Genomic DNA, 88,600 nt, shown 5'->3' on the forward strand with positions numbered 1-88,600 from the left:
TTGCGCATAAAAGATTATATGCACAATAACTTAGATAAGGGTTTTATAACCTCAAATTCTACCCGCCTAAACCGCCAGGCAAGCTTGATTATGTAACTTATTCAAAAGTTCCTTCGATTGATTCAAAAGTATTACTCAATTATTTCGAGTATCTGAAACAAACCAAAAAAATTTTTTTATTCTGCAATGAGACAATCACTTGCCTCAGTTAGCTTTTTATTTCTAGATGTGATAAAGAAAGTTATTGATTTTGACTTTTTCATCAAAATGAAAAAAAATAACCAGCTTGCCGAATGTTTTGACTGCTGATTAAGTTAAAAATATTATCAACTCAATTACCAACTTAAAAAATCGTGCAATTATTTCAACAGTCTATTCCTGTAGTCTAAGAATTTCTGAAGTCCATTTGATAATTTACAAAACACAAAAGCCGCAACATTTCTGCTGCGGCTTTTGAAAAGTAAAAAAGGAATTGACTTATCATTGAACTACACTATTAATTCAAATCAAATCTATCAAGCATCATTACTTTATTCCACACATCAACAAAATCTTTTACAAATTTTTCTTTATTGTCGTCGCATGCATAGAATTCGGCTACAGCGCGCAATTCGGAATTATGTCCAAATATCAAATCGACACGGGTAGCTTTCCATTTCAACTTGCCGGTCTTTCTGTCGTACCCTTCAAATTTAGTCTTAGTTTCATCTACTGCTTTCCATTCAGTGCTCATATCGAGCAAATTGACAAAGAAATCGTTGGTCAATTGTCCGGGGCGGTCTGTAAATATACCGTAATCGGAATTATCATAATTCGCATTCAAAGCGCGCAAACCTCCAATGAGTACGGTCATCTCTGGTACAGAAAGAGTAAGCAGTTGAGCTTTATCAACTAAAATATGTTCTGCACAAAATGCAACTTCTTTCTTTGCATAATTTCGAAAACCATCTGCAATAGGTTCAAGTACTTTAAATGACTCAACGTCAGTCCACTCTTGAGTTGTATCTGTTCTTCCAGGTGTAAAAGGAACTTTAATATTATAACCAGCATCCTTAGCAGCTTTTTCAACTGCAGCGCATCCGCCAAGCACAATTAAATCTGCAAGTGAAATTTTTTTACCGTCTTTTTGTGAGGAATTAAAATCGTCTTGAATTTTTTCGAGAGCACCTAATACCTTTGTCAATTGAGCTGGATTATTGGCTTCCCAATTTTTCTGTGGTTCAAGTCTTATGCGGGCTCCATTTGCCCCGCCTCTTTTATCCGAGTTTCGATAAGTTGATGCAGAAGCCCAGGCTGTAGTAACTAATTCAGAAATTGTTAATTCTGAAGAAAGAATTTTCTTTTTCAATTCTTCAATATCTTTTTCATCAACTAATTTATGATCAACAGTTGGAAGAGGGTCCTGCCAAATTAAATCTTCTTTCGGTACTTCGGGTCCAAGGTATCTTGACTTTGGGCCCATATCTCTGTGAAGAAGTTTAAACCATGCGCGAGCGAAAGCATCGGCAAAAAGTTCTGGATTTTCGTAGAACTTTTTCGAGATTTTTTCAAACTCTGGGTCAAATCTCAATGAAAGATCCGTTGTTAGCATAGAAGGCAAATGTTTCTTGTTCGGATCAAAAGGATCAGGAATTGTTGGTTCAGCATTTTTAGCTACCCATTGATATGCGCCTGCAGGACTTTTAGTCAGTTCCCATTCGTACTCGAACAAATGCTTGAAGAAGTCGTGTCCCCATTTTGTTGGTGTAGTTGTCCAAGTTACTTCTGGGCCGCCGGTAAGAGCATCGGGACCTTTGCCAGACTTATACTTATAGTTCCAGCCCATGCCTTGCTGTTCAATTTCGGCACCTTCTGGTTCAGGACCCATAAGTTTTGGATCGCCTTGACCGTGAGCTTTTCCGAAAGTATGACCACCGGCAATTAAAGCCACAGTTTCTTCCAAAGTCATTCCCATTCTTGTAAAGGTTTCTTTTATATCTTTAGCGGCTGCAACAGGATCAGGGTTACCGTTCGGTCCTTCAGGGTTCACGTAGATTAGACCCATTTGCACGTTAGCGAGTGGATTTTCCAGCTGTCTTTCTCCGGAGTAGCGTTTATCATCAGCCAGCCAGGTTGTTTCAGAGCCCCAATAGATACTTTCATCGGCTTCCCATGCATCCTCTCTACCACCGCCGAAACCGAATGTTTTAAATCCCATATCTTCCATTGCTACATTACCTGCAAGCACAAGCAGGTCCGCCCAAGAGATTTTATTGCCGTATTTTTGCTTGATAGGCCAGAGCAGGCGACGCGCTTTATCCAGATTTGCATTGTCTGGCCAGCTGTTTAAAGGTGCAAAACGTTGAAGTCCACCGCTCGCACCACCTCTGCCATCACCAATTCTATAAGTTCCAGCTGCATGCCATGACATACGAATAAATAAAGGTCCATAATGACCAAAATCTGCAGGCCACCAATCCTGCGATTGGGTCATTAATTTCCGAAGGTCTTTTTTAAGCTCGTAATAATTGAGACTATTAAACGCTTCTTTGTAATTGAAGTCTTTATCCATTGGATTGGATAAAGATGAATTCTGCCTCAGAATATTGAGTCTGAGACGATTGGGCCACCAGTCATGGCTTGTCATACCAACCTTGCCCATAGAAGATGAATGTGGGAATGGGCATTTGCCGTTATTATTTGAATTATTACTCATGTTGACTCCTTTTTTCAATTAAATAAATAATATTAATCCACAATAAATTATGTTATAAGAAAATTATCGCTGGCCACTTATAAATTATAAAGGGAGTGATATTTTTCAACAAACTAAAGTATTAACAAAAAATCCGTTTGCTATAGCTGTTAATTTTTCCAAAAACAAGATCGTGCAAGCAATTCTATAAGTCAAATCGAGTGTGTTTATAACAGGATAAGCCATATCTATAATTAAGCAGTAGATTTGTACACAATAACAATATATATATATGTACACGAAGAAAGTTTATAAGTGAAAACAAAATACAAACCAGATGTTGCGTAAATAAGCTACTTTTTTCTTCTATTAAAAGGATATTTTTTTGTTGAAATTTCTTTATCACTTTCTGACTTTTTAATTCTTTCCTCTGCTGAGACCGCAAACACAAACCTCCCCTTTAAAACACATCCTGTCCTGCCGGGAATGCAATCCTTTTTTAATCTAATACAATAGCCTTTTTCAGTATCTATGAACTGACACGAAAATGAACCCATACTTTTCCTTAATTGATTTAAAATCACTTCTTTAGCTTATGAATATAAACCATAGTCAATACTATGTAAAGTTTATTTTCTCTTCTACAAGTTACAATTTTTATTCTTTTTATAAATTATTTCGTGCGAATAAAATTAGTTATTACTCCTCAGTATTGCAGATTTTGTATTTTTAAAAAATAAAATAACAAATTAAGGAGGGAAAAATGGAATATACACATTTAGGCAGAACTGGATTAAAAGTAAGTCGACTTTGCTTAGGCACCATGAATTTTGGACCGTATACAAGTGAAAGCGATAGTTTTAGGATTATGAATCGTGCTTTAGAATTAGGAATAAACTTTTTTGATACAGCTAATGTTTACGGCGGAGAAAAGGGGGTTGGGGCAACCGAACAAATTATAGGCAAATGGTTATTAGAAGATAAAAGTAGACGCCATAAAATTGTACTTGCTACAAAAGTATATGGTAAAACGGGTGAAGGGCCAAATGACTCAAAACTATCAGCATATCACATACGAAAAGCATGTGAAGACAGTTTAAAGCGACTTCAAACAGATCATATTGACCTTTATCAAATGCACCATATTGATCGTGAAACCCCGTGGGAAGAAATTTTCCAAGCTATGGAACAACTTGTTAGAGAAGGAAAAATTATTTATGTGGGTAGCTCAAATTTTGCAGCTTGGAATTTAGCCGAAGCATTTTACAAAGCAAAGGAGAGAAATTTCCTTGGCATTGTTTCTGAGCAAAGTATTTACAACTTGAGAAATCGTAATATTGAACTCGAGGTGATACCTGCATGTAAAGCCTTTGGCATAGGTTTAATTCCTTGGAGCCCGTTAGGAGGAGGAATATTGTGCGGTGTGTTAAAAGAAATTAAGGAAGGCAGAAGAACAAGGGAACCATTACAAAAATCAGTTGAAAAATTACGCCCACAAATCGAGGCGTATGAAAAATTATGTAAAGAAATTGGGAACGAGCCTTCCAGTGTTGCACTTGCTTGGGTTTTAAGCAACCCAGTTGTTACAGCGCCAATTATAGGACCAAGAACACTTGAGCAGCTTGAAGAAAATGTAAAATCACTTGAACTAAAATTAAGTGATGATGTTCTAAAAAAATTAGATGAGATTTGGCCTGGTCCTGGCAATCAAGCTCCAGAAGCATATGCCTGGTAAAATAAAACTTCAAAAATCATAAAGACAAAAAAAATTGACACCACAGCTATTAATTGTTTAACAAAAATATTTATTAAGTGAAGCGAGGAAAAAATGGATTACGTTGAAAATCCAAAAGAATATTATCCACCTATGCATTCAGCTGAGCATATATTAAACGGTACAATGGATAAAATTTTTAAGTGCGGCAGAGCATTTAGTGCACACATAGAAAGAAAAAAGTCTAAATGTGATTATCGTTTCAACAGAAATTTAACTGAAGAGGAAAAATCTATTATTGAAGAAAAAGTCAATTCAGTCATTAAAGCTGATATGCCAATTTATGAAGAATTTATGGAAAGATCTGAAGCTGAAAAAATTTTTAACTTATCAAGATTGCCGGATTCAGCTGGCGAAACTCTTCGAATAATAAAAATTGGTAATTACGATGCTTGTCCATGTAGTGGCAAACATGTCCATTCAACAAAAGAAATAGGCAGTTTTAAAATAATATCGACAAGCTATGAAAATGGGGTTTTAAGAATTCGTTTTAAAATAGGAGAAAAATGAAAACCCCGTACAAACAAATTTCACTAAAGAATAAAGAAACTTGCCCAGTGGACTTAAGGTTATAATTTACAACTAATTTCTTTGCTTTGAGTTAACTTTCGACTGTTATCATTAAGAGCATTATAACAGTTTAATAATTTTTAGAAATTTTGTTCTTATAAAAGATTAAAGGTAACGGTTAAACCCGCCATAACTATAGCTACCATACTCATAAGTTTAATTAATATATTCAAGCTGGGTCCAGAAGTATCTTTAAATGGGTCGCCTACAGTATCACCAATAATAGTAGCTTTATGGCTTTCCGAGCCTTTACCGCCGAAGAAGCCTTCCTCGACATATTTTTTAGCGTTATCCCATGCCCCGCCCGAATTAGCCATAAAAATTGCGAGTACAAATCCAGCACCCAAGCCGCCGACTAATAAACCCATTACAGCAGCTACTCCCAAAAGTATTCCTATTATAATAGGTGTTAAAATTGCAATAAGCGAGGGTAATATCATTTCAGATTGAGCGCCTTTAGTAGAAATTTCAACGCACTTTGCATAATCAGGTTCAGCTTTTCCTTCTAAGATGCCTTCTATTTCTCTAAATTGACGGCGCACCTCGTCAACCATCTTTGCAGCTGCTCTTCCAACTGCATTCATAGTAAGTCCACAAAAAATAAAAGCCATCATAGAACCGATAAAAATTCCTATCAGCACTTTCGGGTTCATCAAATTCACTTGATAGTAATTCATAAAGTCGTACAGCTTAGCATTTTTAACTTCTAAAGACACACCATCAGCAAGTTTAATAACAGTTTGACCAATTCTTAGCAATGCAATTTTAATCTCTTCCACATAAGAAGCTAATAAAGCTAAAGCTGTTAAAGCAGCAGATCCAATTGCAAATCCCTTGCCTGTTGCGGCAGTGGTATTACCCAATGAATCGAGCGCGTCCGTTCTTCTTCTAACTTCTTTACCTAAACCACTCATTTCAGCATTGCCTCCCGCGTTATCTGCAATTGGTCCATAAGCATCTGTTGCAAGAGTTATTCCCAAAGTAGAAAGCATTCCAACTGCTGCAATACCAATTCCGTATAACCCCATTCCCATGTTATTTAAATTAAAGCCCGCCGCAAACAGAAAGGCCAAAATAATTCCAACAGTAACAGCAAGAACAGGTATTGCTGTGGATATCATTCCTACTCCAAGTCCCGAAATTATTACAGTAGCAGGACCAGTCTTAGCATTTTGAGCGATAAACTGAGTTGGTCTATAAGACTGGGAGGTAAAGTATTCAGTTGCTTTACCAATAACAATGCCTGTTAACAAACCGACAACAATTGCTGCCCAAATACCCCACGCATTATCGAATCCCAATAAGTTAACAATAACAGCTGAAAAAATAATTATAAGGACAGAACTTAAATTTATTCCACGCGAAAGAGCTTTAAGCAAATCTTTTTGAGTAGCTTCTTCTTTTGTTCTAACGAAAAATATTCCCAGTATTGATAAAGCAATACCAATAGCAGCAATCAACATTGGAGCAATAACAGCCTTAAATTGAAGGTCTGGAGTATCAACAAAAGCTGAGGCACCGAGTGCCGAAGTAGCTAAAATTGAGCCACAATATGATTCGTAAAGGTCGGCACCCATTCCCGCAACATCACCGACATTATCACCAACATTATCTGCAATAGTAGCTGGATTGCGCGGGTCATCTTCGGGTATACCTCGTTCAACTTTGCCCACTAAATCTGCACCAACATCAGCAGCTTTAGTAAATATTCCACCCCCCACTCTTGCAAACAAAGCTTGTGTAGAGGCTCCCATACCAAAAGTCAGCATTGTAGTTGTAATTATCACAAGATTTTGACCATTTGTAAGTGAGGAGGGGTAAAATAAATTTAATATTATGAACCAAATTGAAATATCTAATAAACCGAGTCCAACGACAACCAACCCCATAACTGCGCCGCTTCTGAATGCCACTTTTAATCCTCGATTTAATGAATCCTTTGCGGCGTTTGCTGTTCTTGCCGAAGCATAGGTAGCTGTCTTCATTCCAAAAAAGCCTGCTAATCCTGAGAAAAAGCCGCCAGTCAAAAATGCAAATGGAACCCAACGATTTTGAATTCCAAAGCCATAAGCAAGAATAGAAAAAATTACTGTTATTCCAATAAAGAACATTCCAACTACTTTATATTGTTGCTTCAAGTATGCCATTGCTCCTTTACGTACATAGAGAGCAATACTCTTCATTTTTTCCGTTCCTTCATCCTCTTTCATTATCTGCTTGAAAAAAATCCAAGCAAATGTTAGAGCTGTTATTGATGCTAAGGGAACTATAAAAAAAAGACTACTGAACATTAACATTCTCCTGATTAAAAATTAGTTAAACAGTAATTCTGTTAAGCTGTTATTTGAAACCTACAACTAAGGCCGACCTCCACCAGTCATGGTACTTATCCTCTAAGGTTTGTTCATCTGGGAATGGATAATACAGGTAAGATTCTTTATTACCTACAAAAAATCCATTTTTGCAAGTTCTATAAAGCAAATCTCCTTGAAAGTATCTTATCACAGTCTTTGTAGGTTTGTTCTCCTCTTCAATTAATCCTATTAAACAATCTCTTAGATGCTCTATATTAGGATAAGGAAGATTATCAACTGGTGCATCTAATGGATAATCACCAAGACCATTTAGTATTAACTCAACAAAAACTAATTTAGGAACCGATACTGGTTGACTTCTATCCGTAACAAAATTCAAGAAATCAATGGGTGCTAATCTACTTGCAATTCGTGGGGTAACAGGACAAAGCTCTTGATATAAATGTAATCTTGATTCTTTCTCTGGTTTATATTCTGCTTTTTCTAATTTCAGCACTTTGCCGTCATCTGTTACCAAATAGAAATCTTTAAGCGATTTTATTGGAAGCTTTTCAAGTACCTGATATATTGAAAGATAAACTGAACACTTAGGTTTTCCATCGGCATGAGGAGTAACTCTCTGTTCAATTAATGATAAGGGAAAATTTTCAGTGACTTGTTCAATATCCACCTCAAAAAACATTGCTTGTCCACGTGTACGTTTCTTTGTCCCTACAGCTAAATACTTTCCAAAATCCTCCGGCGGCAACATAGAAGCTATTAAAGATTCCGGCATTAAAGAGAAATATAAATACCGTTCCATATTTACTCTCTTATTAAATAAGCAAAAATTGTTACCTCAAATATATTAAAAAATTAGAGATGAATTTATCTTTTTAAGATTAACCATATTTTGTAGAAAAATTTTTTGTCAGCTGTAAGACAAGTTCAGCAGGCAAGGTTCACTTAGTTTTACTTTTTACCATGAACTTTTTAGGACTAAGAAATATTCTCGAATGAAGTTCTTTGTTCAAAGTAAAAAATGAATCCGGATTTTGTGAAGAATGGATAATTATTTGAGAGTTGTCTTCCGGCGAAGTTTTATACGCATCAACAGTTATTTTTGATGTATCACTCATATTGATAATTAATTTGTAGACGGGAGCTTGAGATTTTTGGGGCATAAAATTGTCGTTAAAGTCAGTTGAAGTTATTCTTTCCAAATTATTTAGCAATTGTTCAGTTGTAGCTGAATCAGTTAATTGACTTCCAATTTTCCATCTTGAGCCTGAACGAACGAGTACAAAAGAACTATCTGCCGGGTATTGATATGTAAGCTTTACCCATTTTGTTTTATTGCTTTCAATAATATTGGAATTACGAAAATCGTTTACCGATTTGTTAAAACTTATTGAAAGAAAACCTTCTGTTTGATAAACATCGGCATCGTTAAATAATCTTACGTATGTAAAAATAGAATTCGGCTGCTGATAGGAAAATCTTCCGATTACAATATCTAAGGCGGGTTTATCATTTTCGTATGCCTGCACACGAATTCCGGTAGAATCGACTTGGTAATCGTGCCATTTGCTCTTGTCTCTTGCTGAAAGCGAAACCGGTTTAATTTTAGATAGTTCGTTCAACAAATTCACAACTTTTTCTTTTGGCACTGCAGCATATTTATTATCGGCTATTTTAACTTTCCATTTATTTGAATCTTTCGATAAGTAAATTGTTTTATTCTTTTTATCTTTTGGATAGATTACAATTTTATTCACTTTAGCCGTATCTAAAGAAACTAGCTCTCGTCTAAATGTTCTTTCTTCTCCGCTGTTGAAAAATAACAGATAAATTACTACAAGAAGTAAAACAACAAATAAAGCAAAGAGATTTTTTGTGCTCAATTTATTAAACATAATTTTCAGAGATGAGTTTATTTTTCTTTTTCAAATTCATTTGGTAACGAAAAATTCCATAGCCAATAACCAAGAAAATTGGAATTAAGAAATTTAGGTATTTCAAAAGAGTTTTAGTGCTATCTTCAAGCGATGGATCGATTGGGCGCGCTGTAACACCTTTAGTTCTAAGCTGTACCAATCCAGTATCGTCGCTCAACCAATCGATAGCATTAGATACAAAGTTCACATTGTCAGGTTCTAACTGCTGGGCATTTTGTCCAGAACCATTAATTATAAACTGTCCACTGCCAATAACAACAAGCTTAGAATTTTTATTGCCCGCCAATTTCCCTTCCGCTATTGCAGCAACTGGCAATGAACCCATAGTAAAATCTGCAGATGACCAACTTCTTGCAGCATTAAAATAGACCGGAGGTTTCTCTGTGCCAGATTTTTTGGATGAAAAAGCAATCGGTGTAATTTTAATCGATGTATCCAGAGAATTAAACTTCAATGGGCTTGCAAAAATCAACATAACTGATTCCAAGCCTTCGGTTATCGGATTTTTTGCAAAACTATTTATAACTGGCAAATAAGGAAATTTAACAGGCGTTTGAAATATAAACATCCCCTGCTGCTGTTTAACCATCACCGTACTACAATTGGCATCAATCAAAAAATTTTTATCTACTTCAATTCCCTTTTTCTTCAGCCAATCGCCAAAATTGCTTTTTACTTGATTTCCCATTGCAGTGCTCATATTTGCATCAACTGCACTGTACGCTACTAATATATTTCCTCCGCGAGCTAGAAAATTATCTAACACAGTGAATTGACCTTCAGTAAGAGAATCTTTTGGACTAATAATAACAAGAGTTTTGAACTTTTCTGGAATTGTAGAATCAGCTTTAATTTTTACGCTGTCAATATTGTAAAGGATATCGAGTTGTTCTTTCAGCTGGGGCATTTCATTAATTGATGGTTCGCCGTTACCCGTTAAAAAACCAATCCAAGGTTTATTCTTAACAGTTAATTTTTTGATAGTAGTCGAAAGGTCATATTCCATTGCGGCGCCTGGCTGAATAAAAGGAATTACTTCCTGTTTATCTCCCATTTGTACGACTGTGCCAAGATACGCCCTTTGTTGTTTTATTTGGTCGCGTTCACGCACGTTAATCATTATTGGACGAATACCTGCCTGCTGTGCTTTTATTTCGCTTTCTTGAGTTTCATTAGGATTAACGAACTCATAGACAATCATATTGCCAGACTTATTAGCATACTCAACAAGCAAGTCTCTAAAATCTTGACGAACCTGTGCTATGTTCGGGGGTAAATTTTCGGAAAAATAAGCTGTAACGGTAATAGGGTCATGCAGATTTTTTAATATATTCTTTGTTGCATCACTAAGACTGTACCTTTTATCCTCGGTAAAATCCAATCTTACAAAAAATTTCGAAGCGATAATATTCAAGAGAATGAGGACACCAAAAATTAAGAGAAGCGTAATTCTAACTTTCTTTTTAGTCAGCATGGTTTATTCTACTATATTTCTTCTCGACAAAATTGATTCGGTTAAGATGAGTCCGCCTAAAGTAATTGATAAGAAATAAATCAAATCTTTCGTATCGATAACCCCGCGTGAAATTGAATCGTAATGAGTAGATAAGCTCAAATAACTCAGTAATTGACCAAAGCTGCCAGTAAAATTGTTTGAAAGCACATCAAAGATAATAATGAAAAAAACACCGATGAATAACGATAGCAAAAACGAGACAATTTGGTTGTTGGTGATGCTCGAAGCAAATAATCCAATACTTACAAGTGCCATGCTCATAAATATCATGCCCAAGTAACCGCACCATACGGCTCCGTGGTCAATTGGACCGATGGACCAAACAGTAATATAGTAAGGCAATGTAAAAGCAAGTGTTATTATTATAAGCAGCAGAGTAGCAAAAAATTTGCCTAAAACTACCTGCCAGTCTGTTACAGATTTTGTAAGAAGCAACTCAATGGTGCCGGTCTTTTTCTCTTCGGCTATCATCCTCATTGTAATTGCGGGTATGAAAAAGAATAGAGTCCAATATGCAATTGAGAAAAACGGCTGCAAAGATGCTTGTCCCGTAAAAAAAATATCCGAACCATAAAGCCACGTAAAGAACCCACTGATTCCTAAGAAAACAATAATAAGTATGTAGGCAATTAAAGAATCGAAGAAAGCATTTAATTCTCTTTTAGTAATAACAAGCACTTGTCTCATTTTACTTATTTGGTTGTTAGTTCTCTAAAAACATCTTCCAATTTGGTTTCTATAGGTGTCATTTCAGTTAACACCCAGTTATTTTTAACGCACATTTCAAAAATTGGTTTTCTCGACGATGATTCATTTTTACTGTTGATGATAAATGTATTTTGTGAATCCTGAACGGGGTCGACCATAGCAACCGAGTCAAGATTTTTCAATGCTAAAATTATCTCATCTCTCGATGGAGCTTCTGAAATTTGCACTCGAAGCACTTCCTGGCCTTGAGCTTGTCTTCTTAAAACATCCGCAGTTCCATCGGCAACAATATGACCTTTATTAATGATTAAGATTCTATCACAAGTAGCCTCAACTTCTGACAGAATATGAGTGCTAAGAATAACTGTTTTTTCTCTTCCAAGCTCTTTAATTAATTTTCTTATTTCAACAATTTGATTTGGGTCGAGACCCGTTGTAGGTTCATCTAGTATTAAAATTTCCGGGTCGTGAATCATTGCCTGGGCAAGTCCTACTCTTTGTCTATACCCTTTGGAAAGCTCACCAATCTTTTTATGCTTTTCGTCGTTAAGACCCGTAGTGCGCACCATTTTAATAATTCTTTCCTGAATTTGATTTCGTGGCACACCTTGAAGTTCTGCCACAAATCTCAGATAATCAATCACCGGCATATCGTAATAAAGCGGGTTATTTTCGGGGAGATACCCAATTTTCTTTTTCAAGGTGTCATACTTTTCCAATATTGATTCGCCATTAATTTTAACGTCGCCATCAGAAGGAGCCATGTAACATGTGATAATTTTCATTGTAGTAGTTTTGCCTGCACCGTTTGGACCGAGAAATCCAAGAATTTCACCGGTTTTTACTTCAAATGAGATGTTATCGATAGCACGTTGTGTGCCGTATTTTTTGGTGAGATTTTCTACAATAATACTCATGAGAGACTTTTACTGTAAATCTTTTTCCATGAATTTACAAAATTAATGTTCTTTAAAAATTGCACTGCTAAAAAAGTTCCGTATTGGAAAAAATTTTTTTTATTTTTTGAAAAAATTTAGTCTGTCAAATGCCAAATATGGTTTTGTAGCAGTGTTTTCTTCCAAAGCTAAATAGCTCCGTCATTAAGCACTTGTAATACAAATTTTCATCTGTATTGCGTTTAGCCTCGAAAAAAAATCAGAATTACTTATTGTATTTTTATTTGTTCTAAATCAAATCTGCATACTGACCATTTATTAACATACACAACATTTGAGGATTGAGCTTGATTTGCATACCTCTTTTACCAGCACTTATAAAAATATTTTCATGAAGTTGTGCTGATTCATCAATAAAAGTAGGATAATTTTTTTTCATTCCAATTGGTGAACAGCCGCCTCTAATATAGCCTGTTAACGGCTGAAGTTCTTTTACTTTTATCATTTCAATTTTCTTGCTTTTTGAAGCTATAGCTGCTTTTTTGAGATTCAATTCATAATTGCCAGGAATAACAAAAACAAATATTTCGTTTTTTTCATTCCTGGTCACAAGAGTTTTAAAGACTGTTTCCAGCTCGGCATTTATTTTAGCTGCAACTGATACCGCATCGAGTTCATCTTCGGAAAATTCATATTCAATAGTTGAAAAGTGAATACCATTTGATTCGAGAATACGGACGGCGTTGGTTTTCATTAGTCTTAGGTTAATACTCTTTAGAAATTTATATTAAAGCAATAAAGACAAACTATCCAACCTTGGCAAGAATATAATCTGCCAAAATCCTACCTGTTTCTTTCAGCTCAAAATCTTTTGCATCTTCCTCATTTGTAATCACCTCATTCTTATTTTTTAACTTAAGCTCGGCTTGGTTTTGATTTTTTTGGTCGAGTTCTTTTTTCTTTTCTTCCATTTTTTGTTTTTCAATTCTTCTTACCTGTTCATTTAGCGACCAAACTTTTTTATTTCTCATTTCCTTAGATTCATTAATATCTTCCAGCATGCTTAAATATTCTGGGTCATTTTTAATTCGTTCATTATGTTTCTTAATTAAAGAAGGAACATATTTTTGAATATCACCATACTTAGTAAATAAAGTTGATTGGATTTGATCCCATGGCAATGCGCTGGGTTGAGAGCTTTCACCAAATTCTGTTGAATCGTAGTTTGAAGGAAAAATGATGTCGGGTTTAACACCTTTAAGTTGAGTACTACTGCCTGTAATTCTGTAAAACTTTGCGATTGTCAATTTAACTTCGCCGGTTTTTCCATCGGAAGTGGGGAGGAACCTGGAAAGGTCAATTACATTTTGTACAGTGCCTTTTCCATAAGTGTTGCTGCCAATAATTAATCCTCTTCCATAATCTTGTATTGCGCCGCTAAAAATTTCAGATGCTGATGCACTAAATCGGTTGACAAGGACAGCCAGTGGTCCATCATAAAAGATAGAAGGGTCCGGGTCTTTATCGACCTCAATACCGCCTGCAGAATTTTTCACTTGAACTACAGGACCTTCTTTAATAAAAAGTCCAGTTAGTTGAATTGCTTCTTGTAAAGAACCTCCTCCATTATTTCTAAGGTCGATAATAACACCATTTACATTTTCTTTTTTAAAATCTTCAAGGATTTTCTTTACATCAGTTGTAGTACTTTTATAATCCTTAATTCCTTTTTGAGCGGCTGCAAAGTCACTGTAAAAAGAAGGAAGTTTAATTACGCCAATTTTAAATATGCTGCCGTTGTTTTTTACATTAATAATTTCACTTTTGGCTGCTTGTTCTTCTAATTTAATTTTATCGCGCACTAATGTAATTTCTTTAGGAATTGCATTTATACCGTCTTCTTTTTTAAGAATGCTTAGACGAACAACAGTTCCTTTTTTACCGCGTATTAGTTGAATTGCATCGTCTAATCTCCAGCCAATTATATCTACCATTTCTCCATCTTTTCCTTGAGCAACACCAATTATTTTATCACCTTCGTGAAGGAGGTTACTTTTAGCTGCAGGTCCCCCTGCAATTATACTAGCTACAACAGTATAATCGCCATCGGTTCTTAACGAGGCACCAATTCCTTCAAGTGAAAGACTCATTTGTATAGCAAAATTATCTGATGTTATAGGAGAAAAATAATCTGTGTGTGGATCATAAACTTCTGTGTATGAATTCATGTATAACTGAAAGACGTCTTCGGGCTCATATTGTAAAATAATTTTATAGTAATTGTTGTACCTTTTAGTTAAAACGTCAACAACTCCATTCCAATCTTTTCCGGACAGGATTAAGTTCAAGGCATCGTTTTTTAGCCGCAGTCGCCATAGTTCGTTTAACTCTAAGGAATCAGCCGCCCAATCAGCATTTTTCCTATCTGGTTGAAAGTATTCATCTTTCGTAAAATCAAATTGCTTTTTAAGTAATTGGTTAATGTATTTTACTCTTTCGCCCAGCCTCTTTTTAAAAGTGTTGAAAATTTCAAAAGCAGGATAAAGATTTCCAATTTTTAAGTTGTCATCAAAATTATATTTATACTTATTGAATTTCTCAATATCTGCTTTAAGAAAGTACAATTTATTATTGTCTAAAGCATTAAGGTAATTTTCATAAATCACAGCAGAAATTGAATCGTTCAGGTTTAATTTTCTATAATGATAGTTTGTTAAAAGATTAGTGATTATTTGGTCTTTCCTGGATAAAAGTTCATTAGGGTAAAGAACTTTATTCGTATCTATTGTATGATCTTTTGCAATTACTGCTTCAGGGTTCTGTGCCTTACAACTTAAAACAACTATCGAAAAGAATATTATAAAAAGTAATCGTTTCATAAGCATCCCAATTTTAATTTTTTTTCTGTCTATTACTGTAAAACTCACTATTTGTTTCATAATCTAAATTTAGGTTTGTGCAAAGATATTAAAAGTTAACTTTAGTTCAAGGATAAACGGAAGAAATGAAAGAACTAAAATGAGCGTTTTATGACATAAAATTCAGAATCATTTTGGTTAAAACAATTTTTTTAAAGCTAATAGGAAATAAAAGATGTTTACTTGTTTATTCCAAAGGGTGTATATGCAATCTTATTTTTCCTAACTTGGTCGAAAAGTTCAATATTAGTTTTTTTTCTTTCCTGCAATTGATGATACAAATGGTACTGAACAGCTATATGATTAAGGGATTTAATTTTTAGTCCTTTTAATTCCAGCCTGAATTGCACATCTGTATCTTCGCCAATGGAAGGTTCTTGGTATCTTTCATCAAAACCATTTATAAGCAGCATATCATCTTTAAATAAGGAAAAATTACATCCTAATAAACCTCTTTGCTTTTTATTAAATGCTCTTCTAAAAAAGTTTGATTTGAAATAAAAACCTTTCTCTACGTAATTTGATTCCCCAAGTAACCCATCTTTTACAACTTTGTAAAAATTTTTTTCTAACCAGCCATTTTTTACTTTGTCCTCAGTAAGTGACAATGTTATTTTCTCTGACAAGTTAACCCTTCTGCCCGTTAAGCAAATTCCTTTTGATGCGTACTTAATATGTTCTTCAACAAAGTGCGAATGGGGGATACAATCACCATCAATAAATATCAAATAATTACTCTGAGTAGATGCAATTGCTTCATTCAAGATTTTATTTTTTCTAAATCCCTTGTCTTCGTGCCAGACGTGAGAAATAGAAAAAGAGTAGTTTAATGCTATTTTGTCTAATTCATCGACAAACTCTTTATTAGATCCATCATCAGCAATTACCACTTCAAAATTTTTCTCGGTTTGATTTTCAAAACCTGCTAAAACCAGTTTAAGGTAATCCATTCTATTGTAAACAGATATTATTAATGCTGTCTTAAACATTTAGCTAAACAATTTTTAGTCGTAATTCAGTTATTATGTTCTTTAATTTCTCTGGAATTTGGTTGCATTTTACAAAATAATTATTCAATTCTCTTCTCAATGGGTATTCTTTTCTAAGCAAATCAAAATATTTTGCTCTTTCTTCTAATGGCAAATTTAATGAAGCTTTTAATTTTGAGCTGTCATTTTCAATGTTGTATGCATGTTCAAAAATTACTTTTAGAGCAGAAAAAAGTTGGCTATCATCTATTTGTTGTGATAAATTTTGTTTATCAAGATCAATTACGTTGTTATAAATTGGTGAGTATGGCGGTTCCCATTTTGGTTTTTCGTTCAGAAATTCACAAAGTTTTTCATAAATCATAACTGTACCGTTTACTTTACCCTCGTAAGAATAACCAGCAATATGCGGCGTAGCAATTGTTACCAAATTAAGTAACTCGTAATTGATTGCGGGCTCATTTTCCCACACATCAAATACTGTAAAAATATCATTTTGTTTCTTTAATCTTTTTAATAATGCAATATTGTCTACAACCGCACCTCTTGATGTGTTGATTAACATGCTTCCTTTTTTTATCAAACTAATATTTTTTTCGTTGAGTAAATGAAAAGTCTTATCAACGCCAGATTCGTTAAGCGGTACATGTAAAGTAATTACATCTGCAGAAAGAGCACTTTGTAAGTCTGTATATTTTTTGTCTCCAGTTTTTCTTTGAAGAGGGGGGTCATTCAAAATTGTTTTTAGACCAAGAACCTCAGAAATCTTTTTTACTTTACTCCCAATATTACCTACCCCAATAATACCGATAGATTTATTTTTTAACGTAATGTTATTTTGACTGTAAACCCTCCAAATTGCAGTAAAAACATACTCAGTTACAGCATACGAATTGCATCCGGCAGCATCAGTAAAAGCAATTTCCTTTTGAGATAAGTAATCTTTATCAATATGGTCGGTGCCAATGGTTGCAGTTCCCACAAACCTTACTTTTGTACCTTTTAGTAAGTCTTTATCTACTTTAGTTACTGAACGGACAATTAAAATGTCAGCATCTTTAAGTATATCATTAGTAATTTTTCTTCCGTTGACAAGAACAACATCACCAAATTGACTGAAAGCTTTTTTACCAAAAGCAATATTTTCATCAATAACAATTTTCATGCAATTATTAAAATTTTCTTGATAAATAAAATTACAAAAGTTGGCTTAATATTAACCCATTCCACGAAAGAATATATCTTTTTATGGCAAATTCCCCAAAATTTGCATAAATGAAGCAACAAAGCCAAAAGGATAAAGTAACTTTTGTTTGCACAAACGGATTAATATCCAAAATTCATTATTATCATGGTAAAGCATAATTAAGATTAGTCAGCGGCAAAAGTTTTTATGTGTTAATATACTTTTTCATATTTCACTGTTTAAGAATTAACAAAGAAATTGCAATAAGTATTAGGTGCTAACGATTCAATAATTTTTATACTTAATCTACTTTTTGCTATTTTGATACTACAAAACAAATTTTACTTTTTCGGGTAACAGTGAAACTTCCAACTTTAAAATATAGTCGAAGACTAAGCGCCACAGATTACATCTACAACTTTTTAGCTACAATCTCAGGGTTAACTTTATTCAGTATTGAATTTATCAAGCAGGCGGTTGTACCGCCATTTGAAGTTGAACAAATTAAAAAGCACATGGACGAGTTGGGAGTTAAAACACTACCGATTGTATCTGTAACAGGATTAATAATTGGTTTAGTCTTAGCTATGCAAAGTTATCCTGTACTTGCAAGATTTGGTGCGACAGATTTTTTACCTGGCATGGTAGCATTGTCGGTTGTAAGAGAATTAGCTCCTGTTATAACGGCTTTAATATTTGCTGGAAGAGTTAGTTCAGGCATAGGAGCTGAACTTGGTTCGATGAGAGTTACTGAACAAATTGATGCAATGGAGGTTTCTGCGGTTAATCCATTTAAGTTTCTTGTCGTCACTAGGGTAATTGCAACTACAATGATTTTGCCTTTACTTACAATATATGTAATAGTCATTGCCATATTAGGAGGGTATATTGCAGTTATAATTACAGAAAGCATGACTTTCGAATATTATAAAAATGCGGTAATTACATCTATTGAATTTGGTGACTTCATTCCAGGCGTTGCAAAAACTTTTGTTTTCGGTTATATAGTAGGTATAGTTGGTGCTTACAAAGGTTTTACTGCCGAGGGTGGAACAGAAGGAGTTGGAAAAGCGTCAACCACGTCAGTAGTAATTTCTTCTTTGCTAATTTTAATTTTCGATATGGTATTAGTTAAAATAACTTTATGGCTATGGCCGACGTTAGGGTAGTAAAAATAAAAGACCTAACAAAAAGCTTTGATAGACGTACCGTTCTTTCCAAAATTTCATTTGACGTCTATAAAGCTGAAAATCTAATTGTATTCGGCAGAAGCGGAAGCGGTAAAAGTGTTTTGTTAAAATGTATTATTGGATTATTAAAACCTGATGATGGCGAAATTTACATTAACGACGAGAACATTCTATCTCTTAATACAAAAGAATTAAACAATCTTAGGAAAAACATTGGCTTTTTATTTCAAAGTTCTGCTTTATATGATTCAATGTCAGTAAAAGAAAATTTAATGTTCCCATTAAAACGACACTTTAAAATGGAACAATCTGAAATTAATGACAAAATTATGCACACTTTAGAACTCGTTTCTCTTCAAGATGCAATCAACAAAATGCCTTCAGAACTTTCTGGCGGAATGAGGAAACGAGTGGGATTGGCAAGAGCGATAATCACAGACCCTCAATTAATGCTTTATGATGAACCAACTACTGGATTAGACCCTATAACAACAAAAGAGATAAGTGAATTAATACTCGAACTACAAACAAAATTACAAATGACTTCAATTGTAGTTACTCACGACTTAATTTGTGCGGAAATAATTGCAGACAGAGCTATTTTTTTGAAAGATTCTATTCTTGCCTATGAAGGTAAAATTAATGAACTAATAAATTCCGATGACCCCTTTCTAAAAAATTTTTTCAGTCACCGGATACAAACGTAAAACGATTTTATATATTAAAGATTTTGACAGGAGGTCAAAATGTTTAAAAGTTTAGAAGGTGCTCGCTTAGGCTTATTTATCTTTATTGGAACCATAATTCTAATTATAGTAATATTTTTAGTAGGAAGTAAAGAATCTCTTTTTGTTAAAACAATTGAAATCAAAGCCTACTTTGATCGAATTGAGGGATTAAAGCCAGGTGCACCAGTCAGACTAAGCGGCTACGATATTGGAAGTGTAAGCAGTATCTCACTTGCTGATGTTAAAACTGGACAGGTAGAAGTTCACATGAGAATTAAACAAGACTTAATAAAATTCATTCGACTTGATAGTCAAGCTTCGATTGAAACAGAAGGCTTAGTCGGTAAAAAAATAGTCTCTATTACTCCAGGTTCAGTAGATTTACCAATAATTGAAGACGGCGGAACATTAAAGACAAAAACACCAATAAATATTTCTGAAATAGTTGAAGAAACAAAATCAGTAATGGCAAATTTACAGAACATTACAAAAGACTTTGCAGATATTGTAAACAAAGTTAACGTAGGTGAAGGAACTATAGGCAAGCTAATAAACGATGATCAACTTTATTATGCGACAGTAAAAATTACTAACACGGCAGATAAAAGTCTTGATAGCATGACACTACGATTAAGCGAAATATCGAACTTTATAATTGGTATTGGTGGCAGTGTAAAAGGAATTTTATCTAATGTAGATAGTGCAGTTGCAGATGTAAAAAATTTAACTGATAAAATTAATCGCGGACAAGGAATGATAGGCGCACTCATATCTGACAAAAAAATGTATGATTCACTTAAAACTATAGTTAACAATTTAGTATTAACATCAGAAAATACGCTGGTTGCCACTTCTCGATTTGCAGAAAACATGGAAGCATTAAAACACAATTGGTTATTTAAAGGTTACTTTGAACAACGCGGTTATTGGGATGAACTCGACTACGAAAAAAACATTAACTCCAAACTGCAAGAACTGAAATCTCAGAATCAGATTCTTGATCAAAAGATAAAGGAACTGAAAGAAATAGAATCAAGATTGAACATTAAAAAATAATTTAATCCCATTTCTATTTAGTCCCTGGCTCACAGGAAAACTTGCCCTCAACTAAGTGATGGATTTCCATCGAACAGACATGCCATAACACATATAGTCTAATGAAGATAATAGTAAGTCGGTTCGCTGAACCGACTAGATTAATAAGATGAGAGGGCAAGAAGACCTTGCCCCTACAGCAATTAACAATTACATTAAATCTTAATGAGGCTAAAATCAGTTCGAAAGAAAGATTTGATAGAATCTTTAAATCAAAGAGGAGATATAAGGTAATCCACAAAGTGGTGAATTCTCAAAGGTTCAGTTTTTTTGGATTAGTTAGAGTTACTAAGGTTTAGAAGAAAAAGATAAGGTCAAACCCGTTTGACGAGTCAAAGAAACCTAATTTTTGAGCTTAACTTCTTAGAGTTTACAACCTTAGTAACAAATCAAATCCTTGAACCTATCTAAACCTTATTACCTTATGGATAACATCAAAAATAGTTTTGAGAAATAATCAATTGAGATTGTTGGATAGTAATGAACTTCTTACGGATAGAACCAAAGGAATTTACAATTCATATTTAACCCATATTTGTCACTAGAAATTCTAAAAAATTATAATTCACTTTAAGGTGATAAGGTTCGGTTTCCTGGGGTTAGTTAGAGTTACTAAGGTTTAGAAGAAAAAGATAAGGTCAAACCCGTTTGAAGAGTCAGAGAAACCTTATTCTTGAGCTCACTTTATAATGGATTTTCTAGGTTGAAAATAACTCAACAAGAGTATTAGCTTAAACATTAAAAGCAAGCTTGAAGTAAGTCGGTTCGCTGAACCGACTGGATTAATAAGCCCTTCAGCAAAAAATTGATTTCTTTTTTGGGTTAAATGATAATTAAGCTCAAATATTCAATTAGAAAATTTGTGATTTGGACAGCGAACTTTATTAATCTCAATTAAACTTCCGTAAAAAATTATTGAATTTTGTAGGTAACTAAAACAGTTTATCGGAATCAGCACAAAACTTTGAATTAATTATTAACTGGAGATTTAGTTCTTGTCATTTTGTTGTTTCAAGAGGGATTTAATATTATTTATCTTTTTTTGATAGTAATCACTCATAGCGGGTCTAATTTTTAATAAAGCTTCATAAGTCTGAAGCGCTTCATTATATTTCCCTTGACTGTAATAAATTTCCGCTAAAGTTTCTGATACTATTTTTTCACCCGTATATTCTGGCATTTTAATTTTGTTTTCGTCGATATCTTCATTATTATATTTAATTTTAGCATTACTTATTTTCTCTGCCAATTTATCTAAGTAATCTTCAAGTTCATTTTTAGCTGAAATATCATTATCAGTTGTGTTTAAGTTTTCTGATACATTAGAAAGTACAGGTCTTTTAGCATCTGAAATTAAATTTCTTTCTCTAATTATCTCCTCGATTTTCTGATGATAAAATTCCAACGAAGCCGGATTGTTTAACAGTGCAGCACCTCTATTTATAGAAATACGAGCATTTTCTAAATTACCAGCATAAGCAAAAGCAAGTCCATGTAAAAAATAAGCTGTAGGATAGTCAGGGTATATTTCAAGGCCATTTTCTAATATTTCTAATGCGGAAATATAATTGCCGTTAGCAATTTCGTAATAAGCTACTCTGGCAAATAATGGGGAATTTTTGTCAAATTCGTATATTAATTTAATTTTATCAATTGATAAATCTTCAGAAAGTTGATTCAAAAACTAACCTCCTAAATTGAAGCTTTTCTGTTAATAATTGCTTGCCTAAACGAAAGTAAGGACACGCCCGCAAAACCTAAAAAGAACATTACTTGAAACGGCAATGCTGCTATTTCCATAAAATAAATTGAAGCAACAACACCAATTAAACAGTAGATTGCCAGTATTAACTCAACAAAAGCTGAACGATCAACTTTCAAGTTAGCTATATATTTATTGTTTTTTCCTATTGTATCTTGCTTAGAAACAACTCTAAATTTAGGTGTTCTTACAAATTCACTTTTTTTGCCGCGAAGTCCTTCAATAACTGCTCTGGTGTTGTTAAGAGCAAGCCCCATACTTCCAGCCATAAATAAAGGAAAAAGCGCTATTTTTTTTCTCCAATCAGAATAAACATCTTTTTGAGCATAGTAGTACATCATAAAGGAACTAATGAATGCAATCACAAAAATTGCCATGAAGTTGAAAAAGTTCCAATATGGTCCAGCGTTTTTAATAAAGACAAGCGGCACATTTAATATGCCAGCCAAAAGAATAAATGGGAAAACAATATTATTTGTCAAGTGAAATGTAGATTGAAGTTTAACTCTAAAAGGTATATTAGCTTTCCAGACGAGGGGTAAAATTTTCTTTGCAGTTTCTATTGCTCCTTTAGTCCATCTAAATTGTTGTGCTTTCAGCGCATTCATTTCAGAGGGGAGTTCAGAAGGAGTAGTAAAATCTCGCAAGTAGATAAATTTCCATCCTTTCAACTGTGCACGGTAACTCAAATCTAGGTCTTCCGTTAAAGTATCTGCATGCCAGTTACCTGCATCTTCAATACATTCTTTTTTCCAAACTCCGCCTGTTCCATTAAAATTAATAAAGAACCCGGCTTTATTTCTTACAGATTGTTCAATTACAAAATGCCCATCTAAAGCAAGAGCTTGGATTTTTGTAAGTATTGAATAATCTTCATTTAAGTGTTCCCAGCGAGTTTGAACCATACCTACTTTATCATCAGTAAAATAACGAAGAGTATTTTTTAGAAAATCTTTTTTAGGAATAAAATCCGCATCAAAAATTGCTATATATTTACCCTTAGCTATTTTTAATCCTTCCTTTAAAGCACCGGCCTTAAAACCCTCACGCGAGCCTCTCCTTATATGTTGAATATCGAACCCTTCTGATTTCTTCTTCTCAACTATTCGTTTAACAATATTTACCGTCTCATCAGTTGAATCGTCTAACACCTGAATTTCCAGTTTATCTTTAGGGTAATCAATCTCACAAACAGCGTTTATAAGTCTTTCTACCACATACATTTCATTATAAAGTGGAAGTTGTATTGTTACTAATTCTTGTGGATTGAAGTTTTTGTTTCCTTTCGGCTCATTTCTTTTGTACTTAAAGTGATAATAAATCATTACAAAGCCATGACTGCCAAAAAAAAGAAGTATGAGCAAAGAAAAAATATAAGCAAATAATACTATTTCATCGAACAGCATATGTTTTGTTACCTCTTTATTTAATTTTAATTACCAATTTGACACAACTGCAAGTAATATATCTTCTGAAATTCTATTTACTGCTTGAGCAATTGCTTCTTTGCGCACAGTTGTAATATCACCACCAACAGGATAGTCACCATAATTAGAAAAATTTCTTTCAAAAACTGTACGTTTTTTCACCATATCTCTGTACGTTACTTTTACAGTAAGTGTAATTCGGCGAGTTGTAATATTTTCACCGCTTGACACAACAGACGGTGCGTCGGTAAGAGATAAAATTGTACCTTCAAGAATAGCATCAGCGTTTACTCTGTCGGTTACCTGAAGTGAATTATCATCAATAAACTGTTGAATTGTTTGTTTTGTAAACATATCACTTAATTCCGATTCGCCCGAACCACTTTGGTCCTGAAAAATCGGTATTGCAATTGTCTTTATATGTGCCGGTATCGATGCCCCAGTAAATGAATAATTGCAGCTCGTAAAATTAAGGAGTGAATTTAAAACTACCAAAAGAAAAACACAGATTTTTAAGTTGCCTATTTTCAATTCATTTAATTTTAGTCTTATTTTCATTGCTGTGTTCTTTGCTGAATTTTTCCTCTGTCAGCAGAAGGTGTATCTCTCTTCCACAAAGAGTTTTTCCAAATGAATTTTTGGGCTAAAAGTTAAAATTTCAAAGCCAGATAAAAATTTTTTCTTATTCAATTCCATATTCTTTAAGTTTTCTGTAAAGAGTTCTCTCACTAATTTTAAGCAGTTTTGCGGCCTTTCTTTTATTATGTTTTGTGAAATTAAGAGCATTCAATATTGCTTGCTTTTCAAGTTCATCCATTGGCACTACTTCTGAAATGTTAGTATTTGGGCTATAAAATTCACTAGAATTTTTTGTAGCATAATTTTTTAATTCCATTAAGTCTTTCTTAATTTCAATAAGTGCTCTGTAAATCATTTCTCTGTCTAAAGCTTCAGGCGACCTGTTCAAATGCACAGGTAAATTTCTTAGTTCCTCTGTAATTGAAGTAGTAGATAGCAAAGGAATAATCATTTCGGAATTAATAATACCGGATTTGCTTAAAGCAATAGCTGTTTCTATTACATTTTTTAATTCGCGGATATTACCTGGCCATGAGTAATTCAACAAGGCATCAACAGCATCTTCAGTAATCTTCGGCTCGGGTATTCTATTATTCTCAGTATAGTTTTTTGCGAAAAAGTTAACTAATTCTAATATATCTTCGGGGCGGCTTCGAAGCGGCGGGATATTTAATGTTACGGCTTTCAATCTAAAATATAGATCACTGCGAAATCTTTTTGCATCAACCTCGCGCTGCAAGTCTTTATTTGTAGCTGCAATTATTCTTACATCTACTTTCGTAACTCGTTCACTTCCTATTCTCATAAATTCTTTCGTTTCTAATACACGCAATAATTTAACTTGCGTAGTTAAAGGCATCTCAGCAATTTCATCTAAAAAAAGAGTACCACCATCGGCAATCTCAAAATACCCTTTTCTATCATCTATTGCACCTGTGAAGGCTCCTTTTTTATGCCCAAATAACTCGCTTTCTAAAATGCCTTCTGGAATGGCGCCACAATTTACACTTACTAACTGTTTATCTGACCTATTACTGTATCCATGAATTGCTCTTGCAAAAACTTCTTTTCCTACTCCACTTTCTCCTGTTATTAGAACTGAAATATCTGATTGCGCAACTTGCATTACAATATCAACTAAATCTTTTATTTGTTGTGACCTGCCTATTATGCCAAATTTCTTTTGAAATTCTGCTACTGTCATTTTTAACCGGCTGTACTCCATTTGACTTTCTTTACAATTGACACATGTTAATTAATAACTTCAGCTGCCGTTTTAAATTTTATATAAAGTTTTGTTCCATTTATCTCTAATTGCCCACCAAAATTATTAACCTCTATTAAAATATACTTTTTTATGGAATTAAACGATATTATCGCTAAATTACCAATATTAGAATGATTATAAAAAAACTAAAAAAATTGTTTCTTTTAACAATAAAATTTGTTTGGTGATTGGGTAATCTTATCAGTTCCAAACCATGTATTATTCACTCTTATATTGTTATTCATTCCTTATTATTATTATTTTTTGAACATAAATTCTACGAAAGGTGTTATGGACAAAAACAATGTATATATTGAAACTTATGGCTGCCAGATGAACTTTGCCGATACAGAACTTGTTATGGGAATTCTTGATAGTAAAGGTTACCAAATAACTAAAGATATAAACGAAGCTAATATTATTTTATTAAATACATGCAGTATACGAGATAATGCTGAACAGCGAATTCATGGCAGATTAGGGAATTTGAAGGTTATAAAAAGTAATAAACCAGATACTGTTATTGGTGTTTTAGGTTGCATGGCAGAAAGGTTAAGGAAAGAGTTAATAGAAGAGAAAAAAATTGTTGATTTAGTTGTTGGACCAGATGAATATAGAAAGCTGCCTGAGCTCATTAACTCTGCTTTCGCAGGTGAAAAAGGAATTGGGGTTAAACTTTCTAGAACGGAAACTTATGATGATATAATTCCATACCGAGAAGATGGACTTTCAGCATGGATTTCTGTAATGCGTGGCTGCGATAAATTCTGTACATTTTGTGTCGTACCTTTTACACGAGGAAGAGAAAGAAGCCGCTCATTAGTCTCTATTGTTCAAGAAATTAAACAGTTATCGTTAAGAGGTTTTAAGGAAGTAACTCTACTTGGACAAAATGTAAATTCTTACCGCGACAATGACAACGACTTTGCCGATTTGCTTGCCGCATGCGCCAATGTTGATCAAAATATTAGAATCAGATTTACTACCTCTCACCCGCAAGATTTGTCGGATAAGCTTCTTTACACCATTGCTGAATATCCAAATATCTGCAATTACATCCACTTACCTGTGCAGTCTGGTTCAAATAGAATTCTTGAGTTAATGAACAGAACCTATACTATCGAACATTATTTGAATCTGATTGACAAAGCACGAAAAATTATACCTGGAGTAAGCTTTTCTACTGATATTATTTCAGGCTTTCCTACGGAAACTTACGAAGACCACTTAAAAACACTTGAAGTGATGGAAGAAGTCCGATATGACGGCGCATATATGTTCAAATACTCACCTCGCCAAGGTACCAAAGCATACAACATGAAAGACGACGTACCTGACGAGGTAAAAACTAAAAGACTTAACGAAATAATAGACCTCCAGCATAAAATTTCTTACGAGATTAATCAAAAAATGATTGGCACTACCGAAATTATTTTGGTAGAGGGACTAAGTAAAAAATCCGATGCATTTCTTTCAGGCAGAACAGATACAAACAAAGTAACTATCTTCCCTAAAGTAGAAAATGTTAAACCTGGCGATTATGTTAAGGTAAAAATAAATAGGGCTACCTCTGCAACTTTATTTGGAGAATTTGTTGAGCTCGTTCAACATACACCAGCTATAGGCATGGTTAATTATTACCAAGATTAATTATTACCAAGATTAGCTATTACCAAGATTAATTATTACCAGTGCTGAGATGAAAAAATTTTTTATTATTCTAACATTAATAACGATAGAAAGTCCTTTTGCTCAGGAAACCGATATCACTTCAGCGTTAAAAGAAATTGAAACAGGAAATATTGTAAATGCTGAAAAGATTTTAAATGAACTAAAATCAACAAACCCAAATGACCCGTCTGTTTTATTTTTGGATGCAGTATTAACTAAAGATGGCAATAGTTCACTAAAAAAATATATGCTCATTTACGAAAAATTTCCTAATTGCAAATATGCAGATGCTTCATTATATAGAATTTTTTCTTACTACTATTCACTTGGACTTTATAAAAAAGCAGAGAAATATTTAACCAAACTAAAAGAAGAATATCCAAACTCCCATTACCTGCAGGCTGCAGATAGAACGATACCTGATGAAGATGACTCTTCAATCTTTAATGCAGAACAAATCTCAACTCAAAAAGTAAATAAAACAGACACTGAAAAAATTCCTAAAATAACTTATACTGTACAAGCTGGAGCTTTTTTAAATTTAGATAATGCTCAAAGATTAAGCACACAGTTAACCGATTTAGGCTATTCAACAGAAATTACAGCAAAAGAAATAGGTGGAACTACCTTAAATATAGTTACTGTCGGAAAGTTTGATTCCGAAGCAAAAGCGAGTTCTATGCTCGACTTTCTTAAACAAAAGTTTAACCTAAACGGAAGAATAATTCAAACAACAAATCAATAATAAATTGGAACTAATATTTATTGGCACTGGTTCGGGTAAAACAAGCCTTAAAAGAAATCATTCTTCAACCCTAATTAACTCGCACTCCAGCAATTTGTTGATTGATACAGGAGATGGAATTTCAAAAGCACTTTTGCTAAACAAAATTAGCTTCAATTCAATAGATAATATTTTAATTACTCATTTTCATGCAGATCATTTCTCTGGATTTGCATCTCTGATAACACAGATGAAGCTTAATAATAGAAAAAATAAGCTTAGTATTTTTATTCAGAAAAACTTCACTGACAATCTTAAAAATTTTCTCAATATCACTTATCTATTTCCTGAAATACTTGGGTTTGATTTGAAATTCTATCCAATTGAAATAAATTTACCTTTTAAAATCTGCCCGGATATTTCAGCTATTGCCAAGCAAAACCATCACATAGTTAATAAATATAAAGTCGATATAAGAGAAGAAAATTTCGTTTCCTTAAGTATGCTTTTAAATGTTGACAATAAAAAGATTTTTTATACATCCGATATTGGTGAGAATAAGGACTTGTACTTGTTTGAAGATGAGAAGCCCGATATAATGGTGTCGGAAATTACTCACATCAGCTTTAGTGAGATTTATCAGGCTTTTAAGGCAAATAAGTCATCTAATTTATTTTTAACTCACATTGAAGATGAAAAAGAGCAATCTATTTTAAATGAAATTAATCTTCTTTCAGAAGAAGAAAAAAATAAAATACAGCTTTGCAACGATGGACTAAGAATAACATTCAACTGATTAATATAAAAAGTAAATCCTTAAATCTATTTCATTAATATTATTAATAGAGGAGGTAAATGAAAGAACTTTCAATAGAAGAACAAAAAAGGTTATCTGCAGAAAGAGCTGTTAACTTTATTAAATCTGGAATGATAGTAGGTCTTGGCACAGGGAGTACAGTTAAATTTGTATTAAGAAAAATATCAGATAAAATAAAAAATGGCGAATTAAAAAATGTAGTTGGTGTTCCTACTTCTTCCAGAACAGAAAAAGAAGCTAATCGGCTTGGGATTCCAATTATCAGCTTAAACGAAGCATTTAAAAAAGCAGAAAAAAGAAATCTTAACCATAAACATACTTACAAAAAGCAACTAAATAAAAGTAAACACAAAAAACCATTATGCATCGATTTAACTATTGACGGAGCAGATGAAGTAGATAAAGATATGAATCTAATTAAAGGAGGAGGCGGTGCTTTGCTGAGGGAAAAAATCGTTGCAATGGCCAGCAAAAAATTAATTATTGTTGTCGATAATTCAAAATTCTCTAAATACTTGGGTGAAAAATCTTTTGTGCCGATTGAAGTTATTCCATTTGCGCAAAATTTTGTAAATAACTTTCTGAAAGCAATAAATGCTAAAACCAAACTGAGAAAAAATAAACATGGTGATATTTATTTGACCGACCAGAAAAATATTATTATTGATGCAAATTTTGGCGTAATAAAAAATCCCAAAAGACTTGCACAACTGCTTGATATTACGCCAGGTGTTGTAGAGCATGGATTATTTATTGATATGGCAGATAAAGTTATTGGACCTAAACAAGATAAATTTTAATATCAACCATTTATATTCTCAGCCTTTTGTACTGTTTTTTAAAAGATATATTTTCTCCAAATTTTTATTTGGGTTAATCTAATTCCTGAAAATACTACAAATTTTGGGGACTAATTATTTTGTTGCCAATTTATAACTATTTAGCAAGTACTTAAAGAAAGCGATTTGATTTTACAAACATTTTTGAAATTGCAATTTGAATTTTTGTCACTTAATTTTGCCTAAGCAAATTTAGTGGAGCGGGCTTATGCCTGAAGAATTGTTCATTCACATAAGATTTAAGAACCGTAAAACGGGCGAATTCAAGGATGGATTTATTCATATCCCTGATATTGAAAAGTACGCAGTCGGTTTAAAAAAATATTTTAACATTCACGAATATAAAGTCATCGAAAAGAGAATAATGAGCAAAGATGACTGGGTAAAACGTGGAAGTTTAAAAGCCGTTTACTAATGAGCACCTCCATGAAACATTTTTTCACCGGCTGTAACTTCTAAATCCAAATGATTTTGTTCTGGCGGCAAAGGACAAGTAGCATACTTAGTGAAAACGCAAGGCGGGTTATATGCCTTATTAAAATCCAAAATTACTTTGCCAGCTGAATCCGGCTTATTTGCGTAAAGAAATCTCCCCCCTCCGTATGTTTCTTCACCATTTGTCTTATCACCAAAAATTATAAAAAGTAAATTACCTTCATCTAAGGCAATTAAACTGTATGTTTTGTTGTTTTTCTTAAAAACTACCTCACCTGAGGTAGAATCAATCTCAGCCGAACCTAAGATATTAGGAATTTCAATCTTTCTTGGTCTATCATACTTTTTAAAATCGGCAATAATTCTCCAATCTGAATTAATAGGAAATGTTTCAATTCCTGTAAAACTTCTAACTAGTGGTGCTTCAAGATCTCTTAGACGAATTCCAAACTTTTCACCACGTTTAATAACAAACCATCGAAGAGAACCATAAGAAAGAATTGTTGGTTCTCCTTTTTCATCACTTATAAGTTCCATTTCCTCAACTATCTTACCATCGGATTTAACTTCAATGTTTTTGTTTATTTTTACTCTTACATTCGAACCATTTAAAGTAAACGAGCCAATAAATTTAGGCGCTTCCCCGGCTGGAAATACAATATCATTTTTACTACTTGAACCAAATTTATTTTCACCTTGCTTTAGCCAATACAAGCCAACTAAATTTAGCCAGCCATTTTCTTTTTTTAAATTTTCAATTCTCCTATTATGCCACTTCTTAATTTCCTCAATGTACTCTGAGCTTCCTTTTTCTTTTAACTTCGTAACACAGTTATTTAACAAAAACGGAATTAATACGATAATTACTAATCTTAAGTTTTTCATTCTTACTATCCTTTTGATTTTTTGTAAATAATTATTATTCAAAAATGATTAAGCTTAATATTGACATTAATTTCGTTTAGAAGTAAAGTTGTTTATAAAAATTATTTCAAACTCTTTTGACAAGTTAAAATAACATTTGAGTTACAAAGCAAAAATCAAACAAGTAAATATAATTACGATATCATCAACTAATATCTATTTTAGCTTCCAAAATAATAAATGAATGGAGAAAAATGCACAATACTAATTTAGAGCTAAGCATATCGACAAAGAAATCAAAGAGTATTTTTGAATTGCCCAATCTCTTTAAGCCTCTCATAGAACAATCAATCCCATTTATGTCTTACAGGCTGATAAGATGAATCAATAGAGTTTATAGAATCAAGAAGAAAGTTACAAAAAAATTCAACTCAGTTAAATTCTAACTACGAATTTACTGGAAAGACAAAATACGGCAGAAAAGTTAATTTAAAAGTAAATGTGTCGCGTATAATAATTGAAGATGAAGAATATTTATTAGGAATCTACGAAGACATAACTGAAGCTAAAAAAATTAATTCAGCACTAAAACAGGCAGAGGAAAAATAAAGACCTAATTAAACAAAAAGACCTTGAGTTTGAGATCAAATTGTTAATACAACAAACAAGGTGGTTAGCTGATGAATATTCAGTTTTTCAGATTTTTCATAATTTAATCCATAACGCAATCAAATATACTAATGAGGGGGAAATTGAAGTTAACGCGAAAAGAGATGAAAATAACAATTTAATTGTGGAAGTAAGAGATACAGGCATTGGAATAGCTTGCGAATGCACCACTTCGTGTAAAGAATATTTACCGAGGTTGTTTCAACCATTTTCTCAGGAAGAACAAGGGTATACTAGAAAGTATGAAGGTAATGGCTTGGGTCTTGCTCTTGTTAAAAGATACTGTGAAATTAACAAGGCAGCTATTGAAGTGAACTCAACAAAAGGCAAAGGGACAACATTTAAGCTCACATTACTTCCTTAAAAATTTACAATTATCAACAATTGAATTCCGTTTATTGGAAATATTTGTTATATTATTCTTAGACAAACTTTAGTCTATTAAAGCAAAGCATTTTAACAAGTAATAAAAAAATCAGCCAAGGATGGCGAAAATTTCTGACTCGGATAAATCAGTTTTACTAAAAAAAATAGCCTCTCTAAAAAAAGATAATCGAGAGCTCCAACAGAAGTTCCAACAATATTCCCAAAACAATGCACTGCTAAGTTTTAAAAATTTCTTTGAAAATGCATCTCTTGGTGTAGCAATTGTTAATCTAAAAGGGTTATATGTAGCTTACAATAAATTTTTCAAGAAGATGCTTAAGTACCCCGATAGAGAATTACAAGCAATGCATTTCAAAAAAATAACCCATGAAGAAGATTACAAAGCCGAACATAAGCTTTTCACAAAACTAATCTCAAAAAAAATTAAATCTTACGTCTTCGAAAAACGATTTGTTATCAAAGGAAATAAAATAGTATGGGTTAAGCTTACAGCTTCTTTGATTAATGACGAAAAGAAAAAACCAAAATATGTTTTATTTTTTGTGGAAGATATAACTCAGGAAAAAGAAATTGAAAAAAAACTTGCCTTTGAGCAAACCTTAATGAAAGCTTTGATGGATTTTATGCCCGATAGTATTTATTTCAAAGATGTTGAATCTAAATTTATACGAGTGAACAAAGCTAAAGCAAAAAGAGATGGTTTTAAGCACGAAGAAGAAATGATAGGAAAATCTGATGCTGACATTTTTAAAAACAAAGATGCAATCCAAGCACTTAACGATGAGAAAGAAATAATAAAAACTGGAAAACCAATTTTAAACAAGGAAGAAAAGCTGGAAAAATTAGATGGTTCTATAAATTGGGTTTCAACAACTAAAATTCCTTTTTACGATAACAACCACAAAATCATTGGAACATTAGGTATATCTCGTGACATAACTGAAAAGAAAATAGCCGAGAATATATTAAAAGAAAGCGAGGAAAGATACCATACATTGTTTGATAACTCAGCCGATGGTCTGTTCATAATGACTGATAAATTTATTGAATGCAATAATGCTGTGCTAAAAATGTTTAAGTGTAATCCAGAAGATATAATTGGTCATCATCCGGCTGAATTTTCACCCGAAAAACAACCAGATGGACAGGATTCTTATCAAAAAGCACAAAAGTTTATTAACGCTGCACTCGAAGGTACTCCACAAAAATTCTACTGGAAACACATTCGTAAAAACGGCGAACCTTTCGATGCAGAAGTTACGTTAAATTCCCTAACTTTCAAAGGTGAAACATATATTCAGGCTACTGTAAGAGATATTACCGAGACAATCCATGCTAATAAAATTCAAAAGGCACTTTACCAAATTTCTGAAGCAGCCAGCACCTCAGAAAATATGAATAAGCTATATCAAAAAATTCATGAGGTAATTAAGGACTTAATGCCTGCTGATAATTTTTATATCGCAATATATGATGAAAAAGAAGCCCTTTTAAAATTCCCTTATTTTGTAGATCAGTACGACCCTCCACAACCACCCAAAAAATTAGGGAAAGGACTCACTGAATATGTATTAAGAAAAGGTGAAGCTGCACTTATTGACGCCGAAAAAGATATTGAATTGAGAAAACAAGGAGAGGTAGTTCTTGTAGGCGCTCCACAAGCAATATGGCTGGGTGTGCCTCTTAAGTTGGAAGGTAAAACTATTGGTGTTATGGTCGTTCAAGATTACGAAAACAAATTTGCCTACGGTGAAAAAGAAAAGCAAATTTTAACTTTCGTCTCAACTCAAATTACTCAAGCAATTCTACGAAGACAAAGAGATGAGGAAATTAAAAAGTACGCTGAAGAATTAAAGGAACTTAACATTACAAAAGATAAATTTTTCTCAATTATAGCACACGACCTTAAAAATCCATTTATAACTATTTTAGGATTTGCAGAACTACTTTTGGCTGACTTTGATGAATTAACCGATGATGAAAAAAAGTTTTATGTAGAAGAAATGAAGAAATCTGCAGAAATGTCACATACACTTTTACAAAACCTCCTTCAATGGTCGCGCTCCCAAACAGGCAGAATTGAATATAACCCACAAAAAATATCTCTCAAACAAATTGTTGAACAAAACTTTGCTCTTCTAAAACAAGCTGCAGCGAAAAAAAACATTTGCTTAGAATCTCATGTGGACAATAACACATTTTTAAACGCTGATGAGGATATGACCGATACAATTATTCGCAATTTATTAACTAATGCTATTAAGTTTACTTCTTCAGGTGGAATAGTCAGCGTTGCAGCTAACAAAATTGACAGCTTTACTGAAATTACTATCTCAGATTCAGGTGTTGGCATGGATGAAGAGTCTATGTCAAAATTATTTAAATTGGATTCTACTTTTTCAACCGCTGGGACCTCTAATGAAAAAGGCACAGGACTTGGATTAATCATTTGCAAGGAATTTGTTGAAAAGCATGGAGGCAAAATTCGTGTCGAAAGCCAATTAGGCAAAGGGAGTAAATTTATTTTTACTTTACCTTCTGTTTAACAGCTCTCCTCTTTTACTTTCTTCCAGAAATATTCAGTGCTGTCCAAAATAATTTTGAAATCAAATCCCGAAGGGATGAATTACCAAATAAATTTAGAAAACTTCAAGATTTTGAACTATTCAACTTGTCTTGTAAATCAATCCCTATCTCGTCCCTACGGGACTTTTAACTTCAGTTTGATATTTATTTATTCTATAACTATATAATTCCTAAAGGGATTACATTGGTTTATGCATAATCAAAACTTTATTGTCCCCTCAGAACAAAATATTTTTAGAATAAAGAACTAAGAAATAGATTAAGTCCCTTTAGGGACGAAATAAAAATATATTGGACAGATATGGAAATATTAACTAATCCCAAAAATTCAGTGAATAGTTACTATTTTTTTTATATTATGCTTTGTAAATAAGAGAGAATTTTTGGAATGATTAACAACAATCGTAAATATACAATTGGTGTACTTCAACTTGAACTTTCTGATGATGTAAACGAAAACTTAAAAAAGGCAATTTCGTGGACCGAAAAAGCTGCTAAAGAAGGTGCACAAGTAATTTGTTTACCAGAACTTTACCGCTCAAAATATTTTTGTCAAACGGAGGATTTTAACTCATTCAACTTAGCTGAAGGCATATCTGGTCCATCAGCCAACGCATTTCAGAAAACCGCAAGAGAGCTAAATGTAAGTGTAATAGTCCCAATATTTGAAAAACGCAGTTTTGGTATCTATCACAATAGTGCAGTAGTAATTGATGCTAACGGTGAAATTTTAGGACTTTATAGAAAAATGCATATTCCAGATGACCCGGCTTTTTACGAAAAGTATTACTTTACGCCTGGGGACTTAGGCTTTAAATCCTTTCAAACAAAATTTGGGAAAATAGGAACATTAATATGCTGGGATCAATGGTTTCCTGAAGCAGCGCGTTTAACTTCATTAAAAGGGGCAGAAGTTCTGTTCTATCCCACAGCAATAGGATGGCATCCCAAGGAAAAGGATAAATTTGGCACAATACAAAAAGACTCTTGGATTACAATCCAAAGATCACACGCTATTGCAAACGGAGTATATGTAGCATCGGTGAACAGAGTTGGTCTCGAAAAACCTAAAAATGAACAGGATGGAATAATTTTTTGGGGTTCATCTTTTATATGCAATCCTCAAGGAGAAATACTTGCAATTGCATCTGAAGATAAAGAAGAAATTTTGCTTGCAGAGGTAGACTTAAATCAATTAGAAACAATAAGAAGGAATTGGCCTTTTCTCCGGGACAGAAGAATTGATGCATATGATGAAATCACAAAAAGATTTTTAGATGAGTAATAAATTTCAAACCTAATTCAAATAAGCTAATGAACAAAACCATTAATTTTAGATTGCCAGCTGAATGGGAACCACATAAATCAACAATTATTTGCTGGCCTCATCAAAAAGAAGATTGGCCACGCAAATTTGCTCCAATACAATGGGTCTATTGTGAAATAATAAAAAATATCACCAATGGTGAACTTGTAAGAATTATTGTTCAGTCACACAGCCAAAGGACAAAAATTGTAAATTATCTCACTCGCGCTCACATTGATTTAACAAACATAGAATTTATTTATGCTAAAACAGACCGCAGCTGGATGCGCGACATTTCACCAATTTTTGTGAAAAGTGAAAATGAAACAATCGCACTTAAATTTGATTTTAACGGCTGGGCAAAATACAGTAACTGCAAAAAAGACAGAAATATTCCTATGGTGCTTTCAAATGCACTGGAAATAAAAATGATTGAAGCAAAATATAAAAACAAAACAATTGTGCTTGAGGGAGGAGCTGTCGATTCAAACGGATGCGGTACACTTATAACAACTGAAGAATGTTTGCTGGATAATGATGTACAGCCAAGAAACCCAGGCTTTACAAAAAAAGATTATGAAAAAATCTTAGAAAAATATTTGGGAATTAAAAACGTAATCTGGCTCGGTAAAGGAATTGCAGGCGATGATACGCATGGACATGTAGACGATTTATGTCGATTTGTAAATAAAAATACTGTCGTAATTTGTTCCGAAAAAAATCCATCTGATGAAAATTATATTCCATTAAAAGAAAATTTAGAACGGTTAAAAGAAGCAAAGCTCGAAGACGGCTCTAAACTAAACATTATAGAAATACCTATGCCGAGACCAATATATTTTGACAATCTTAGGCTCCCTGCAAGTTATGCTAATTTTTATATAACAAATAATGCAGTTCTTGTCCCAACTTTTAATGATCCAAATGATAGAATTGTATTAAATATTTTTAAGGAAATGTTTAATGATAGAGAAGTAATTGGCATACATTCAGTCGATCTTGTATGGGGATTGGGGACAATCCATTGCTTGAGTCATGAAGAACCTTTATAACAAATTTGCTAAGTGAATTCTGTATTTATACTTTGAAGTAAAAATTTTTTATTACATTAAGTTCATTTGTAAAATTACAAAACAATCTTGGGGCTGTAGCTCAGTTGGGAGAGCGGCACGTTCGCAACGTGTAGGCCGAGGGTTCGAATCCCTTCAGCTCCACAAAAAAGAAAAAGAGATTGCCGGCTCAAACTTTACTTTGGCCAAGAGTAGGTTTTCATATTCTCTCATAAATTTTATTTGGAATCACTTTATTGAAATCAGAGGTTATTAACTTTACACTAACATACTATTAAACTTGTTGAAAATATGACAAGAGAAAATAAAATTATAGAGAAATACTGCATAGACAGGACTTATGCGAAAGGAAGATTTTGTCTGAAAATACAAGGTCCCAGTCAGCACAAACTGGTGAATAATTTGGATTAAAAATTCTTCGAAGAAACAAAAATTAAAGATAAGATAATAAGGTTAATCTTCATTTTTGTTAAGTGATGTTACTAAGGTTATTTAAAAAGTAAAATGGGAATCCACCACTTCGTGATAATGTTTTGTTTATGATATAATCGAGTCAAAGACTCATTAGTCTCTGACTGAAAGTATTATTACTTTATTGAAAGCTTATTAACTTGTTTATAAATCAAATAAAATCACTTTAATTGCATGATTCAAGGGTTCTCCGTGTAACTAATGAAGAAAAAGCTAATGTCTCAATCAACTATACTTTTACCATCATTGCGGATAAATGAAGTGAGTGAAGAAATCTCAAACAAAAAATTGTTTTAGTTGTCATCTTTGTGCTAGATTACTTCGACAATAGGAAGTCAACCGATGAAAACAGATAGCTCAACCCACGAAGTGCGTGAGCTCACCACTCCACGAAGTGGTGAATTCTCATCGTGTGTGAATTGTCATGATAAATCAAAACAAGCTTTTTGAAACTCGCAATAGCAATTTTAATTCGTGCAAAATACTACACTATTAACGAAAAACTCGTTCGTGGAGAACTTTTGGTTTAATATTCTATTGACATCTTAATCATGCCGTAACTTAAATTCGTTTTTGTGTTATCTGTAATATTGTGAGCTGCTGTGTAATTGTAGATTAAATCAAAATAAATTTTTCTAATCGGCTCAAGTCGAAATGTAAAAATTAGTTGGTCAGTATTAATTCTTATTCCATCTAAAAATTCAGCCTCTTCATTATCAATCCCATACCTAAAAGCCGCAGCAGGGTCACCTCCCACATTTCGAATTAAATTACCTTGACTATCAACCACATTTTTACCAGAACGAACATGTGAGTATTCAACAGTTAATTTGGCCCAGGCATTTAAATAGTAAGCAATTTTGGAATATATTTCATCGGAATTTGGACCAATTTTATCTCCCAACAACGCACCAAAAGCAGTATAATTATTTTCAATATTTGTGTGAGTGTAAACATAGGGCCTTATTCGCGTGTACTCAAGTATTATTTGGAAATCGGGTATTGAAAAAGGATTGTACCAAAAAGCTCCTATTTTATATGCGGTCTTGTTAATATAACGTGAAAGATCAGACAATCTTGTAATTGGGTTTTCATCTAAAAAGTATGTAGCCTGAAGCTCAAAATTTCTTATGAAGTTAGTCTGAAAATTCAAATAAAAAGTACCATTATCTCTATCTTGCAAAGACATTTCAACAAACTTATAAAAAATAAAAGGATTTAAATAGGCAAGCTCAATACCTCTTCCAGAATAAACTATTGATTCACCCATTCCTATTTCAAATAAATCTGGAAATATAATTTGCAGTCTGTTTGCCGCAATATATTTTGTATAATCTAATGACCTGTCAATATTAAAATATCCAACAGTTGAGGCAGTTAATGAAGTAAAGTTCAACACACCGTAATTAAAATTGAACTTCACAAAATCCAAATCGGGGTGTTCGCCGGAAAGAAACAAACTGCTGCTATAACCATATCCCATTTTTATCTTTTCCCTTCCAATTTGAACTGAATAGTTCATTTTTTCAGAGGGTTGAGAAAAATACTTCAAATAACCTTGAGTGAAATCGTAATTGCTAATTTTTTCAATGTTTTCTATGTATTTAAAGTTGTAATTTAGTCGCGGGTCTAAAATTTTAGCAAAACTACTTGAACCGCTAATTCCACCTTTATCCACCATCATCATATAGCCAAGATGGTTTAATATTGTTCCTCTCAGTTCAAAACCAATATCAAATAACTCGGAGTTATTTTTTATATCATTAAATTTTTGCCCGTGAATAAATCTACCTAAACCTTCAATATAAAAACTAACACTACTATCTCGGTAAGCATAAAGGTGTTTTATTTTATTCGAGAAAAATTCGCTTAAACCATAAGAAAACTCTTCACTGCTGCCAATTAGTTGAGCTGTGTTGTTAATGTCTTTTTTATCATCATAAAATTCATTCTGAAACTTTTTCAATCGTTCGATTTCGGTATGACTTAACAAATTAGTTTGTCCAACTTTGATGCTGTCATGCAAAACATCATCTATTTTCTTCAGCAAATTTGCTACTTCCAGGCGAGTCATAATTGGGTCATCTTCATGAATGCTACTAATCAACCCTTTTACTTTCATCTCTTTTAAGAATGAATATACCTCATTATCGAGCGGTACATTTTCAATTTGGGAATAAATAATTAACGGGCAGAAAAAAATTATGAAAGTGAACCGTAGGCTCAGCAGCTTCTTGCTGAAAAGAATTGTTTTATTTTTGGGCATAAAATTAATTATTTATTTCTTATCCCGTAATCTATTAAAAATAGTAATTAAGGTATAAAAAATTATTCTGGATTGGATAAGACCCAATAATTACACATGACATCTTGGTGATTTGTTAGTGCAAAATCCTTAAGTATTACATCTTAATAATCTTACACACCAGCAATTCTTCTTTTATATTCGTTTAATGCATTTGTTAACCTCTCCCTTGCTGTTGGGTCTCCTGGCACATTATGTGAAGGATGAATAAACAATTTAACTCCTCTTTCGACTAAAATTTCAGCTACTGTAGTAATCGTCATCCATACAGCGGTAATGAACGCAACAGTAGAGACCGGTCCAATTTTATCGATGTGATTTTTCAATGGAACAGAAGCATCTTCAAGTGGAGTGCAGGTATCCACCACAATATCAGCTATTTCGAAAATATTCTTGCCTGAAGAGTGACGAGTTGTTCTTTTTTCAGCTCCGTTAGCAGAGCCAAAAACTATTACTTTCATTCCAATTTTTTTTGCTTCAAGGGCAACGTCAATATTAACATTATTAATACCTGAGTGAGAAAAAATCCACATTGTATCACGTTTATCAAAATTATAGCTCTTCATTATTTCAACGCCATAACCTTCAGCTCTTTCCAAAAACAAGAACTGATGGATACCCATTCCGCCAACTATATTTGTAAAAAAAGTAAGCGGCACTTCAATCATCGGGTGGAAGCCGACGAATCCACCTATACGCGGGTACATTTCTTCGACCGGCAATGTAGCATGGCCACATCCAAAAGTATGAACCCACCTTCCTACTTCAATGGTATCAGCCATTACTTCTGCTGCTTTTCTTATGTTTTCCATTTGTGTGCGTTCAATTTTATCCATTACCGCACGTGCATTTTTAATCCATTCTTTTGCTAACATGATTTCTCCTCAATAAATTATTCTGAATTAGACTTTAATTTTATTTGACCTGTTAAAGAGTTTGAGATTTTTTTTAGTGTGATCAATAATAATATTGTAATGAAAATAAGACTGAGTAGAACTATTGCTATAAAGTTTTCTATGCCATAATTATGAGCAACAATTCCCGTGAGATAATTCAGTATCATATTTCCACAAAGAGCAATTACAAGAACAAGGCTAAATGCAGTACCTGAAATTTCATTGTATAATTCTCCAACATAGCTCAGATACACAGGAAAAGCCGCTGCCAAACCAATGCCAAATAATACCAGGCTAACTACTACTAATAAGTACGATGATACTGTATACATTAAAATTCCAGCTAAGAATGAAATAACAAGTGAAATATAAAGGACTAACGTAGAAGGTACTTTTTTTAGAAGGTATCCCAGAGCTAAACGTGTAATTGTCATCCCAAGCACAAAATACGAGAGCGCATATAATGCTTTGTCGGTTTCAACAAACAAATGTTTGCTCAAGTAAGTAGTAGTCCAGTTGTTCATCAATCCCTCAACTCCACTTTGAAAAAATAAGATTGCTCCTAAAAGCAAAAGCGGTATTTCCTTTAACAAGGCTAATCCATTTTTAACAGGAAAACCTTGAGGATGTTTTGGAAGCGGAAATTTTACAGCAATAAAAAAGATAAGAGGAATTAAAATGAACACAGCAATAAAGGAAATGACCGTGTCGTAGGAATAAATTCCCGTTAATAAACCTATGATTGCAGGCATGCCAAGTGCACCGATTCCAAAGAATACACCAAGCAAGCTCAAATTAGCGCTGCGTCCTTGCTCGCTTATATCAGACACCAGTGCATTAGTACCACCATTTAGTGCACCTCCGCCCAGACCAATAATAAACACTGCAATCTGCAAAGGATAAAATTCTTCAGCAGAAGCAATAATTTCCAAACCAGCAAAAACAAGCAGCGAGCAGGAAATTAAAAGAAGCTTGTATCCATATCTATCTACTATCGGACCAAAAACCAGAGAACCACCAAGGACTCCAAATGGAAGAAGCGTTGCAAGTGTTCCCGCACTTACCTCATCTATAGAAAATTTTGTAATTACAGCAGGCAAAATTGAGCCTAGGGATATCAGCACAATTCCAAAAAGAAGCATGCCGATACATGCAGCTGCAAAAACAAGTTTTTTGTTATACATTATTTTCCCTTTTTGGTGACAAACTATTCAAAGCAAGAAAGCCGGCACCGTAAAGACCTGCATCGCCGCTTAAAGAAGAACCGCAAAATTCAACTTGATTTATACTTATAGGCTGTGCCCACTTACGCGCCTCAAAAACTATTTTATCAAGCAATTGCAATGCTGGGCCAAACACGCCGCCGCCAAAAATTATTTTTTCCGGATTGAACAAACTAACTAAATTCGCTGCTGTCATTCCCCAATATTCAATTGCTTCGTTAATTACCTTAACCGAAATTGGATCATTTGTTTTATAACTTTCGAAGATCTCGCGTGCTGTAATTTCTTCGATTGGTATTTGTCTTAAAATACCGGAATAATTTTTTTCCTGCAGTAAATATTCCTTTGCTACTTTAGCAATTCCCTCTCCAGAAGCATGATATTCAAAACAACCACAATCGATATATTCTTTTCGGAAAGGCTTATCCAAAGCCAGCCAACCAATAGCGCCAGCAATATCATGCGAACCACGTAAAATTTCCCCGTTAACCATTATTCCAGCACCTATACCAGTACCTACTGCTATAAAAATTGCATCCTTGCAGCCTTGTGCAGAACCTTTCCATGTCTCACCTAAAATATAACATGCACGATCACTATCTATACTTACAACCGTATTTTTATTAAGAAGTGCAGATTTAATCTGATCTAAAAGCGGATAATTCTCCCATCCAGGGATATTCGGCGCCCAAACCCTTCCAGTATGAGGATAATAAATACCCGGCACACAAATGCCAACAGCTTCAATCTTTTCTACATCATTTTTCACATAAAATTTATTTATTGCTCTTTGAATCAAAAGTCCAACTTCATTGCCTTTTTGCCCTTCGAGCTTTAAAGTCTCTTTTTGAATAATTTCGCCCTCAGGATTAAACAGTGCAGCTGAAATTTTTGTACCACCTAAATCGACGCCAATAAAAGACATATTAACCTCGAAATAATTTTAAGCTTTTTAAAAATTCGTGAAATTCGTCTCTTACTTAATTAGTAAAATCTTTATACTCTTATTTAACCTCATCAATCTATTGTTCTGAGGATAAACTATATTTATTCTCACAAAATAAACTCCGCTAGAGTAATTATTTGCATCCCAAATAAACTCATAATTTCCGCTTTGCAGTCTTTCATTTACAAGCACATCTCTCTGTTGACCAAGAATATCGTACAGTGCAAGATTTACAACAGCATCTGAAGCAATTGTAAATCCTATTTTAGTTTGTACATTAAATGGGTTAGGGTAGTTATAGAGTTTAAAATCCTTTGCAGCATAATACTCATTAGCAACGAAAGCAGGAAAGTCTGTTATAAAACTCCATGTATCCGACCACGAACTGTTTCCGTTAATATTCGATGAACTGACTCGCCAATAATAAGTTTTATTATTTTCAAAATTATTGAGTTTCGCTTCAGTAAAATTTATTCCGCTTTCATTTATTACAAACGAATCAAAGTTTTCATTTTCTGAAACTTGAAGATTATAAGAAGTAGTAGAGTCGGTTGCATACCATTTAAATATTATATTATCAGAATCAATAACTGCTCCGTTAAAAGGAAAAGAAAGCTGAGGTATTGAAGGCACATTTCTCGGATGATGCAGCATATACTTTTCAACAATATCAAGCAACGGTGTACTGCCATTAAAATAATCCTGTCCGATTTTCCAGATAATTGTTCCAGCAAGATTATTTTTATAGACGTATTCCGATTTTAGTTTTATTGAATTTGTATCATCAAAAGTAATTACTTCTGTTCTGCTTTTGTTCATGAGATATGGGACTTTAGCGGTATTATCCCAAAAGTAATCCCACCCTGAAATAAGATTTTGATAAACAGAGGCATAATTTATAGCAGAAGCTCCCGAATGTACTGCAAACAATTCTGAAGCTTTAAAATCGTAACCGTAAAACGGAATGCCAATGCAAAGCTTGTTTTTAGGAATTCCTTTTTGGAGATAGTAATTAACACTCGAGCTTGTAGAACTGCTTTGCAAAGGTGAAGGATAAAGAGGAGAATTATGCCCGGAAGTTTTTTCCCAGGGCCCGTAAAAATCATAGGTCATAATCCCGAACCAATTAACATAATTTATTAATTGTTTAACATCGTAGCCGTTATTCCAATCAGTTGAAGGTAAAGCAATGCTGAGGAATTCTAATCCTACATTGTTAAGTGCTTCTCTCAATTCTTTTACAAGAGATACAAAATTACTTCTATCTGATGCTGTGGGATATTCCCAATCAATATCAATCCCGTCGTAATCATTCGTCAAGCAGAAATCAATAATATTTGAAACGAAAGCTGCTCTGGTTAGTGGATTAGCAACCATTGGTGAGAATCCATCTGAGTTTCCCCATCCCCCTAATGCAACAACAATTTTTATTCCGTGTTGATGTGCAGCCGCTACTAATTCGGGATACAAAAACCAACTATCCATACTTAGGCTGCCATCGGCATTTGGTTTAACAAAAGCATGTGCGATGTGAGTTAATTTATTATATTCAATTGCAGTGTAAGGATACACTGAATAGTTTGCATAATAATATCCAACAACAATTTTAGCATTCAAAGGATTGTTATTAAAAAAAGTGAGTATCAGACTAATAACAGTAAAGTATTTTTTCATAAAGGAGAAATTTATTTATTTTTTTCTGCTAACATTTCAACAAGACTTACAAACTTGTAGCCTTTCATTTTTAATTCAGAGATAAGATTATTTAGCATATCGTAAAATTTATCTTTTCTTCGCGGGTCAGTCCCAGGATGAATTAGCAAAATGAATCCGTTTAGTCCGCTTGGACTACTTTTTTCATAGTTAATAATATTATTGAAAATTTGCTGACTTGTAATATATTTACTCCCAAGCTCAGGGTATGTCCAATCCTGGTTTGACAAAGTTCCCGGTGTAAAATTTATTAATGTTAAACCCAATTCGCTGCACCAATGACTAATATCGGCATTATACCATTCATAAGGTGGGAGAAAATAAGGTGCTTGCTCATAAGTAATTCCAAATTTTGCCATCTCATCAAAGTTCTTTTTCAAATCTTCAAGGAATTCTTTTTTGCTTATTAGTGTAGAATCTCGTTTTTCCCAAGATGCATATAAAATGTGTTTATCAGAATGTGCTCCAAGATAATTTCCATCGTTTTGTAATTGTCTTATAATTGAAGCAAACTTGGGATTTCTATAGAAATCACCTGTAAAGAAAAAAGCACCTTTAATATTATGAGCTTTTAAAACGTTGCGAACCTTTTGTAGTCCCTCTGCAAATTCATGTGCGGTAAACACAAGTGTAATTTGTTTTTTAGTAGAATCACCTCTAATAATACCGCCGTACTTATACTTAAAAAATTTCTGCTTTGTCGGCTTGTTACTTTTCTCTTGTAATGCTGATAAATAATAAGTTAAACTTGCGGTGCCATCCATTGTTGGTTCGTTTGTTGAGTAATCACCATAATCGTCATGATAAACCACATAATCCGATTGAAACTCGGCATATTCATCGCCGTTGTAAATTGTAACGCCGCGCAACCCTTTGAAAATTGTCCCGTAAACTGGGCCATCAACTAATCCTCCATCGATTGGATAGTTGTGGTTATGAGAAAAAGCTGAATGTGGATCGGAAGGATAATCTCCATTTTTAGGTAGACCAACGATCATACTTGTACCCCAAGGGTTACAACCGAATAGCCAGTCTCGTAAAGAGGCTTCCATCTCGGCAAAAGTTTTGTCGCCTGTTAAATTTTCATAAAGGTGACATTGAGTAAGAATAGCTACAACTAAATTATTTGAACACCAAATAAATGGAACGCCAAACAAGAATGGATTATTTTTTCCTCTTTGATAAACAGCTTGAATTCCTTTTTTAAGATATTTTACAAAGAGTGGTGAATTAGAGTAATTTCCACTTGCTAAAAAATAATGCCCCAAATTAACAAATGGGTACCATTGGTAGTGACGTGCTGTATCTCTCCCCATCCATGGGGTAACTTCTTCTTGCTTACCAAATTCAACAGCATCTTTCAAATACTTTTCGTTCTTACTTAACAAATAAAGTTGAACAGCTGCCAATTCCATATCATCAACCCAGTTATCCTCTTCGTAAAAATATGGTGAGGTGCATGGTGCGGTTTGACAAACTCCAGGATTTGCTTTACCAAAATCGTAAGCATCAAATGCTTTTTTCCTTATTTTCTTAGAAAATTCAGGGTAATATTTCTCAAGCAAAAGTGAGCCAAGTGCAAATGCTGAAGCATATTTACCTGCAGTAGAAGCAATACCTGTAGTTCTATTTTTGTACTTAAAAACACCTTGGGGTTTACCGGTACAGAAGTAAACTGGGCGCTCGCGGTCTTTCCCGTAGTACGCAGAATCTAATGTTGGAAGTTTAAACCCTATGTGGTCGCGGTCATCTGCAACTTGATTAAACATAAAAGCTGAATCAGGGTTCATTTTGTCGAGCCAATCCAATCCCCATTTTGCTTCATCCAATATATCAGGTATTCCGTTTGAACCTGAATCACCATTAGCATCATATTTATCATCAAAAGCATTTGGATTTTGTTGATAAGCAAAAAGCATTTGGAAAGTTGCATTTGCAGATGTTGTTACATATTTAAGGTAATCTGACGCATCATGCCAGCCGCCAACTACATTAATAAAAGTTGAATCTAAGGTGGGATGGTAAATTATAAAACCATCATGAGTATGACATGAATCCTTTAAAAATGGATTATAGCCGCATTGCTGTTGGCGCATATATTTCAAAAGAAAATCTGCTGTGCCGTTGTAAATATCTTTTGATATTGTAAAAACTGGAGATTTTACGTTACCCGCTGCAATGTAAAATTTCCCTTCTGTTGTTAAATCTGAAAAATTAAGACGAAAGGTAGAAGCAAACGAAGTATAAGTCCCAAAAGGTTTAATATTTTTACTTACTAAAACTTTATTATTACTTATATCGTAAACAGTGAATGAGTTTAATTCAATTTTCTCTTTGCTGATTAGCACAGCAACTTTAATTGAGTTTGGGGTATATCCAAGCTGATTAATTCTTATCCAGCTTTTTTGTGCCAATAAACAATTAGCTGTAAAGAAAGCGATTATAATACTTAAAAATGTTTTCATATATTTTTTTTACTGTTAGATAATTAGCCTTAAGTAAAACAAACTGCGAAGAAGCTTGCTTTATAGTTTTTCAAACACGTTTATTAATTAAATAAGGACAATAAAAATCAATAACTAATTCCAACAGAGAAATAATGTCTGTCTCCCAATACTCCAAAAGGTTCATAAGCATAATCAATTCTAAACGGAATTTGAGAAACCATATACTTAAATCCGATACCTGCGGTCCATCCTCTCTCATCATAATTCATCATATATCCTGCTCTAAGGAAAAGAGTATTCATAAATTTATACTCGCCACCTATTTTTACTTTTTCCTTGTAATCTCTAGGATGCACTGATTCAAAATTAAGAATAAATGATTGTTCTTCTTGCATATTCATAAAGAAATCTAACGGTTGTATACTTAAACCGAAACTAATTGAAAAAGGGAGCGGGAATTCTTCGTTAACATATTTAAGTTCTTTTGAAATATTTTGAAGCACGGCAGCGAACTTAATTCCTTTATAGTGGAAGTCATAGAATGCACCAACATCGGCAGCGATTGTACTATTTGTATATTCTTGTTGTGTAAGGCTCAAATTCGGGTCATTTAAATTATCACCTGCGGTAGCAATCCATGCACTACCTAAATCTTGACTAACAAATTTCAAGTGTACTCCGTAAGAAAATCTATCACTAACTTTTTGTGAAAATGCAATTCCAACAGCAATGCCAGTGGGCGAGAAAACACCAGTTTCAATAAAACCCTGCTCGTTTGAAGCTCGGCGAGTTGCATAAAAATCTCCGTAATCCATAGCTAAAAAACTTACTCCAATAACACCAATATCAGACAGCTTAAAAGAGACAGCAGCTGCGTTGTAATCAATATCTGCAATACCTTCAGTATGATTTAATCCAACATCTACTTTTGGTTCAACCAAGCTAAGCAGAGCAGGATTCCAAAATATTCCATTTGAGTTTACAGTAGTAGTAATACCTGTTGCGCCTTTACCCACAACTTCTGCAGCTATTGGGTTAGAGAGAAATCTAAAACCGACTTGAGCCTTTTTTTCAAACTGCGCATATAACCTCCCTTCTAATAACATCAGATTTAGAGTAATAATAATTATACTCTTGAAATAATTGTTCATAAAACCTCCGTTGTGCATATAAAATTTCTTTTCAAGCATCATTTATCTAACTATAATAAACTTAATTAGCTGGTTATCTAATTTTTCACCGTTTAGTCCTTCACAATTAGTAACTGCCAAAATGTATATTCCGCTTGTTACATATTGGTTAGAATCAGTTCTTTGGTTCCACTCTTCATCGCCCGAGCCATAATGTTCAATAGTTTTAACCAAGTCACCCGTTTCAGTATAAATTTTCAGCGTACATTTTACTGGCAAGTTAAAGAACGAAATTTTATCTGGAGAACCAGCATTCAGTGCACCTCCGGCTGCAGTTGTGGCTGGATTTGGTACAACGCGCACTTTGTTAGATTCACTTAATCCAGGTTTAAATGCAACAGCAGGGAGTTGTGAGCGATTAACAAATCGTGAACTCTCTAATTTTTGTCCTGGATAAATTCCAAATGTATTTTGAGAGCCATTATCGACAGCGGTTACCGCATAATAATAGTCAACCCCACGTACAACATCCTTATCAACATATTCAGTTATTGACCTGTCGGTTGTTTCATAAACAAGTTCCCATTCTTCACCACTGTATTCATCGAGTGGGTCATTTACAAGCAAAGCTCCTTTTTTTCGGTAAACTCGCCATGCGTACCAATCATCAACGCCGGTTTCAGGATCAAGGTAGTAAGAATTATCTGGATAAGACCATTTAACAGTAATAAAACCTGGTCCTGAGTTTACCTCTATATCAGGTGGGGGAGGTGGTGAAGGGATGGGTTGATTATTAATATACCTATTCCACGCCCAATTTGCTTTGTCCATAGTTTTCCACAACGAATCAACCCCTTTTAATATCCAATCTTTTTTTTGCTGGTCAGTAATTTCTCCTTTAAACCATGCACGTCCAACCGAATCAGCAAGATGACGATTTATCCCTCCAACACCAACAGCATAAACGAAAGTTACAGAGTCTGCTCTATGTTCAGCTTCACTTTTAGTTAATTGATAAGGTCCGGTAGTAATAAATCTCATCGGACCTTTCCCCGGTTGGGTCTGAATGCCTGCTGTAATTGGGTCCAAAGGAAATCTTCCACGGCTATCATCGCCACGATAGGTTAATTTTGTTGCAGGACCTGTTCTACCCCAAATATCAGGATCAATATTTGCATGCGGCATCGAATATGGCTGTTTTGGGTCATCAACTTTTTCTTGGGCCGACTTATCGGCATACAATAATGTATAACCAGGGATTTGTGTTGAATATAAAAATCCATTTGTTCTATCTGGGTCTCCAGTATCATCAGTTGAATTATTTGGGTACTTAGCTCCGCCAGGTCTTTTTGAGTCCCAATAATATGCAACGTACAGTGTATCTCTGCTTCTATTTGGCACCAGTTCTGACTTTCTTTTGAACCAGCTATCCAGGTCATCTTCTGCTTCATAACCATAACTACCTATTGTCTGTCTTGTACCACCTTTAGTAGGGCCAAATGAAAAAGCTATAGGAAACCAACAATTAATTGTTTGATCAGGAAGTGTATCTCTCATTGATGTAAGATTATTTGGAGCTCTAATTTCGCCCGTAAACTTATGAGTTACTTTCCATATAAAATAATCTCTATGATTTGGATTGCTAAAGGCAATAACTTCTACATGACTTCTCATTCCAAATTCTGGACAAATATCTTCGAACTCAATTTTAATATCCGACTTTAATTTAGGGTCAACATACCATCTGTAAGGAGGGTCAAGGGGGAGACCATCTACAGTAACATGAGGAGGGCGGTAACGTCGTATTTCCATCGCCCAATAATTTGCACTAAAATTTGTTGTTTTGTTAGAACCTGTAGCACCCATAATTTGTTTTTTACCATTCTGATCAATAATGCCATTATCATCTAAAACAACAGGATTGAATATTTGGTAGAGCATGTTCGATTTCCATACATCCATCGGCCAGTTAAATGCAATATCCCCAGTATTGCCAGTATATTCATAAGTCCAGCTGAACTGCGAAAGTAAACCACCTTCACCATTAATCTTATTGAAAGGCATTACGTAAGAGCCTACATCAATTTTCATTGGTGGGGGATAGTAATTTCGTTCTTGTGGTCTAAGTTCGCTTAACAACATTAAAACAATAAGAAAAACGATTTTAATACTTAGCCTTGGTTTCATTTTAATCCTCTTTCAAAAGTTATATTAAAAATTAATTCGTAAACCTAGAATTATTCGCCTTGGATTAAGAAACAACGGTGCTGTCCACCATCCTATGTTAATATGACCATCGTCAGATTTGTACTCACCCCATTTATCGTTTCCTCCTTTATCCGGAGTTCGTAATGAGTTTTTATAAGCACTCAACTGCGAGGTAGACATATTTTCGGTCATAAGCCATTTATTGTTTGTAAGATTTTTAATCGTTATAACAAACTCAATATTGCCAAAGTTAGTTGATATTGATTTGCTTCCTCTAAAGTCAATGTTCCAGTAATTAACTCTATCTACCCAATGTTGAAGTCGAACTTGTGTTTCTTCGGGATTTAACAGTACTCTGCCGCCATCTTGCCATTCAAAAAAGAAGTTAGCATAGAGTTCACCTAACAAACGAATCCCAAATAGTTCAGGACCAAAATCAGAAGGAGTATGAATGTTTAAATTAATGTTTGCACGCGGTCTTGGTTCTGTGTTATAAAGAGCAGCGGAACGAATTTCCCTATCGCGAGCAATTACCCGGTCCTCATAAACTGTTGAAAGACCTGTTTGACCTATACTTTGCAGTTGATAATCGTACATTGCGTTAAAGGAAATAAACTTTCCAAACGGCCGTTCAAATCTTAATTCAATGCCTCTAATATCCCGATATTTATCTGGTACATATTCTGTTACAATATTATCTTGATAATAATTGATAAAAGTTCTTGATAACGGTTCATTAGAAATATCTTTATAGTAGGCTGTTGCATTAATTATAAAATCATCAAAAAACATTTGTTCATAACCAAATTCGTATGAAACTGTTCGCTCCATTGGTAAATCTGGAGTAGGAACAGCTACTGAGCTTACACTCACACTTGTGTTATAGAGCATTAAGGTAGGCGGCCTTTGATAAAAATGACCGTAGTTAAAATATAATTTACTGCTTTCAGTAATTGGGAAGGAAACACCAAGTCGTGGAGACAATTTAATTTGAGTTTTGTTTTCTGTTCGGGGCCAGCCTGGAGGATTTTCAAGCAGGCCTCTAAATGCAACCCATCGCTCATAACTTAATGCATCCCCAGGTAAGTTTTGATAAATTTCGTTATACAATTTTCTATAATTTTCATCTTCAGGAAATCCAACTTTAAAGCCTTCCTTCATAGGATTAAAGTAATCAACACGGAATCCCAGGTTTAATATCATCCCTTCGAACTCAAGTTTATCCTGTGCGTACAATCCAATTTCAAGAGGAGAAGCTTTATAATACTGCCATGTATCCGGAGAATAGGATTTTTGAGATTGTAGCCATGTACCGCTGTAGACAAATAAATCTTGAAGCCTTGCCGAAAAACCTGCTTCAACTTGATGATGCCTGCCAAGCTGCATTGTTAAATCACCATTTAATTGATAAACATAGGAATAAGAAGAATCGATTCTTTGAGTTCCACCAAACATTCTAAATATTCCTAATACATCGTTGCCGTAATTAGTTGCAGCGTTGGGAGAGCCATATATAGGCACGTAGTATGTATAAGTTCTTTTTGCAGCTTGGCTGTAATAAGAAACTAATTTTGTGGAATCATTTGGGTCAAAAGCAAAGGGATTTAGTGATTGATCTGTATAACCAACATTAAAATTAATTGTGTAAAATGCTGAATTAGATAAAGTGTGAGTTAGCCTGAGACCACCAACAAAATAGCGTTGGTCATAAAATTGTAATCGACTTTTATTGAAAATCTGGTCAATACTGTTGCCGCTTATAAGTCGTGCCTGCTGAATAACTGAGCTCTCTGAACTATTAAGAAATGAAAAACTAGAGGCTATATCTACAAGTGCACCTCCATAATTTGTTGTTCTGCCTCCGCTTACAGTTTCAACTTTTGAATAAAGCCCATCAACAGATAATTTTATGTCCCTATTAACTTGTGTTGTTAACTTTAATTGCGTATTCCAGTCGACATAGTTGTTTCTTGGTCCAATAGGAAAAGCTAATTGTGAATTTTCGTATTTAAATCCAAGAAGAAATGTTGTTCTATTTGCAAACTCACTCCACAATGGTATAAAAGATCCGGGCAATGGACCAGTAATACTACCCTCGAAATAGTAATCTGGTTTATTTGCAAACTCATATTGTGGGTGTTGTGCTTTCCATAGGTCTAGTTTCTGCAGTGAATCCAATGCGCGTTCAGGTGTAGTGCGGTTAGCCCAACCTTTAAAATCTCTAAACTCAATAGGCACTAAAGTATCGCCTGGAGGAACACCATGCATTGCATATTCACCCGCATAAACTTTGTAGATCCATGATTCATCGCTCCATGGGTTTACTCCAAAAAATTTTTTTTGTGCAGGTGCATAATCAAATTTTAGAGACAATGTGTACCTGTCACGGCTTCCTTCTTTAGTAATTACATTTAACAATCCCGACCTAATGCCGCCGTACTTTGCTTCAAAACCGCCGGTTAAAATTTGTATTTCTTTTATTGTTGTAGTGTTAAACGACATGTAAGACGTTTCCGAACGTGGGTCTTGCAGCGAAATGCCGTCCATTTTAATAGCCGTTTCACGAATATCCCCACCTCTTACACTCAAACCATTACCCTGCTCGCCACTAACTAATTGGATGCCTTTTAGTTTCCCTACAAACTCATCGACACGCAAAATTGGCATTTCTTCTATTCTTTGAGTGGTTATTACCTCTTGAGTAGCTGATACATCAGCTTTTATTAAATCTCTTTGTGCTACTACTACAAGTTCCTGCATTTGAACAGCAGAAGTGCTCAATTCAAAATTAACAAGAATTGTGCGGTCCGGGTCAACTTTAACAAATTCTTGTGAGACAGCATTATAACCTATCATACTTGCACGCACTACGTAAACGCCGGGTGGAACGTTTAATATAAAATAATAACCATCTGCATCTGTAGCTGCTCCAAGCGGGGGGTCAACTGCCACACGCACACCATTAGGCTGAATTGAGTGAGTTATAATAACATTGGCAGAAATTAGCGGTTCATGTGTAGCTGCATCAATTACACGGCCTGAAATTTTACCGTTACCAGCTATTAAATCCGAAACGCTAATTCCAGATACTAAAACCAATAATAAAAACAATGAAAAACGGTGAATCTTATGATTAATTATCATTTCTCACCTCTGTCTTTACTTATTTAACCAATCATTTATTAGTTTCTTGGGCAATTTCTTTTTAATGGAAAAATGCTACCGCACACGCATAAAAAAATTATTCAATGCTGTTAAGTATCTCAAACAAATAGATTTTAAAAAATTTTTCTTGAATTAATTGCTAAAATTGAGTAACATCATTTGTTTTAATGTTTATCCTTTCATTATCACTTTGAACTTTTCAAAAAAAGAGTTCTTCTATGTCTATTATCGCTATTGATCTTCTAAGTACATCTTTTACGTTAGCAGTATTTGGGAAAAGTGGAAGGATTTTTGAAAAGCAGAAATTTGATATCACTTCATTAAATGGTCCACAGGTAAGCCATTTTATTCAAAAGCAAATAAATGCTACAGTAAAAAAATTTAAAGGGCAGCCGCTTCAAATTAAATCAGTAGGAATTGGTGTACCCGGGATTTATTATTCAAAAACAGGAACCGTATGGGCACCAAATATACCAGGATGGGAAAGCTATCCGCTAAAAAAAGATTTGAATTATCTGCTTATTGATGAAAACATAAAAACAAAAATAGCAAGCAAACGTACATGTGATATACTTGGAGAAAAATGGCAAGGTGCTGCTAAAAACACAAGGAACGCAATTTTCCTTTCTGTAGGAAATGGCATTGGTGCTGGCGTTTTGATAGACGGCAGAACATTATATGGTCACAATGATATTGTTGGAGCTGCAGGCTGGCTAACATCATCTACTCATTATAAAGATGAATTTAAGGGAACAGGGTTCCTTGAAAGTTTAGCATCTTGGAAAGGAATTCTAAAGAAAATAATTGATTACACTAAAACAAAAAATTATAAAGGAAAATTAAAAAACATCCCGGCTCAAAAATTGACCATTAATGATTTAATTATTGCTTACGAAGAAAATGACCCGGCTGCAAAAAAAATTATAAATGAATCAATAAAACTTTGGGGAACTGCTGCAGCTAATTTAATAAGTCTATTTAACCCCGAAGTCCTAATTTTTGGCGGCGCATTATTTGGACCTACATTAAAATTTTTGGATAAAATAAAAGCTGAAGCTGAAAAATGGGCTCAGCCAATTTCTATGGTAGGGGTAAAGTTCTGCGGTTCCAAACTTGGTGAAGATGCAGGGCTGTACGGCGCAGGATTCCTTGCTTTAAAAAAATTTTGACTGAACATATAATAAAGTAGCATAAATCGGTCAGTAAAAAGCTAAGTATATTTTTTAGATACTGACCGCACAATAAATAGCATTTTATATCGTTAACTTAGTTAAAAAATTTTTACACAGATGAAGGAGGAAAAATGAAACCAACTTCCCTTAAACCTAAAGCTGGATTGGCTTTTGAAATATTTTTTCCTTTAATATCCTTATTTGCTACTTTTTTTATTGTCTTTTTATTCAATACACATATCATAGCTCAAACTACTATAGTTAAAGGAAAATTATTAGATGAAGAGGGAAAACCTTCAAGATATTCACTCGTTGGAATTGCGCCTTCTGAATATGCAAATGCTGCTAATTTTGTCGGCTGTGATGAAGAAGGCAACTACAAAATTTCTTTGAAAAATTCAGGTTTCAATTTCGTGCTTTATTCAATGCCAAATCACAACCCACTAAGAGTCCCTATCCTTAATAACAAAAACAAAGAGGTTACCATAAACGTTAATCTGGTTCCATACGAGTTTAAAGATAATCTTGATGAAGTTGGTATCGCCGGGTCATTTAACAATTTTAATATTGGTTCACCGGAAAAAATGATTAAAAAAGAAGATGGCACTTTTCTTTTTGAAGTAAAAACTGACCAAGACGAAATAAAATACCAGCTATGCGGCATTGAAAAGAACGGCAGAAGTATTAACGCACCTCTATCAAGTAGTTTTGAGCCGGATTCTTCCGGTGATTATATATCAATTGCAAAAGTTAAGGATGGCAAAGCTGTAATTGTTTTTGACCCTGCTAATTTACTTAAGAAAAAAGCTGAGCCTAATGTTTCTTTTAATAAAAATTCAATAGATGAAAAAATATGCAACCTTTTTAGCGAGCACAAAAGAATCTCACAAGATATCTCCAATAAAATGGAAACTTATTTAAAAGCTAAAGGAAACATCCAGAATTTTCAGTATGAAAATACAAATTATCTCGATGGGCTTCTTAACAAAATTGAGTCTGAAAAAGAAAAAGAAGTTAAAGACTGCCTAAAGTTATTTTATATCTCTTTTGCCCCGTATAAAATGAAAAATTATAATAGAGAGAAAGCAACTTCTTTTTTTGAATCTCTATTGCCACAAAATGAAATTTGGGAATTAATCCCAAATGCTTTTTTCTCTTTGTATGCTTTATTCCCGCAGCATAAATGGAATGAGATACAAAATAATTTTTTGAAAAATTCAAAAAGTGTAACTCTAAAATCAAATATCTTTGGATACAAACTATCATTAGCTAAACAGAAAGGTGATGAAGAAGAACTAAAAAAACTTCATACGCTCATTTCAAATGAATATAAGGATGTAAAGGAATTACAGAATATTTTAAAATATTATCCTATTGAAACAAAAATAAAGACTGGGGCAAAAATTCCAGATTTTGAAGTCAAATCACTTGATAATCCAAATGAAGTATATTCTAAACAAAGTATGCTCGGCAAAATTTACATGATAGATTTTTGGGCTACCTGGTGCGGTCCTTGCGTGGGTGAAATGAAAAATCTTCATAAAGCATACGAAAAATTTAAGGATAAGGGGTTCGAGATATTAAGCCTTTCGCTTGATGCGAAGCCTGAAGATGTATTTAAATTCAGAGAAGAAAAATGGAAAATGCCATGGAAAAATGCCTTTTTAGAAGGCGGGTGGCAAAATCCTGTTTGTAAAAAATTTGAGGTGGTAGCTATTCCTGAACCAATTTTAGTGGGCGCAGACGGTAAAATTTTGGCTTATGGCGGTGAGCTTAGAGGAGAGAGTTTAGAAAAAACTTTGTCAATTTATTTTAAGAGACATCTGAAAAATTGAATTATCAGCGGTTGTCATTCCCACGTGGGAATACACCGCTTCGTGGAAAGTGGGAATCTACTTTGAAAACAATGGATTCCCGTTTGCACGGGAATGACTCATTGATTTTTTCAGAAGTCTCTTTAAGTAAATCTTTTTCGCAAATTTTTAAAATAAACCTTAATAACAGTCAGTGGAACAGTATTCATTAATTCATTAAGTTTGTATTACGGAGACATGGTTTAGATCAAACCAGGCGGCGGACTTAGTTGGACGTCGCCAAGTCTCCGCTGTTTTTAAATATTTTTTTTTCGCTAAAAAAGGAAAGTTATTTCAATAACAAATTTGTTTTACTTCTGTAATTCAAATCCTACTTTTATTTCAAATTGCCTTTCAAAAACTTGCTTGTAAGAATCATATCTGTCCAAAATAATTTTTTATATCGTCCCTACGGGACTCTTTGATGAGAATTCATCCACAAATTCTATAGATATTTTGTCCCTAATGGGACAAAAAGCTTTCACGAAGTGATGGATTTCCATTGAAAATTGTTATTTTCTCGTTAGGGATTGAATATTTCTAAAAGATTTACAACCCTTTTAATTCAAAGTAGGGACGAGATAGGTTTTATCAACTAATTAAGAAAAACAATTCCCGAAAGGGATTTGATTCCAAAATTATTTTGGATACTAATGATTAGCATGTGTTTTTGTATAAATCTTTCTGCTGAACTTTTTGTAATATAATTATGTTAGTAAATAAAAATTTGATTACAAAATGAGAAAAAAAGTTATTCTAACTGGCTCTACTGGGTTAATAGGCAAAAAATTATTTCTCAAGTTAAAGGAAAAAGAATATGATGTAATTATTTTTTCACGAAACTTAGATAGAGCAAAAAGAATTAATTTTGGTGCAAAAGATTATGTCCATTGGGATGTTAAATCTGCAAACGACTTAAAAGGAAAACATGATTGGGAAAAACAATTGGAAGAAGTTCATGCAATCATTCATCTTGCTGGTGAAAATATTATGGCAAAAAGATGGACTTCAGGACACAAAAAGAAAATATTGGAAAGCAGAATTTATGGAACAAGGTCTTTGGTAGATGCTGTCAGCAATATACAAAATAAACCAAAGGTTTTTATTTGTGCTTCTGCAGTAGGTTACTACGGCAATTCTGAAAATGAAGTCGATGAAAATTCCCCATCAGGCAATGGCTTTTTAGTTGAAGTAGTAAAAAAGTGGGAAGAAGAAGCGGCTAAAATAGAAGACTTAAATGTAAGAAGAGTAAGTATTCGACTTGGGATAGTACTCGACAAAAACGAGGGTGCTTTGCCTAAATTGTTGCTTCCATTCAAATTGTTTATGGGCGGATATTTAGGAAGCGGTAAGCAATGGTTCCCGTGGATACATATCGAAGATGTAGTAAACATATTTTTATTTGCGCTTGAAAACAATCAAATTGCAGGTGCACTTAATGCCGTTTCTCCAAATCCAGTTAGAATGAAAGAGTTTTGTAAAATACTTGGTAAAGTAATGAACCGACCATCATATTTGAACGTGCCGGCCTTTGCCATAAAAGCAGTACTTGGGGAAGCTGCAAATAGTATATTAGAAGGGGCTAAGGTTATACCGCTAAAAGCCTTCAGTAATGGATACAAATTTAGTTTTGATAAGCTTGAAGACGCACTAAGAAATATTTTAGAAAATTAATTTATGAGCCTACTCTAAAAAAGTCTAATTAGTAAAAACGAACCCGTAATTTGATTCTAAATCAAATTCAATCTTCTTTAAAAAGACCTTTTTAGATTCGGCTCATTTACTCATACCAAGAAACAATTTGATATGAACCCGTACCAGGGAAATATGGCGGCGAAGCAATCCTAAGACGCTCATCGTATCTATATCTTTTGTTAAATCCAGTTACAACCCCATAATTATCAAAAGTACCAACTGCTTTTCTAACTTTTTGTTGAATACCGCCGTACAAATCAATAAAACCCCCACCAACTCTAGTATCGTAATTTTCAGCTCCAAAGCCTGCCTGTTCGCTGTAAATTGAAGCATCAATTTTAATTCCTGTTCTGTTCACAAGGTTATCAGAAATTAATACTTCATTTTGAGTTACAATACCAAAAAGATCAGTAGATGAAGGATTAGTTCTTGGGTCTGTATTGTAAACCACATCATCATCAAGAAATACTTTCCCTTTAGATTGCGCATAATTACCCGTCGCAGAGGCACCAACAGTGTACTGACCTTTAATTGTTCCTTTTAATCTTATATTTCCATTATCTACAAAAATTACACCGTTAGGCGCAAAAGTGGAAAGCAAAACGCTTGTATATTTATCTCTTGACCTGAATTTATATTTTAAACTATCACCTTGAAAAGTAAGATATACAGTATCTTTGTTAGTAAAAACTGCTCCACCAGAATTTGCTGCAGCTCTTAAATTACTTACGCCATCTGTAGGCATTGGTATATCAACACCGTTTTCATATCCTCCATAAAATTTTGGGTCATCTGTCCCAGGTACCCAAACTTGAACTCTTCTCCATCTATTTCCAACTCTAACCCACCTTGTTTCCCAATGACCAGGATTGAAATAAACTAAGCTATCGCGGTTTGTAACTTTACCCCAAAAAACTGGCGAGCCAGCAACTTGCAAATTGCCTTGAATATGCAGTGGTCCCCAAACAGTATCACCCGTCGTCCACCAAATATTAGATGGCTCTTGTGCCGAATAATATGTAAACTTCGAGAACTTACTCGGTTGTAATGTTACTTGAATTTGTTTCGTAACTCCATCATATATACCAGAGGCGATAATCTTACGTATATTTTGAAAAGGGTCTACAACTTCAACAGTAACGTTTATCGTACCACCCCCAAAAGTCATGTTATTATAACCTGCTGTCCATGCAGGATCTAAGAATATTCTGTTACATGCCATATTTGCAGCTGCACTGGCAAGATTGTAAGCGGCCGTCTCATCGTAATAACTTGTTAGGTTATCTACTGAAGTAGTTGCAACACGATTAAAATTGCTGCCTGCAACTAAAAATATTAAGCTAAATCCTAATACTAATAATATTGCTGCTTTACCGCCCATTTCTTTTTTCTAACGATTATTTAAATTTCTTGCTACTAAACGAATTTGTCGCCAAAAAATTGTTGAATATTGCTGATTATAACCTGCAACTGTTTCTACTTGTAAATCAATTTCAATTCTGTGTATTTCCCCTGGATGTACAACTGGAGTTGGCAAAATAGAGCCTAATGAATTATAGTAAGTAAGATGAAATAAAGTTACACCCAGATTAGAACCGCGTGGGGTTTCGCTATTTAACACTCTGTATAACATTCTATCATTAGGATTTGGAGTACTGGATAGTTCACTTGTTGGACCTAAGTAATAATGAAGCGTATCTACATTGCCATCGCCGTTGGGATAAAGCGGGGGGTTAGCAACGTCAGTTAAAAATGTAATGCTACTCGTATCGGCGTAAATTATAGCCTTTGAAGGATCCGGAATCTTATTAAAATTTTTACAATAACCAATTTTTCTAAAATCGTATTCAATTAGTTTAACAATCTCAGTAAGATCCTGCTGAACAATTAATTCAGAACTGTTTGTATAAGTATTTTGCACTGTTGCATCGTTCAGACGCAAAAGAATCAACAACAACATTGCACCAATAACTGTTGAACCTAATATGTCAAGTAATGTACTTGAACCCATATTATTTACCTAAAGTACCAATAACTATAAACTGTCTTTAGCAAAATTGTATCTTGCTTAGCAGTGTTTTCATCTATCATAGCAGGACTTGTAACTTTAACTGTTAATCTTTTATTCCATGTTCTTTGATTTGATACTTGTTCTGGATTAGCATCCGAAACATAATCTACAGCACAAAAAGTCTGAAAAACGATATATGCACTGCTCGATATATACACAGTATCAATTTTAGGTGTTGTTCTAAAGGCGTTAAAGTCATCTATGTCGTCGAAAGCAGGATAAACTTCGCCGGTTTCGGCTTTTAACACTGCACTCAATTGATTTGTGCTTGAAACAGAACCTGCAATTGTGTTTTCGTCAAAAGACTTACTGGTAGCCTCTTCTATTAATGAAGTTGCCATCGATACGGATAACAAGCCTATTTTTGAACGATCTAATACATTGTTAGTTGTTAATAATGTAGCATTAACTCTTAAAATTACTAAAGAAAGTAAGAAAATTGCCCCTATTGTAATTAACATTTGACCAGTATTCATAATGCTATCTCTTATCCAATAATAAGATAAATAATTTTAGTACTTGTCTCAATCAGTTTTTTATAAATACCTTTAATTTATTTATTATCGGTTAAATTATTTTTTTGTTTACTAAGGTGGTAAATGTTTAGGATTGAAAATTTTTATTAGCTTAGTAGCCGTTTGCCTTTTTAGCCTTAAGAGTAATTTTTAAGTTAATTAATGCGGCTACTACTCTAACCACGAAACAACTTCGTAGCTTTTTGTATTTGGGAAAGATGGTGGGACAGAAGTTAAAAACCTATTATCGTAACGATGGACAAATTTTAAGCCTCTTATTGGGTTACCTTTATAATCATATTGAGCCGTAGCCCTGGTATTTGACGCAATTAATCCTCCTAATATGTTCCATTGACCTAAGAAATTCTGATTAATCAGGCCATCTTCAGGACCGATAGTACCGTTTTGTGCATACATAGAAGCTTGCGTATAAATATCTTTCCCGCGTGTATTAGGGTTATCTTGAATTCGAATATTCTGTTCAGCTACAATACCAAGCATATCGGTTGAATTAGGATAAATTCTGGGGTCTTTGTTATAAACAAGATTATCTTCAAAGTAAACATTACCTGCATTTGTAATTTTTGATTTTGCCGCCACTATTGTTACTTTACCATTTAATGTACCCTTTGTATAAATATTTCCGCCTTGTACATATATTACACCATTAGGAGCGAAAGTACTTAAGTTAACCGTTTTAGAAGATGACCAATTTCCAGCACCAATTTTCTGACTATAGGTTAAAGTACCGTCAGAATTAAAATAAAGCCTTACATTTACTAAACTTTTTGTTCTTGTAGTGTCATAAAAAATATAATCAGCGTTAGAACGCAAGTTTGTTGTATCAAACTCCAATGGAATATTTACGCCATCTTCGTAGCCTCCATAAAATTTAGGGTCTTTTGGTGAGCCCATCATTTTCAATCCTTTTGCGGAAGTAGCTTTTCCCCAAAATACTGGTGAGCCGTAAGTTGTTAGCCATTCATTAACATGAAACGGTCCTTCAAATGTATCTCCCGTAGCAGGGTAAGCACTCATAGTTGAATAGTAATTACCAAACTTTGCAAAACTGCTTCCTCTTAGTAATACTTCTACAACTTTAGTTACACCATTATAGGTTCCTTCAGAAATTATTGTGGCAGTTTGACCACCAGATGATTGACCGCTACAATCGCCCAGATAATCACCGTGTGCTAAATGTGAAGGTACTGCGGAAACAGGTACCCACATTGAATGTTTTGCATTAGGATTACCTGGGGGAGTGTGACATATTAACACTTTTCCTGCAGTACCGGTTATTGTATTGCTAACATAAACATTCAAAACGCCTCCATCAAAACTTAAGTTCTGGTAACCGGCATCCCATGTTTTATCCATAAATATTTGATTTGCTGCCATGTTCGCACCACTTACAGCTATATCGTATGCTTTAGTTACAGTATAATAACTTGAATAATTATCAACTGCGCGTGTAGATAGATTAGAGAAATTTAAACCTACTACTAAGAAAATCATACTAAAACCAAGTACAACTAAAAGTGAAGCCTTGCCACCCATTTTTTACGCCTTTATCTATTTCTTAAATTTCTTGCAGCCATTCTTATCTGTCGCCAAAAAATAGTTGAATATTCATTATCATAAGCAGCATAATTTTCAACTTTGACATCAATTTGCATTGTGTTGATTTCACCTGGTACAGCGACTGGGGTTGTTAATTCGTTACCTAATGAATTAAAGTAACGTATCTTAAATTGTGTCACGCCTAAATTAGAGCCATTTGGTGTTTCACTATTAACAACACGGTATAAAATTCTATCTCTTGGGTTAGGTGTTGAAGATAATTCACTGGTTGGACCTGTATAATAATGCAATGTATCAGGTATTCCGTCTGAATTCACATCGGTTAAAAAAGAAATCGAGTTCGAATCAGCAAAAAGAATTGCCTTAGATGGATCAGGTATTGCCTGCCAATCTTTACAATAACCAATTTTCCTAAAATCATATTCTAATAGTTCCACCAAGTCAACTAAGTTTTGTTGAACAATTAGCTCTCCACCGTAAGTGTATGTATTTTCAACTGCAGAATCGTTTATCCTTAATAAAATCAGCAACAACATACCGCCAATTATAGTTGAACCCAAAATATCAATTAAGGTGCTAAATCCCATATATCACCTAAAATACCAATAACTAAAAATTGTACTTAGTTTAACAGTATCAGACATAGAAGGACTAGTAACTGTTACAGTGAGTTTTTTATGCCAGGTTTTTACTGAAGAAGGCACATCTGGATTAGTTGGATTAACATAAACTACTTTGCACTTAATGTTAAAAACAGCTGATTGGAAAGTTGAATCTCCTTCAGTAGATTTTGAAAAATTATTGAAGTCATCAAAGTCATTAAAATTTGGGTAAACCTCTCCAGATTCGGGTCCAAGATTCAATGGATCCGTTAAGCTAGATAAACTTGACACACTTGAAGTATCGGTTGCAGAATCAAATGCTTTGCTAGTTGCTTCTTCAATTATCGATGAACCTAAGGAAACAGCCATTACACCAAACTTAGTATCCAACATTACTGACGACGTGCTAAAAAAAACGTTATTAATCCGCAAAATAACAAGTGTAAGTAACACTATTGCTCCTACTGTAATAAAAAGCTGGCCAGTACTCATTGTAAATTTCTTTTTTTATTAATCCTTATAACAAGATTCGTGCTAACGGACTCACATCAAAAATAAAAAAAATAAAGCAAATTATTAATAACATGTAATATCGACAGGTAAAAAGGTAATGGGCAAATTATTTACCGCACAAAAAGCATTCAATACTTAACAAGAAAGTTCTTATATTAATTAATAGAATTTCCTGGGGGTTCAGGTGGAACCAATTAACATTCTTACTGCTTTGGGAGTATTTTTATCCATGGCTGCAAATTGGTCGGGTACAAAGAAAGGATTAAAAACTTCCATAACAAAAGTACAAGAGCGGCCCGATAGTTTTCTACAGAAATTACCTCCAAATGTATCGGTTATTATTTTATTGTTTATTTTCTTTGGCATATTTAATATAGGCGTATTGCCCACAGAAATTAAGAACAATTATAATAACTTAAGGATTGGTGGATTGATAATTTTTTATTTATTCTCATGGCTGCAAGTAGTTTCCTTTCGTTCTTTAGGTAGCTTTTACACACAAGAAATTGTAATATTAAAAAGACATGAATTATGTACATCTGGGATTTACAAAACAATCAGGCATCCACAATATTTAAGTCAAATTTTGAGTGATTTAGGCGCGGGAATAGCTTTGATGAGTTACCTGGTTATTCCACTTACGCTACTTGCTGAACTCCCGCTTTTTATAATGCGTGCTAAATTAGAGGAAAAATTATTATCCAAACATTTTAACGAAAAATATAATTTATACAAAAAACAAAGTGGTTTTTTTATTCCTTTTATTGGTTAGAAAATTTCATGAAACAATTCAAATTAGCATTTCTAATCTTAATAACTATTTCACCGCTACTTAATGCTCAAAGACTGCTTAAAATAACAGTTAACAACAATGGCAAAAGTTCGTACTTAACTTACATATTGCGAAACAGAATATCATACGTTCCTTCAAAAGAAATTGCCGAGCTTCTCTCAGGGGGCTACTATTATAATTCTGATGCAGCAAAATCTGAAATTAAATTTGCTAATTACAAGATAAAATTCACAGCAAGAAGTCAGTACATAATAATTACTCCACAAAACAATAAACCAACTATAATTCAACTCCCTTTATCTGCATTACTAATTAATAATGATGTATTTTTGCCGCTTCTTTATTGTACTGAATACTTAGGATTAGCATCCGGCCACAAACTAATTTTTAACGAAAAAGCTAAGGATTTAATTATATCCAATGAGCCTCTGGATAATGAAAGTTTATCGTTATTTGAAGAAAGCATTTTAGATACAGTAAGTAAAAAAGAAAAAATTCCAAATGAAATTAATTCTAAATACGATATATATGATATAAAACTTGAAGAGAAAATAAACGGAACACTGATAAGATTAAAAACAAGTAGAAAAATAAGTTTACCGAGTTATTCAATTAACGATGGCATTTTATACATCTTTTTTTCAAAAGCATCAATTGCACCAAATATTATTAACTCTGTCAACAAAATAGGTCTGATAAACAATGCAAAACTAAAAGCATTTAGTTCGGGAAATTTCCAGCTTGAGTTCGGGCTTAAAGAAGGATATTCATCCGTTGAGGCGTTTGAGGATGTTGAAAACAGTGATATTTTAATTACTATTCACAATAAGTTATTTAATACGGTTAATGAATTAGAAGAAGCTAAAGCAAAATGGACATTTGATGCGGTAGTAATTGATGCTGGACATGGTGGTAAGGATCCGGGTGCAATTGGAGTTACAGGCGTAAAAGAAAAAAATATCAATCTTGGCATCGCACTAAAACTTGGTAAACTTATTGAATCTAACATGAAGGATGTTAAAGTTATTTATACCAGGAAAAAAGATGAATTTATTGAATTATATAAACGTGGAAAAATTGCAAATGAAAACGGAGGAAAACTTTTTATTTCAATACACTGCAATTCTACCCCACATAAACCAAGTAATTTACGAGGATTTGAAGTTTATCTTTTAAGACCAGGAAAAACAAAAGAAGCAATTGCCATAGCAGAATTTGAAAACAGCGTAATTAAATACGAAGATAATCCAGACCGCTACCAAAAATTGACCGATGAAAATTTTATTCTGGTAAGTATGGCTCATTCTCAATATATGCGTTACTCGGAAAAGTTCTCTGATATTCTTAATCAGCAATGGGAAGAAAATGTTGATATCCCTTCATTAGGAATTAAACAAGCCGGATTTTATGTACTGGTCGGCGCTTCAATGCCGAGTGTGCTAATTGAAAGTGGTTTTTTATCTAACCGTTCAGATGAAAAATTCTTGAAAAGTTACAATGGACAAATGAAAATTGCTAAAGCAATCTTTAATGCGTTAAAAAAATATAGGTCATACTACAATAACGTAATTCAAGAGGGCAGATAAGAATAACTGAATAAAATTTAATTAAGCTAAATTTTTTACCTGCACGTGCTGGCAGGTTAGAAAAATAGGGGTTGTAATAGTGACAAAAAATCATGTGCTTTAATTGCTTCAAAGATTTTGTATTTTTTAATCGTAAAAAAATTTAATTGGGTTACATTTAATGGAAAAGACACCTCAGCTTGGTTTATCAATAAAACTCTTACTTTTTGCCATTCCTATTATTTTTGTATTAGCAAGCTGCACCAAAGAAGTCCCCGAAGCTGAAAGAAAAACTTCCAGGTCCGAAGAAAACGAAGTAAGGAAAACACTTAACTTATGGGTTAATTTCTATAATAATGGTGACTTGGAAAATTTAATTGGTCTTTATACAGATGATTACATAGAATCCACAGCAAACGATGAAGACATTGTAGGAATAGATAAAATTCGCTCAGAATTATCTCAATATATGTCACAATACAATGGAGGGAAGTGGAAAATTACAATTGAAGAAGTTCAGGCTTCGGGAGATTTAGCATTTGCAAGAGTTAACGGCGAATTCGAGATGTACTACGGTAATTCACCAACAACAATTTATTCTGAAAAAAGTATAAAAATTCTCAAGAAACAAAAAAACGTAGGGTGGAAATTCTATAGAACGATGAGAATACCCACATTTACTTATGATGCTACCACCAAATAAAGCTAACTCTAAGTACTGCTTTTCACCGCAGAGACGGAGAGACGCTGAGACCACCAACAAATAGAACTGACTCTAAATACCTTAAAAAATCTTGCTAATACATTAAATGCCTATAACAGTATAGGCTCTCACAAAAGTTTTATTAACATTTTCTTAAAAAAAATTTACCCACCTACTCTATTAGCTTTTACTCTAACTTCATACTTCTTTGAAAAGTTGTTTTCGTACAACGAGATGTTCATTTTAAAATTTTTTCCTTTAACATTATACTCGCTTGTATTGACAGTATCAACTAATAGGCTATCACTAATACATTCAGTTAAAAATGAGTGAATGACAGCATTAGCATTTTCTTTTGAGTTATACTTCAACTCACCCTCAGCTTGATAAACGCCATCTTTATTAGAAACAAAAACCAATCTGTAATCCTTTGTTTGATAAAATAAACACTGCATTTCTGGATTGCTCAGGTCCTGATGAATTGGTTTTCCATATTTTTTAATTACATCACTGTTACTTTTTCCTATTAACTTGCATACTGCAACGTCTTGAGCAAATAAAGTATTGTTTAGCGATAAAAACATAGTTACAAACAATAAAGAACTGATAAACCTAATCATTTTGACCTCCATTTATTTTGCAGTTTCTCATTTTCAGTAATTGGGCATCTATTAAAAAAATGGCGCATTCTATCAGTCTCTGAAGAGAAAAATGGAGGGTATTTTAGATAATATAATTTTAACGAACCAGTCATTTTTTTATTCAAATAACTAATTGACCGGAAATTCGTTAATCAATTTTAACATTATTGAATATTATCTACAACTCATTTATACTTGCACATGTTGTTTACAATAAAGACATAATGTTAAAAAAGTTAATGATGACTTAAGATTACGGGTTACTTGTCTTTATCAACTAAATATAACAGCATTTTATTTTTTACAGTAAATTAAGCTTTTTCAATGAATGAATTAGAAATTAAACCAATAAAGCCAGTAACTACTATTCTTTTTTTTGGTGCACCTGCAATTTTACTTTGGGCTGCAACACATTATGGAATTGATTTTGTTTGCTGGTTATTTGGGGTAAACGATTTATTAAGTTGGGTTATAATTGGAGGAATTTTTTATTTCCTACTTTTCTTGACTTCACTCATTATAATTAAAAAAGAAGGAACAGAATTAAAATTACATGAAATTAAAAAGCGTCTTAGATTAAACCCAATTTCAAAACAAGATTGGGAATGGACTTTTATTGGATTTATGCTTGTACTTGTCTTATCAGCTTTAATTGTGTACTTCAGATATGCGCTAACAAATCAAATTTACACTGTACCTTCCTTTTTAGACATTAAGCCGCTTAAACCTAATGAACTTTGGATATTAGCTATATGGTTAGTAAACTTTTTCTTTAATGTTATTGGCGAAGAATTTCTTTGGAGAGGCTACATATTAACACGTCAGCAGCTGAGTTTAGGAAAATATTCATGGTTAGCAAATGGGTTACTTTGGACTTTATTTTATTTCAGTTTTGGTATTGATATGCTAATTAATATGCTGCCATTCTTTTTTGTAATCCCTTTCATTGTACAGAAAAGAAAAAACACTTGGACTGGAATAATAATTCATGCAGCAGTTAAAGGACCGGCATTTATTTTTGTCGCACTAAGTATGTACAACTTTAACTGAGCACTTCTTGCTTAAAAATATTCAGTAATGGGCATCATTTCTTCTTGTTGAACTGAAATATTTTCTTTCAAGTTCGATACTGTTTTTAATTCTATATTATAAGTTTCATCTTGATCATCAATCATAAAATACGACGGAAGTTCAGATTTCCCTTCAACAGATGCACCAGCATTTAAAAAACGAATCCCTTTTCTATGATAATCACACATTTCATGGCTATGTCCATGAAGCACCAAATCAATTTTATTTTGAAGAAAAAGTTTAAACAATTTTTTCTTCCCTCTTAGTTTCATTGTATAACTTTCAATCTTATCCCAAAGTGCATTATCAGAACTACTTGTTTTCTTACTTTTTTTATAAAAATGATGGTGAATCATTAATATTTTCTTTTTATCTGTTTTTTTAAAGAATTCAAACAGTTCATCTAAAATTAAATATTGTTTTTTTGTTACTTTCCCACAAGATGCGAATGGGTTTTTTATTTTAGAATACTCCGCCACTGAATTAACTCCAAATAAAATAGTGTTCTTTAATTCCTTTATATAAGGAAAAAATTCGTTTTTACTGTAATGAATTGTATTTTCAAAAAGTTCTTTAAAAATGGAAACAAATTCATTGACCTTCTTATCATAATCCGTATTTAAACATCTATAAGGGAAATTTAGCACATCTTCTGCGGTCTGAACGCCACCGAAAATATCATGATTACCAATAACAATTGATGTTCTTTCACTTCTCAATAAGTTATATTTTTCAAGTATTTCCCGAAAAATTAAAAAGTCACTCTCTTGAGCATTATCTGCAATGTCTCCTGTAACAACAAAATGTTCGGCACCGTTTTCTAAAGCATCCTCAATTAATCTTTGTGTAATAAATCTGTTCTTTTCCTTGAAAGTATTTGAAAGGTGTAAGTCCGATATATGTGCTATTTTCATATTAACCTCTTTTTTGTGATAAAATTAGCGTTGTCCTGCACAAGCTAGCCTAATTGATGCAATAAAGTAACATGTTGATTTCATTGCAGAAAATTTAAAATTAATTCACACCAAAAAATTAAGGAATTTGTATTAAGAGCTAGTGAATGCTGTATTAACAAATTGTTAATTATTTCATTTTTGCTATCAGATTTTTACTTTAGCGCATAAAATTTTCTACTTTGCCAAACTAAAAAATAAAAGTTGTATATTGTTTTTATGAATAAAAGGAAAATACTTTTTATTGGCGGCTCGTTAAACCAAACCACGATGATGCATGAAATATCAAAGCATTTGGGGAATTATGACTGCTGGTTTTCACCGTATTACGACGATGGGTTTGTAGGTTACTTGGCTGCTAAAGGTTTACTAAATTTTACAATTCTCGGCGGCACATTTAAAAAACAAACTGAAGAATATATTATTGACAACAAACTTCAAATAGACTACAAAGGAATTAAAAACGATTACGATTTAGTTTATACTTCTGCCGATTTGCTTATACCCAAGAACATAAAAAAGAAAAAAATAATTCTCGTGCAGGAAGGGATGACTGACCCAGAAAAATTACCATTTTATTTAGTGAAGTATTTTAATTTTCCGCGGTGGGCAGCAAGTACCTCAGCAATGGGAATGTCGAACTTGTATGATGTTTTTTGCGTCGCTTCTGAAGGATACAAAGAACTATTTATCAAAAAGGGGGCAAAAAAAGAAAAAATTGTAGTTACAGGAATACCTAACTTCGATAATGCCAAGAAATACCTTAACAACAATTTCCCGTATAAAAATTATGTATTAGTTGCAACTTCGGATATGAGGGAAACATTTAAATATGAGAACAGAAAGAAATTCATTAAAGAATGTGTAAAAATTGCCAATGGAAAACAGCTTATTTTTAAACTCCATCCCAACGAGAATTTTGAAAGAGCTATAAAAGAAATTAACGAATATGCTCCTGGCGCATTAGTATTCCACAATGGCAATACTAATCACATGATTGCCAATTGTGATGTGCTTATAACAAAATATTCTTCTGTAGTTTATATCGGCCTTGCACTTGGTAAAAAAGTTTATTCTTCTTTTAATATAGATGAATTAAAAAGACTCATGCCCTTACAAAATAACGGAACTTCTGCTGAAAGAATAGCAAGAATTGGAAGAAGACTTTTGGATTCACCTGAAACTACAGTTGAGGAAATTCGTGAAGAAATTGAAAATTTAGATCAAGTAGGTTTAAATGCTCAACAGACTTAAATTTGGTTTCATATTTTAACAACTCAACAAATTAATTATGTCAATAAAAATTATTACGATTGTGCAAGCACGCATGTCCTCTTCACGTTTGCCGGGTAAAGTCTTACTGCCAATTTTAAACAAACCTCTTCTTATACGAATGATAGAAAGGATACAAAAAGCTAAACTTAAAGGTAAATTAATTGTGGCAACCTCAGTATCAAACGATGACGATGTGATTGAACAACTCTGCAAGCAAAATAACATTGAATGCTTTAGGGGACATCCAACAGACTTACTCGATCGACATTATAAAGCGGCAGTTAAATACAAAGCCGACGCAATAGCTAAAATTCCATCAGATTGTCCATTAATTGACCCAAATATAATTGACAAAGTTTTCAGCTTTTACTTGCAGAACGTCAACAAATTCGACTATGTAAGTAATTTACATCCAGCTACTTATCCCGATGGCAACGACGTTGAAATAATGTCATTCAATTCACTTAAAAAAGCATGGAGCGAAGCAACAAAAGATTTTGAACGCGAACATACAACCCCTTACATTTGGGAGAATCCACATTTATTTAAAATCGGGAATGTAGAGTGGGAAACTGGTAAAAATTTATCAACTACTGAAAGATGGACTATTGATTATGAAGAAGATTATCTTTTTATTAAAACAGTTTACGAAGAATTATACTTAGATAATCATGATTTCGGTATTAATGATATTTTAACTTTGCTTCAAAAGAAACCAGAAATAAGAAATATTAACAGTAAATACGCAGGTAAATACTGGTACGAAAATCACTTGAACGAGCTTAAACATATAGATGAATACAAAAGGAGCATAAATAATTAACTATTAGCATCAACTTTATTGAACTGTAGTTAATTGTAAGAGCTTCATTTAAGCTGAATTTACCACATTAAAAACAAAATTGCGGAGAACAAAAAAATTATGCCTAACAAAATAAGCTTAGAGAATGATTATCCTGATATAACTAAATCCGAAGAGCTCTACAAGCGTGCGCTTGGATTAATTCCATCAGTTACACAAACTCTTGCAAAAGGACCAACTCAATACGTCAATGGAGCTTCACCAAAATATCTCATTAAAGGAAAAGGCTCTCACGTCTGGGATGTAGATGGTAATGAATATATCGATTATAATATGGGAATTGGACCATTATCACTTGGTTATGCTTATCCTAAAGTGGATGAAGCCATAAAAAAACAATTAGAAAGTGGCATTACCTTTTCACTAATGCACCCACTTGAAGTTGAAGTAGCAGAACTCATTAGAGAAATCATTCCAAATGCAGAAGCAGTAAGGTATAGCAAAACTGGAGCCGATGTTACAAGCGCAGCAATAAGACTTGCTCGTGCCTATACCGGTCGCAACAAAATTTTATGCTGCGGTTACCACGGCTGGCATGATTGGTACATAAGTGTTACAGCAAGAAATAAAGGAATTCCATCTGCGGTTCAAGATTTAACTTACACTTTTAATTATAACGACATTGATTCAGTTAAAAATTCTTTAGACGCAGATACTGCTGCAGTAATCTTAGAACCTGTTGTTTTTCATGAACCAAAGGATAATTTCCTTCATAAGCTTGCAGAGCTCTGCAAGCAAAATGGTACAATTTTAATATTCGATGAAATGTGGACAGGGTTCAGAATGGCTCTTGGCGGTGCTCAAGAATATTTTAATATTACTCCCGATTTAGCTACTTATTCTAAAGCTGTAGCTAACGGTATGCCTATATCAATTCTTACAGGCAGAAAAGAAATCATGAATTTATTAGATGAAGATGTTTTCTTTTATACCACATTCGGTGGTGAAGCTCTTTCCCTTGCAGCTGTCAAAGCTACTATTGAAACACTTAAAGAAAATAATGTACCAAAATACCTTAATGATATGGGTAAAAAATTAAAAGACGGGTATAATGAAATAGCATCAAAGCTTAAAATGAATTACACTAAGGCTATAGGCTACAATTGGCGTTCGCTGATTACTTTCGACCCTGCTGCTGCCGACCCCCTTCTACAAAAATCTTTAGTTCAACAGGAAATGATTAAACGTGGCATCTTATGGCAAGGATTTCATAACATGAGCTTTTCTCATACACAAGAGGATATTGATTATACCCTTAAAGTATACGATGAGGTTCTCCCTATTCTTAAAAACGCAGTTGATAATAACAATATTAAAAATCTCTTGCGTGGCGAACCTGTTCAACCAGTGTTTAGAAAAGTTGATAATTTTAATGTAAAACCAATAAAAAAATGAGACACGAATTTCACAAGTTAAATAAATTACAGATGTTATTTTGATATAGCTTTTATTTGTTTATAATCCGAATACGCATGAGATGATTTATAAATGTTGTTTAAGAATGATTCTCGAAATAAAAATAATTGAATTAATGACAGATTTTATTATAAAGCGAACTTCGAATTGCCTTGCAGCATTAAAGCTGGCTTATCAGCAAATTTTGGTGAAAGCTCTTTGAAATGCAAAAGAATAATTTTATAATTTACATGACGTCCGTAAAATTATTATACAGAAACCTTCATTATTATCAACTATATAGCAGGATTATTCATATAGTTTAATCCAAAAAATAGTTTAATTAAAATTCGTGTAATTGGTGTCTGTTATTTAAGCATATGGAACTTTTCTCACTAAAAAATAAAACGGCAATCATTACTGGTGCAATTGGACTATTAGGTAAACAGCACTGTAGAGCGCTAAGCGAAGCGGGAGCAAATATAGTAGTAGCAGATTTAGATGAGAATGAATGTAAGAAATTCGCTAAATCACTGCCAACCAAATCAATAGGCTTAGCCTTAGATGTTACTGACCCACAATCAATTAAGAATTTACGTGATAAAGTTCTTAAGGAATTTGGTCATATTGATGTATTAGTAAATAATGCAGCAATTAACGACATGTTTGAAGACCCAAAAGCTGCTGCAGAAGAGTCAAAATTTGAAAATTATCCGCTTAAGTTATGGAAAAAGTCAATTGATGTTAATCTAACCGGCGTGTTTCTTTGTTCTCAAATTTTAGGCACAGAAATGGCAAGACAAAGATACGGCAGCATTATTAATATCGCATCAACTTATGGAATAACGGCTCCCGATCAATCTTTATATGTTAAAAGAGACGGCACACAATCATTCTACAAGCCGCCAGCTTACTCTGCTACCAAAGGTGCTGTAATTATGTTCACAAAGTACTTAGCAGCTTATTGGGGTAAAAACAATGTTCGAGTTAATACTTTAACACCTGGAGGAGTAGAAAATTTTCAAGACGAATTTTTTATTGAAAAATACTCGGCAAAAACTCCTTTAGGAAGAATGGCTAAGCCAACAGATTATAAAGGCGCTCTTATTTTTCTTGCCAGCGATGCATCTAACTATATGACAGGTGCTAATCTTATTGTCGATGGTGGGTGGACAGCCTGGTAAGTTTTACATAACTTTTTTAATATATCTTTAAGCGAAACCTTGTATATGGCTAAAAAAAAATTAACAAAAAAACAGATTTTAAATAGAGCAAAAAAAATTAAACTTCTTTTAACAGATTGTGATGGTGTTTTAACTGACACTGGCGTATATTACTCACACAACGGTGAAGTAATGAAAAGATTCTCAGTGCGTGATGGAATGGGTGTAGAAAGGTTAAGACAATTAGCTAATGTAGAAGTGGGCATTTTAACGGGGGAAAACACCGGTGCAGTTAAAAGCCGTGCTCAAAAATTAAAACTAAACGAGGTTCATCTTGGAGCCTTAAACAAAGCAGAAGTCTTAAAAGATATTTTACAGAGACGAAATCTAACTCCTGAAGAAATTGCATTTATCGGTGACGATGCAAATGATGTTGAAATAATGAAAATGGTAGGATTAACAGCTTGCCCAGCAGACGCTACCAAATTTGCACTTAAAGTAGCTGATATTGTGGTAGAAAGCAAAGGCGGATACGGTGCCTTCAGAGATTTTGCAGAATTAATAATTGAAGCAAAACAAAAAGGGGAAAACAAATGACAAAACAAGCAAAAGTTTTGGTTGGCAATAGATACATAGGTGATGGCGAGCCAGTATACATTATAGCTGAAATTGGCATCAATCATAACGGCTCAATTGAATTAGCAAAAAAATTAATTGATGGAGCAATATTTGCAGGCTGCGACGCAGTTAAATTCCAAAAAAGAACCCCTGAACTTTGCGTACCTAAAGACCAATGGAACATCGAAAGAGATACACCATGGGGAAGAATTACTTACATTGAATATCGCCACAAAGTTGAACTTTCGTTCGATGAATACAAAGAAATTGATAGATACTGTAAAGAAAAAGGTATTGATTGGTTTGCATCACCTTGGGATGAAGAAGCGTTGGACTTTCTTGAGGAGTTTGAACCCATAGCTTATAAGCTGGCTTCCGCAACAATTACAGATGAAAAACTTCTTAAAAAAGTAAAAGCTACTAAACGACCTGTAATCCTTTCTACAGGTATGTCAACAATTGAAGAAATTGAAACCGCAGTTAAAATATTAGGGACTGATAAATTACTTATCGCTCAATCAACATCTACTTATCCCTGTAAATTAGATGAGCTTAACTTGAAAGTTATCAAAACATATAAAGAAAAATTTCCGGGAATTCCTATTGGTTATTCTGGACATGAAACAGGCTTAGCGCCAACTCTCGCCGCAGTTGCACTTGGCGCATCTTTTGTTGAAAGGCATATTACTCTTGACAGAGCAATGTGGGGCACTGACCAAGCAGCATCAGTTGAAATCGGCGGTATGTTCCGTTTGGTTAAAGACATTCGAGATATAGAAAAAGCATTGGGCGACGGTATAAAAAGAGTATACGAAAGTGAACAGTCCAATATTCAAAAACTTAGACGAGTAAAAAGTATTCCTATTTCTTAACCTCTTTTATAGTAGTAAAAGTTACCAAACAGCACCATTGCTATGAAATAAGTTTTGTGGAGAGAAATTATGCTAAAGACTTTTCTAAACTACTTTGCAAATTTGCATAACTATGAAATAACTTCTTATTCAATAATTATTGGCGCCGCAATTTTATTTGTTATCCTCGAAAGAATTTTTCCATACAATGAGGGTCAAAAAATTATAAGAGAAGGCTTTTTTAACGACCTCGCTCTTTACAGCATAGCACAAAATTACATTTTAGGAATAATAATCTTTTCTGGCATAATTTCTTATATCGATAATACTACTGGAATTTCGAGACTAAAATTATTTGCAAACGTTCCAATATGGATTCAACTAATATTCTTTACTGTTACACACGATATTTACATTTATTGGATGCACAGATGGCAGCACAGCAATAAATATTTATGGCGAATTCATGAAGCGCATCATTCACCTAAAAAAGTTGACTGGCTTTCAGGCTCACGTTCACATGCTTTCGAAATATTAATTAATCAGACTGTTGAATTTCTTCCTATTGTATTACTTGGCTCACCACGGGAAGTTATTGCTTATAAAGGAGTTATTAGTGCAGTTTGGGGAATGTACATTCACTCGAATATCAATGTTAAATCGGGTAAATTGCAATTAATAATAAACGGACCTGAAATGCACCGCTGGCACCATACAACGGGCAAAGGGAGAAATAGAAATTTTGCTACTAAACTTGCTATTTGGGATTGGCTTTTTAATTCAGCCTACCTTCCTGAAGGTAAGGCAGAAGTCTATGGTTTAAAAACTTTTTTCCCATCTAATTTTATTCAACAGTTTCTATTTGCATTCAGAAGCTATAAAAAAAATCCTAGTCCCAGCCCGTTTAAACATTCAATGGAAAAAAATTCTTTAACGAGATGAAATTGACAATAAAGTAGAATTTTGTACGTTAAATAATCTACTCAGTTTATCTTTTGCGATTGACTCATAGCTTACTGGTGTTGCAATAGACTCAAAATATTTTTTGTTAAAAGAAAAAACAATCACTCTAACAATTATTTTTTCTTCATTTAAATATTTGTACGCGGCACATTTCAAAGAACCAATCGTAAAAAACTCATCCCCGTCAATTTGATTAAACTTGTCCCTAAGTGCAATCTCTCTAAATTTTTTACTAAACGTTAAAATCTTCTCAAGCTTATCATCATTCGATAAGACCAAAGAATCAACATTAATTGGGACAAACTTTATCGAGGCGGTTTTTTCTTTATTAATTAGCAAAATATCAATACAATAACACTCATTATCTTCAACAGCAGACCAATCTTGCGGAATTTTTACCGATAAATCCATGTACTGCGATTCTGCTGTTTGATTTGTTAAGGGATAATCAAAATTATATAATGAACTTGAAGTGGTACATGCTGTAAGAAAAATTAAAAGAAAAAAAGGAACGATGTTATTCATAACCAAATAAGACTTTTTAAGTTTTTTAGCTGAGCATTGTTTAAAAAGATTATTACTTATCTCTTTGAAACTTAGGTTCCTCTAAGGTAATTATTAGTGATATTCTGTGGGAATCGGGGAGTCTTTCTGTTTCTGATTGTGCGAACCGAGCAAACGAATAATCTATGGTAATCTTAGGTAAATACAAGCCTGCGCCAATAGTGAACTCTTTAACATCACTATAGCCAAATCTTACAGCCAGTACATTTTTAAAATTGTATTCGAATCCGCCATGAAGGTCAAAACTAACTGGCCCTAAATTAAAAGTTGAAGCAGACTTTCTATTTTCAAAGTGCATATCGACATCGGCTGCTGGTTTAAGCGTTCCATAAAATATTTGAAGAACATAAGCGGCACCAAATTTAGCGGTAGGACTAATTAGTTCATTTCTACCTGTACTCCATGCAATTAATGTAGTTGTAACATCCTGAATGTTTGCACCCAAAAACAAATTATCGATTGGATTATAAACTGCTCCAACGTCAAAACCTATCCCCGTAGCATCGTATTCAGCCAAGTTGCGTTTAATTAATTTTACGTTAGCACCCCAGTAAAAATTTTCCCTAGCACGTTTGGCAAATGTAAAATAAAGTGCCCAGTCTGCACTGCTAAATTCTGAAATTTTTGAATAATCTAGCCTATCTGTATGAATATCGAGTATACCATCTCCATTTGCATCGTAAAGTGCATTTCTTGTATCTGGAATACCATCAATACTTAAGCGTAATAGACTTACACCAAAACTCATATCTTTTCCGTATGGAATGGCAACTGCTCCATAATTATAATTTACAAGACTTCCGAAATGTTCTTCGTGCATTAATGAAATTTGCGGATAATTTATTTTAGCAAGACCAGCAGGGTTCCAATATCCAGCAGTAACATCATTGACAAGTGCAACCTGGGCATTTCCCATTCCAAGTGCTCTGCCGCCTACACCAATCGCTAAAAATTCGCCTGCATATTTTCCAATTACGGTTTGAGATTTAATAGTGGTAATTGACAAAAGAAGAAAGAACAATACTTTATTTATTTTTTTCATGATTAAATTCCTTTTTACACTGATGTGGTATCAAGTATTATATTCTTTCTCCTTTTATCACAATATTAGGCTTTACAGATTAGTTTTTCAACCTATTACTTTTTCTCTGTTTGCTTTGCAACGGCATTTATTGCAGCATTAATGGCTTCTTGGTCACCTAAATAGTAATGCTGAACAGGTCCTAATTTTTCATTAAGTTCATAAACAAGCGGAATTCCTGTGGGTATGTTTAATTCTACAATATCTTTATCTGAAATATTATCTAAATATTTCACTAAAGCTCTGAGACTATTACCGTGAGCTACAATAATAACTTTTTTACCCGATTTAATTACTGGAACAATTGATTCATGCCAATAGGGTAAAAATCTTTCGACTGTAGATTTTAAACTCTCAGTTAATGGTATTTCATTTTTTTTCAAATCAGCATAACGCGGGTCTTTGCCGGGGTATCTATCATCATTTTCATCAAGTGGGGGTGGAGGCACATCATAACTCCTACGCCATAACAATACTTTTTCTTTACCATATTTTTCTGCTGTTTCGGTTTTATTTAACCCCTGCAGCGCACCATACATTCTTTCATTTAATCTCCAGGATTTAATCACAGGTATCCACATCAAGTCCATTTCATCTAAAACAATATTAAGAGTTCTAATTGCTCTTTTAAGTACAGAGGTAAAGGCTATATCAAAAACAAATTTTTCTTGAAGCAGCAACTTTCCCGCTTGATGTGCCTCTTCAATACCCTTTTTTGAAAGGTCAACATCTGTCCAACCTGTAAACAAATTTAATTTGTTCCACTCACTTTCGCCGTGTCTTAATAAAACAATTTTATACATTCCGTTCTCCAAAATATTTGTAAATTTAATGCTCAAATATACTTTTACATAAAACTCTAATCAAATTCTATTTTACCAAAGGTGTGTTTGACATAGTTATACTTTCATAATTCTTAACAAACTTTTATCTTAGCAGTAAAATTAAACAACAAAATGCACAGCGATTTAATATATCATTTTTTTTCTGATGACGATTTTCTTCGTATCTCTAATAAAATAAAAGAGATGGAAAAGCTTTCCTCAGGAGAAATTAAAGTAAGCATAAAAGAAAAAAAACCTTTGTTGCATAAAAGAAAATCAATTAAAGAGTTAGCCGAAAAGGAATTTGTTCATTTAAATATGCACGCCACACGTGATAAAACAGGAATATTACTTTATTTGCTTTTAAGTGAAAGACAATTTTATATCTTAGCCGATGAAGGCATAAATGCAAAAGTCCCCAATAATACTTGGGAAGAAATTCGTGATGATATTCAGCATAAGTTTAGGAATGGTGATTTTACTAAAGGTTTACTAAGCGGGATCGAACGAGTTGGAAAAATTTTAAGTGAACATTTTCCTTTGAAACCGGATGATACAAACGAACTTAGCAATAAAGTAGAACTTTAGCTTTTTAGCAGTTTATGGTTTATTACTTTCTATGGAAACCTCAAGAAGAAAATTCGTAAAAAAAATTCTATTACCTGCTGGAGGAATGCTTTTCTTTCCGCCTTTCTTATTAAAAAAAATGAATGCCGCCAATGAAAAAGCTAAACTAAATTATAAGCCGAAACCTGAAATGTGGGATGATAATAAAATTACTCTCGCTTGGCTTGGTCATTCAACTGTTTTAATAAATTTTTTTGGAAAATGGATATTAACAGACCCAGTCCTTTTTGAAAGAATCGGACTTTACTTTTTAGGTATAAGTTTTGGTCCAACACGCTTAACACCACCAGCTCTTTCAATAAATGAAATTCCCAAATTAGATATTATACTGCTCTCACATGCACATATGGACCATCTAGATATACCTACTTTAAAGGAAATAACTAATTTATACCCTTACCAAATAGATATTATCACAGCATACTTAACACAAGATTTAATTAATGATATGAAATGGAAATCAATAACTATTTTGGATTGGAATGAATCATCGTTAATTTCAGATGTTAAATTTACCGCTTATGAAGTAAAACATTTTGGCTGGCGTTTCCCTTGGGAGCGCGACCGCTCACGCGGTTATTTTAAAGATGGACGAAGTTACAATTCCTATCTCATAGAATACAAAAACAAAAAAATATTTTTTGGCGGCGATACTGCTTTCACTGATAAACTTAATCATTTAAACGGTGCTTCAAACATCGAAATAGCTATAATGCCAATTGGGGCTTATAACCCATGGAAAAAAAATCATTGCAACCCAGAAGAGGCTCTTCAAATGGCCGCTTCTATGAATGCAAAATATTTTGTGCCAGTCCACACCAAAACTTTTAAATTGGGAGTAGAACCATTTGATGAGCCGATTGAATGGTTATTAAAATCCATAGTAAATTACAATATAAAATTAGGTTTACATGAAATAGGACAAACTTTTGTTGTAGTCTAATTTTCTTAAAAAATTTTTCATTGCAAAGAAATCAATAATAAATTTCTATAAAATAAACTCACATAACTATGCTAATTACAGAACGTACAACAGCTTTACAAATTATTCAACTAATGTTAGCACCAGCAGTAATGATAAGCGCTTGTGGATTACTTTTGCTGGGTATTAATAATAAATATTCACTTGTAGTTAACCGAATAAGATTACTCAACGAGGAAAAAAGAAGATTGTTTTTAAGAGTTGGTGAAAATCCACTTTCTACAGAAGATAATGTTAGATTAGAAAGCATTGCAATCCAAATCCAAAAATTAATTTTCAGAGTTCGTTTAGTGAGAAATTCTGTCTTGTCTTACACAGCAGCTGTAGCACTTTTTGTTGTTACATCTTTTTTGCTGGGCTATTCTTTTTTTGCTAATATTAATATAGATATTCTCATTATTATTGTGTTTCTTGCAGGAATGACTCTCGTTTTATTAGGCGTGACTTTTGCCGGTTGGGAAACATATAAAGGTTACGAAATAATAGATTACGAAGTAAAAGCACATGAATGAAAATTATACCTCTAGCAAAGACCTATTAACCCCATGGAAAATGATTTTATTGTATTCTCGTGGCGCCTTCCCAATGGCAGATGAAACGGGAAAAATAGATTGGTACTTGCCAGAAATTAGAACTATAATTCCTTTAGACAATTATAATGTACCGCGATCTCTGCGAAAGTTTATGCAAAAATGTGACTTTACTTATTCGTATGATGAGCATCCACTGGAAGTAATTGAAAATTGTGCCAACAGAGAAAAAACCTGGATTTCCAAAGAATTAATTGAAGCATATAAAAATCTTATTAAATATAAATATCTTCACTCAGTTGAAGTATATCAAAATAAACAATTAGTTGGTGGATTATATGGCGTTACTTATGGCGGTGCTTTTTTCGGCGAATCAATGTTTTCAAAAGTAAGTCAAGCCTCTAAAGCTGCTCTCATTAAATTAATTGAAAGATTAAATGAAAAGGGTTTTGTTTTACTTGATGTTCAGTATCAAACGCCCCACCTTAAAATGTTTGGTGCAATAGAAATTTCTTTTGAAGAATTTAACCAATTGCTACTAAAATCTTATTCAAAAAATGTATCGTTTAACTGACTTCGACCAAAGCTTTCCTTTTTTCATTATTAAAGATGATTTTCTTTTTATTTCCATTTTTCAGCATATATGAACTAATTGCAAAAATTTTGTATTACCGAGTTTTCAAATCTCCGTGTTGCTCTGCGTTTTCTCAGTGGTTCTCTGTGTAACCTCTTCTCACACATGATATTTTCTCATAAAAAAATTATTTCCCATACCATAACAACTATGAGAGCTATTTGTTAAATTTGTGAGAGAAAAAATTCATTTTTATAAAAAAAGTAAGGTGAATTAACATGATTGACAAAATAAGAGAATATTTAGGGAAAGAAGCAGATAATTTATTAAGCTACAAAGCTAAATTCCCAAAAGAAAAACTTCATTTACCGGGTCCAGATTTTGTGGATCGAATTTTTTATCAAAGCGACAGAAATCCAAATGTATTAAGGAATTTACAGTTGATGTTTAATACTGGAAGATTAGCGGGCACAGGTTATTTATCGATACTTCCTGTTGACCAAGGGATTGAACATTCGGCGGGAGCATCTTTTGCAAAAAATCCAGATTATTTTGATCCTGAAAATATTGTAAAGCTTGCAATCGAAGGGGGCTGCAATGCAGTAGCTTCCACTTTAGGTGTACTTGGTGCTGTAGCCAGAAAATACGCACATAAAATCCCCTTCATTTTAAAAATAAATCACAACGAACTTTTAACTTACCCAAACAAATATGATCAAATTTTGTTCGCTGGTGTAAAACAAGCTTGGGATATGGGGGCTGCAGCTGTTGGTGCAACAATTTACTTTGGCTCCGAAGAAAGCTCACGCCAAATTGTTGAAATAAGCGAGGCATTCCAATACGCTCATGAATTAGGAATGGCAACAATCCTTTGGTGTTATTTAAGAAATTCTGCTTTTAAAAAAGATAAAGACTATCACGTTTCGGCTGATTTAACTGGTCAAGCCAACCATCTTGGTGTTACCATTGAAGCTGATATAATTAAACAAAAACTCCCTGAAAATAACGGCGGCTACACCGCTTTGAATATGGGAAGTTCATCCTACGGTAAAATTGATAAACGTGTTTACAGTGAATTAACTTCTGATCATCCTATTGATCTATGCAGATATCAGGTAATTAATAATTATATGGGTAGAGCTGGACTTATTAACAGCGGTGGCGCATCAGGTGAAAATGATTTTGCTGAGGCAACTAAAACAGCAGTTATAAACAAACGTGCCGGTGGAATGGGACTGATTTCTGGACGCAAAGCTTTTCAACGACCAATGGCAGAAGGAGTAAAACTCCTCAACGCAATTCAAGATGTTTATTTGTGCAAGGAAGTTACTGTCGCATAGTTTGTAGGTCGGAACGCCGTTCCGACCCTATTCGCTTGTTGATAGTCGATTCGGCGAATCGACTTACATTGTTATCGAAGGAGAATCATTTTTTTCGTAATTACATTATTTCCTGCTCTCAGTGAATAAAAATATATTCCGCTTGCAAGGTTTTTTACATTAGCTGTAAACCGAACTTTGTATTTGCCATTTCTTTGATACTCATTTACAAGTATTGCAACTTTTTCTCCAAGTGAATTATAAACAGTAAGATTAACAAAGCTTTCTTTAGGCAAAACATACTCAATGGTTGTGCCGGGATTAAATGGGTTGGGATAATTCTGGTAGAGCCTAAAATCTCTTACTATACTTTCTTTTTCTTCTTCAACACCGTCTACACCATCCGGGTCGTATGAATAACATATATTTGTTGCTGAAACAATAGGAAGTCCGCTGAGATAAGTCACTTTCATGCCCCCGGCAGATAATACTTTTCCGTTGGGTAATAATTTAACCAGAGGATTGTATTGATTTCCAGAATAATTACCTATATATACATTCAAAAAATTATTTGGGTCATATAATTCCCAGGCTGAATTATTTACATCGCCTCCAAAAATTAACAACAATCCATTTTTTAAGATTATTGCAGAATGATTTGCACGTGGGATTAATAATGAGTCAACAACAGTCCATGTGTTTTCTGCCAGATCATAAAGCTCACAACTGTTTAACCATGGGCTTTGTGGATTAGCGTAATTGAGACCGCCAGTGATCAATACTTTACCATCGGGTAATAAAGTTGCAGAATGATCATAACGTGCAATATTTAGTGGAGCTGCTTCTTGCCACTGATTTGCTAACGGATCGTATATTTCGCAATTAGCCAAAGCTTTTTGTGTGGCACTGAAACCTCCGGCTATCAATACTTTCCCATTTAAAAGTTTTGTCGCTGTGTGGTATGCATTATCAATTTTTAACGAATCAGTAACAACCCATTGAGCAGAATTAACGTCATAAATTTCACATGACTTTAAGTATTTAGAACTACCTGGGTATAAATAGTATCCCCCTGCAACAAGTACATTACCATTATCAAGCAATGTAGCAGTATAGCCGGTTGTTCTTTCATAATTTAACGAATCAGTTAAAGACCAGTTCCTAGTAGACGGATCATAAATCTCACAACTTTTAGTACCATAGCCACCAATTGCTAAAACATTCCCATTTTTTAACCTCACAAGTTTATGATCTAATCTCCCTTTAACCATCGGATTTGTTTGTTCCCACTTTTCGGTCTTAAAGTCAAAAATTTCTGCATCACGAATACCGATTGAATCTAGACCACCAGTCACCAATATATTTCCATCTTCTAGTTCAACAGACGCAGCATGCCATCTCGGAATGTTAAGCGAGTCGGTTAATCTCCAAGCTCCGTAGTTTTGGGCTAATGAATGTGTGTAAGAAATAATAATTAGAAATATTATTTTTTTCATAAGCTGTTCCCTTATCTTTAATATAATCCTTCGTTGAGTGTTGGGCTATGTAAAACCACTAAAGTAAATCTCTAGTTTAAACAAACGGATGTTTGAGCATTTATCCATAATGAACAAGTAAATGCTCAAAACAAATTGTTCATCTAAAATTAAAAAAGCCATAGCAAAATGCGTAACCAACAAATTATAAGTATAACTTGTGTACTTGGCAGCAGACGGTTTGTTAGCTATGATATGTTCGTATTCGGCAGATATTACTATACCGTTCGCTTATCAGAGAAATTGTCAACTTACCGGATTTTAATTGCACCCTGTCAGGTATAGTCCCCATGTCTTTGATCGGACCAAGCCGGACGTTATTTGTGAATTCCCTCTTCTCCTTAGACGCGGTATATAATTTTGGTAATAAATTAACAGCAAAAAAAAGATAAGTGCAACAAAAAAATTGAAAGGCAAGCTTTAATAACGTTCTTAAAATTGTGTAAGAGCGATATTATTAACAAAAGAGGCATTACCAAATAATTCATTGATAAAATTAAATACAAAGAACAAAATTTTATCAAGACTTCTTTTATTTTCAAAACAACCAATTACATGAGAATTCACCACTTCGTGGTTAGTTCTTCTTCTAACTTCTCTGAAAGTTCTGTCAATAGGAGTAGTAGTATTTATCCAATGATAAAGATGAACATCTAAAGAAAATTTAGTTTTAATAAATATATCATCCCTAAAAGTTTTAACTGCAGCAGGTTCTGTGTCCTTATATTTATTAATAAAATCTTTTTTCCTTTATAAGTATTCATCATAACTAAGAGACTTATAAACATTTGAAGCATCACTGAGAATCTTAGATTTATTTTGTTTGTTTTTAATTGCACTATTAATGTTTTGTAATTTATGAAAGATACAATCCTGTTGTTTAACACTATTCCCAAATATCTCATTGAGTGCAGATTTTATGGCAAAGTCACCATCATGGACAATTACTTCAAGACAATCAGTCTTAAGTCCTCTCTTAATTAAGGAACTTATGAATCTTTTGTATGTCCATTGATTTTCATTCTTAGCAGGCATAAAGTCAATAATTTCCTTTTTATTGGTCGTCTTATTTAATCCTAAAGCTACCAAAACACAAAAATTCTTCCTTTTTTTAGGTTTTTGATGTTACTTCTGTAAGAGCATCTTCATTGTTTTTGTTGTTTTGTCTGTTATTAACTGATAGAAGTATATTCCGCTGGAAAGATTACCGGCATTGAATTCTACTGAATGTTTGCCGGCAATGAAATAATCACTTACTATTTTTTTGACTTCTCTGCCAAGAATATCAAACACTTTGATAACCACGTAAGAATACTCGGGTAATGAAAAAGATGTTGTGGTAGACGGATTAAATGGATTTGGATAATTCTGTGATAAATAAAAATTATTAGGTATTTCTGATTCATCTTCTACACTAACGAGAGTGAAAGAAGTATCCCCATAAACTATTCCATCAATAACACATCCTTGTAAATTATCAATAACAGTTCTATCATAATTCTGGCTGCTAAATTTCCCGAATTTTTCTGTCCAATACTCTTCTATGTACACCAACCTATTATTACGAGTTAACATTTTTACGGTGGTTTGTTCTCCGAATACGTTGGCTACAAATGTATCTTTTATTACATATACCGTGTTATCTCTTATTGTCCATTTATCACCAATTATAGCATTTTTTTATAATAGTGAATTTTCCCTTCCTCGAGTATAACACGGTATATAATTCATTTATAAAATAACTAACTTTACAAATGGATATATGCAACGAAAAAAGTTGTAAACACCGCCCCGGGAATGGAGGTTTCCGAAATGTGTTGTTATAGCAAATTAATAATGTAAAATGTATATCGTTATTAGATTTCATGTAAAATTCCAACTGGAGAATAGAAATTGGACTAACTTCCCTTCAAGTTGAGATAGCCAATCCGTCAAATCCGGAAGCTGCACAAAAGCTTAAATTTCTGGTGGATTCTGGTGCTATTTAATCTATCGTACCGTCAAGTATCTTAGAACAACTCAGCATTAACCCACTTACCGACCAAGCATTTAGGCTGGCTAACGGATGAAAAATTACAAACAAAAAAGGACTTACACTTGGAATTGGTCTAAATTATAGGTTAACAAATTATGTGATTTTTACTTTTGATTATGCTTATGAAGATTACGGACGCTTAACCGAAGTCCATTTTTTCTCGGCGGGAATTAAATTTTAGCTTCTAAAAACCTTCGAGGTTAGCTTACCTTATATCGATGCATAACCTCGAAGGTTGCAGATCCTACTTGACAAGTTGCATCTTACTTATGAAAGTTTTATTTCCCGCTGTAAGTTTGTAAATATATGTTCCACTTGATATTTTACTACCGTCAAATCTTACAGTGTAATTTCCCTTCTCTTTATAATCATTCACAAGTTCTGCCACTTCATTGCCTAGTATGTCATAAATTTTCAATGTAACAAATGATTTCTCCGGTATGCTGAATGAAATATTTGTCGTTGGGTTAAAAGGGTTTGGATAATTACCGATTAATTCAAAATTGTAAGAGGGCTCTTCATAAATAGTTGCGGTAGAATTATCATTTGAAATAATTAACGGCGGCACATTCATCTGACCTGTTGTTTCGACCTGGTTGCTTGGGACAGATTCTTTAACTGTGTTGTCTACTGCCGTAACATAATATATTACAGATTTTTCCCAAATTGGTTTTGTGTAGTCAACCCAGGTATCGACATATGTGTTGTTGGGGTGGGAAACAGTTGCAGCATAATAAAAAGGAGAATTATCATAGCTGCGGTAAACCTTATAAGAATAAATATCTGGCTCGGTGTTCAAATCCCATTGAAGTGTAGGATGATTATTAACCGGAGTAATAAGATGAAGATTTCTTACTTCCGCCGGGGCACCACCTGCAACATTCACCGCATCCCAGGCATCAATCCTTCCATATCCTAAATATCTATTCCATCCGTTTGAGTCATAGCTATACTGACCTATTCTATCCGAGGTTCTTTGTAATATATTATAGATTTCGTTAGGAGTAAGTGAATTATCTACAGAAAGCATTAATCCAACCAGGGCACTTACAAACGGTGCCGAAATTGATGTACCGGCCCAAATGTGTACTGTGCCTGTAGTTCCATCTGGATTAAGTGCACGATAATTTGTTCCCGGGGCGGAGAAATCGATGAATGAATTGGTAGGGTCATTTATAGGATCTGTTCCAGGGCTATAATTAAATCCGTCAATAAATTGTTCAACACCATTACTCAACTGAGTCCCACTCACTGCAATTACTTGACCGTTTGTTCCAAAATTATACGCGGCAGGGTATCTTAATCCAGGTATAGTCCATTCATTATTTCCTGCGGATGCAACACAGACTATGCCACTTTGTAGGGCGTAGCTAATTGCATCCTCAAGTTGATTATAATAACCTGAAACCCAGCTAAAGTTAATGACATCCGCACCTCTATTATTAACCAAATCATATACAGATGCTACTGCACTAGAGGAACCCCAACGATTATCTAACAACAAAGAACAATTCCATCCTAAACTTGCAATATCTAAATTATTATTTGTCATTGCACCAGCAACTCCAGCTGTTATTATTCCATGTCCACCATAGTTACCGTTCAAATTATCCCAAACTACTTTACTAACCAAATCCTCATGAAGCTCATTTACGCCTCCAAATAAGTCATTTATCGCAATTCTTATGTTTGATGATCCAGTAGTCAAATCCCAAGCTTGTTCAGCTTTTATTGCATGGAACGACCATAAATAATCACCGTTATATTCTGGATCATTTGGTGTTAATGTTGTGTAAGTTATAATTGGACCTTCTGCATACAAAACACGTGGAAATGATTTTAAATAATTAACAACCGAATCGATGGGAACAGGTTTCGAAAAGTCGATTTTATAAATCTGCGATAAATCGACTACCCTTGCTATTTGTTTTGTTCTTTTATTGGTCTTCAATGTATCACCCCAGATAGCGTCGGGTACCGCTTTGAGTAAAGAAAATTCACCATACTGATTTTTCAACCTATTCAAAAAATTTCTAAACTCGCTTACCAATATATCATTTTCTTGTACTTCCGAACTGCCTTTCGAAATATTGGCGAGTTTGTTTCCATATTTAAAAGTAATAATTGTTGAATATAATTCACCTTTTTCATTTTTATAAAGAGGTGCTTCAGAATTCATGTTTGGTTCTGTTACCATTGTTAGTTGAGCAAACGTTATGCTGCTTATAAAAGAAAGCAGGAATAAATATTTAATAACCAGTTTCATAATTT

General features: G+C 33.6%; 74 protein-coding genes, 1 tRNA gene and 1 pseudogene. 35 read left to right on the forward strand and 41 right to left on the reverse strand.

Translation table 11 applies throughout. The annotated features are described in order from the left end of the window. Nucleotides 1–496: 496 nt before the first annotated feature. The gene (gene katG / locus ABRY23_13205) at nt 497–2,695 is read right to left on the reverse strand and encodes a catalase/peroxidase HPI (GenBank protein ID MFA3784012.1); all 2,199 of its coding nucleotides are present in this window, start codon (nt 2,693–2,695) and stop codon (nt 497–499) included. A gap of 332 nt (nt 2,696–3,027) precedes the next feature. Further along, entirely contained in the window at nt 3,028–3,231 is a 204-nt protein-coding gene (locus ABRY23_13210) for a hypothetical protein (protein ID MFA3784013.1), read from the reverse strand. Nucleotides 3,232–3,437: 206 nt separating this feature from the next. Between ABRY23_13210 and ABRY23_13215 the strand changes: the two genes are divergently transcribed. Both ABRY23_13215 and ABRY23_13220 read left to right on the forward strand, forming a co-directional pair. Then, on the forward strand, nt 3,438–4,409 hold the full coding sequence (locus ABRY23_13215; GenBank protein MFA3784014.1) for an aldo/keto reductase: 972 nt from the start codon (nt 3,438–3,440) through the stop codon (nt 4,407–4,409). 93 nt (nt 4,410–4,502) lie between these two features. Next, nucleotides 4,503–4,958 (forward strand): hypothetical protein, encoded by a 456-nt coding sequence (locus tag ABRY23_13220; GenBank protein ID MFA3784015.1) that lies wholly within the window; start codon nt 4,503–4,505, stop codon nt 4,956–4,958. Nucleotides 4,959–5,113: 155 nt separating this feature from the next. Here the strand turns inward: ABRY23_13220 and ABRY23_13225 are convergent, their stop codons facing one another. From ABRY23_13225 to ABRY23_13270, 10 genes are all read right to left on the reverse strand, one after another. Further along, nucleotides 5,114–7,309, reverse strand: coding sequence for a sodium-translocating pyrophosphatase (locus ABRY23_13225; GenBank protein ID MFA3784016.1), 2,196 nt, complete (start codon nt 7,307–7,309; stop codon nt 5,114–5,116). A 49-nt stretch (nt 7,310–7,358) separates the two neighbouring features. Further along, the gene (locus tag ABRY23_13230) at nt 7,359–8,135 is read right to left on the reverse strand and encodes a hypothetical protein (GenBank protein ID MFA3784017.1); all 777 of its coding nucleotides are present in this window, start codon (nt 8,133–8,135) and stop codon (nt 7,359–7,361) included. A gap of 139 nt (nt 8,136–8,274) precedes the next feature. Then, a complete protein-coding gene (locus tag ABRY23_13235; protein ID MFA3784018.1) occupies nt 8,275–9,228 on the reverse strand; it encodes a DUF4340 domain-containing protein in 954 nt (317 codons plus the stop codon). Further along, nucleotides 9,221–10,744 (reverse strand): GldG family protein, encoded by a 1,524-nt coding sequence (locus ABRY23_13240; protein MFA3784019.1) that lies wholly within the window; start codon nt 10,742–10,744, stop codon nt 9,221–9,223. Before ABRY23_13240 ends, ABRY23_13235 begins: the two co-directional genes overlap by 8 nt. A 3-nt stretch (nt 10,745–10,747) precedes the next feature. After that, nucleotides 10,748–11,473 carry an ABC transporter permease subunit gene (locus tag ABRY23_13245; GenBank protein MFA3784020.1) on the reverse strand — a complete coding sequence of 242 codons (726 nt, stop codon included), beginning with the start codon at nt 11,471–11,473 and terminating at the stop codon, nt 10,748–10,750. Between the two features lie 5 nt (nt 11,474–11,478). Continuing rightward, nucleotides 11,479–12,411, reverse strand: a complete 933-nt coding sequence (locus ABRY23_13250) for an ATP-binding cassette domain-containing protein (protein MFA3784021.1) — start codon at nt 12,409–12,411, stop codon at nt 11,479–11,481. A 268-nt stretch (nt 12,412–12,679) separates the two neighbouring features. After that, nucleotides 12,680–13,144, reverse strand: a complete 465-nt coding sequence (gene ybaK / locus ABRY23_13255; GenBank protein ID MFA3784022.1) for a Cys-tRNA(Pro) deacylase — start codon at nt 13,142–13,144, stop codon at nt 12,680–12,682. A 52-nt stretch (nt 13,145–13,196) separates the two neighbouring features. Then, entirely contained in the window at nt 13,197–15,269 is a 2,073-nt protein-coding gene (locus ABRY23_13260; protein MFA3784023.1) for a carboxy terminal-processing peptidase, read from the reverse strand. A gap of 218 nt (nt 15,270–15,487) precedes the next feature. After that, the gene (locus tag ABRY23_13265) at nt 15,488–16,297 is read right to left on the reverse strand and encodes a glycosyltransferase (GenBank protein MFA3784024.1); all 810 of its coding nucleotides are present in this window, start codon (nt 16,295–16,297) and stop codon (nt 15,488–15,490) included. A 4-nt stretch (nt 16,298–16,301) separates the two neighbouring features. Further along, nucleotides 16,302–17,462 (reverse strand): 4-phosphoerythronate dehydrogenase, encoded by a 1,161-nt coding sequence (locus ABRY23_13270; GenBank protein ID MFA3784025.1) that lies wholly within the window; start codon nt 17,460–17,462, stop codon nt 16,302–16,304. Between the two features lie 380 nt (nt 17,463–17,842). Between ABRY23_13270 and ABRY23_13275 the strand changes: the two genes are divergently transcribed. Genes ABRY23_13275 through ABRY23_13285 form a run of 3 tightly spaced genes read left to right on the forward strand, consistent with a single transcriptional unit; the run spans nt 17,843 to nt 20,457 of the window. Continuing rightward, nucleotides 17,843–18,652, forward strand: a complete 810-nt coding sequence (locus tag ABRY23_13275) for an MlaE family ABC transporter permease (protein MFA3784026.1) — start codon at nt 17,843–17,845, stop codon at nt 18,650–18,652. Next, a complete protein-coding gene (locus ABRY23_13280; protein MFA3784027.1) occupies nt 18,628–19,380 on the forward strand; it encodes an ABC transporter ATP-binding protein in 753 nt (250 codons plus the stop codon). Before ABRY23_13275 ends, ABRY23_13280 begins: the two co-directional genes overlap by 25 nt. 39 nt (nt 19,381–19,419) lie before the next feature. Then, a complete protein-coding gene (locus ABRY23_13285) occupies nt 19,420–20,457 on the forward strand; it encodes an MlaD family protein (GenBank protein MFA3784028.1) in 1,038 nt (345 codons plus the stop codon). A gap of 1,027 nt (nt 20,458–21,484) precedes the next feature. On the opposite strand, the gene ABRY23_13290 is transcribed toward ABRY23_13285, so the two are convergent. The 4 genes from ABRY23_13290 to ABRY23_13305 form a co-directional block, all read right to left on the reverse strand. Next, complete coding sequence (locus ABRY23_13290; protein MFA3784029.1) at nt 21,485–22,177, reverse strand: tetratricopeptide repeat protein; 693 nt, start codon at nt 22,175–22,177, stop codon at nt 21,485–21,487. An 11-nt stretch (nt 22,178–22,188) separates the two neighbouring features. Further along, the gene (locus tag ABRY23_13295) at nt 22,189–23,664 is read right to left on the reverse strand and encodes a glycosyltransferase (protein MFA3784030.1); all 1,476 of its coding nucleotides are present in this window, start codon (nt 23,662–23,664) and stop codon (nt 22,189–22,191) included. Nucleotides 23,665–23,694: 30 nt separating this feature from the next. Continuing rightward, nucleotides 23,695–24,243: an LptE family protein gene (locus tag ABRY23_13300; protein MFA3784031.1), complete on the reverse strand. Its 549-nt coding sequence runs from the start codon at nt 24,241–24,243 to the stop codon at nt 23,695–23,697. Nucleotides 24,244–24,367: 124 nt separating this feature from the next. Next, a complete protein-coding gene (locus tag ABRY23_13305; protein MFA3784032.1) occupies nt 24,368–25,468 on the reverse strand; it encodes a sigma-54 interaction domain-containing protein in 1,101 nt (366 codons plus the stop codon). Between the two features lie 354 nt (nt 25,469–25,822). Here ABRY23_13305 and miaB point away from each other — a divergent pair, with 354 nt between their 5' ends. The 5 genes from miaB (at nt 25,823) to ABRY23_13330 (ending at nt 29,997) form a co-directional block, all read left to right on the forward strand. Next, complete coding sequence (miaB, locus tag ABRY23_13310) at nt 25,823–27,181, forward strand: tRNA (N6-isopentenyl adenosine(37)-C2)-methylthiotransferase MiaB (GenBank protein MFA3784033.1); 1,359 nt, start codon at nt 25,823–25,825, stop codon at nt 27,179–27,181. 49 nt (nt 27,182–27,230) lie between these two features. Continuing rightward, nucleotides 27,231–27,947, forward strand: a complete 717-nt coding sequence (locus ABRY23_13315) for an SPOR domain-containing protein (protein ID MFA3784034.1) — start codon at nt 27,231–27,233, stop codon at nt 27,945–27,947. Nucleotides 27,948–27,951: 4 nt separating this feature from the next. After that, nucleotides 27,952–28,722 carry an MBL fold metallo-hydrolase gene (locus ABRY23_13320; protein MFA3784035.1) on the forward strand — a complete coding sequence of 257 codons (771 nt, stop codon included), beginning with the start codon at nt 27,952–27,954 and terminating at the stop codon, nt 28,720–28,722. A 59-nt stretch (nt 28,723–28,781) separates the two neighbouring features. Beyond that, nucleotides 28,782–29,543 (forward strand): ribose 5-phosphate isomerase A, encoded by a 762-nt coding sequence (rpiA, locus tag ABRY23_13325; GenBank protein ID MFA3784036.1) that lies wholly within the window; start codon nt 28,782–28,784, stop codon nt 29,541–29,543. Nucleotides 29,544–29,790: 247 nt separating this feature from the next. Beyond that, nucleotides 29,791–29,997 carry a hypothetical protein gene (locus tag ABRY23_13330; GenBank protein MFA3784037.1) on the forward strand — a complete coding sequence of 69 codons (207 nt, stop codon included), beginning with the start codon at nt 29,791–29,793 and terminating at the stop codon, nt 29,995–29,997. Here ABRY23_13330 and ABRY23_13335 read toward each other — a convergent pair. Next, nucleotides 29,994–30,902, reverse strand: a complete 909-nt coding sequence (locus ABRY23_13335; protein ID MFA3784038.1) for a DUF1684 domain-containing protein — start codon at nt 30,900–30,902, stop codon at nt 29,994–29,996. The genes ABRY23_13330 and ABRY23_13335 overlap by 4 nt on opposite strands. A gap of 375 nt (nt 30,903–31,277) precedes the next feature. Here ABRY23_13335 and ABRY23_13340 point away from each other — a divergent pair, with 375 nt between their 5' ends. The 6 genes from ABRY23_13340 to ABRY23_13365 all read left to right on the forward strand — a co-directional run bounded on the left by ABRY23_13340 (nt 31,278) and on the right by ABRY23_13365 (nt 37,043). Then, the gene (locus ABRY23_13340; GenBank protein ID MFA3784039.1) at nt 31,278–31,490 is read left to right on the forward strand and encodes a PAS domain S-box protein; all 213 of its coding nucleotides are present in this window, start codon (nt 31,278–31,280) and stop codon (nt 31,488–31,490) included. Nucleotides 31,491–31,530: 40 nt separating this feature from the next. Next, nucleotides 31,531–31,914, forward strand: coding sequence for an ATP-binding protein (locus tag ABRY23_13345; protein ID MFA3784040.1), 384 nt, complete (start codon nt 31,531–31,533; stop codon nt 31,912–31,914). 121 nt (nt 31,915–32,035) lie between these two features. Then, on the forward strand, nt 32,036–34,483 hold the full coding sequence (locus ABRY23_13350; protein ID MFA3784041.1) for a PAS domain S-box protein: 2,448 nt from the start codon (nt 32,036–32,038) through the stop codon (nt 34,481–34,483). Between the two features lie 428 nt (nt 34,484–34,911). After that, nucleotides 34,912–35,808, forward strand: a complete 897-nt coding sequence (locus tag ABRY23_13355; GenBank protein MFA3784042.1) for a carbon-nitrogen hydrolase — start codon at nt 34,912–34,914, stop codon at nt 35,806–35,808. A gap of 29 nt (nt 35,809–35,837) precedes the next feature. Then, nucleotides 35,838–36,881, forward strand: coding sequence for an agmatine/peptidylarginine deiminase (locus ABRY23_13360; protein ID MFA3784043.1), 1,044 nt, complete (start codon nt 35,838–35,840; stop codon nt 36,879–36,881). A gap of 89 nt (nt 36,882–36,970) precedes the next feature. Then, a tRNA-Ala gene (locus tag ABRY23_13365) sits at nt 36,971–37,043 on the forward strand. Between the two features lie 853 nt (nt 37,044–37,896). Here ABRY23_13365 and ABRY23_13370 read toward each other — a convergent pair. The 9 genes from ABRY23_13370 to ABRY23_13410 form a co-directional block, all read right to left on the reverse strand. Further along, the gene (locus ABRY23_13370) at nt 37,897–39,636 is read right to left on the reverse strand and encodes a capsule assembly Wzi family protein (GenBank protein MFA3784044.1); all 1,740 of its coding nucleotides are present in this window, start codon (nt 39,634–39,636) and stop codon (nt 37,897–37,899) included. A gap of 152 nt (nt 39,637–39,788) precedes the next feature. Next, nucleotides 39,789–40,550 (reverse strand): sugar isomerase domain-containing protein, encoded by a 762-nt coding sequence (locus ABRY23_13375; protein ID MFA3784045.1) that lies wholly within the window; start codon nt 40,548–40,550, stop codon nt 39,789–39,791. Nucleotides 40,551–40,567: 17 nt separating this feature from the next. Further along, the gene (locus ABRY23_13380; protein MFA3784046.1) at nt 40,568–41,755 is read right to left on the reverse strand and encodes a sugar MFS transporter; all 1,188 of its coding nucleotides are present in this window, start codon (nt 41,753–41,755) and stop codon (nt 40,568–40,570) included. Beyond that, nucleotides 41,748–42,719 carry an ROK family protein gene (locus ABRY23_13385; protein MFA3784047.1) on the reverse strand — a complete coding sequence of 324 codons (972 nt, stop codon included), beginning with the start codon at nt 42,717–42,719 and terminating at the stop codon, nt 41,748–41,750. The genes ABRY23_13380 and ABRY23_13385 overlap by 8 nt, the downstream gene beginning before the upstream one ends. A 51-nt stretch (nt 42,720–42,770) precedes the next feature. Further along, nucleotides 42,771–44,414, reverse strand: a complete 1,644-nt coding sequence (locus tag ABRY23_13390; GenBank protein MFA3784048.1) for a glycosyl hydrolase family 18 protein — start codon at nt 44,412–44,414, stop codon at nt 42,771–42,773. Nucleotides 44,415–44,425: 11 nt separating this feature from the next. Beyond that, complete coding sequence (locus ABRY23_13395; GenBank protein ID MFA3784049.1) at nt 44,426–46,918, reverse strand: glycoside hydrolase family 9 protein; 2,493 nt, start codon at nt 46,916–46,918, stop codon at nt 44,426–44,428. A 107-nt stretch (nt 46,919–47,025) separates the two neighbouring features. Further along, nucleotides 47,026–48,051, reverse strand: a complete 1,026-nt coding sequence (locus ABRY23_13400) for a PorV/PorQ family protein (protein MFA3784050.1) — start codon at nt 48,049–48,051, stop codon at nt 47,026–47,028. A gap of 42 nt (nt 48,052–48,093) precedes the next feature. Further along, complete coding sequence (locus tag ABRY23_13405) at nt 48,094–50,217, reverse strand: hypothetical protein (protein MFA3784051.1); 2,124 nt, start codon at nt 50,215–50,217, stop codon at nt 48,094–48,096. A gap of 24 nt (nt 50,218–50,241) precedes the next feature. Next, nucleotides 50,242–53,382 (reverse strand): TonB-dependent receptor domain-containing protein, encoded by a 3,141-nt coding sequence (locus ABRY23_13410; GenBank protein MFA3784052.1) that lies wholly within the window; start codon nt 53,380–53,382, stop codon nt 50,242–50,244. A gap of 239 nt (nt 53,383–53,621) precedes the next feature. Between ABRY23_13410 and ABRY23_13415 the strand changes: the two genes are divergently transcribed. The 3 genes from ABRY23_13415 (at nt 53,622) to ABRY23_13425 (ending at nt 58,102) form a co-directional block, all read left to right on the forward strand. Continuing rightward, nucleotides 53,622–54,572, forward strand: a complete 951-nt coding sequence (locus ABRY23_13415; protein MFA3784053.1) for an ROK family protein — start codon at nt 53,622–53,624, stop codon at nt 54,570–54,572. A gap of 134 nt (nt 54,573–54,706) precedes the next feature. After that, entirely contained in the window at nt 54,707–56,410 is a 1,704-nt protein-coding gene (locus ABRY23_13420) for a TlpA family protein disulfide reductase (GenBank protein ID MFA3784054.1), read from the forward strand. 756 nt (nt 56,411–57,166) lie between these two features. Then, a complete protein-coding gene (locus tag ABRY23_13425) occupies nt 57,167–58,102 on the forward strand; it encodes a TIGR01777 family oxidoreductase (GenBank protein MFA3784055.1) in 936 nt (311 codons plus the stop codon). 106 nt (nt 58,103–58,208) lie between these two features. On the opposite strand, the gene ABRY23_13430 is transcribed toward ABRY23_13425, so the two are convergent. The 6 genes from ABRY23_13430 to ABRY23_13455 all read right to left on the reverse strand — a co-directional run bounded on the left by ABRY23_13430 (nt 58,209) and on the right by ABRY23_13455 (nt 63,384). Continuing rightward, nucleotides 58,209–59,504: a hypothetical protein gene (locus ABRY23_13430; protein ID MFA3784056.1), complete on the reverse strand. Its 1,296-nt coding sequence runs from the start codon at nt 59,502–59,504 to the stop codon at nt 58,209–58,211. Nucleotides 59,505–59,513: 9 nt separating this feature from the next. Continuing rightward, nucleotides 59,514–60,134: a hypothetical protein gene (locus ABRY23_13435; protein ID MFA3784057.1), complete on the reverse strand. Its 621-nt coding sequence runs from the start codon at nt 60,132–60,134 to the stop codon at nt 59,514–59,516. A gap of 5 nt (nt 60,135–60,139) precedes the next feature. Further along, complete coding sequence (locus ABRY23_13440; protein MFA3784058.1) at nt 60,140–60,670, reverse strand: hypothetical protein; 531 nt, start codon at nt 60,668–60,670, stop codon at nt 60,140–60,142. A 210-nt stretch (nt 60,671–60,880) separates the two neighbouring features. Further along, on the reverse strand, nt 60,881–62,266 hold the full coding sequence (locus ABRY23_13445; GenBank protein MFA3784059.1) for a hypothetical protein: 1,386 nt from the start codon (nt 62,264–62,266) through the stop codon (nt 60,881–60,883). Nucleotides 62,267–62,277: 11 nt separating this feature from the next. Further along, nucleotides 62,278–62,877, reverse strand: coding sequence for a hypothetical protein (locus ABRY23_13450; protein MFA3784060.1), 600 nt, complete (start codon nt 62,875–62,877; stop codon nt 62,278–62,280). A gap of 3 nt (nt 62,878–62,880) precedes the next feature. Then, on the reverse strand, nt 62,881–63,384 hold the full coding sequence (locus tag ABRY23_13455; protein MFA3784061.1) for a hypothetical protein: 504 nt from the start codon (nt 63,382–63,384) through the stop codon (nt 62,881–62,883). Between the two features lie 205 nt (nt 63,385–63,589). Between ABRY23_13455 and ABRY23_13460 the strand changes: the two genes are divergently transcribed. The 3 genes from ABRY23_13460 to ABRY23_13470 all read left to right on the forward strand — a co-directional run bounded on the left by ABRY23_13460 (nt 63,590) and on the right by ABRY23_13470 (nt 66,466). After that, nucleotides 63,590–64,177, forward strand: coding sequence for an isoprenylcysteine carboxylmethyltransferase family protein (locus tag ABRY23_13460; protein MFA3784062.1), 588 nt, complete (start codon nt 63,590–63,592; stop codon nt 64,175–64,177). Nucleotides 64,178–64,185: 8 nt separating this feature from the next. After that, complete coding sequence (locus tag ABRY23_13465) at nt 64,186–65,784, forward strand: N-acetylmuramoyl-L-alanine amidase (GenBank protein MFA3784063.1); 1,599 nt, start codon at nt 64,186–64,188, stop codon at nt 65,782–65,784. Between the two features lie 160 nt (nt 65,785–65,944). Then, the gene (locus ABRY23_13470; GenBank protein ID MFA3784064.1) at nt 65,945–66,466 is read left to right on the forward strand and encodes a nuclear transport factor 2 family protein; all 522 of its coding nucleotides are present in this window, start codon (nt 65,945–65,947) and stop codon (nt 66,464–66,466) included. 164 nt (nt 66,467–66,630) lie between these two features. Here ABRY23_13470 and ABRY23_13475 read toward each other — a convergent pair whose 3' ends face one another. Continuing rightward, nucleotides 66,631–67,086, reverse strand: coding sequence for a hypothetical protein (locus tag ABRY23_13475; GenBank protein MFA3784065.1), 456 nt, complete (start codon nt 67,084–67,086; stop codon nt 66,631–66,633). A gap of 345 nt (nt 67,087–67,431) precedes the next feature. Between ABRY23_13475 and ABRY23_13480 the strand changes: the two genes are divergently transcribed. After that, on the forward strand, nt 67,432–68,157 hold the full coding sequence (locus ABRY23_13480) for a CPBP family intramembrane glutamic endopeptidase (protein MFA3784066.1): 726 nt from the start codon (nt 67,432–67,434) through the stop codon (nt 68,155–68,157). A gap of 11 nt (nt 68,158–68,168) precedes the next feature. Here ABRY23_13480 and ABRY23_13485 read toward each other — a convergent pair whose 3' ends face one another. Then, a complete protein-coding gene (locus ABRY23_13485; protein MFA3784067.1) occupies nt 68,169–69,092 on the reverse strand; it encodes a metallophosphoesterase in 924 nt (307 codons plus the stop codon). Nucleotides 69,093–69,350: 258 nt separating this feature from the next. Between ABRY23_13485 and ABRY23_13490 the strand changes: the two genes are divergently transcribed. From ABRY23_13490 to ABRY23_13520, 7 genes are all read left to right on the forward strand, one after another. Continuing rightward, the gene (locus ABRY23_13490; protein ID MFA3784068.1) at nt 69,351–70,385 is read left to right on the forward strand and encodes a hypothetical protein; all 1,035 of its coding nucleotides are present in this window, start codon (nt 69,351–69,353) and stop codon (nt 70,383–70,385) included. A 37-nt stretch (nt 70,386–70,422) separates the two neighbouring features. After that, the gene (locus tag ABRY23_13495; protein ID MFA3784069.1) at nt 70,423–71,229 is read left to right on the forward strand and encodes a cytidylyltransferase domain-containing protein; all 807 of its coding nucleotides are present in this window, start codon (nt 70,423–70,425) and stop codon (nt 71,227–71,229) included. A 99-nt stretch (nt 71,230–71,328) separates the two neighbouring features. Then, a complete protein-coding gene (locus ABRY23_13500) occupies nt 71,329–72,663 on the forward strand; it encodes an aminotransferase class III-fold pyridoxal phosphate-dependent enzyme (protein MFA3784070.1) in 1,335 nt (444 codons plus the stop codon). 380 nt (nt 72,664–73,043) lie between these two features. Further along, nucleotides 73,044–73,847 (forward strand): SDR family oxidoreductase, encoded by an 804-nt coding sequence (locus ABRY23_13505; GenBank protein ID MFA3784071.1) that lies wholly within the window; start codon nt 73,044–73,046, stop codon nt 73,845–73,847. Between the two features lie 45 nt (nt 73,848–73,892). Continuing rightward, the gene (locus ABRY23_13510; protein ID MFA3784072.1) at nt 73,893–74,423 is read left to right on the forward strand and encodes a KdsC family phosphatase; all 531 of its coding nucleotides are present in this window, start codon (nt 73,893–73,895) and stop codon (nt 74,421–74,423) included. Then, nucleotides 74,420–75,316 carry an N-acetylneuraminate synthase family protein gene (locus ABRY23_13515; protein ID MFA3784073.1) on the forward strand — a complete coding sequence of 299 codons (897 nt, stop codon included), beginning with the start codon at nt 74,420–74,422 and terminating at the stop codon, nt 75,314–75,316. Before ABRY23_13510 ends, ABRY23_13515 begins: the two co-directional genes overlap by 4 nt. A 69-nt stretch (nt 75,317–75,385) precedes the next feature. After that, a complete protein-coding gene (locus ABRY23_13520; GenBank protein MFA3784074.1) occupies nt 75,386–76,237 on the forward strand; it encodes a sterol desaturase family protein in 852 nt (283 codons plus the stop codon). Here ABRY23_13520 and ABRY23_13525 read toward each other — a convergent pair. From ABRY23_13525 to gpmA, 3 genes are all read right to left on the reverse strand, one after another. Next, entirely contained in the window at nt 76,226–76,783 is a 558-nt protein-coding gene (locus ABRY23_13525; protein ID MFA3784075.1) for a hypothetical protein, read from the reverse strand. The genes ABRY23_13520 and ABRY23_13525 overlap by 12 nt on opposite strands. Before the next feature lie 52 nt (nt 76,784–76,835). Continuing rightward, nucleotides 76,836–77,864 carry a PorV/PorQ family protein gene (locus ABRY23_13530; GenBank protein MFA3784076.1) on the reverse strand — a complete coding sequence of 343 codons (1,029 nt, stop codon included), beginning with the start codon at nt 77,862–77,864 and terminating at the stop codon, nt 76,836–76,838. Between the two features lie 95 nt (nt 77,865–77,959). Continuing rightward, nucleotides 77,960–78,706: a 2,3-diphosphoglycerate-dependent phosphoglycerate mutase gene (gene gpmA / locus ABRY23_13535; GenBank protein ID MFA3784077.1), complete on the reverse strand. Its 747-nt coding sequence runs from the start codon at nt 78,704–78,706 to the stop codon at nt 77,960–77,962. 153 nt (nt 78,707–78,859) lie between these two features. Between gpmA and ABRY23_13540 the strand changes: the two genes are divergently transcribed. From ABRY23_13540 to ABRY23_13560, 5 genes are all read left to right on the forward strand, one after another. After that, a complete protein-coding gene (locus tag ABRY23_13540; protein MFA3784078.1) occupies nt 78,860–79,315 on the forward strand; it encodes a TPM domain-containing protein in 456 nt (151 codons plus the stop codon). Nucleotides 79,316–79,346: 31 nt separating this feature from the next. Then, entirely contained in the window at nt 79,347–80,297 is a 951-nt protein-coding gene (locus ABRY23_13545) for an MBL fold metallo-hydrolase (protein MFA3784079.1), read from the forward strand. Nucleotides 80,298–80,365: 68 nt separating this feature from the next. Next, complete coding sequence (locus ABRY23_13550) at nt 80,366–80,848, forward strand: DUF2721 domain-containing protein (protein MFA3784080.1); 483 nt, start codon at nt 80,366–80,368, stop codon at nt 80,846–80,848. Further along, nucleotides 80,841–81,440, forward strand: a complete 600-nt coding sequence (gene aat / locus ABRY23_13555) for a leucyl/phenylalanyl-tRNA--protein transferase (protein MFA3784081.1) — start codon at nt 80,841–80,843, stop codon at nt 81,438–81,440. The genes ABRY23_13550 and aat overlap by 8 nt, the downstream gene beginning before the upstream one ends. 278 nt (nt 81,441–81,718) lie before the next feature. Beyond that, nucleotides 81,719–82,780: a class I fructose-bisphosphate aldolase gene (locus tag ABRY23_13560; protein MFA3784082.1), complete on the forward strand. Its 1,062-nt coding sequence runs from the start codon at nt 81,719–81,721 to the stop codon at nt 82,778–82,780. A gap of 71 nt (nt 82,781–82,851) precedes the next feature. Here the strand turns inward: ABRY23_13560 and ABRY23_13565 are convergent, their stop codons facing one another. The 4 genes and pseudogenes from ABRY23_13565 to ABRY23_13580 all read right to left on the reverse strand — a co-directional run. Beyond that, on the reverse strand, nt 82,852–84,255 hold the full coding sequence (locus tag ABRY23_13565) for a kelch repeat-containing protein (protein MFA3784083.1): 1,404 nt from the start codon (nt 84,253–84,255) through the stop codon (nt 82,852–82,854). Between the two features lie 789 nt (nt 84,256–85,044). Next, nucleotides 85,045–85,386, reverse strand: a pseudogene (locus tag ABRY23_13570) (transposase). Between the two features lie 33 nt (nt 85,387–85,419). Next, entirely contained in the window at nt 85,420–85,845 is a 426-nt protein-coding gene (locus tag ABRY23_13575; GenBank protein ID MFA3784084.1) for a T9SS type A sorting domain-containing protein, read from the reverse strand. A gap of 728 nt (nt 85,846–86,573) precedes the next feature. Continuing rightward, the coding region (locus ABRY23_13580; protein MFA3784085.1) for a S8 family serine peptidase at nt 86,574–88,600 on the reverse strand (2,027 nt) is incomplete at its 5' end.

This window comes from Melioribacteraceae bacterium 4301-Me, from assembly GCA_041538185.1.
GTDB lineage: Bacteria > Bacteroidota > Ignavibacteria > Ignavibacteriales > Melioribacteraceae > Pyranulibacter > Pyranulibacter aquaticus.

Excerpts from the sequence above, each read along its gene's own strand:
- ABRY23_13490 (MFA3784068.1), top strand. The coding sequence starts at position 69,351 with ATGAATAAAAGGAAAATACTTTTTATTGGCGGCTCGTTAAACCAAACC.
- ABRY23_13470 (MFA3784064.1), top strand. The coding sequence starts at position 65,945 with ATGGAAAAGACACCTCAGCTTGGTTTATCAATAAAACTCTTACTTTTT.
- ABRY23_13315 (MFA3784034.1), top strand. The coding sequence starts at position 27,231 with ATGAAAAAATTTTTTATTATTCTAACATTAATAACGATAGAAAGTCCT.
- ABRY23_13500 (MFA3784070.1), top strand. The coding sequence starts at position 71,329 with ATGCCTAACAAAATAAGCTTAGAGAATGATTATCCTGATATAACTAAA.
- ABRY23_13390 (MFA3784048.1), bottom strand. The coding sequence starts at position 44,414 with ATGAAAAAATACTTTACTGTTATTAGTCTGATACTCACTTTTTTTAAT.
- ABRY23_13525 (MFA3784075.1), bottom strand. The coding sequence starts at position 76,783 with ATGAATAACATCGTTCCTTTTTTTCTTTTAATTTTTCTTACAGCATGT.
- ABRY23_13515 (MFA3784073.1), top strand. The coding sequence starts at position 74,420 with ATGACAAAACAAGCAAAAGTTTTGGTTGGCAATAGATACATAGGTGAT.
- ABRY23_13545 (MFA3784079.1), top strand. The coding sequence starts at position 79,347 with ATGGAAACCTCAAGAAGAAAATTCGTAAAAAAAATTCTATTACCTGCT.
- ABRY23_13300 (MFA3784031.1), bottom strand. The coding sequence starts at position 24,243 with ATGAAAATAAGACTAAAATTAAATGAATTGAAAATAGGCAACTTAAAA.
- ABRY23_13265 (MFA3784024.1), bottom strand. The coding sequence starts at position 16,297 with ATGTTTAAGACAGCATTAATAATATCTGTTTACAATAGAATGGATTAC.
- ABRY23_13520 (MFA3784074.1), top strand. The coding sequence starts at position 75,386 with ATGCTAAAGACTTTTCTAAACTACTTTGCAAATTTGCATAACTATGAA.
- ABRY23_13230 (MFA3784017.1), bottom strand. The coding sequence starts at position 8,135 with ATGGAACGGTATTTATATTTCTCTTTAATGCCGGAATCTTTAATAGCT.
- ABRY23_13245 (MFA3784020.1), bottom strand. The coding sequence starts at position 11,473 with ATGAGACAAGTGCTTGTTATTACTAAAAGAGAATTAAATGCTTTCTTC.
- ABRY23_13295 (MFA3784030.1), bottom strand. The coding sequence starts at position 23,664 with ATGCTGTTCGATGAAATAGTATTATTTGCTTATATTTTTTCTTTGCTC.
- ABRY23_13435 (MFA3784057.1), bottom strand. The coding sequence starts at position 60,134 with ATGGGTTCAAGTACATTACTTGACATATTAGGTTCAACAGTTATTGGT.
- ABRY23_13380 (MFA3784046.1), bottom strand. The coding sequence starts at position 41,755 with ATGTATAACAAAAAACTTGTTTTTGCAGCTGCATGTATCGGCATGCTT.
- ABRY23_13465 (MFA3784063.1), top strand. The coding sequence starts at position 64,186 with ATGAAACAATTCAAATTAGCATTTCTAATCTTAATAACTATTTCACCG.
- ABRY23_13220 (MFA3784015.1), top strand. The coding sequence starts at position 4,503 with ATGGATTACGTTGAAAATCCAAAAGAATATTATCCACCTATGCATTCA.
- ABRY23_13510 (MFA3784072.1), top strand. The coding sequence starts at position 73,893 with ATGGCTAAAAAAAAATTAACAAAAAAACAGATTTTAAATAGAGCAAAA.
- ABRY23_13285 (MFA3784028.1), top strand. The coding sequence starts at position 19,420 with ATGTTTAAAAGTTTAGAAGGTGCTCGCTTAGGCTTATTTATCTTTATT.
- ABRY23_13260 (MFA3784023.1), bottom strand. The coding sequence starts at position 15,269 with ATGAAACGATTACTTTTTATAATATTCTTTTCGATAGTTGTTTTAAGT.
- ABRY23_13425 (MFA3784055.1), top strand. The coding sequence starts at position 57,167 with ATGAGAAAAAAAGTTATTCTAACTGGCTCTACTGGGTTAATAGGCAAA.
- ABRY23_13485 (MFA3784067.1), bottom strand. The coding sequence starts at position 69,092 with ATGAAAATAGCACATATATCGGACTTACACCTTTCAAATACTTTCAAG.
- ABRY23_13250 (MFA3784021.1), bottom strand. The coding sequence starts at position 12,411 with ATGAGTATTATTGTAGAAAATCTCACCAAAAAATACGGCACACAACGT.
- ABRY23_13440 (MFA3784058.1), bottom strand. The coding sequence starts at position 60,670 with ATGAATACTGGTCAAATGTTAATTACAATAGGGGCAATTTTCTTACTT.
- ABRY23_13215 (MFA3784014.1), top strand. The coding sequence starts at position 3,438 with ATGGAATATACACATTTAGGCAGAACTGGATTAAAAGTAAGTCGACTT.
- ABRY23_13540 (MFA3784078.1), top strand. The coding sequence starts at position 78,860 with ATGCACAGCGATTTAATATATCATTTTTTTTCTGATGACGATTTTCTT.
- ABRY23_13350 (MFA3784041.1), top strand. The coding sequence starts at position 32,036 with ATGGCGAAAATTTCTGACTCGGATAAATCAGTTTTACTAAAAAAAATA.
- ABRY23_13480 (MFA3784066.1), top strand. The coding sequence starts at position 67,432 with ATGAATGAATTAGAAATTAAACCAATAAAGCCAGTAACTACTATTCTT.
- ABRY23_13370 (MFA3784044.1), bottom strand. The coding sequence starts at position 39,636 with ATGCCCAAAAATAAAACAATTCTTTTCAGCAAGAAGCTGCTGAGCCTA.
- ABRY23_13450 (MFA3784060.1), bottom strand. The coding sequence starts at position 62,877 with ATGGGATTTAGCACCTTAATTGATATTTTGGGTTCAACTATAATTGGC.
- ABRY23_13445 (MFA3784059.1), bottom strand. The coding sequence starts at position 62,266 with ATGGGTGGCAAGGCTTCACTTTTAGTTGTACTTGGTTTTAGTATGATT.
- ABRY23_13455 (MFA3784061.1), bottom strand. The coding sequence starts at position 63,384 with ATGAGTACTGGCCAGCTTTTTATTACAGTAGGAGCAATAGTGTTACTT.
- ABRY23_13335 (MFA3784038.1), bottom strand. The coding sequence starts at position 30,902 with ATGAAAAACTTAAGATTAGTAATTATCGTATTAATTCCGTTTTTGTTA.
- ABRY23_13360 (MFA3784043.1), top strand. The coding sequence starts at position 35,838 with ATGAACAAAACCATTAATTTTAGATTGCCAGCTGAATGGGAACCACAT.
- ABRY23_13405 (MFA3784051.1), bottom strand. The coding sequence starts at position 50,217 with ATGAAACCAAGGCTAAGTATTAAAATCGTTTTTCTTATTGTTTTAATG.
- ABRY23_13355 (MFA3784042.1), top strand. The coding sequence starts at position 34,912 with ATGATTAACAACAATCGTAAATATACAATTGGTGTACTTCAACTTGAA.
- ABRY23_13375 (MFA3784045.1), bottom strand. The coding sequence starts at position 40,550 with ATGTTAGCAAAAGAATGGATTAAAAATGCACGTGCGGTAATGGATAAA.
- ABRY23_13400 (MFA3784050.1), bottom strand. The coding sequence starts at position 48,051 with ATGAACAATTATTTCAAGAGTATAATTATTATTACTCTAAATCTGATG.
- aat (MFA3784081.1), top strand. The coding sequence starts at position 80,841 with ATGAATGAAAATTATACCTCTAGCAAAGACCTATTAACCCCATGGAAA.
- ABRY23_13550 (MFA3784080.1), top strand. The coding sequence starts at position 80,366 with ATGCTAATTACAGAACGTACAACAGCTTTACAAATTATTCAACTAATG.
- ABRY23_13240 (MFA3784019.1), bottom strand. The coding sequence starts at position 10,744 with ATGCTGACTAAAAAGAAAGTTAGAATTACGCTTCTCTTAATTTTTGGT.
- gpmA (MFA3784077.1), bottom strand. The coding sequence starts at position 78,706 with ATGTATAAAATTGTTTTATTAAGACACGGCGAAAGTGAGTGGAACAAA.
- ABRY23_13475 (MFA3784065.1), bottom strand. The coding sequence starts at position 67,086 with ATGATTAGGTTTATCAGTTCTTTATTGTTTGTAACTATGTTTTTATCG.
- ABRY23_13395 (MFA3784049.1), bottom strand. The coding sequence starts at position 46,918 with ATGAAAACATTTTTAAGTATTATAATCGCTTTCTTTACAGCTAATTGT.
- ABRY23_13505 (MFA3784071.1), top strand. The coding sequence starts at position 73,044 with ATGGAACTTTTCTCACTAAAAAATAAAACGGCAATCATTACTGGTGCA.
- ABRY23_13385 (MFA3784047.1), bottom strand. The coding sequence starts at position 42,719 with ATGTCTTTTATTGGCGTCGATTTAGGTGGTACAAAAATTTCAGCTGCA.
- miaB (MFA3784033.1), top strand. The coding sequence starts at position 25,823 with ATGGACAAAAACAATGTATATATTGAAACTTATGGCTGCCAGATGAAC.
- ABRY23_13415 (MFA3784053.1), top strand. The coding sequence starts at position 53,622 with ATGTCTATTATCGCTATTGATCTTCTAAGTACATCTTTTACGTTAGCA.
- ABRY23_13225 (MFA3784016.1), bottom strand. The coding sequence starts at position 7,309 with ATGTTCAGTAGTCTTTTTTTTATAGTTCCCTTAGCATCAATAACAGCT.
- ABRY23_13210 (MFA3784013.1), bottom strand. The coding sequence starts at position 3,231 with ATGGGTTCATTTTCGTGTCAGTTCATAGATACTGAAAAAGGCTATTGT.
- ABRY23_13530 (MFA3784076.1), bottom strand. The coding sequence starts at position 77,864 with ATGAAAAAAATAAATAAAGTATTGTTCTTTCTTCTTTTGTCAATTACC.
- ABRY23_13305 (MFA3784032.1), bottom strand. The coding sequence starts at position 25,468 with ATGACAGTAGCAGAATTTCAAAAGAAATTTGGCATAATAGGCAGGTCA.
- ABRY23_13280 (MFA3784027.1), top strand. The coding sequence starts at position 18,628 with ATGGCTATGGCCGACGTTAGGGTAGTAAAAATAAAAGACCTAACAAAA.
- ABRY23_13270 (MFA3784025.1), bottom strand. The coding sequence starts at position 17,462 with ATGAAAATTGTTATTGATGAAAATATTGCTTTTGGTAAAAAAGCTTTC.
- ybaK (MFA3784022.1), bottom strand. The coding sequence starts at position 13,144 with ATGAAAACCAACGCCGTCCGTATTCTCGAATCAAATGGTATTCACTTT.
- ABRY23_13420 (MFA3784054.1), top strand. The coding sequence starts at position 54,707 with ATGAAACCAACTTCCCTTAAACCTAAAGCTGGATTGGCTTTTGAAATA.
- ABRY23_13235 (MFA3784018.1), bottom strand. The coding sequence starts at position 9,228 with ATGTTTAATAAATTGAGCACAAAAAATCTCTTTGCTTTATTTGTTGTT.
- katG (MFA3784012.1), bottom strand. The coding sequence starts at position 2,695 with ATGAGTAATAATTCAAATAATAACGGCAAATGCCCATTCCCACATTCA.
- ABRY23_13495 (MFA3784069.1), top strand. The coding sequence starts at position 70,423 with ATGTCAATAAAAATTATTACGATTGTGCAAGCACGCATGTCCTCTTCA.
- ABRY23_13565 (MFA3784083.1), bottom strand. The coding sequence starts at position 84,255 with ATGAAAAAAATAATATTTCTAATTATTATTTCTTACACACATTCATTA.
- ABRY23_13410 (MFA3784052.1), bottom strand. The coding sequence starts at position 53,382 with ATGATAATTAATCATAAGATTCACCGTTTTTCATTGTTTTTATTATTG.
- ABRY23_13330 (MFA3784037.1), top strand. The coding sequence starts at position 29,791 with ATGCCTGAAGAATTGTTCATTCACATAAGATTTAAGAACCGTAAAACG.
- ABRY23_13560 (MFA3784082.1), top strand. The coding sequence starts at position 81,719 with ATGATTGACAAAATAAGAGAATATTTAGGGAAAGAAGCAGATAATTTA.
- rpiA (MFA3784036.1), top strand. The coding sequence starts at position 28,782 with ATGAAAGAACTTTCAATAGAAGAACAAAAAAGGTTATCTGCAGAAAGA.
- ABRY23_13430 (MFA3784056.1), bottom strand. The coding sequence starts at position 59,504 with ATGGGCGGTAAAGCAGCAATATTATTAGTATTAGGATTTAGCTTAATA.